This is a genomic window from Nocardioides panacis, from assembly GCF_019039255.1.
Taxonomy (GTDB): Bacteria; Actinomycetota; Actinomycetes; order Propionibacteriales; family Nocardioidaceae; genus Nocardioides_B; species Nocardioides_B panacis.
Map to the genome: position 1 here is coordinate 1,531,166 of NZ_CP077062.1, position 110,810 is coordinate 1,641,975.

The following is a 110,810-nucleotide window of genomic DNA, read 5'->3' on the forward strand; positions in this document are numbered from 1 at the left end:
CAGCTACACGTTCCAGCGCCGTACGAGGGCCGGGGGGAGCTGGCAGTACGGCGGACTCACCCTCAAGGCTGCCCGCGGGGACGCGATCGACGTGGTGTGGACCGGCACCCGGCTCGTGGTCGTCGCGGCCGGCTCGGCCTCCGGAGACCGGCCACCCGCGCTGCGGGCGCTCACGTTCGTGCCCAGCGCCGACGGGTCGGGCTGGGTCCAGGACAGCGCGCCACCGGCCGCCCTCGCCACCGGCGAGACCACCGCGCCCAGCCTCGAGCGGGACGGCTCCGGCCGGTTCTGGGTCTCCTACGTCCAGGACGGCCGCGTCTGGCTCACCCACACCCTCGCCGTGGACGCCCGGACCTGGACCGCTCCGGTGCCGGTCTCCGCGCGTCCCACGGACCGGGTGAGCAGCGGGGACGCGACCGCGCTGGTCCGCCTCGGCGGGGGACAGCTGGGCCTGCTCTGGAGCGACGGCGCGGCCCGTCGGCTGTTCTGGGCCACCGGCTTCGCAGCAAGCGGCCGGCCGGCGGCACCCCAGGTCTCCCTGGTGCCTGTCCGTGGCCTCGACGCCGGCCCGGTCGCCCTCGAAGGCGTCACCGCCGACGGTGCGGGTCGCGTCTACGTGGTCGCGCGGGGCGGGCGGACCATAGTGAACGGTGCGGCCAGACCTCTGCGGGTGCTGCTCAGCCGGGACCAGCAGGACCGGTGGCGGGCCAGCCGGCTCCCCTTGTCCGACACGGTCACCGGCACGGCCCTCGCGACGGACGCCGGGACGCGGACGCTGTACGTCTTCGCCGCGAACACCTGCTGCCCCCGCGCCGCGACCGGCTACCTCACCACCAGCATGGACGACCCCGTCCCGACCGCGCCCTCGGTGAAGGTCACGCCGGTGTCGACCGGCGAGACCGGCCTGAACCGCGACCTGGTCCGGCTGACCGGGGGAGACCCGGCCGCCGCGCGGATGCTTCGCGACGACGTGCTCAGCCCGTTGCCCCCAGCGGCGTCCCCGCCCCCGGTGGCGTCGCGCTCGGGACAGGCCGCTGCGGAGCCCAGCCGCGCCTTCCGGGTGCGTGACCTCATCGTGGGGCTCGCCGTGCTGGCCACCGTGGCACTGATGGTGATGCTGCTCCGGGCCGAGACCGTCGCCGCCCGCCGGTCGACCGTGCGGGCCGCCGACGAACCGGCGGGAGGACGGCTCCGGGCCACGTCCTGGGTCGGGTTGACCCTGGTGGTGGTGTCCTGCGGCGTGCTGCTGCCGCGGCTGTGGGGACTGCTGACATGAGTTCCGCGCGGCGCCTCCTCAGCGACCCGCACCTCGCGCTGCGGCGCCGCAACCGATCCCCCCGGGTGGTGGCGGCCGACGATCTCCCGCCGACCCCGCTTGCCGCGTGGGCCGGCCGTGCGCAGGGACCGCTCCCGGTCCTGCGCGCGCTGTCGGCCGCCCCGTCCGGGGAACGACGGGCGAGACCTTAGGTCCCGCGCGACGGCCGCTCCGGCCGCCGTTGCGCCGCGGAGGTGCACTGACCGGTCGGTCCCTCCGCCGTGGGGGCGGGCAGCGCGCCGACGTCGCGGCCCCCGGCGACACCGTCGAGTGCGCTGCCGCGTCCGCCCCGGTCCTGCCGACCGGGCTCAGCGGGGTTCGTGCCGGCCGTAGTCGTCCGCGAGCCGGACGATGTCGTCCTCGCCGAGGTAGGTCCCGGTCTGCACCTCCACGAGGTGCAGCAGTCCCGGGCCCGGGTTCCCCAGCCGGTGCGGGCAGCCCACGGGTACGTCGACCGACATCGTCTCGGTCAGCAGCAGGCTCTCCTCGCCGCGGACCACGTCCGCGACCCCGCTGATCACCACCCAGTGCTCCGCGCGCTGCTGGTGGGTCTGCAGGGACAGCGTGTGCCCGGGCTTCACGGTGATGTGCTTGACCTGGTACCCGGGGCCGGAGTCGACCGACTCGTAGCTGCCCCACGGCCGGTAGACCACCCGGTGGCTGGACGCCTCGATGCGGCCGCGCTCCTTGAGCTTCTGCACGACCTCCCGGACCTGCTGGTCGTGGCTCCGGTCGGCGACCAGCACCACGTCGGAGGTGGCCACCACGATGGTGTCCTCGAGCCCGACGGTGGCCAGCAGCACCCCGTCGGCGCGGAGGTAGCAGCCGCTGCTGCCGTCGGCGATCACGTCGCCGAGGACCACGTTGCCCGACTGGTCCTGGTCGCCCATCTGCCACAGGCCCGACCAGCTGCCGACGTCGTTCCAGCCGAAGTCGGCGTTGACGACGGCCGCCCGGTCTGTGTGCTCCATCACCGCGTGGTCCACCGAGACCGTCGGCGACCGCGTGAACTCCCGGTCGTCGAGGCGGACGAAGTCCAGGTCGACCCGCGCGGTCCGCAGGGCCCCGGTGACCGCCTCCAGGACGTCGGGCCGCAACCGCTCGAGCTCCTCGAGGAACAGCCGGGGCGGGAACACGTACATCCCGCTGTTCCAGCTCCAGTCGCCGGCGGCCACCAGGTCGCGGGCGAAGGCGCGGGAGGGCTTCTCCACGAAGTCCTTGACCTCGAAGGCGGCGTCGTGTCCGGCGAGCCCCACCCCGGAGCGGATGTAGCCGAACCCGGTCTCGGGACGCGTCGCGGGCACCCCGAAGGCGACGAGGTGCCCCTCGGCGGCCACCCCGGCTGCGGCCCGTACGGTGTTTGCGAAGGCAGCCGGGTCGCCGACCGCGTGGTCGGAGGGCAGCACGAGCATCACGGCGTCGCGGTCGTCGGCCGCGACCAGCCGGGCGGCCACGGCGATCGGGGGAGCGGTGCCCCGGCCGACCGGCTCGAGGACGATCGCACGCGGCTCGATGCCGAGCTCCCGCATCTGCTGCGCCACGGCGAAGCGGTGCTCCTCCCCGCACATCAGCAGGGGCGCGGCGAACTCGTGGCCCTGGACCCGCCAGGCGGTCTGCTGCAGCAGGCTGACCTCGGCGAGCAGGGGGGAGGAGCTGCTTGGGGAAGAGCTCCCGGGACATCGGCCACAACCCGGTGCCCGTCCCCCCGGACAGGATGACGGGCACGACGCGGACGTCGGTGTTCATGGCTCCCCCCTGAGCGGTGGCGAGACGATCGGCTCCACCGTAGACCGGGCCGGCGGGGGCGCCCATCCCCACAGATGACCAGGTTTCGCCCGCCCGGTCGGGTGTCGGGTCTCGCCCGTAGGCTTGGGACGTGGCCGACCCGTCGACGTACCGCCCGGCTCCCGGGTCCATCCCCACCTCTCCGGGGGTCTACCGGTTCCGGGACGAGAACCGCCGCGTGGTCTACGTCGGCAAGGCGAAGAACCTGCGCTCGCGGCTCACGTCGTACTTCCAGGACATCGTCAACCTGCACCCGCGCACCGCCACCATGGTGACCAGCGCGGCCAGCGTCGAGTGGACCGTGGTCAACACCGAGGTCGAGGCGCTCCAGCTGGAGTACTCCTGGATCAAGGAGTACGACCCGCGCTTCAACGTGAAGTACCGCGACGACAAGTCCTACCCCTGGCTGGCGGTGACCCTCAACGAGGAGTACCCCCGGGTGATGGTCGGCCGCGGCGCCAAGAAGCGCGGCGTCCGCTACTTCGGTCCCTACTCGCACGCCTGGGCGATCCGGGAGACCGTCGACCTGCTGCTCCGGGTGTTCCCGATGCGCTCGTGCAGCAACGGGGTGTTCAAGCGGTCCGAGCAGATCGGCCGGCCCTGCCTGCTCGGCTACATCGGCAAGTGCTCCGCGCCCTGCGTCGGCCGGGTGAGCCCGGAGGAGCACCGCGCGATCGTCGACGACTTCTGCGACTTCATGGGCGGCCAGACCGCCGGCTTCGTCAAGCGCCTGGAGAAGGAGATGTACGCCGCCTCCACCGCCCAGGACTACGAGAAGGCCGCCCGGCTCCGCGACGACATCGGCGCCCTGAACCGCGCGATGGAGAAGCAGCAGGTGGTCCTCGGGGACGGCACGGACGCCGACGTGGTCGCGCTGGCCGAGGACCCGCTCGAGGTCGCGGTGCAGATCTTCTACGTGCGCGGCGGCCGGATCCGCGGGCAGCGCGGCTGGGTGGCCGACAAGGTCGACGACGCCGACACCGCCGGCCTGGTCGAGCGCTTCCTCCTCCAGCTGTACGACGGGGAGCTCGGCGACTCGATCCCGCGCGAGGTGCTGGTCCCCGCGCTCCCCGAGGACACCCCGGCCCTGGAGGACTGGCTCAGCGACCTCCGCGGTGGCGCACGGGTCTCCCTCAAGGTCCCGCAGCGCGGCGACAAGAAGGCGCTGCAGGAGACCGTCGGCCGCAACGCGCTCCAGGCACTCGGCCTGCACAAGACCAAGCGGGCCAGCGACCTGACCACCCGCAACCGGGCCCTGGAGGAGATCCAGCTGGCCCTCGACCTGCCGACGGCGCCGCTGCGCGTGGAGTGCTACGACATCTCGAACCTGCAGGGCACCGAGGTGGTCGCCTCGATGGTGGTGTTCGAGGACGGGCTGGCCCGCAAGAGCGAGTACCGCCGCTTCGTGATCAAGGGCGTCGAGGGGCAGAACGACGTCGCCTCGATGCACGAGGTGATCACCCGGCGGTTCCGCCGGCTGCTCGACGAGCGGGTGGAGAGCGGGGAGCTCGCGGGGGACCAGGGCACGGCGGACGACCCGCAGGACGGCCCGCTGCTGATCGACCCCGACACCGGCCGGCCGAAGAAGTTCGCCTACGTCCCGGGCCTCGTGGTCGTGGACGGCGGCCCGCCGCAGGTGGCCGCCGCGCAGCGCGCGCTCGACGAGCTCGGCATCGACGACGTGCCCGTGTGCGGCCTCGCGAAGCGTCTCGAGGAGGTCTGGCTGCCCAGCCAGGAGGACCCGGTGATCCTGCCGCGGACCAGCGAGGGCCTCTACCTCCTCCAGCGGATCCGCGACGAGGCGCACCGCTTCGCGATCACCCACCACCGCTCCCGCCGGTCCAAGACCATGGTCGAGAGCGTGCTCGACGACGTGCCGGGCCTGGGCGAGGTGCGCCGCAAGAGCCTCCTCAAGCGGTTCGGCTCGCTGAAGAAGCTCCGGGCTGCCACAGTGGAGGAGATCGCGGAGGTTCCGGGCATCGGGGCCCGGACCGCCGAGGCGATCGCGTCCGCGCTGGCCGAGACCAAGGGCCGCGCGGCGGTGAGCGTGAACACCGCGACCGGAGAGATCGAGGAGTCCTGATGGCAGACGTCGACGCGTCCGGGAGGCTGGTCGAGGACCCCGACCACCGGGGCGAGGTGGTGGTGGTCACCGGGATGACCGGTGCCGGCCGCAGCACCGCCGCCAAGGAGCTCGAGGACCTCGGCTACTTCGTGGTCGACAACCTGCCGCCGCAGCTGGTCGCCGACGTGGTCCGGCTGGTCGACGAGACCCGCGGCCCGCTCCAGCCGGTGGCCGTCGTGGTCGACGTACGCTCCGGGTCGTTCTTCGCCGGGCTGCAGGAGGTCATCGCGCGCGGCTCCACCGGCCGGCGCACGACGCTGCTGTTCCTCGAGGCCACCGACGACGTGCTGGTGCGCCGCCAGGAGGCCGCGCGCCGGCCGCACCCGCTGCAGGAGGGCGGCCGGCTGCTCGACGGCCTGCGGCGCGAGCGCACCGCGCTCGACGACCTGCGCGCCGACGCCGACCTGGTGATCGACACCACCGGACTCAACGTGCACCAGCTCACCGACAAGGTGGCGCGGGCCTTCGGCACCGAGCAGACCACCTCGCTCAAGGCGACGATCGTCAGCTTCGGCTTCAAGTACGGCATCCCGGTCGACGCCGACCTGGTCGCCGACATGCGCTTCCTGCCCAACCCGCACTGGGTGCCCGAGCTGCGTCCGCTCTCGGGGCGCGACGCCTCGGTGGCCGCCTACGTCCTGGAGCGCAAGGGCGCCCAGGAGTTCCTGGACCAGTACGTCCCGCTGCTGCAGACCGTCGCCGAGGGCTACCTCGTCGAGGGCAAGCGGTTCATGACGGTCGCGGTCGGCTGCACCGGCGGCAAGCACCGCAGCGTCGCGATGACCGAGGAGATCGCCGACCGGCTGTCCGCCGCGGGCATGGACGCGCGGGCGATGCACCGCGACCTGGGACGGGAGTGACGATGTCCCAGGCCGCGCAGGGCGACGCCCTGGACCTCCGGGTCGTTGCCCTCGGGGGCGGGCACGGCCTGTCCGCGTCCCTGGCCGCGCTGCGGCACGTCGTCAAGGACCTCACGGCGGTCGTCACGGTCGCCGACAACGGCGGGTCGTCGGGCCGGCTGCGCCGCGAGTTCGGCGTGCTGCCCCCCGGCGACCTGCGGCAGGCCCTCTCGGCGCTGTGCGGCGACGACGACTGGGGCCGCACCTGGGCCCGGGTGCTCCAGCACCGGTTCGCCAGCGACGGCGAGATGGACAACCACGCGGTCGGCAACCTGCTGATCGTCACGCTGTGGCAGCTGCTCGGCGACCACGTCGGCGCGCTGGACTGGGTCGGCCGGCTGCTGGGCGCCCAGGGCCGGGTGCTGCCGATGGCGGTGACCCCGCTCGACATCGTCGCGCAGGTCCGCGGGGCCGACCCGGCCGACCGCGACGCGCTCACCACCGTCCGCGGCCAGGTCCAGGTCGCCTCCACCGACGGCCAGGTCACCGAGGTGCACCTTGAGCCCGCCGACCCGCCGGCCTGCGTCGAGGCGATCGCGGCGATCCACGACGCGGACTGGGTGGTGCTCGGCCCGGGCTCCTGGTTCACCAGCGTGATCCCGCACCTCCTGCTGCCGGAGCTCCGCCGGGCCCTGGTGGGCTCCACGGCGCGCAAGGTGGTGACCCTCAACCTGGAGCCCCAGGCGGGGGAGACCGACGGGTTCTCGCCCGAGACGCACCTTGAGGTGCTCGCCGAGCACGCCCCCGACCTGCGCCTCGACGTGGTGCTCGCCGACCAGGGCTCGGTGGTCGACCACGACCAGCTCGAGGCGGTGGCGCGGTCGTTGGGCGCCCGTCTGGTGGTCGCCGACCTCGCCGTCGGGGACGGCACCCCGCGTCACGACCCTGTCAAGCTGGCCGATGCCTATGCGGGCTTTCTCGGACAGGCATAAGGTTGCCCCCGGTCCAGCCCGCGCAGACGGTGTGAGGCGGACTTCGGGGAAGGTCGACGACGTGGCAGGATCGGACGCATGGCGATGACGGCACAGGTGAAGGCGGAGCTGGCCAGCACGCAGGTGACCAAGGCCTGTTGCCGCAAGTCGGAGGTCTCCTCGATGCTGAGGTTCGCCGGCGGACTGCACATCGTGAGCGGCCGGATCGTGGTGGAGGCCGAGCTGGACACCGGCGCCGCTGCCCGTCGGCTGCGCCGCGACATCGCCGAGATCTACGGCCACCCCTCCGACGTCGTGATGGTGTCGGGCAACGGCATCCGCAAGGGCAGCCGGTACGTCGTCCGGGTCGTCCGGGACGGCGAGGCGCTCGCGCGTCAGACCGGGCTGCTCGACGGTCGCGGCCGTCCCGTGCGGGGCCTGCCGCCCCAGGTGGTCTCCGGCGCCGGCTGCGACGCGGTCGCCGCGTGGCGCGGGGCGTTCCTGGCCCACGGCTCGCTCACCGAGCCCGGTCGCTCCTCCGCGCTGGAGGTCACCTGCCCCGGTCCCGAGGCCGCGCTCGCGCTGGTCGGCGCGGCCCGCCGGCTCGGCATCTCGGCCAAGGCCCGTGAGGTGCGCGGGGTCGACCGCGTGGTGATCCGTGACGGCGACGCCATCGGCGCGCTGCTCACCCGGCTCGGGGCGCACGAGTCCCTGATGGCCTGGGAGGAGCGCCGGATGCGCCGCGAGGTGCGGGCCACCGCCAACCGGCTCGCGAACTTCGACGACGCCAACCTGCGCCGCTCGGCCCGGGCCGCCGTCGCCGCCGGTGCCCGCGTGGAGCGGGCCCTGGAGATCCTCGCCGAGGAGGTCCCGGACCACCTGAAGATGGCCGGCGACCTGCGCCTGGAGCACAAGCAGGCCTCGCTGGAGGAGCTCGGCGCGCTGCACGTCCCCCCGCTCACCAAGGACGCCGTCGCGGGCCGCATCCGCCGGCTGCTGGCGATGGCCGACAAGCGCGCCCAGGACCTCGGCATCCCGGACACCGAGGCCAGCCTGACTCCCGACATGCTCGCCGACGTCGAAGAGGCGTAGTTACCCGCACGTACCTCGGACGGAGCGTTCAGCGGGTCCCTCGGCACCCGGTAGGGTCGGCGTGACGCCTTTCACCCAGGCGTCTCGACCCTGACTGCAAACGAGGAGACCATCCCGTGACCGTTCGCGTGGGCATCAACGGATTCGGCCGGATCGGCCGCAACTTCTTCCGCGCCGTGCAAGCTTCCGGCGCCGACATCGAGATCGTCGCGGCCAACGACCTCGGCGACCTCAAGACCATGGCGCACCTGCTGAAGTACGACTCGATCCTGGGCCGTTACCCGGCCGAGGTGTCGGTGGTCGACGGCGGCATCCGGGTGGGCGACACGACCCTGAAGATCCTCGCCGAGAAGGACCCGGCCGACCTGCCGTGGAAGGACCTCGGCGTCGACGTCGTCGTGGAGTCCACCGGCTTCTTCACCGACGCCACCAAGGCCAAGGCGCACCTCGACGGTGGCGCCAAGAAGGTGATCATCTCCGCGCCGGCCTCCAACGAGGACGTCACGATCGTGATGGGCGTGAACCACACGTCGTACGACGCGGCCTCGCACCACATCATCTCCAACGCCTCGTGCACGACGAACTGCCTCGGCCCGATGGCCAAGGTGCTGCACGACGAGTTCGGGATCACCAAGGGCCTGATGACCACGATCCACGCCTACACCCAGGACCAGAACCTCCAGGACGCCCCGCACAAGGACCTGCGCCGGGCCCGCGCCGCGGCCCTGAACATCGTGCCGACCTCGACCGGGGCCGCCAAGGCGATCGGCCTGGTCATGCCCGAGCTCAAGGGCAAGCTCGACGGCTACGCCCTGCGCGTGCCGATCCCGACCGGCTCCGCCACGGACCTCACCTTCGAGGCCGGCCGCGAGGTGACGGCCGAGGAGGTCAACGCCGCGGTCAAGGCCGCCGCCGAGGGCGACCTCAAGGGCATCCTGAAGTACACCGAGGACCCGATCGTGTCGGCCGACATCGTCACCGACCCGCACTCGTGCATCTTCGACGCCGGCCTGACCAAGGTCCTCGGCAACCAGGTGAAGGTCGTCGGCTGGTACGACAACGAGTGGGGCTACTCCAACCGCCTCGCCGACCTGATCGTGTACGTCGGCGCGAGCCTCTGAGGATGACCGGGATCGACGACCTGGGGGACCTCCGCGGCAAGCGGGTCCTCGTCCGCTCCGACCTCAACGTCCCGCTCGAGGACGGCCGGATCACCGACGACGGCCGGATCCGGGCCAGCGTGCCCACGATCCGCGCCCTCTCGGAGGCCGGTGCGCGGGTCGTGGTGACCGCGCACCTCGGCCGGCCCAAGGGCGCCCCGGACCCGCAGTACTCGCTGCGCCCGGTGGCCGCCCGGCTCGGTGAGCTGCTCGGCACCGAGGTGGCGTTCGCCGAGGACACGGTCGGCGAGTCCGCCCGTTCCACGGTCGACGCGCTCGAGGACGGCGGGGTCGCGGTGCTGGAGAACGTCCGGTTCAACGAGGGCGAGACCAGCAAGGACGACGCCGTTCGGGGTGCGTTCGCGGACCAGCTCGCCGCGCTCGCCGACGTCTTCGTCAGCGACGGCTTCGGGGTGGTGCACCGCAAGCAGGCCTCGGTGTACGACGTCGCCCAGCGCCTGCCGCACGCCATGGGTGCGCTGGTCGCCACCGAGATCGAGGTGCTCCGCCGGCTCACCGAGACCCCGGAGCGGCCCTACGTCGTGGTGCTCGGCGGCTCGAAGGTCTCCGACAAGCTCGGGGTCATCGACAACCTGCTCGGCAAGGCCGACAAGCTGCTGATCGGCGGCGGCATGGTGTTCACCTTCCTCAAGGCCCAGGGCCACGAGGTCGGCAGGAGCCTGCTCGAGGAGGACCAGCTCGACACCTGCCGCAGCTACCTGCGGCGGGCCGAGGAGTCCGGCGTGCAGATCCTGCTGCCCACCGACATCGTGGTGGCACCGGAGTTCAGCGCGGACTCCCCGGCCACGGTCGTCGCCGCCGACAAGATCCCGGCCGACCAGCTCGGGCTCGACATCGGGCCGGACTCGGGCCGGGCCTTCGCCGCGGCGCTCGCCGACGCGAAGACGGTGTTCTGGAACGGCCCGATGGGCGTGTTCGAGTTCGACGCCTTCGCCGAGGGCACCCGGGCGGTCGCCGAGGCGCTCACCCGGGTCGACGGCCTCTCGGTGGTCGGCGGGGGCGACTCGGCCGCCGCGGTGCGCCGGCTCGGCTTCGACGAGGCCGCCTTCGGGCACATCTCGACGGGTGGTGGAGCCAGCCTGGAGTACCTCGAGGGCAAGCACCTGCCCGGCATCGACGTACTCTCCGACTGACCTCGACCGAAGGACCTGCATGCCCAAGCACAACCGCGTCCCGCTGATGGCGGGCAACTGGAAGATGAACCTCAACCACCAGGAGGCCGTCGTCCTGGTCCAGAAGCTCGCGTGGACGCTCTCGGACAAGAAGCACGACTACCGCAAGGTGGAGGTGGCCGTGCTGCCGCCGTTCACCGACCTGCGCAGCGTGCAGACGCTCGTCGACGGCGACCGCCTGGAGATCCGGTACGGCGCGCAGGACGTCTCCCCGCACGACAACGGCGCCTACACCGGGGACATCTCCGCGGGGATGCTCGCCAAGCTGGGCTGCTCCTACGTCGTGGTCGGCCACTCCGAGCGGCGCGAGCACCACGCCGAGTCCGACGCGACCGTCAGCGCCAAGGCCGGGAAGGCGATCGCGGCCGGCATCACGCCGATCGTGTGCGTCGGCGAGGGCCTCGAGGTCCGCCAGGAGGGCCGGCACGTCGAGCACACCCTGGCCCAGCTCGACGGCTCGCTGGCCGGCCTGAGCGCCGAGCAGGTGGGCGCCCTGGTGGTGGCCTACGAGCCGGTCTGGGCCATCGGCACCGGCGAGGTCGCCACCCCGGACGACGCGCAGGAGGTCTGCGCCGCCCTCCGCGGCCGGGTCGCCGAGGCCTGGTCCGAGGACGCCGCCGCCGCCGTGCGCATCCTGTACGGCGGTTCGGTGAAGGCCGCGAACGTCGCCGGCATCATGGAGAAGACCGACGTCGACGGCGCGCTCGTCGGCGGCGCGAGCCTGCAGCCCGACGAGTTCGGCGGCATCTGCCGGTTTTACGACATGCCCGTGATCTGACCGTCCCCCTGTGAGTTAGGCTTTCCCACCGTGGTTATCACCTTCACCGTGCTGCTCATCGCGACCAGCCTCCTGCTGATCCTGCTCGTCCTCCTGCACAAGGGCAGGGGCGGTGGGCTCTCCGACATGTTCGGCGGTGGGGTGTCCAGCGGGCTCGGGGGATCCTCGGTGGCCGAGCGCAACCTCGACCGCATCACGATCGGTGCCGGCGTCATCTGGTTCGCCTGCATCGTCGCGCTCGGGCTGCTGCTCAAGACCCAGGGCTGACCGCCCGACCCACGCACTTCGCGACAGGAGCACCAAGAGTGGCATCAGGTGGAGGAAACGCCATCCGGGGAAGCCGGGTCGGCGCGGGACCGATGGGCGAGGCCGAGCGCGGCGAGGCCGCCGCCCGGCAGCGCGTCGTCTACTTCTGCTCGCACGAGCACGAGTCCGTGATCACCTTCGCCATCGAGGCGCAGATCCCCGACTCGTGGGACTGCCCGCGCTGCGGCCTCCCGGCGAGCCTGGACTCGGACAACCCGCCGCCGGCGCCGAAGATCGAGCCCTACAAGACGCACCTGGCCTACGTGAAGGAGCGCCGCTCCGACAAGGAGGCCGAGGACATCCTCGACGAGGCGCTGCAGACCCTGCGTGCGCGCCGCAAGCGCGGCGAGATCATCTTCTAGCCGAGCTTCGAGGCGGCTTCCTCGTCGAGGAACCACACGGTCGCGTCCCGGCCGTGCACCCCGACGGCGGGGAGGTCGTGCACGTCCGCCGCGTCGTCGCCGGTCGCGAGCGCCTGCGCGACCGCACCCGCCTTGCCGGTGCCGGTCACCACGAACCACACCTCGGCGGTGCGGTTCAGCGCACCGAACGTCAGGCTGACCCGCTCGGGCGGAGGCTTGGGGGAGTCGGTGACCGCCACCGCGACCGCGTCGCGCACGTCGAGCTGGGCGGACCCCGGGAACAGCGACGCCACGTGGCCGTCCGGACCGAGGCCGAGCATCACCACGTCGAACCCCTCACCGCCGCGGCTGCGGAGGGTCTCGCCGTACGCCTCCGCGGCCTCCTGGACGCTGTCGTGCGGACCGTCGGAGGCGGGCATCTCGTGCACCCGGCCGGGCGACACGTCGAGGTGCGAGAGCATCGCGTCCCACGCCTGCCCTGCGTTGCGCTCCGGGTCCTCCTCGGGGAGGTAGCGCTCGTCGCCCCACCAGATGTCCACGTTGCCCCAGTCGACGTCCTCGTGGCCCTCGGTCGCGGTGACCACGGCCTGGTGGATCTTCACCGCCACGGTGCCGCCGGTGAGCGCGATCGACGGGGTCCGGCCGGCCGCCTGGATCGCGGCGAGCCGCACCACCAGCCGGCCGGCGACCGCCGCCGCCAGGGCGTCGGGGGACGGGAAGGTCTCGATCTCGGGGTCGGTCATGTCAGTCCTTCTTCGGTTTCGGCGCCGCACGGCTGCCGGTCCTGGCCATCCGCTTCCACGGTCGCGGCGTACACGTCGTCCGGGTCGAGCCGGCGGAGCTCCTCCGACAGCAGCTCGTCGAGGTCGCGGCGCTTGAGGGCGACCGGACGGTCGGGAGCGTTGGGGGAGGACAGCGTGGCCAGCCGCCCGTCGGTGCGGGTCACCGAGATGTCGCCCAGCTTGGTGCGCAGCACCACCGCGGTGATGCCGGGCCCGGCCGAGTTCTGCCGGGAGACCTCGCACTTGAGCCGGTCCCCGAGCCACGCGGAGAGCAGGTCCGCGCTGGGGCTGACCCGCTCCGCCGTCACCGACGCGGACAGCACCTTGCCCGGGTTCTGGTCCAGGGCCGAGGCGAGCAGCGCGCGCCAGCCGGTGATCCGGGTCCAGGCCAGGTCGGTGTTGCCCGGCGCGTAGCTGGAGCACTGGGTGAGCATGGCCTGGGCCTTGCTGCTCGGCACCGAGGCGGCGTCGGTGATCCGGCGGGTGCCGAGGCGGCCCAGCGGGTCGGATGAGGGGTCCGCGGGGGCCCGGCCCGGCCACCAGACCACGACGGGCGAGTCGGGGAGGAGCAGCGGGAGGACGACGGACTCGGCGTGCCGGGTGACCTCGCCGGAGAGCCGCAGCACGGCCCGCTCGCCGGAGACGCCGGACCCGATGCCGACCTGCGCGTCGACCTGGCCGGCGCCCCGCCTGTCCCCGAAGACGACGACCAGGATGCGCGCCGGGTGCTCGCGCGACGCCGACCGGGCCGCGGCGAGCGCCTCGTCCGCGTCCGCCTTGTCGGCGACGATCACCAGGGTCATGATCATCCCCATCGCGGGGCTGCCCGAGCGGCGCCGGGACCGGACGAACTCCGCGGCGATGGCGCTGGCGTTGGTGTCGATGAGCTCGATCATGGCCGCCTCCAGGTCCGTCCGTCGCGGGCCAGCATCTTGTCCGCGGACTCCGGACCCCAGGTGCCCGAGTCGTAGGTGTCGGGCTGACCGTGCTTGGCCCAGTACTGCACGATCGGGTCGAGGATCTTCCAGGACAGCTCGACCTCCACGTGCTGGGGGAACAGCGGCGGGTCGCCGAGCAGCACGTCGAGGATCAGCCGCTCGTAGGCCTCGGGCGAGGACTCGGTGAACGAGCCGCCGTACGCGAAGTCCATGTTGACGTCGCGGATCTCCATCGCGCTGCCGGGCACCTTGGAGCCGAAGCGGATCGTGATGCCCTCGTCGGGCTGCACCCGGATGACCAGCGCGTTCTGGGTGAGCTCCTCGGTCGCGGTCTCGGTGAACGGCAGGTGCGGCGCGCGCTTGAAGACCACGGCCACCTCGGTGACCCGGCGGCCCAGGCGCTTGCCGTGCCGGAGGTAGAACGGCACGCCGGCCCAGCGCCGGTTCTCGATCTCCAGCTTGATCGCCGCGAAGGTCTCGGTGGTCGAGTCCTGCGGGATGTCCTGCTCCTGCTTGTAGCCGATCACCTTCTCGCCGCCGGCCCAGCCCTCGAGGTACTGGCCGCGGGCGGTGTGCAGGTCCAGGCGGCGGGGGAGCACGACGGAGGACAGCACCTTCTGCTTCTCCAGCCGGAGGTTGTCCGCCTCGAACGAGGTCGGCTCCTCCATCGCGATCAGAGCCATCAGCTGCAGCAGGTGGTTCTGGATCACGTCGCGGGCGGCGCCGATGCCGTCGTAGTAGCCGGCGCGGCCACCGATGCCGATGTCCTCGGCCATCGTGATCTGCACGTGATCGACGTAGTTGGAGTTCCAGATCGGCTCGAACATCGCGTTGGCGAACCGCATCGCCAGGATGTTCTGCACCGTCTCCTTGCCGAGGTAGTGGTCGATGCGGAACACCGACTCCGGCGGGAACACCTCGTGGATGGTGGCGTTCAGCGCCTGGGCGCTCTTCAGGTCCGAGCCGAAGGGCTTCTCCACGACGACCCGCCGCCAGCTGTCGCGGCCGGGGTCGGCGAGCCCGTGCTCCTTGAGCTGGCCGATCACGTCGGGGAAGAACTTCGGCGGGATCGAGAGGTAGAACGCATGGTTGCCGCGCGTCCCGCGCACCCGGTCCAGGTCCAGGATCGTCTGGCGCAGGGTGTCGAACGCGACGTCGTCGCTGAAGTCGCCCTGCACGAAGCGGAAGCCCTCGGCGAGCTGCTCCCACACCTCCTCGCGGAACTCGGTCCGGGCGTACTGCTTGACCGAGTCGTGCACGACCTGGGCGAAGTCCTCGTCGGCCCAGTCGCGCCGGGCGTAGCCGACCAGGGAGAACCCCGGCGGCAGCAGCCCGCGGCTGGCCAGGTCGTAGATCGCCGGCATCACCTTCTTGCGCGACAGGTCGCCGGTCACGCCGAACAGCACGAGCCCGCAGGGGCCGGCGATCCGGGGGAGCCGCCGGTCCTGGGGGTCGCGCAGCGGGTTGCCTCCCACGTGCTCGGCCGTCACTGCAGAGCCGCTCGTACGGCGGCCACGCCGGCCCCGAGGTCGGTCAGGTGCAGCCGGAGCACGGGGCGGCCGTGGTCGGCGAGCACGCTGGCGTCGCCGGCGGCCTGGGAGGCGATCAGCCGTCCGAAGGTGTACTCCTTGCCGGGCACGGCGAGGTCCTCGGTCGGGTCGGCGGTGATCTGCAGGTAGACGCCCTCGGCCGGTCCGCCCTTGTGGAACTGTCCCGTGGAGTGCAGGAAGCGGGGCCCCCAGCCGAACGTGACGGGGCGGCGTACCCGGTGGGCGAGGGTGTTGCGGACGTCGGCGAGCTCGGCCTGCTCGAGCCGGTCGAGGTAGGCCATCACCGCGACGTAGCCCTGCTGGGGGTCGACCTGCGCGAGCAGCGCGGCGACTGCGTCGGGCAGGGTGCCGGCGTCGCCGAGCCAGTCCCCACCGAGCGCACGGACCTCGACGGGACCGTCGGTGAACGCGGGCGGGGTGCTGTCCGGGCTGCCCTCGAGCATCGAGCGGGCCGCGATCTTGGCGCTCTCCACGTCGGGCTGGTCGAACGGGTTGATCCCGAGGATCCGGCCCGCGGCGGCCGTAGCGACCTCCCACAGCAGGATCTGCGCGCCGAGCGGGCCGGTCACCGAGACGTCGCTGCCGGTGCCGTCGTGGTCACCGGGCGCCGTCTCGTCGGGGCCGTCCTCGTCGCCGACGAGGTGGGCGACGGTGACGTCGTGCGGGGGCAGCGCGACCTCGGGGGCGGAGTCGTCGGGCACGACCACCGGCAGCACGCCGGTGCCCTGCTTGCCGGTGCTCTCCGCGATCAGCTGCTCGGCCCAGTCGGCGAACCCGGGCAGCCCGGAGCCTTGGTCGACCAGCACGAGCTTGTTGCGCAGCGGCTCGGTGCCGGCCATCGCCGCGCCGAGCCGCAGGCCCGGGTTGGCCTCGTCGTCGTCGGCCAGCAGGTCGGAGACCGCCTCGGCCTCGTCGAGCAGCCGGCCGATGTCCGCACCGGCGAGGCCGCTGGGGACCAGGCCGAACGCGGTCAGCGCGCTGTAGCGGCCGCCCACGTCGGGGTCGGCGTTGACGACCCGGTAACCGGCCTCGCGGGACTGCCGGTCCAGCGGGCTGCCCGGGTCGGTGACGATCACGAGGCGGCCGGCGGGGTCGATGCCGGCGTCGGTGAACGCCTGCTCGAACGCGCGGCGCTGCGAGTCGGTCTCCACCGTGGAGCCCGACTTGGACGACGCCACGACCACGGTGCGGTCGAGCCGGTCGGTGAGTGCCGCGCGGACCTGGTCCGGGCTGCTGGAGTCCAGCACGGTGAGCTCCACGCCGTACGACGCGCAGATCACCTCCGGCGCGAGCGACGAGCCGCCCATGCCGCAGAGCACGACGTGGTCGACGCCGTCCTCCTGCAGCTCGCTGCGCAGCGCCGAGACCTCGCCGACGAGGTGCCGCGACGTGCGGGGGAGGCCGACCCAGGAGAGCCGCTTCGCGGACTCCTCCTCGGCCTCGGGGCCCCACAGCGTCGCGTCCTTGGCGAACAGTCTTCCGGCGAACCCGTCGGCGACGAGCACCGGCACGTGCGTGCGGATCGCCTCCGCCGCGGCACCGGTGGCCGACACCTCGAGGGTCTCGCTCACTTCTGCGACCCCAGCTGCCCCTTGACCGTGGCGACGAGCTCGTCCCACGAGGCCACGAACTTCTGCACGCCCTCGCGCTCGAGGGTCTCGATCACGTCGTCGTAGTCGACGCCGACCTTGGCCAGGTCGTCCATGACCTGCTGCGCCTCGGCGTACTTCGTGGTGACCTGGTCGCCCGCGACCTCGCCGTGGTCGGCGAAGGCCTGCAGGGTCTTCTCGGGCATGGTGTTCACGGTGTTCGGGGCCACCAGGTCGGTGACGTACATCGTGTCGCGGTAGTCCGGGTTCTTCACGCCGGTCGACGCCCACAGCGGCCGCTGCGTGTTGGCGCCGTCGGCGGCGAGGGCCGCGAAGCGCTCACCGGCGAACTTCTTCTCGTAGGCCTGGTAGGCGAGCCGCGCGTTGGCGATGCCCGCGAGGCCCAGCAGGTTCGCGGCCTGCGGGTCGCCCGAGGCCTCGAGCCGCTTGTCGATCTCGGTGTCCACGCGGGACACGAAGAACGAGGCGACCGAGTGGATCTTGGAGAGGTCCTTGCCGTTGGCCTTGGCCTTCTCGAGGCCCTCGAGGTAGGCGTCCATCACCGCGTCGTAGCGGTCGAGGCCGAAGATCAGCGTGACGTTGACGCTGATGCCCTCGCCCAGCACGTCGCTGATCGCCGGGGCACCCTCGGTGGTGGCCGGGATCTTGATGAACAGGTTGTCCCGGCCCACCTCAGCCCACAGCTCCTTGGCCGAGGCGATGGTGGCCGCCTCGTCGTGCGCCAGGCCGGGGGAGACCTCGATCGACACGCGGCCGTCGACGCCGCCGGTGGCGTCGAAGGTGTCCTTGAGCACGTCGCAGGCGTCGCGGACGTCGGTCGTGGTGATCGCGAAGATCGTCTCGGCCTCGTCCTTGCCGGCCTGCGCGAGCTCGCGGACCTGCGCGTCGTACCGCTCGCCGTCGGCGAGGGCGGTGGCGAAGATCGTCGGGTTGGTGGTGACGCCGACGACCGAGCTGTTCTTCACCAGGTCGGCGAGGTTCCCCGTCTCGATGCGCTCGCGCGACAGGTCGTCGAGCCAGATGGATACCCCTGCGTCAGCAAGAGCCTTGAGTCGTTCGGACATCGGATTCCTCCCGGGTGTAACGGATGGTGGGTGGTGGGGCGGTTCAGCCCTGTGAGTCGGTGATGCTGCCCTCTGCGGCCAACGCCACGGCCTCGGCGGTGATTCCGAACTCGCGGTAGATCGTCTCGAAGTCGGCCGACGCCCCGTAGTGCTCGAGGGAGACGCAGCGGCCGGTGGAGCCGACCAGGTCGCGCCAGCTCATCGCGATGCCCGCCTCGACGCTCACGCGCGCCTTGACGATGGGGGGCAGCACGGTGTCGCGGTAGGACTGCTCCTGGCGGTCGAACCACTCGCGGCAGGGCATCGAGACGACCCGGGCGCGGATGCCCTTCTCGGCCAGCATCGTGCGCGCCTGCACCGCGAGCTGGACCTCGGAGCCGGAGCCCATCAGGACCACGTCGGGCGCGCCGCCCTCGGCGTCGAGCAGCACGTAGCCGCCGCGGGACACCTCGTCGGCGGGCGCGAACCCGTCGGTGCCGCGCGGGTAGGTCGGCACGTTCTGCCGGGTCAGGATCAGGCCGGCGGGGTTGCCGGTGTTCTCCAGGATCGTCTTCCAGGCCGCGACGGTCTCGTTGGCGTCCGCCGGGCGTACGACGTCCAGGCCCGGGATCGCGCGGAGGGCCGTGAGCTGCTCGACCGGCTGGTGGGTCGGGCCGTCCTCGCCGAGACCGATGGAGTCGTGGGTCCAGACGTAGGTGACCGGCAGCTGCATCAGCGCGGCGAGCCGGACGGCGCCTCGCATGTAGTCGGAGAACGTCAGGAAGGTGCCGCCGTACACGCGGGTGCCGCCGTGCAGGGCGATGCCGTTCATGATCGAGCCCATGCCGTGCTCGCGGATGCCGAAGTGCAGCACCCGGCCGTACTGGTCGCCGCTGAAGTCCTTGGTGGACAGCTCGGCGGGGATGAAGGACGGCTGGCCCTTGGGGGTGGTGTTGTTGGACTCGGCCAGGTCGGCCGAGCCGCCCCACAGCTCGGGGAGCTCGGGAGCGATCGCGGTGAGCACCTCGCCGGACGCCTTGCGGGTCGCGACGCCCTTCTCGTCGGCGGGGAAGGAGGGCAGTGCCTTCTCCCACCCGGCCGGAAGGGTGCGGGTGCGCATCCGGTCGAAGAGCTCCTTGCGCTGCCGGTAGCGGGCGGCCCAGGCGTCGAAGGACTCCTGCCACTCCGCCTCGGCCCGCTTGCCGCGCTCGATGGCGCCGCGGGTGTGGGCGATGACGTCGTCGGGGACCTCGAAGGTCTGCTCGGGGTCGAAGCCCATAATCTTCTTGGTGGCCGCCACCTCGGCCTCGCCGAGCGCGGACCCGTGCGACTTGCCGGTGCCCTGGGCGTTCGGGGCCGGCCAGGCGATGACGGTCTTGAGCGCGATGAAGCTCGGGCGGTCGGTGACCCGGCGGGACTTCTCGAGCGCGTCCCACAGCTCCTGGACGTTCTCCTCGTAGCGGGTGCCGCCGTTGGTCCAGTCGATGCGGTGCACGTCCCAGCCGTAGGCAGCGTAGCGCGCGGCCACGTCCTCGGTGAACGCGATGTCGGTGTCGCCCTCGATGGAGATGTCGTTGTCGTCGTAGATCAGCGTCAGGTTGCCGAGCTGCTGGGTGCCGGCGATCGAGGAGGCCTCGGCCGACACGCCCTCCTCCAGGTCCCCGTCGCTGCAGATCGCGTAGATGTGGTGGTCGAAGGGGCTCTCGCCCGCGGGGGCCTCGGGGTCGAGGAGGCCGCGCTCGCGGCGGGCCGCCATCGCCATGCCGACCGCGTTGCCGACGCCCTGGCCCAGCGGGCCGGTCGTGGTCTCGACGCCGGCCGTGTGGCCGTGCTCGGGGTGGCCCGGGGTCTTGGAGCCCCAGGTGCGCAGCGCCTTCAGGTCGTCGAGCTCGAGGCCGAAGCCGGCGAGGTAGAGCTCGGTGTACAGCGTGATGCTGCTGTGCCCGGCCGAGAGGACGAACCGGTCGCGCCCGACCCAGTCGGGGTTGGCGGGGTTGTGCCGCATCGCCTTCTGGAAAAGCGTGTAGGCGACCGGCGCGAGGGCCATCGCCGTGCCGGGGTGGCCGTTGCCCACCTTCTGCACCGCGTCCATCGCGAGCACGCGTGCGGTGTCCACCGCGCGCTTGTCCAGGTCAGTCCAATCGAGCTTGGTCACGAGCGGGTCCTCTCAGAACACGGGGTGGTTCAACCGGACCCGAGCCTACTCAGCCCGGGTGAGCAGTGGCACACCGTCCCACCGTCGCCCGATGCCGGCCCCGAGGGCACGGCGCACTAGACTCACCGGTGCCCGTCGGGCGTTGCCGTAAACGCGTGCCGACGGAGCCGTTGCCAGAGTCTCCGACCAGCAGAGGTTCCTCTTGACCGCCGTCGACCCCCAGGTGTCCGCGCCTCCACGGACCGACGGCCCGACCTCTGTGCGCGACGTGCTCGGTGCCTACGTCGGGCTGATGAAGCCCCGGATCATCGAGCTGCTGCTGCTCACCACGGTGCCGGTGATGTTCCTGGCGCAGCGCGGCGTGCCGCCCCTGGGCCTGGTGGTCGCCACCGTCCTCGGCGGCACCCTGTCGGCCGGCAGCGCCAACGCGCTGAACTGCGTGTACGACGCGGACATCGACCAGCGGATGCGCCGGACCCGGCGGCGTGCCCTGCCCCGGCACATGGTCAGCACCCGGGCCGCCCTCGTCTTCGGCCTCGCGCTCGGCGTGGTCTCCACGCTGTGGCTCGGGCTGCTCGTGAACTGGCTCTCGGCCGGCCTGGCGCTCGCCGCCAACGTCTTCTACGTGGTCGGCTACACGATGATCCTCAAGCGGCGCACCACCCAGAACATCGTCTGGGGCGGTGCCGCGGGCTGCTTCCCGGCGCTGATCGGCTGGACCGCCGTGACGAACCAGCTGGCGTGGGCGCCGGTCGTGCTGTTCATGGTGGTGTTCTTCTGGACCCCGCCGCACTTCTGGGCGCTGGCGATCCGCTACCGCGAGGACTACGCCGCGGCCGACGTGCCGATGCTGCCGGTCAAGGCCGGGGCCAAGGTGGTCGCGAAGCAGATCGTGGCGTACTCCTACGTGATGGTCGCGACCTCCCTGCTGCTCTGGCCGGTCGCGGGCACGGGCTGGTTCTACCCGGTGGTCGCGGCCGTCCTGGGTGCCGCGTTCCTGGTCGAGTCGCACCTGCTGCTGCTCCGCTCGCGGGACACCGACGACGTCGTGGCCCTCAAGCCGATGCGGTTGTTCCACTGGTCGAACATGTACCTCTCCCTGCTGTTCGTGGCGGTCGCGCTCGACCCCCTGCTGCTGCGCTGATGCGACTGCCCGCACGATGAGCCCGACCCGCGCGGAGCTGGAGTCGGCGCGCGACCGGCTGCTGCCGGACGTGGTCGGCCCGGGCCTGCGGGTGCTGTTCAGCGGGATCAACCCGGGGCTGCTGTCGGCGTGGACCGGGCTGCACTTCGCCCGGCCGGGCAACCGGTTCTGGCAGGCGCTGCACGCGTCCGGGTTCACCCCGCGGCTGTTCCGCCCCGACGAGCAGCAGGAGCTGCTGACCCTCGGGCTGGGCATCACGAACGTCGCCCCGCGGGCCACGGCGCGCGCCGACGAGCTGGGCCGGGACGAGGTGGTCGCCGGGGGAGCGGTCCTGCGCGCGAAGGTCCTGGCGCTCGAGCCGCAGTGGCTGGCCGTGGTCGGCGTGACCGCCTACCGCACCGCGTTCGCGGACCGGAAGGCGGTCGTGGGACCCCAGGAGGGCACAGTGGGCGGCACCCGGGTGTGGGTGCTCCCGAACCCCAGCGGGCTCAACGCGCACCACACGGCACAGTCGCTGGGCGAGGAGTTCGCGCGGCTCCGGAGCCGTCTGCTGCCGTGGTCCCCCCGTAGGGCCGAACATGGGCATTTCTAGCCATGTCACGACCGGGGGGCCGGTGTGACGATGGGTCTCTCTTCCCGGAGTAGAACGTAGCGGTCGCAGGGGGTTCTCCATGCAGCTAGGTCAGCAGGGCCATGCCCACAGACGGCTCGCGGTCGTCGGCACGGCGGTCGCCTGCGCCTCCGTCATCGTCGGCACCGCCGCCGCCTGGCCGGACGCCGGCCGCGACCCCGGTGCGGCGCCTCGGGCGAGCGCGGCCGGGTGCACGGCCACCGTGCTGCCCACGCTCGGCGGCCGGGGCGGCACGGTCGTGGCGACCAGCGGCAACGGCCTCTCGGTCGGGATCGCCCAGGACCGCACCGGCCAGGCGCGGGCGCTGCTCTGGCGCCAGGGCCGCCCGGTCCGGCTGGGCGTCCGTCTCGACGCGGCGATGCCCACCGGGGTGAACCGCCAGGGGGTCGTGGTGGGCACCGGCTTCGACCAGGCCCGCCAGCAGCTGGTGGGCTGGTGGTGGTCCGCCGGAAGGGTGCACCTGCTGCCCGTGCGCCACGGGGACGTGGCGATGCCCGAGGCCATCGACGACCGCGGCCGCGTCGTGGGCGCCCTGGTCGCCGACGAGGACCACGCCGACGGCCCCGGGGCCGATGAGGACGAGCGGGCGGCGTTCTGGCCGCGGGTGACCTCCCTCCCGCGTGAGCTGCCGCCGCTGCCCGGTGACAGCGCCGCGCACGCCGCGGCGATCGCCGCGGACGGCACGGTGGGCGGGGTCTCCGTCGGCGAGGGCGGACGACCCGTCCTGTGGAAGGCGGGACGGGCGACCGGACTGCCCGGGCTGCGCGGCTCCTACGGCCAGGTCCGCGGCTTCGACGGCGTGGGCCGTCCGGTCGGCGACGCCCAGGGCTCCGGCGGGATGCACGCGGTGGTCTGGGCCCGCGCCGGGCAGCCCCGCGACCTCGGCACGCTGGCCGGCGGTCGGCACAGCGTGGCGATGTCCGGCGCGTCCGGTGACCCGGTGGGCTCCAGCGCCGACCCCGCTCCGGGCGGCGGCTCCTACGACGCTCCGGTGGTGTTCCGCGGCGGCCGGGCCCAGGGCCTGCCGCTGCCACGCGCCGGGGGCACCCGCGCGGTGGCCGGCACCGCCATCGACGCGGTCACCGTCGGCCGCACGCTCCGGGCCGTGGGCTACTCCGCCGACGCCGTCGGCACCCGACGCCCGACCGTCTGGAGGTGCGTCCGATGACGGCGCGGCGCCGGCGGCTCGAGGCGGTCCTGATCGTCCTCGCCCTCGCCCTGGTCCTGGCCTCCGCCGGTGCGCTGCTGCGCACCACCGACACCGCCTCCGCGGCGGCGCCGGTCTCCCTCGGCTTCGCCGGTGACACCGGCGGGAACAGCACCACCACCAAGGTCGTCGACGCGGCCCGCACCGCCGGCGTCGACACGTTCGTGAACCTCGGCGACATGTCCTACTCGCAGGTGACGCCCGAGTCCGCCTGGTGCAACCTGATCAGCGCGCACACCGGGACGATGCGCTACCAGCTCACCGTCGGCAACCACGAGGACCAGGACGGCCCCGACGGGATCTGGTCGAACTTCGCCTCCTGCCTGCCGGACCGGACCGCGGCGAGCGGGTCCTACCCCCGGCAGTACTACTCCGACTTCCCGCAGTCCCAGCCGCTGGTCCGCACGATCGTGGTGTCCCCGAAGCTCATCTTCAACGAGGGCAGCAGCTACTGGTCCTACAAGCCGGGCACGCAGGGCTACACGTTCGTGTCGTCGGCCATCGACAGCGCCCGGGCGGCCGGCATCCCGTTCGTCGTCGTCGCGATGCACATGTACTGCCTGTCCCTGGTGGACTTCCCCTGCGCGGCGAGCCCGGACCTGATGAACCTGCTGTTCCAGAAGAAGGTCGACGTCTACCTGCAGGCCCACGACCATGGCTACGCGCGGTCCAAGCAGCTCGCGCTGAGCTCCTCGTGCACGTCCATCAAGGTCGGCGCCTTCAACCCCGCCTGCGTCGCGGACGCGAGCCCCACGTCGTCGTACGCCAGCGGCAGGGGGACCGTGCTGGCCACGGTCGGCTCCGGCGGCCGCTCGCTGAACAAGGAGAACCCCAACAAGATCGAGGGGCCCTACTTCCAGAGCTACATGGGCACCAACAACAACCCGACCTACGGGTTCCTGAAGCTGGACGTCTCGAGCACGGCGCTCACCGGCACCTTCGTGCGGGCCTCGGGCGGCAGCTACAGCGACCAGTTCACGATCACCCGTTCGGGGGCCACCGCGACCAGCACGGCGACCGCGACCAGCACGGCGACCGCGACGTCGACCGCGACCGCCACCCAGACAGCGACCCAGACGGCCTCCAGCACCGCGACCAGCACCGCGACCGGCGGGCCCGCCCAGACGCTGCTCCCGGTGGCCGACTCGTGGACCGGCAGCGACCTGCCCACGACCACGCACGGCTCCGAGACGGCGCTGTACGTGGACGGGTCGCCGGTGAAGACGACGTACCTGAAGTACGACCTCTCCGCGCTCGCCGGCCGCACCGTCGTGGGGGCGGCGCTCAGCTTCACCACCACGACCGGCACGTCGAGCGGCTCCCCGGACACCACGTCCGTGCGCTCGGTCGCGGACACCTCGTGGACGGAGGCCGCGCTGACCTACACCAACCGCCCCGCCGTGGGTGCGGCGCTCGGTTCGGTCAGCGGGACCGCTCCGAACACGACGTACACCGTGCAGATCCCGCCGAGCCTCGTCCAGGGCTCGCTGGGCCGGCAGATGTCGCTGGCGCTGGACAGCCCCGGTGGGGACGCGTTCTACATCAACTCACGGGAGTCGGCCGGCGCACCGGCGAAGCTGGTCCTGACGCTGCAGTGACCCGCTCGCGGACGCTGACCAGCAGCCAGGTCATCGCCGCCGAGAGCAGCGAGGCACCGAGCAGGTGCACCGCGACCAGCACGACGGGCAGGTCGGTGAAGTACTGCACGAAGCCCACCAGGCCCTGCGCGAGCTCGACGACGAGGAGCACGGTCGCGGCCCTGCGGACGGCCGCGGGGGCGTCCGCGCTCCGCAGCACCAGCACCGCGGCGACCGTCAGACCGACCAGCAGGAACACCAGGTCGGTGTGCAGCTGGGTCAGCGAGCGCGGGTCGAGGCCGTTGCGCGGGGCGTGCACGTCGCCGGCGTGCGGGCCGCTGCCGGTCACCACGGTGCCGACGTACAGCACCGCCCAGCCGGTGACGAAGACCGCCCGGGTCAGCCAGACCACGCCGGAGGGCACCAGCGGCAGGGCCGGGCCGTCGCCCTCGTCGAGCCGGCGGATCAGCACCACCGAGAGCCCGACCATCGCCAGGGACACCAGCAGGTGGAACGACACGATCCAGGGGTTCAGGTCGGTCAGCACGGTGATGCCGCCGATGACCGCCTGCGCGGGCACCCCGAGGGCCAGCAGGAACGCCAGCCTCCGGACCGCGCGGCGACCGTAGCGCCAGGCGATCACCAGGGTCGCGATCGCCACCGCGGCCACCACGAAGGTGAGCATCCGGTTGCCGAACTCGATCGCGCTGTGGATGCCGAGCGCCCGGTGCGGCACGAACGACCGGTCCGTGCAGCGCGGCCAGGTGGGGCAGCCCAGCCCGGAGCCGGTCAGCCGCACGACGCCGCCGGTGACGACGATCAGCACGTTCACCACCAGCGACGCCACGGCCGCCGGTCGCATCCATCGGGTCACGGTCACTCCCACGTGAAGGTCCTCGCGGTCAGGGCGGTGCCGACGGCGGTCCAGCCGGCCAGCACGAGCAGGGGTACGACGGGGAAGCCGGCGTCGAGGAACGCGGTCCGCATGCCGGCGCCGAGGGCCCCCGACGGCAGCAGCGAGAGCACGCCCGCGGCGGGACCGTAGGAGGTCGCGGGGAACACGACGGCACCGCCGGCCATCAGCAGCAGGTAGACCAGGTTGGCCGCCGCCAGGGTGGCCTCGGCCCGCAGCGCGCCGGCGACGAACAGGCCGAGGGAGGCGAACGCCGCGGTGCCGAGCAGCGTGCAGGCCAGTGCCCCGAGCAACCCGGCGAAGGACACCGCCGGCGACCAGCCGAGCAGCGCGGCCGCCCCGCCGATGACCACGAACTGGAGCACCTCGACGACGAGCAGCGCGCCGATCTTGCCGGCGAGCAGGCCGGACCGGGGGAGCGGTGAGGAGCCGAGCCGCTTGAGCACCCCGTAGCGGCGCTCGAAGCCGGTCGCGATGGCCAGCGAGGTGAAGCTCGTCGACATCACCGCGAGCGCCAGGATGCCGGGCGTCAGCGTGTCCACCGGGCTGTGGGAGAAGGTCAGGTCGAAGTGCTTGGCCGCGGAGATCCCGCCGACCAGCACGATCAGCGGGATGACCACCGCGAGCAGCAGCTGCTCGCCGTTGCGCAGGATCAGCCGGGTCTCCATCCGGGCCTGCGCGAGCACCATCCGCGGCAGCGGGGCGGCGCCCGGCATGGGGGCGAAGGTCATACGGCCAGCTCTCGTCCGGTGATCTGCAGGAAGACGTCCTCGAGGGTGCGCTGGCCGAGCGTCATCGACTCGGGCAGCACGCCGTGCTCCTCGCACCACGCGGACACCTTGGCCAGCGTGCTGGCGTCGGCGGGCCCGGTGATCAGCAGGCTCTGCGCGGTGATCGTCGCGACGTCGGTGCCCGGCCCGAGCGTGGCCTGCAGCGAGGCCGGGGCGGCGGGCGGGAACGGCTCGGTGACCACCAGGCGGATGGTGCTGGTGCCCGCGCGGGTCAGCTCGCCGGGGCTGCCGGAGGCGATCAGCCGGCCGCGGTCGATGACGTGCACCTGGTCGGCGAGCCGCTCGGCCTCGTCCATGTAGTGGGTGGTCAGCACGATCGTCACGCCGTCGGCACGCAGCTCGGCCAGCAGGTCCCAGGTGTCGCGGCGGGCCTGCGGGTCCATGCCGGCGGTGGGCTCGTCGACGAAGACCAGCTCCGGCCGCCCGACGACCGCCATCGCGAGCGCGAGCCGCTGCTGCTGGCCACCGGACAGCCGCCGGTACGCCGTGCGTCCGCACGACCCCAGGCCGAGCCGGTCGACCAGCATCGGCACCGGCAGCGGGTGCGCGTGCAGGCTGGCGATGTGCTCGAGCATCTCCACGGCCCGTACCCCGGACCAGGCGCCGCCGTTCTGCAGCATCACCCCGATCCGGGGGAGCAGCTCGCGGCGCTGCGCCTGCGGGTCGAGCCCGAGCACCCGGACCCGGCCGTGCTGGGGCTTGCGGTAGCCCTCGCAGGTCTCCAGGGTGGTGGTCTTCCCGGCCCCGTTGGGCCCCAGGACGGCGGTGATGCTGCCGGTCGCCACGCTCAGGCTCAGCCCGTCGACGGCCGTCTTGGCGCCGTACGCCATCCGCAGGTCCTCGACGACCACCGCGGACTCGGGGCGCGGTTCGACGGCGGAGCGGGGGGGCGGTCACGTCCTCAGTCTAGGAACCCGGGTCGGGTGCTCCGGCGAGCGCCCCGGGCAGGTAAGGGGATCCTTATTTGAAACTGCCGCACCAATAACGACACAATGATGTTGTGGAAATCCACGAGGCAGTCGACTCCCCCACCCGCGAGCGGGTGGCCCGGACGTTGCTCGAGCTCGGCCCCAGCACGGCGGCCGTTCTCGCGGAGCGTCTGGAGCTGACCCCTGCCGCCATCCGTCGCCACCTCGACCAGATGCTGGCCGAGGGTGCGATCGAGGCCCGCGAGCCGCGGGTCTACGGCGCCCGGGGCCGGGGCCGGCCGGCCAAGGTCTTCGCGATCACCGACGCGGGCCGCGACCGGTTCGACCAGCAGTACGACGACCTCGCCGTCCAGGCGCTGCGGTTCCTGGAGGAGACCGGCGGGGACGCGGCCGTGCTGGAGTTCGCCCGTCGCCGGGTCGCCGGCATCGAGACGCACTACGACGCCATCGTCGCGGGGGAGCCCGGCATCGCGCCCTCCCAGGCGCTGGCCCGGGCGCTCACCCAGGGTGGCTACGCTGCATCGGTCCGTCAGGGGCCGGTCGGCGAGCAGCTCTGCCAGCAGCACTGCCCGGTCTCCCACGTGGCCCACGAGTTCCCCCAGCTCTGCGAGGCCGAGACCGAGGTCATCTCCAAGGTCCTCGGCCGGCACGTCCAGCGGCTGGCCACGATCGCCCACGGCGACGGGGTGTGCACCACCTGCATCCCTGCCGCCAGAACCACGTCACCGTCGCACCAGTCACAGGCACAGGAGAGGTTGACTTCATGACCACCATCGACCAGCGCAACCCCGAGCTCGAGGGCATCGGGCGCTACGAGTTCGGTTGGTCCGACTCCGACACCGCCGGCGCCACCGCCCAGCGCGGCCTCAGCGAGGACGTGGTGCGCAACATCTCGAACCTCAAGAGCGAGCCGCAGTGGATGCTCGACATGCGTCTGAAGGGCCTCAAGCTCTTCCACCGCAAGCCGATGCCCACCTGGGGCGGCGAGCTCGAGACGATCGACTTCGACAACATCAAGTACTTCGTCCGCTCGACCGAGAAGCAGGCGGCGACCTGGGACGACCTCCCCGCGGACATCAAGAACACCTACGACAAGCTCGGCATCCCCGAGGCGGAGAAGCAGCGTCTGGTCTCCGGTGTCGCCGCGCAGTACGAGTCCGAGGTCGTCTACCACCAGATCCGCGAGGACCTGGAGGAGCAGGGCGTGATCTTCGTCGACACCGACACCGCGCTGCGCGAGCACGAGGAGATCTTCAAGGAGTACTTCGGCACCGTCATCCCGACCGGTGACAACAAGTTCTCCGCGCTGAACACCTCGGTCTGGTCCGGCGGCTCGTTCATCTACGTCCCCAAGGGCGTGCACGTGGACATCCCGCTGCAGGCCTACTTCCGGATCAACACCGAGAACATGGGCCAGTTCGAGCGCACGCTGATCATCGTCGACGAGGACGCCTACGTGCACTACGTCGAGGGCTGCACGGCGCCGATCTACAGCTCGGACTCGCTGCACTCCGCGGTCGTCGAGATCATCGTGAAGAAGGGCGGCCGCTGCCGCTACACGACGATCCAGAACTGGTCGAACAACGTCTACAACCTGGTGACCAAGCGCGCGACCTGCGAGGCCGGCGCCACCATGGAGTGGGTCGACGGCAACATCGGCTCCAAGCTGACGATGAAGTACCCCGCCGTCTACCTGATGGGCGAGCACGCCCGGGGCGAGACGCTGTCCATCGCCTTCGCCGGCGAGGGCCAGCACCAGGACGCGGGCGCCAAGATGGTGCACGCGGCCCCGCACACCTCGAGCTCGATCATCTCCAAGTCCGTGGCGCGCGGCGGCGGTCGCACGTCGTACCGCGGGCTCGTCCAGGTCAACGAGGGCGCCCACCACTCCGCGAGCATCGTGAAGTGCGACGCGCTGCTGGTCGACCAGATCAGCCGCTCGGACACCTACCCCTACGTCGACGTCCGCGAGGACGACGTGTCGATGGCCCACGAGGCGACCGTCTCGAAGGTCTCCGACGACCAGCTCTTCTACCTGATGAGCCGGGGCATGGAGGAGGACGAGGCGATGGCGATGATCGTCCGCGGCTTCGTGGAGCCGATCGCCAAGGAGCTCCCGATGGAGTACGCCCTCGAGCTCAACCGGCTCATCGAGCTGCAGATGGAAGGCGCGGTCGGCTGACCTGCCCACCCCGTCCGACCTCCCCGAACCCGAAAGCGAAGTAGTGACTGTTACCGAGAGCCCTGCCGTCGCAGGCGCGGTGGAGACGACCACCAAGCTGGCGTCCCACCTGCACCCTGTCGCGTCCTTCGACCTCGACGACCACCCGATGCCCACCGGCCGCGAGGAGGTCTGGCGCTTCACGCCGCTCAAGCGGCTGCGCGGCGCGCTGGACGACGTCGCGGGCGACACCGACGCGGTGACCTACGACGTCACCGGCGCCGAGGGCCTGCACGTCGGCACGCTGGCCCCGGGGAGGCCCCCCGGGGCAGCGCCCTGGTGCCGGGTGACCGGGCGGCGGCCGTCGCCTCGAAGAACACCGAGAAGGCGCTGCACGTGAAGGTGCCGGCCGACACGGTGGTCGACGAGCCCGTGCACGTGGTGGTCACCGGTGCCGCGGACCTGCGCAGCAACGCGCACCACGTCCTCGAGGTCGGCACCCACGCCAACGTCACGTTCGTGCTGGAGCACCGCGGGTCCGGCATCCACGCCGGCAACCTCGAGGTGATCGTCGGGGACGGCGCCAACGTCTCGGTGATCAGCATCCAGGACTGGGACGACGACGCCGTGCACGTCGGCCAGCACGAGGCCCTCGTCGGCCGGGCTGCGACGTACCGGCACGTGTGCATCTCCTTCGGTGGCGACACCGTCCGGCTGAACTCCACCGTCCGGTACGACGGACCGGGTGGCGAGGCCGAGATGCTCGGCCTGTACTTCGCCGACGCCGGCCAGCACCTCGAGCACCGGCTGTTCGTCGACCACAACGCGCCCAAGACGCGCAGCAACGTCGACTACAAGGGCGCGCTGCAGGGCGAGGGCGCGCACGCCGTGTGGATCGGCGACGTGCTGATCCGCAAGGTCGCCGAGGGCATCGAGACCTACGAGTCCAACCGCAACCTGGTGCTCACCGACGGCTGCCGCGCCGACTCGGTCCCGAACCTCGAGATCGAGACCGGCGAGATCGAGGGCGCGGGCCACGCGTCCACGACCGGCCGCTTCGACGACGCGCAGCTGTTCTACCTGCAGGCGCGCGGGATCCCCGAGGAGGAGGCCCGCCGGCTGGTGGTGCACGGTTTCTTCGCCGACATCATCCGCAAGATCGGCGTCCCGAACATCGAGGAGAAGCTGCTCGCGACCGTCGAGGCCGAGCTGGAGAAGAACGTCACCAAGCAGGTGGGCGGGGCGGCGTCATGACGTTCACCCGCGCCTGCGGCGTCTCCGACGTGGCGCCCGGCACGGCCCTCGCGGTCGACGTCGACGGCACCGACGTGGCGCTCGTGCACGAGGGCGACGACTGGTACGCCGTCGCCGACGAGTGCTCGCACGCCGCGATCCCGCTCTCCGAGGGCGAGGTCGAGGGCTGCGAGATCGAGTGCTGGCTGCACGGCTCGCGCTTCGACCTCCGCACCGGCAAGCCCAGCGGCCCGCCCGCCACCGAGCCGGTCGTGGTCTACGCCGTGCAGGTCGACGGCGACGACGTCCTGGTCGACGTCACCACCCCGATCAACCACTGACTTTCGAAGCAACGGAACTGAGGGAACAACAGATGGCAACGCTGGATATCCGCGACCTGCACGTCACCGTCGAGACCGAGGACGGCCCCAAGGAGATCCTCAAGGGGGTCGACCTGGTGATCCGCGAGGGCGAGACGCACGCGATCATGGGCCCCAACGGCTCGGGCAAGTCCACCCTGGCCTACTCGATCGCCGGCCACCCGAAGTACACCGTCACCGGTGGCTCGGTCACCCTCGACGGCGTGGACGTCCTCGCGATGTCCGTCGACGAGCGCGCCCGCGCCGGGCTGTTCCTGGCGATGCAGTACCCCGTCGAGGTCCCCGGCGTCTCGGTGTCGAACTTCCTGCGCACCGCGAAGACCGCCATCGACGGCGAGGCCCCCAAGCTCCGCACCTGGGTCAAGGACGTCAACGCCGCCATGGGCGCGATGAAGATGGACCCCACGTTCGCGACCCGCTCGGTCAACGAGGGCTTCTCCGGCGGCGAGAAGAAGCGCCACGAGATCCTCCAGCTCGAGCTGCTCGACCCCAAGGTCGCGGTGCTCGACGAGACCGACTCCGGCCTCGACATCGACGCGCTGAAGATCGTCTCCGAGGGCGTCAACCGCTACAAGGAGAAGGGCGACAAGGGGGTCCTGCTGATCACGCACTACACGCGGATCCTGCGCTACATCAAGCCCGACTTCGTGCACGTCTTCGTCGACGGCAGGATCGCCGAGGAGGGCGGGTCCGAGCTGGCCGACCGTCTCGAGGCCGAGGGCTACGACCGCTTCCACGACGACGAACGCCTGAGCCCGCCCCTCTGACGGAAGGAAGCCGACCATGACGGTCGACACCGCGCACCTGCCCGGTCTGCTGGACGGGCTCGACCTGATCCGGGCCGACTTCCCGATCCTGTCGCGCACGATGGCCGACGGGCACCCGCTCGTCTACCTGGACAGCGCGAACACCTCGCAGAAGCCGCAGGTGGTCGTCGACGCCATGGTCGACCACCTCGAGCGGCACAACGCGAACGTCGCGCGCGCCATGCACCAGTTGGGCGCCGAGTCGACCGCCGGGTTCGAGGGGGGCCGCGACAAGGTCGCCGCCTTCCTCAACGCTCCGTCGCGCGACGAGGTGGTCTTCACCAAGAACGCCTCCGAGGCGATCAACCTGGTGGCCAACACCCTTGCCTGGGCCGAGGGCCCGCTGGCGGTCGGCCCCGGGGACGAGGTGCTGATCACCGAGATGGAGCACCACTCCAACATCGTCCCGTGGCAGCTGCTCACCGAGCGCAAGGGCGCGAGGCTGCGCTGGTTCGGGCTGACCGACGACGGTCGGCTGGACCTCTCGAACATCGACGAGCTGATCAACGAGCGCACCAAGGTGGTCTCGCTGACCTGGGTCTCGAACATGCTCGGCACCGTCAACCCGGTCGCGGAGATCACCCGCCGCGCCCACGAGGTGGGTGCCCTGGTGCTGGTCGACGCCGCGCAGGCGGTGCCGCAGATGCCCGTCGACGTGCAGGCGGTGGACGTGGACTTCCTGGTCTTCACCGGCCACAAGGTCACCGGCCCGACCGGCATCGGCGTGCTGTGGGGACGCCGGTCCGTGCTCGAGCAGCTGCCCCCGTTCCTCGGCGGCGGCGAGATGATCGCCACCGTGACGATGGAGCGGTCGACGTACGCCGGGATCCCGCACCGATTCGAGGCCGGCACCCCGCCGATCGTCGAGGCCGTGGGTCTCGGGGCGGCCGTCGACTACCTCGCCGCGATCGGGATGGACCACGTCCGGGCCCACGAGGAGGCGATCACCCGCTACGCCCTCGAGGGGCTGGCGACGGTCTCCGGGCTGACCGTGCTCGGGCCGCAGGACGCCGCGCTGCGCGGCGGTGCGATCTCCTTCGAGATCGACGGAGTGCACCCGCACGACGTGAGCCAGGTGCTCGACAGCCTGGGGATCGCCGTCCGCGCCGGGCACCACTGCGCGAAGCCCGCGCACAAGCGGTACGGCGTGCAGAGCTCGACCCGGATGTCGTCGTACCTCTACACGACCCCGGCCGAAATAGACGCGCTCGTCGAGGGGTTGGAGTACACCAAGACGTACTTCAAGGTGGCCTGACATGGATCTCGACGCGCTCTACCAGGAGATCATCCTGGACCACTACAAGAACCCGCACCATCGCGGTCTGCGCGACCCCTACGAGGCCGAGGTGCACCACGTGAACCCGACCTGCGGGGACGAGATCACCTTGCGGGTGCACCTGTCCGGCACCGGCGACGACACGGTCATCGCGGACGTGTCCTACGACGCGGAGGGCTGCTCGATCAGCCAGGCCGCGACCTCGGTGATGACCGACCTCGTGATCGGCAAGCCGCTCGACCAGGCGCTGTCGGTGCACGAGAGCTTCCTGACCCTGATGCAGGGACGCGGCGGGGTCGAGCCCGACGAGGAGGTGCTGGAGGACGCGATCGCGTTCGCCGGCGTCGCCAAGTTCCCGGCCCGGATCAAGTGCGCCCTGCTGTCCTGGATGGCCTGGAAGGACGCGACGTCCCAGATCGTCGCAGGCACCCAGACCGAATCGAAGGAGATGTCATGACCGACACCGCTCACACGCCCGACCACAGCGACCTGCCCGAGGTGGACACCTCCGGCTCGACCATGACTGTCTCCAAGGACGACGTCGTCGAGGCCATGAAGGACGTCGTCGACCCCGAGCTCGGGATCAACGTCGTCGACCTGGGTCTCGTCTACGACGTGCACCTCGACGAGGGCACCAACGTGGTGCTGGACATGACGCTGACGTCCGCGGCCTGCCCGCTGACCGACGTCATCCAGGACCAGACCAACCAGGCCCTCGAGGGTCTCGTCAACGACGTGACGATCAACTGGGTCTGGATGCCGCCGTGGGGCCCCGACAAGATCACCGAGGACGGCCGCGAGATGCTGCGCGCCCTCGGCTTCAACGTCTGAGGCTCACTCCGGGCCCCGGTCGGCGATCGCCGCGAGGCTCTGCGCGATCGACACCAGGGCGAGGGCCTGCACCGCGTCCCACGTGCCCGGCTTCAGCGTGGCGGCGACCTCGGCGGCCTGGTCCGCGAACTCCTGTGCGCTCATGCGTGAAGGCTAGGTTGTCCGCGTGACCACCGCCCGCACCGTGCTCGTCCCGGCCGGTCGCGTGGTGCGCTGGTTCGAGAACTTCGGCACCCGGCACGGCGCCACCTCGGCGGTGGTGTCGTCCGGGTGCCTGTCCGTCTCCGCGGCCGACGGCGCCACCGCCGTCGCCGCGCTGCCCTTCGGCGCCCGGTACGACGGACCCGCCGACGCCACCGCGTTCGCGCACGCCGTGGACGCCCCGGCCCGGTGGGGCGTGCTGCTGGTGCGCAAGGGCGGCTTCGCCGTCGCGACCGTCTCCGGCCTGGCCGTCGCCGAGTCCAAGGTGGGGCAGCGGCACGTGCAGGGCCGCACCAAGGCCGGCGGACAGAGCCAGCAGCGGTTCGCCCGGAGGCGCGACAACCAGGCGCGCCAGGCCTACGAGGCAGCCGCCGACCACGCGGCCCGGATCCTCACCGGGCGGCTGACCGCTCTGGCGTGCGGGGGAGACCGGTCCGCCGTCGACGCCGTCCTCTCCGACCCGCGGCTGGTGCACCTGGTCGACGTACGGGTGGAGCCGTGGCTGCCCGTCCCGGACCCCCGCCGGTCCGTGCTCGACCGGGCGGTCCTCGACGCTGCCTCCGTCTCCGTCGAGGTCACCTGAGGGCGGGTCCCGGTCGACCGCCGCATGGCACCGCCCGCGCTCCCATGCGGGCTACAGACAACCGGGTGCTCCGGGTGGAGCATGGAGGGTACAAGTTGGCCCGGACCTCGCCGACGTCGCAGACGTTGGAACGAGAGGTACCCGTGAGCCTCGACTCCCGCCCCGCAGCCGAAGTCTCCTCACGCCGGCCGGTGGTGCCGATCGTCCGTCAACGACAGCGGCCGTCCTCGTCCGCCCGGAGCTACCAGTGGGGCTGCTGGCGGGTGGTCGAGGCGGTCGGCGACCTCGACCTCGCGGTGGTGCCGCTGCTGCGCGGCCTAGTCGTGGGCGCGCCGCCGCACGTGGTCTTCGACCTGCGCTGCGTGACCTTCCTCGACGCGGGCGTGCTCGGCATCTTCGTGGCCACCCGTGCGCACCAGGGCCAGGCGCACGGTGCCGTCCGCATCGCGACCCCCTCCCCGATGGTGCGCAGGCTGCTCGCGATCACCGGGCTCGAGCTGGTCCTGCCGTCGTTCGAGTCGCTGGCGGGCGCCGCCGCCGGTCACGAGTCCTGCTAGCGCGTTCCACCCGGCGGGTCTCCCGGAGCGGCACCGTCCCGCTCAGTCGTCGAGGCCGCGCGCGGACAGCGCCTCGCCGAGGGCGTCCGCGTGCCGCAGCGACCGGACGATCAGCGGGACCGCGAACGCCCGCGGGCTCGCGGTCAGGCCCCGGGCCCGCTGCGCGTCCCGGACCCCCTCGGCGAGGCTGACGACCACGGGGACGCAGCGGATCCCCAGCGCGATCAGCAGCCCGATCCGCTCCGGGTCGACGCGGAGGACCCGCAGCGGCCCGCAGGCGAACACCACGGCGTCCACCAGCTCGGTGGTCCGCGTCGTCAGCGTGACCAGGGCGGCGAGCAGGACCAGCACGGCCAGCACCCCGACGACCACGACGGCCCGCTCCCAGCCGTTGACCACCACGTGGAACCCGGCGGTGACCAGTCCGATCCACAGCAGCGGGCGGAGCTGGCTGCCCACGGTGCGCAGCGACAGCCCGGCGACGACGTACGCCGCGAGCACGACCGCGAGCGCGACGGGGACCTGCCAGGCGTGGTGCAGGAACACCGACCCGACGCCGGCGGCGATCATCACCAGCAGCTTGAGCCCGGCCCGGGCCCGGTGCAGGGGCGAGGTCCCGGGCACGTACAGCCCCAGCGGGCTCACGCCATCAGCTTCCGGTAGAACGCCACCGCCGAGGCGGGGGAGTCGTCGCAGACCACCCGTCCGCCGTCGAACACCAGCACCCGGTCGAAGCCGTCCAGCAGGTCGAGGTGGTGGGTGACCAGCAGCACCTGCTGCGGCAGGGCGGCGACCACCCGGCTGATCATCGTGGCGTTGCGGAGGTCGAGCAGCGTCGTCGGCTCGTCCATCACGAGCACGTCCGGCTCGGTGACCAGCACCGACGCCAGCGCGAGCAGCTGCTTCTGGCCGCCGGAGAGCAGGTGGGCGGGGTGGTCGGCGTGCCCGGCCAGCCCGTACGACGCCAGCGCGGCGTCCACGCGCGCCCGGACCTCGGGCTTGGACAGTCCACGGCGGCGCAGCCCGAACGCCACGTCCTCCGCCACCGTCGGCATCACGATCTGGGCGTCGGGGTCGGTGAAGCAGAAGCCGACCCGGCGGCGCACCTCGCGGCCCTGGGTGCGGGTGTCGAGCCCGTCGACGGTGACCGTGCCCGCGCTGGGCAGGACCAGCCCGTTGACCGTCCGGGCGAACGTCGACTTGCCGGACCCGTTCGCGCCCACCACGCCGACCCGCGGCTCGGAGATCCGCAGGTCCACGTCGGCCAGCACGGTCCGCGCCCCGGTGTGCTCGCCGTAGCGGTGGGTGACGCCGCGCGCCTCGATCACCGGCATCGCTCGACCACCATCGCGACACCCTGGCCGCCGCCGACCGCGATCGCCGCGAGCCCGTAGCGGCCCCGCCCGGCCCGGACCAGCTGCGAGAAGAGCCGGACGAGCAGCACCGCCCCGGACGCGCCCCAGGGGTGCCCGAGCGCGAGTGCCCCGCCCTCGACGCAGACCCGCGACGGGTCCAGGCACAGCGCGTCGCAGCAGGCGAGGACCTGCCCGGCGAACGCCTCGTTCAGCTCGACCACGTCGAGGTCGCCGACCCGGAGGCCGGCCAGGTCCAGCGCCTGCTCGGCGGCGGGGACCAGGCCCAGGCCCGGGAGGTTCGGGTCGACGCCGGCGGTCGCGGTGGCCAGCACCCGCAGCCCGGGGACGCCGAGCCGGCGGTGGGTGTCCGCGTCGACGACCGTGACCGCGGCCGCTCCGTCGTTGACGCCGCACGAGCTGCCGGCGGTGACCGTGCCGCCCTCGACGGCCGGGCGGAACGCGGGCCGGAGCCGCGCCAGCCGGTCGACGGTCAGGCCGGTCCGGGGCCGCTCGTCGCGACGTACGTCCCCGACGGGCACCACCTCGTCGTCGAAGCCGCCCGCGTCGCGGGTGGCGGCGGCCAGCGCGTGCGAGCGGGCGGCGTACGCGTCCTGCCGCTCCCGCGACACCCCGGCCTTCTCCGCGAGGACGTCGGCGGCGAAGCCCATGTCGGGGTCGCCCAGCGAGGCCGGCGCGAAGGCCGCGCGCTCCGGCCGGGTCGACGTGGACGCGGACTCCACGCCGCCGGCCAGCACGACGCCCCCCCGAGGACCGGACGAGCGCGCAGGCCACGTCGACGGCCGCGAGACCGGAGCCGCACTGCCGGTCGACCGTCAGCCCCGGTACGTCGACCGGGAGACCCGCGGCCAGCGCGGCGACGCGCGCGACGTCGCCGCCGGGGCCGGTGCAGTTGCCGAGCACCACGTCGCGGACCGGCTCGTCGAGACCGGCGGCCAGCGCCCGGAGCACCGGTGCCGCGAGGTCGGCCGCCGGCACGGACGCCAGGGCACCGCCGGCGGTGCCGATCGGGGTGCGCAGCGCGGCGACGATGACGGGGCTCACGCGCTGAACCTAGACCAGCCGGGTGGCGCGCTCGTCGGCGCCGGACACCAGTGAGACCAGGGCCGCACGGTCGACCTTGCCGGCCGGGGTGAGCGGCAGGTCGGCGACGTGGAACCAGACGCGGGGCCGGTGCGCCCCGGCGAGGGCCCGGCGAGCCTCGGCGAGCAGGGGACCGTGGTCGCCGGGAGAGGTCAGCACGACCGCGAGGACGGCCCCGAGGTCCTCGTGGGGCAGCCCGACCACGACGACCTCTCCGGTCGCCGCCGCCCGCAGCACCGGCTCGACCGCGGACAGCGGCACCGTCGCACCGCCGGTGGTCACCGCGTCGGGACGGCCGAGCACGACCAGGCGGCCGTCGGCCAGCAGGCCGTGGTCACCGACGGTGGCGAACCCGTCCGCGTCGCGGCGCAACGGCCCGGGGGACCCGGCGTACCCGTCGCAGACGAACGGCGACCGCACCCAGATCTCCCCGTCGCGGACCTGGACCCGCACGCCCGGGAACGGCCGCAGGTCCTCGGCGTGCGCGCCCCAGGCGACGAAGGAGAGCTCGGCGGCGCCGTAGTAGTGGTGCACGGTGGCGCCGGCCGCCACGGCGCGGTCGTGCAGCCCGGGGGAGAGCCGGTCACCGGCGACCACCACGGTCACCCCGGCCAGCGCCGGTCCGAGGACCCTCGCCAGGTCACCGGGGGTGAGGTGGGCGTGCGTCGCCTGCGCGAGGTCGTCCACGAGCCGCGCCCCGGTGACCGTCGCGTGCACCGCCGCGAACAGGTTCATCGTCGCGGCCAGCGGCCCCGGCACCCAGACCCGGGATCCGGCGCCGAGCCCGGCCAGCCGGGAGACGGCGTCGAAGGAGGAGACCCAGGAGTCCGTGGTGCGCACCACGGCGCGGGCCGACCCGGAGGTCCCGGAGGTGCCCAGGCGGACGGGTACCCGCGCCGCGTGCGCGGCCAGGAAGTCCGCGACCTCAGACAGGCGTGCGCTCCGCGTGCCGGCGGGCGGGCGCGCCGAGCAGGCCCGGGTAGGCCGCGTGCACGCCGCGCGCGACGAGCGCCGCGACCACGACCTTGACCAGGTCGCCGGGCAGGAAGATCCAGGTGGAGACGGCCGCGGCCTGCACCGAGATGCCGGCGACCAGCGCGATCCCGGCGATGCCCAGCGCGTAGAGCACCACGACGCCGCCGAGCAGGTTGGCCACGATCCCCCAGGGCAGCCGGTACGTCGACCCGCCGCGCTCGGTCAGCCAGCCCACCACGAACGCGGCCACCGGCCAGCCCACCAGGAACCCCACCGACGGCGTCGCGAACACGCCTAGACCACCGCGTCCGCCGGCGAGCAGCGGCAGCCCGACCGCGACCAGCACCAGCAGCAGCACCAGCGACGCGGAGCCGCGGCGCGCGCCCAGCACGGCGCCGGCGAGGATCACGCCCAGCGACTGCGCCGTGATCGGCACCGTGAAGCCGGGCGGGGTGAGCGCGGGGACGAGACCCAGGGCGGCGACGACGCCGGCGAAGGTCGCGACCAGCGCGAGGTCACGGGAGGTCGAGCGGGGAGCGGTCACGGCCGGGAGTCTACTCAGAGCGTGCGGGCCGAGAACGTGTCGCACGCCTCGAGGGTGCCCTTGCTCAGCCCGGTGCTGAACCAGCGCATCCGGGACTCCGCCGAGCCGTGCGTCCAGGAGTCCGGGTCCACCCGCCCGGACGTCTTGCGCTGGATCCGGTCGTCGCCCACCGCGGCGGCCGCGTCGAGAGCCCGGTTGATGTCGTCCTGGGTGAGGTCGAGGATGTACGGCTCGCCGCCCGAGTCGTCGGCGGTCGTCGCGTACTTCGTCCAGATGCCCGCGTAGCAGTCGGCCTGCAGCTCGAGCCGCACCGCGTCGCTGTTCCGGCCCTGCTGGGTGCGCACCTTGGCCATCGTGCCGAGCAGGTCCTGGACGTGGTGGCCGTACTCGTGGGCGAGGACGTAGGCCTGGGAGAACGGCCCGCCCTTGGCGCCGAGCTGCCCCTCGAGCATGTCCTTGAAGAAGGTGGTGTCGAGGTAGACGTGCTTGTCGGTCGGGCAGTAGAACGGCCCCACGTCGGCGGTCGCGTTGCCGCAGCCGGTGCCGAGGCCGCCGCTGAAGATCGTGGTCGTCGCGTCGGTGTAGCGCGGCCCGCCCTGCTGGGGCAGTGCCTCGGCCCAGAACGCCTGGATCGAGTTCACGTCGGCGACCAGCGCGCAGTCGGGGTCCTGGTTGGCGTCGGTGCCGGTCCGGCACTGGTCGAGCGAGGTGCTGCCGGTCGCCCCCGGGTCGGTGGAGCCGGTCGAGCCGCCTCCGCCGCCGAGCTGGCTCTGCACCAGGAAGATGATGACCAGCACCACCAGGCCGCCGATGCCGCCACCGACCTTGAGGCCGCCGCCGCCCCCGCCCATCGGGAATCCGCCGCCACCGCCGCCGCTGCTGCTGCCGCGGCGGTTGTCGACCTGGCTCCGGTCGAGCCGGGCCTTGGGGTTGTAGCGCATGCCACTGCCTTCCGTTCGGTGGCGGCACTGTACCCGCGTAGACTGGACCCATGAGGTGCGCCACCGACTGAGTCCGGACGTCGCTCCATGTCCGTTTCCTGATCTACAGCTCGTCGAGGTTCGCTTCCCATGATCACCGCTCATCATCTCGAGGTCCGCGCGGGCGCACGCCTGCTCATGGACGACGTCTCCTTCCGCGTCGCCGCCGGCGACAAGGTCGGTCTGGTCGGCCGCAACGGCGCCGGCAAGACCACCCTGACCAAGATCCTGGCCGGCGACGCGCTGCCCGCCTCTGGCACGGTCACCCGCGCCGGGAGCGTCGGCTACCTCCCGCAGGACCCGCGCACCGGTGACCCGGAGGTGCTCGCGCTGCACCGCATCCTGGCCGCGCGCGGTCTCGACGACGTCGTACGACGCCTGCGCGAGTCCGAGGTGGAGATGGCCTCCGACGACCCGGAGGTCCGGGACCGCGGGATGCGCCGCTACGAGAAGGCCGACGCCGCGCTGCACGCGGGCGGCGGCTACTCCGCCGAGGCCGAGGCCCGGCAGATCTGCTCCAGCCTCAACATCGAGGACCGGATCCTCGAGCAGCCGCTGCGGACCCTGTCCGGCGGGCAGCGGCGCCGCGTCGAGCTGGCCCGGATCCTGTTCTCCGGCGCCGAGACGCTGCTGCTCGACGAGCCCACCAACCACCTCGACGCCGACTCGATCGGCTGGCTGCGCGACTTCCTCAAGTCCTTCAAGGGCGGGCTGATCGTGATCAGCCACGACGTGGAGCTGCTCGACGCCTGCGTCAACAAGGTCCTGCACCTCGACGCGAACCGGGCCGAGATCGACCTGTACAACATGGGCTGGTCGACGTACCTCGCCCAGCGCGAGACCGACGAGAAGCGTCGCAAGCGCGAGCGGATGAACGCCGAGAACAAGGCGAACACGCTGACCGACCAGGCGAACAAGATGCGCGCCAAGGCCACCAAGGCCAAGGCCGCCCAGTCGATGCTCAAGCGGGCCGAGAAGATGATGGAGGGCCTCGAGGGCGAGCGTCGCGCGGACCGGGTGGCCAAGATCAAGTTCCCCGCCCCGGCGCCCTGCGGCAAGACCCCGCTCACTGCGGCCGAGCTGTCCAAGTCCTACGGCTCGCTGGAGGTCTTCACCGACGTCGACCTGGCGATCGACAAGGGCAGCCGGGTGGTCATCCTCGGCCTCAACGGCGCGGGCAAGACGACGCTGCTGCGGATCCTGGGCGGCGTCGACCGCCCGGACACCGGCGAGGTGAAGCCGGGCCACGGCCTCAAGCTCGGGTACTACGCCCAGGAGCACGAGACCCTGGACACCGGCCTGACCGTGCTGGAGAACATGCGGCACGCCGCTCCGCAGCTGACCGACACGGAGTCGCGCAGCGTGCTGGGCTCGTTCCTGTTCAGCGGCGACGACGCGACCAAGCCGGCCGGCGTGCTGTCCGGCGGGGAGAAGACCCGGCTCGCGCTCGCGATCCTGGTGGTCTCCAGCGCCAACGTGCTGCTGCTCGACGAGCCCACCAACAACCTGGACCCGGCCTCCCGCGAGGAGGTGCTCGGCGCGATCCGCTCCTACCAGGGCGCGATCATCCTGGTGACCCACGACGAGGGTGCCGTCGCCGCGCTCGAGCCCGACCGGGTGCTGATCCTGCCCGACGGGGTCGAGGACCACTGGAACGCCGACTACGCGGACCTGATCTCGCTCGCCTAGAGTGCGCCGCATGGAGAGCAGCGGGTTCGACCCTGAGGTCCTGGAGCGCGGCGGGCTGACGTTCGAGGAGAACGGCCTGGTCGCCACCATCACCCTGAACCGTCCGGCGACGAAGAACTCCCAGACGCCCGCCACCTGGCACGCGCTGCGGATCATCGGCTCGTCGCTCTCGCCCGGGGTCCGGGTGGTCGTGGTGCAGGGCGCGGGGGGACTCGTTCTCCTCGGGCCTGGACCGGCGGATGCTCAGCCCCGACGGGCTGCACGGCGAGACCTCGGTGCTGCAGATGCTGGACATGCCCGACGGGGAGATGGCCGAGAGCATCGCCACCTGGCAGGAGGGCTTCACCTGGCTGCGCCGGCCGGAGATCATCAGCATCGCCGCCGTCCGGGGCGCGGCGGTCGGTGCCGGCTTCCAGCTCGCGCTGGCCTGCGACCTGCGGGTGGTCACCGAGGACGCCCGGTTCTCGATGCGCGAGCCGATCCTCGGGCTGGTCCCGGACCTGACGGGAACAAAACCCCTCGTCGACCTTGTTGGCTACTCGCGAGCCCTGGAGATCTGTGCCACCACCCGGTGGGTCACCGCGGACGAGGCACGCGACATCGGGCTGGTGACGGCTGTCGTGGCCTCCGACGAGCTCGACGGAGCCGTCGCCGACCTGGCGGCCGCGTTGACCGCCCCGATCTACGGAGCGGTCACCGAGACCAAGGCTCTGCTGCAGAGCGCGTCGCGGCTCGATCTCGAGGAGCAACGGCTGGCCGAGCGTGAAGCACAGGTGCGCCGGTTCCGTGAGCTCGCGTCCCTGATGGGCGAATGACCCGACCGCACGAGCGGACGGAGACGGAGGTGGGCAGATGTCGATGGGTTCCGGCATGGGACCGGTGTGGCGGCACATGCGCACCGACCGCAGCATCGCCGAGCAGAAGCTCGGCAGCAACACGGTCCGGCGGGTGCTGGGCTTCGCCCGGCCGCACCGCCGCACGATCGGGTTCTTCCTGCTCCTCACGGTCTTCGACGCCGCCCTCGTGGTGGTCACCCCGCTGCTGGTCAAGAGGATCGTCGACGACGGGATCCTGAAGCAGGACAGCCGGCTGGTGGTCCTGCTCGCGCTCGCCGCCGCCGGTGTCGCGGTCGTCGACGCGGCGCTGGGGCTGGCGATGGGCTGGCTGTCCTCCCGGATCGGGGAGGGGCTGATCTTCGACCTCCGCACCTCGGTCTTCGCGCACGTCCAGCGGATGTCGCTGGCGTTCTTCACCCGCACCCAGACCGGCGCGCTGGTCTCCCGGCTCAACAACGACGTGATCGGCGCCCAGCGTGCGTTCACCTCCACGCTCTCCAGCACGGTCTCGAACCTGATCAGCCTGGTCGTGGTCGGCGTCGTGATGCTGGCCCTGTCCTGGCAGGTCACGTTGCTCTGCCTGGCGACGTTCCCGATCCTGCTGGTCGCCTCGCGCTGGGTCGGCCGCCGGCTCGCCGGGCTGACCCGCGAGCAGATGCAGGGCAACGCCGACCTCGGCAACTCGATGACCGAGCGGTTCAACGTGGGCGGCGCGATGCTGCTCAAGCTGTTCGGCCGCCGCGACGAGGAGGACGCCGCGTTCGGCGTCAAGGCCGGGCTGGTCCGTGACCTCGGCATCCGGATCACGGTCATCACCCGGGTCTTCGCGGCCACCCTGATGCTGATCCCGGCCCTCGCCACCGCGCTGGTGTACGGCGTCGGCGGCGTCCTCGTGATCCAGCAGACGCTGACCGTCGGCACCCTGCTCGCCCTGGCCACCCTGCTGCTGCGGCTGCTCGGTCCGCTGCAGGGGCTCTCCAACGTCCGCATCGACGTGATGACCGCCCTGGTCAGCTTCGAGCGCGTCTTCGAGGTGCTCGACCTGCCCTCGATGATCGACGAGCACCCCGACGCCGTCGAGCTCTCCCACGTCGCCGGCCGGGTCGAGTTCGAGCACGTCGCGTTCCGCTACCCGCGCGCCGACGAGGTGTCGCTGGCCAGCCTCGAGACGGTGGCCCGCGCCGAGTCCCGGGACACCGGCCTGGTCCTCAAGGACGTCACCTTCACCGCCGAGCCCGGTCAGATGGTCGCCCTGGTCGGCCCCTCCGGCGCCGGCAAGACCACCATGACGCACCTCGTCGCGCGGCTGTACGACGTGACCGCGGGCGCCGTACGCGTGGACGGGCACGACGTCCGCGAGGTCACCCTCCAGTCGCTGGAGGACGCCGTCGGCTACGTCACCCAGGACGCCCACATGTTCCACGACACCATCCGCGCCAACCTGCAGTACGCCCGCCCGGGTGCCACCGACGAGGAGATCTGGGACAGTCTCGACGCCGCCCAGATCGGCGTGCTGGTCCGCAGCCTGCCCGACGGTCTCGACACCGTCGTGGGGGACCGCGGCTACCGGCTCTCCGGCGGCGAGCGCCAGCGGCTCGCGATCGCCCGGCTGCTGCTCAAGGCACCGTCGATCGTGGTCCTCGACGAGGCGACCGCGCACCTCGACTCCGAGTCCGAGGTCGCCGTGCAGCGGGCCCTGGACCGGGCGCTCGTGGGCCGCACGTCCCTGGTCATCGCGCACCGGCTCTCCACGGTCCGCAACGCCGACCTGATCCTGGTCGTGGACGACGGCCGGGTCGTGCAGTCCGGCACCCACGCCAGCCTGCTGTCCGACGGCGGCCTGTACGCCGCGCTCTACGAGACCCAGTTCGCGGTCCGCTCGGCCTGACCGGTCCTGGCTAGGGTGTCCGCATGGATCTCGGTCTGCAGGGACAGGTGTACGTCGTCACGGGCGGCTCGGGCGGCCTCGGCCTGGCCACCGCCACGGCGCTGGTGGCCGACGGCGCGCGGGTCGTGCTGTCCGGCCGGCACGCGGAGAGCGTCGGGCAGGCCGTCGAGCAGCTCGGCGCGACCCACGCGACCGGGCTGGTGGCCGACAACGCCGACCCCGGCACCCCCCGGGCGCTCGTGGAGGCCGCCCGGTCGACCTACGGGCGGCTCGACGGCGCCCTGGTCTCCGTCGGCGGCCCGGCCGCCGGGACGATCATGGACACCCCCGACGAGGACTGGGCCGCGGCCATCGAGTCGGTGTTCCTCGGCGGGCTGCGCCTGGGCCGCGAGATCGGCCGCGAGCTCGAGGCGGGCGGCTCGATCGCCTACGTGCTGTCCTCCTCGGTGAAGTCGCCGATCCCCGGGCTGGCCATCTCCAACGGCCTCCGCCCGGGCCTGGCGATGATCGCCAAGACGCTCGCCGACGAGCTCGGGCCGCGCGGGATCCGGGTCAACGGCCTGCTGCCGGGCCGCGTCGAGACCGACCGGGTGCGCTGGCTCGACGAGCAGAGCGGGGACGCGGCGTCCGCGAAGGAGAAGGCGTCCCAGGGCATCGCGCTGCGTCGCTACGGCCGTCCCGAGGAGTTCGGCCGCGTCGCGGCGTTCCTGCTCTCGCCGGCTGCCGGCTTCGTCACCGGGGTGATGCTGCCGGTCGACGGCGGCATGCTGCGGTCGCTCTAGGACCCGCTCGGGACCTTCTCGCGCTGGCGCACCGGCGGCGGGTTCCGCAGCTTCTTGCGCTCGTCGTAGGCGAGGTAGAAGAACCCGAAGACCGCGAGCACCCCGAAGAACCACCACTGGAGCCCGTAGAAGAAGTGCGGGCCGTTGCCCAGGTCGGGCAGCTCGGCGTGCTCCAGCGGCTCGGCGGGCTTCGGCGACTCGGTCTCGACGTCCACGAAGCCGCCGTACACCGGCACGTCGAGCTGCGGCGCGATCTCCGCGCTCGAGATCGCCCGGGTGGACATGTCGGTCACGGTCGCGGCGCTGCCGGTGGCGTCGGCGCGGACGTAGCCGACCACCGTCACGGCGCCCTTCGGCGGCGCCGGGGGAGTGACGGCCTCGGCGCCGGAGTTGCCGGTCTGCATCCAGCCGCGGTCCACCAGCAGCGCGGTGCCGTCGGCGGTGACCAGCGGCGTCACCACGTCGACGCCGGAGGCGCCGTCACGGGTCTGGTAGCGCACGATCACCGAGGACCGCGGGTCGTAGGTGCCGGTGGCCTTCACCCGGCGCCACTCGTCGCCGGTCGCGGACGGCCGTCCGACCCGCAGCACGTCACCCACCGGCGCCGGCTCCGCCTTGAGGTTGGCCCGGGTCTGGGCGTTGGTGCTCTCCCGGTCGTGCAGACGGTGGAACTGCCACTGGCCCAGCAGGTAGCAGCCGTAGGCCAGCACGACGACCACGACGGCGAACAGCGCCCAGCGGCGGCTGACCATGAACCTCACGTCTCCGAGGGTAGTCCGCGGCCCTCCAGGCCTGCCGGGTCCCGATCCCTCATGTGATCTGGAGCACGTGCAGCGGTGTCCGGTGCCCACTCACCTCGTAGACTGGTGCAATGACTTCTGCAGCGCTTGCCGACGGCTTCGGGCGGGTCGCCACCGACCTCCGGGTCTCGCTCACCGACCGCTGCAACCTGCGGTGCTCCTACTGCATGCCCGCCGAGGGCCTGGACTGGCTGCCCAACGACGACGTGCTCACCGACGACGAGGTCGTCCGGCTGATCACGATCGCGGTCGAGCGCCTCGGCGTGCGCGAGGTCCGGTTCACCGGCGGCGAGCCGCTGCTGCGCCGCGGGCTGCCCGACATCATCCGTCGTACGGCGGCCCTGTCCCCGCGTCCGGACACCTCGATCACCACCAACGCGCTGGGCCTGACCCGCACCGCCCGGGCGCTCGCGGAGGCCGGGCTCGACCGGGTGAACGTCAGCCTGGACACGGTCCGCGAGGAGGACTTCAAGACCATCACCCGCCGCGACCGGTTCGCCGACGTGGTCGCCGGGCTGGCCGCGGCCGCCGAGGCCGGCCTGGGGCCGGTCAAGGTCAACGCGGTGCTGCTGCGCGGCATCAACGACGACCAGGCGCCCGAGCTGCTCCAGTGGTGCATGGACCGCGACTACGAGCTGCGCTTCATCGAGCAGATGCCGCTCGACGCCCAGCACGGATGGAGCCGCGAGGCGATGGTCACGGCCGACGAGATCTTCGACTCCCTGGGCAGCGCGTTCGTGCTGGAGCCTGCGGAGGAGCCGCGGGGCAGCGCCCCGGCCGAGCTGTTCACCGTCGACGGCGGACCGCACACCGTCGGCGTGATCGCGTCGGTGACCCGGCCGTTCTGCGGCGACTGCGACCGGGTGCGGCTGACCGCCGACGGTCAGGTCCGCAACTGCCTGTTCGCCCGCGAGGAGAGCGACCTGCGCGGTGCGCTGCGCGGCGGCGCCGACGACGCGGAGATCGCCCGCCGCTGGCAGGCCGCGATGCTCACCAAGCGTCCGGGCCACGGCATCGACGACGTGACGTTCCTGCAGCCCAGCCGCCCGATGTCGGCCATCGGGGGCTGAGCCCGGCGTGCCGGGTTCCCGGCTCCGAGCGCGACCGGACAGAATGACCTCATGCGACTGTTTGCTGCCATCGTTCCGCCCCGGCCGGTCCTCGACGAGGTCCGGGCCGTGGTCGACTCGGTCCGGCCCGCCTCGGAGCCGGCACCCAAGCGAGGCCTGTTCTCCCGAGGCGGGGGACGCGGCCCGGTCGTCGAGGACGAGACCAACGACGAGCTGACGCAGCCGCCGGTCGAGCTGATGTACCTGCCGCTGACCGGCTTCGGCAACGTCACCCTCGGCGACTCGGTGCATCTCGCCAAGGCGCTGCGCAACGAGGCCCTCACCTGGGCCCCCGCGACCCTGCACGTCGCCGGCGGCACCGCCCTGGAGTTCAAGGGCGACGAGTCGGTGTGGGCCAAGCTCGACGGCGACATCGACGCCCTGAACACCATCGGCCGCGGGGTCCCGCAGGTCGTGCAGCGGCTCGGCTTCTTCGTGGACCGCCGCCAGTTCCGCCCGTGGCTCGAGGTGGGCACGATCACCGACACCACCACCGCGCCGTACCTGCAGGCCGTCGTGGACGCCCTGGAGGCCTTCCACGGCCGGTCGTGGGAGGTCGACGCGATCTCGCTGATGAAGGGGCTGCCCGACGAGGGGCCGGACGCCTTCGAGGAGCTCGAGCGGATGCCGCTCGCTCCTCGCTAGACCGACGGGGAGACGCGGGCCGGGTCGCGCTGCGGGATCGCCGGCAGCGCGCGGTTCTCGGCGATCACCTTGACCAGCTGGTCCAGCGGCATCGGCCGGTGCATGAGGTAGCCCTGGGCGAACGGCGCGTGCACGTGGTCGCGCAGGTGGTCGAGCTGGCTGGCCCGCTCGATGCCCTCGACGACCACGTCGAGCCCGAGTGCCTGGCCCATCATCGTGATCGAGCACAGCAGGGCGCACGAGCGCTCGTCGCGGTCGATGCTCTCCGAGAACGACAGGTCGGTCTTGATGATCCGCACCGGCATGTCCTGCAGGTAGCCGATCGAGGAGAAGCCGACCCCGAAGTCGTCGATCGCGAACGGCACGCCGCGGTCGGCCAGCGTGGACATCGCGCTCATCGACGCCGGATCGGTGCCGATGCCGTCGCGCTCGGTGATCTCCAGGACGAGGGTCGCGCCGTCCATCTTGGCCATCGCCCGCTCGACCTTGGTCACGAAGTCCGGCTCCCGCAGCTGCTTGGCGGAGATGTTCACGCTGACGTTGAAGTCGCCGCCCGCGGCCCGGGAGATCACCGCGGCGTCACGGGCGGCCTGGTCGAGCACCACGTCGCCGAGGGCGACCACCAGACCGGTCTCCTCCGCGACCCGGATGAACACGTCCGGGGGTACGTCGACCCCGTTGGACTTCCAGCGCGCCAGCGCCTCGACGCCGGTGATGTAGCCGGTGGAGGCACGCACGACGGGCTGGTAGACGAGCGTGAGGTCGCCGGCGGCCACGGAGGCTCGCAGGGACTCCACGAGCTCGAGGCGCTGGAGGCGCGAGCGGCCGATGGCCCGCTCGTACTCCACCCACTGGTTCTTGCCGCGCGCCTTGGCCTCATACATCGCCAGGTCGGCGTTGCGCAGCATGCTCTCGGCGGTCTCGCTGCTGTCGCCGAACGCCACCCCGATGCTCGCGGACAGCGCCAGCTGGTGGCCGGCGACGTGCGCGCCCCGGCTGAGCGAGGTGAGGATCCGGTCGCAGGCGGTGCTGACCTCGGGCGGGTTCACGTCCTCGAGGAGCAGCGCGAACTCGTCGCCGCCGAGCCGGGCCACGGTGTCGCTCTGCCGCACGCACTCCCGCAGCCGCTGGGCGACGTCGATCAGCACCGCGTCCCCGGCCGCGTGGCCGAACCGGTCGTTGACCGGCTTGAAGCCGTCGAGGTCGACGAACAGCAGCGCGATCCGGTTGCCGCGCCGGCGCGACATCTGCAGCGCGTGCTCGACCCGGTCGAGGAGCAGCCCGCGGTTGGGCAGGTTCGTGAGCAGGTCGTGACGGGCCAGGTGGGTCATGTCCTCGGTCAGCCGGAGCCGGGCGAAGGCGTCGGAGGAGACCGCCACCATCGCCTCGAGGGCCTGCTGGTCGGCGGTGGTCGTGGACCGGGCACGGTGCTGGCCGGGCGCCACGATCCAGCTGTCCCGCTGGCCGTCGCGCAGCTGGGCGCCGATCTCGTGGGCGCCGGGCGGGGTGGACCGGACCTCGACCTGCCCGATCCGCAGCAGCCGGCGGGCGTCGTCGGTGAGCGCGTCGACGACCTGGCGGGTGTCGGACAGCGTCTGGGCCCGGACGGCCGCGTCGAACAGCACGCTGAGCCGCCGGGCGTTCTCCCGGCCGCGGTTGACCGCGCGGGTGGCGACGAGCAGCGTCACGAGCGGGACGGCGAGCAGCAGCAGGGTGTAGAGCTCCAGGTGGCGGGCGACCACGGCGCCGAGGTAGCCCAGCGAGTCGAACGGCACGAAGCAGGCGATCGCGAAGAGCGTGCCGCGCTGCACCAGGTGCCCGCGCACCGGGGTGTCGGTCTCGATGGCGACCGAGACCGCGGACGTGAGGTAGTCGGTGGCGAAGTAGCAGGCTGCGGCCAGCGCGACGGCGACCAGCTCCCGGAAGGTGTCCTCGCCCTGGGGGCCGCGGACCTGGAAGACGACCGCGGCGGCGACCCCGCCGCCGAGGAACCCGACGCCGAGGTTGAAGAGCTTGACGGCCTGCCGCTTGTCGGTGGTCATCTGGGTGACCAGCACGCCGAGCGCCCAGATCACGACCGCCTCGTAGGGGCTCTTCAGGGTGCAGAGCAGGAACATCAGCACGCTGGAGTCGAAGCCGACCTCGATGCCGCCCTCGCCGCTGTCGAGCACCATCGGGAACTTCGCGATGATCACGATCAGCGGGATGCAGACGAGCGCCAGCGCGTTCATCTGGACGCCGTCCTGGACCAGCCGGACCGTCGACCAGACGACCACGAACACCCCCGAGAGGAGGACGCCGAGGTCGAACCAACGGCTGCGCGACGCGAACAGCGCAGCGAGCGGTCGAGCCATGTGACCTCCGGTTCGGGGTGGGCGAGCACCAGTATCCGGCAAGGAGGCGGCTCGTTTGTGGTTTTCGGTCAGCCCGCGTCGACGGGGCCCGACGGGTCCAGCGGTTCGACGTCGCGCAGGAACCCGCGCGCGCCGAGGAAGTCCCCGAGGGACGTCCGGTGCTCGTCGCAGGCCAGCCACGACTTGCGACGGTCGGGGGTGTGCAGCTTGGGGTTGTTCCAGAGGAGCGACCAGACCGCGGGCGCCTGGCACCCCTTGGCCGAGCAGATGGGGGACATGGGTCCCACGCTAGCCACCGGCCGTTCGCCCGCCGGGCACCGGGAGAAAGTGCGACGCCGGACGACCACGGGGGGAGTCGTCCGGCGTCACGTAGAGCAGCGAACTCAGACGGGGGAGACTGAGCTCGCTGCGAGAAGGATTGTTGCACGCAGCAGACGCCGAATCCAACGAGGTGTCAGATACGCGCCGGAGCAGTTTCTACGTGTCTGGACCACTTTCGAGCGCGCGGCGCTCGGGGTCGGGGTCGAAGTACTCCGGGCCGCCCGGGTCCGGTGACACCCCGGCGTTGGCGAGCACCACCGCGACGTACGGGAGCAGGAACGAGCCGGCGATGAAGATCCACATGAACCAGTGGCCGATGCTGACGATCGCCAGCACGAAGCACAGCGTCCTGATCCCCATCGAGATGAGGTACCGACGCTGCCGGATCGCGATGTCGGCGTGGTGACTGCGGGTCGCGGTGGTGATCCGGACGGCCTCCGGCTCTCTGCGGGCCATGCCCCCACCGTACGTCGACCCCGGGCACGGACCTACGGCGTGCGCTCTACGATCGGGCCAACCCGCCTCGTGCGGCCCGTCCCGACCCAGCCCGACCGATGGAGGACCCATGTCCAACCGTGTCTACCGCGTCACCGAGATCGTCGGCACCTCGCCCGACGGCATCGACCAGGCCATCCGCAACGGCATCGAGCGGGCCTCCCAGACCCTGCGGCACCTCGACTGGTTCGAGGTCACCCAGGTCCGGGGCCAGGTCAAGGACAACACCGTCGAGCACTTCCAGGTCGGCCTCAAGCTCGGCTTCCGTCTCGAGGACGAGTGATTCCGCATACCGCCCGGTAGCCGATAGCGTCTCGACGCATGAGCAGATCGGTACTCGTCACCGGGGGAAACCGGGGCATCGGCCAGGCCATCGCGGCGGCGTTCGTCGCCAACGGGGACCAGGTGGCCATCACCTACCGCAGCGGCGAGCCGCCCGAGGGCGTGCTGGCGGTGCGCTGCGACGTCACCGACGCCGCCTCGGTCGAGGCGGCGTTCACCGAGATCGAGGCCGCGCACGGCCCGGTCGAGGTGCTGGTCGCGAACGCCGGCATCACCGCGGACACGCTGGTGCTCCGGATGAGCGAGGACGACTGGTCCCGCGTCATCGACACCAACCTCACCGGCTCCTTCCGGGTGGCCAAGCGGGCCACCAAGGGCATGCTCCGGATGCGCCGCGGCCGGCTGATCTTCATCTCCTCGGTCGTCGGGCTGCTCGGGTCCGCCGGCCAGGTCAACTACGCGGCGAGCAAGGCCGGGCTGGTCGGCATGGCCCGCTCGCTGGCCCGCGAGCTCGGCAGCCGGTCCATCACCGCCAACGTGGTGGCCCCCGGGTTCGTCGAGACCGAGATGACCGCCGTGCTGCCCGAGGAGACCCAGGCGCGGTACAAGGAGCAGATCCCGCTCGGCCGCTACGCCAGCACCGAGGAGGTCGCCGCCGTCGTGCAGTGGCTCGCCTCGGACGGCGCGGCCTACGTCACCGGGGCGGTCATCCCCGTCGACGGTGGCCTGGGCATGGGGCACTGAGCAGGTCCCGGCAGATCCCGCACGCGACGCACACCAACCAGAAGGAGCACGACGGCATGGGCATTCTCGAGGGCAAGCGGATCCTGGTCGCAGGCGTCACCCTGGACACCTCCATCGGCTTCGCCACCGCGAAGGTCGCGCAGGAGCAGGGGGCGACGGTGCTGATCTCGAACTTCGGCCGGGCCCTCGGCATCACCAAGCGGATCGCCAAGCGGCTGCCGACGGAGCCGCCGGTGCTCGACCTCGACGTGACCAACGAGGAGCAGCTCGCCGGGCTCGCGGACGCCGTCCGTGAGCACGTCGACGGCCTCGACGGCGTCGTGCACTCCATCGCCTACGGCAACCCGGCGACGATCCTGGGCGGCAAGTTCCTCGAGGGGCCGTGGGAGGACGTGGCGCAGGCGGTGCAGGTCTCGGCGTACTCCCTCAAGTCGCTGACCACGGCCTGCCTGCCGCTGATGGGGCCCGGCGGGAGCGTGGTGGGGATGACCTTCGACGCCCAGGTCGCCTGGCCCGGCTACGACTGGATGGGCGTCGCCAAGGGCGCGCTCGAGTCGTGCAACCGCTACCTCGCCCGCGACCTCGGTCCGCTGGGCATCCGCTCGAACCTGGTCAGCGCCGGTGCGCTCAAGACGCTGGCGGCCAAGGCCATCCCGGGGTTCGAGAAGTTCGAGGACGAGTGGGAGGCGCGGGCCCCGCTCGGCTGGGACCCCGCCGACCTGGAGCCCACCGCCCGCTCCGTCGTCGCGCTGCTCAGCGACTTCTTCCCGAAGACCACGGGCGAGATCGTGCACGTGGACGGCGGCTACCACGCCATGGGGGCGTGAGGGGCGCGCACCGGCCCCGGTAGCGTCCGTGCGGTGACTTCCGCACTCGTCGAGCTCCGGGTCCTCGAAGGACCGAACCTCTACTTCCCGCGCGCCGCGATCAAGCTGACCCTGGACCTCAGCGCGCTGATCGACGCGCAGGAGTGGGTGGCCATGCGCTTCGCCACCCGGATCGGCCTGCTGAAGGCCCGTCCGGGGGGCGCCGGGCAGCGGTTTCCGGCAGCGGTTCGCGGCCCGGGCGATCGAGCGCCTGGTGCGCCAGATCGCGGCGGAGGCGGGCACGACGCGGCTCGCGCTGCGGGTCCGGCCGACCAACGACGTGCACCAGGTCGTGGTGGCGTTCCCGTGGCGCAACCGCACCCGCGCCCAGGCGCTCGGCCGGGCCGTCGCGGAGGTGCTCGACTCGCTGCTCAGCCCCGACCTCGAGGAGCTGGTCAGCCACGCCGCCGAGTCGGTGCGCGCGTCCGACCCCGGCCCCGGACCCACCACGCTGCGGCCGCGGGTGCCGATCGTCGCGGTGACCGGCACCAACGGCAAGACCACGACCTCGCGGATGGTCGCGCACATCGCCCGCACGCACGGCCTGCACGTCGGCTGGTCGAGCACGGACGGCATCTACGTCGACGGCGAGCTCGTCGAGGCCGGCGACTACTCCGGTCCGTCCGGCGCCGGCCGGGTGCTGGCCCACAAGCAGGTCCAGCTCGCGGTCACCGAGACCGCGCGCGGCGGCATCCTGCTCAAGGGCATCGGGCTGACCCACAACGACGTCTCGGTGTTCACCAACGTCTCCGCGGACCACCTCGGGCTGCACGGCATCGACACCCTGGACCAGCTCGCGGAGGTCAAGGGCGTCGTACCCCGGATCACCAAGGCCTCGGGCTGGGCGGTGCTCAACGGCGACGACCCCCGGGTCTACGCCACGCGCAGGTCGATCAAGGCCACGCCGTGGGTGTTCTCCCGCGACCCCGACTCGCCGGCGATCCGGGAGACGCTGTCCGAGGGCGGGCGCGCCACCACGGTGATCGACGGCTGGCTCTCGGTGCTCTACCCCGACAGCGACGCCGACCCGCTGGTGGAGGTCGTCGACATCCCGATGACGCTGGCCGGGCTGTCCCGGTTCAACGTCGAGAACGCCCTCGGTGCCGCCTCCGCGGCGCTGGCGGTCGGGCTGCCGCGCGCGGCCGTCGTCGAGGGGCTCACGTCGTTCCGCCCGGACCCCGCGCACAACCCGGGCCGGATGAACTTCTTCTCCCACGACGACGTGAGCGTGGTCATCGACCTCGCGCACAACGAGGCCGGCCTCGAGGCGCTGATCGAGATCATGAACGGCGTACGTCGACCGGGCTCACGGCTGCTGCTCGGCCTGGGCGCGGTGGGGGACCGGCAGGACGACCTCGTCGACCGGCTCGGGGAGATGGGCGCCCGCGACGCGGACGTCGTGGTGGTCGCGCACAAGGAGAAGTACCTGCGCGGCCGCACCACCGAGGAGCTCGACGCGCTGTTCCGGTCCGGCGCCGCGCGGGTGGGCGTCGAGGACGTCCCGGCGTACCCCACGGAGGTGGCTGGGCTGGCCGCCCTCGTCGCGCAGGCCGGTCCCGGGGACGTCGTCGCGCTGATGTGCCACGAGGACCGCCAGGGTGTCTACGACTGGCTGGCGGCCCACGGGTTCACGGTCGACGCCCCCGAGACGCTGCGCGACAAGGTGCGTGCGGCGGCGGCTCAGGCCTGAGGCCTGCCGACCAGGTCCGGGTAGTACTCCCGGGGACGACCGTCCCGGTCGCGCAGCATCCGGAGCTTGCTGGTCGGCTGCTCGATGACCCGGAAGCTGACCCAGCCCACGGCGACCGAGCCGGCCAGCACGATGGCCAGGGTGAGCGGCAGCGCCTGGTCGGCGCGACCGATCAGGCCCCAGTGCTGGAACAGCATCATCAGCGGCTCGTGCCACATGTAGGTGCTGTAGCTGATCAGGCCGAGCCAGGTGATCCCCCGCCAGGACAGCATCCTCGACCACAGCTGCCCGGGTGCGCCGAGCACGGTGCTGGCCATCAGCAGGAACCAGCCGACGGCGGCGAAGTCGTGGAACACGACCTGCCCCCAGGTGCCCGGGTCGGACAGCAGGGCGCCGCCGAGCACGACGGCCACGCCGAGCCAGCGCACCAGTGCCGGGGCGGCACCGGAGAGCAGCGGCCGACCCTGGCGGGCGGCGGCGATCACGGCGAGCAGCATGCCGGCGCCGAAGGCGCCGAACCGGGCCTGCGGGCCGAAGTAGGCCGGCCAGTTGTCGAACGGGATGTCGAGGGCCAGGAAGGCCACCGAGTTCCAGACGAACGGCACGACGGTGAGCACGGCGGCCCCGGAAGCGAGCAGCTGCACCCGGCGGCGGCGGGAACCGAGGCGCGTGCAGGCGCGCACCGCGAGCGGCCCGAGCAGCACCAGGACGCCGTAGAAGATCACCTCGAGGCTCATCGACCAGGTCGGGCCCACGGTGTAGAAGATCCGCTCCCGGTCGAAGACCTGGAGGAACAGCAGGTGCTCGACGAGGTCGAGCCAGTCGCCGGGCAGGGCGGGGTTGCGGATCGCCCACACCACGGTGACACCGATCCAGTAGAGCGGCAGGATCCGGACCGCCCGTCGGAACAGGAACTGGCGGGCGGGTCGCACCGGGGTGCGGTCCAGCGCCGCGCGGGCGTAGGACAGGGTCAGGAGGTACGACGACATCAGGAACAGGATGTCGACGGTCTCGAACCGCGCGAGCGCGCCCAGCACGGGGTTCAGCTCGCGGCCGCTCTGGGCGGCGTACTGGAAGACGTGGAAGACGACGATCGTCAGGCCCACGAGCCCGCGGTAGCCCTCGAGCTCGCGGGCGCGCCCGCGGCTGGGTGCGCCCTCGGGGGAACCGGAGCGGGGCCGGGTGCCGGCCTCGGAGTCGGTGGGGGTGACGTCGGCGGGACGGTCGGTGCTCAGCGTGGTCATGCGCTCACCTCCTGGTGGTCGCGTGCGGTGTCGGTGCTGCGGTCCGTGCTGCGGTCGGTCGTGCCGGCGGAGCGGGGGGTGACGTTCCACTGGGCCTCCCCGACCAGCTCCTTCACCTGGGCGATCCGGCCGATGATGTTCTTCCACTCGGTGTAGACCACCGAGGACACCAGCAGGTGGCTCCAGAACCAGGAGGAGCGCTCCCGGATCTCGGGCACGGCCAGCCGCCAGGCGAACAGCGTCTGCGCCGGCCCCACGGCCAGCGTGAACAGCGTGGTCAGCAGGAGCGCCGGGGCCAGCCAGTCGAGCTGGGTGATCCCGCCCTCGCGGTAGGCCGTGTAGGCCAGCACCGGGAACATCTGCAGGGACAGCCACGGGTAGATCTCGCGCCAGCCCAGCAGGAACGCCAGCCCGCCCTTCTGGCGGAGGCTCAGGTGCGGCGAGGCGATGGTCAGCCGCAGGTGCTTGCGGGAGACCTGGAACCAGCCCTGGGCCCAGCGGGCGCGCTGCTTCCACAGCGACGTCACGTTGGTCGGGGCGAGCTCGTAGGAGATCAGCGCCGGGTCGGAGGCGATCTTCGCGCCGGCGGCCAGCACCCGCAGCGTCGAGTCGATGTCCTCGGTGAGCATCGAGCCGTGCATCCGGGTCTCGGCCAGCAGGCTGGTGCGCCAGTAGCCGTTCGAGCCGCCGAACAGGCCGAAGCCGTGCAGGGCCGCGCGGCCGGGGTGGCTGACGGCGTAGATCGACTCGAACTCGACCGCGACGGTGCGGGCCACCAGGGAGGCGTCGCCGTTGCGGATCACGCAGTGCCCCTGCACGACGTCGTACCCGTTGGACAGCCAGCGCCACGCGCGCTGGAACGCACCCGGTTCGGGGTGGTGGTCGGCGTCGAACATGCCGACGAACTCGCCGGTGACGTGGCTCATCGCCGCGTTCACGTTCTGCGCCTTCGAGGTGCTGTTCTCCACCTTGAGCGGCAGGATCCGCGGGTCGAGGCGGGCCATCTCCCACAGCTCGTCCTCGACGGCCATCGGGTGCGGGGTGTTGTAGGCGACCAGGATCTGGAACGGCCCGGGGTACTCGACGCGCTGGAAGGCCTCGACGGTGTCGACGATCGTGGCGGCCTCGTTGGGGAGGTACGCCGCGATCACCGCGGTCGCGCCGGGGTGCGGGGCGCCCGGCTCGTCCGGCGGACGCTGCGGGTCGAGGGCGTAGAACCCCTCGAGCCAGATCGCGCCGGCGGTGACCAGCAGCGCAGCCATCACCACCCAGTAGGCGATCCCGGAGACGTCCCAGCCGACCGCGCCGAGGGCGAGGTAGCCGAGGAACGGCAGGCCCACGCCCAGGACCAGGGTGAGCAGGAACTGCGCGGGCAGCCGGAGCCGGTTGCCCACCGTGGCCGCGGAGCGGCGGAGCCGGCCCGGACCGCGACGGTCGGGGTCGGTGGCCGGCTCGAGCGACGGGGTCCACTCCACGGGCAGCAGGTCGAGGTGGTCGCCGGCCACCCGCACGGCGCTCAGCGCCCGGTCGCGCAGCTGCGCGCCGCTGGAGGCGGTGGCGAACGAGGTCCAGCCGGTCACCGGGGTCACCCGGACGACGTCCTCGTTGCCGAGCGCGAAGCGGGTCGCGGCGATCCGCCGGGCCAGGGCGCCGAGCCGTCGCTCGACCTCCTGGGGGCCGGACTCCGGCAGCAGCAGGAGCAGCCGGCCGTCGCGGTCGACACCGGCGCGCTCCAGCCCCTCGGGGGAGTCGGCGATCAGCTCGGTGACCTGGGTCGCGATCTGGGTGGCCGCGCCGCCGCCGAAGCGGTCGAGCAGCCGGGGCATCTCCTGCAGCTCGACGATGCCGAGGCCGCCGTTGCGGCGGGCGCGGAGGCCGCGCTCGAGCTCCCGGCCGGCCTCGTCGACAAAGGTCGTCTCGGAGAGCAGGCCGGTGCGCAGGTCCCGGCTGACGAGGGAGGCCGGGACCGGGGGACGGGCGGTCTTGGACCGCACGCGGGCGGCCAGCTCCACGCCGGAGACGCTGGGCGGCAGGCAGTCGTCGGCGCCCAGCGCGAGGCCGGTCAGCACCTCCTCCTCGTCGCCGCTGGTGAGCAGCAGCACGGGCACGGTGCGGCCGGGCCGCGCCTCGCGCAGCCGGCGCAGCAGGTCGAGCCCGTCGGGGCCGTGGCCGCCGACGGAGGCGACGACGACGTCCGGACGCAGCCGGGAGAAGGCCGCGAGGGGGTGCTCGCCGGGACGGCGGTCCACGACGACGAAGCCGCACGCGCGCAGGGCCGCCCGGGCCTCGTCGGCGAAGGGGCTGTCGTCGACCAGCAGCACGGTGGAGAGCGGCTGGCCCGGGGTCTCGTCCGGGGTCTGGTCCGGGGTGGAGAGGGGGCGTGAGGTCAAGGCTGTCACTCGGTCTCCTCTGGCAGGGTGGTCACGATGAACGTTCAGGAAGGTGGTCGCGGCGCGGCCCGCAGCGGGCTCGGTCGCGCGGCGGTGGCCGTGGCGGTCGTCTGGTGCTGTCTCGTGGCCGCGTGCACGTCGACCACCCGGGAGGGCTCCGGCTCCGCACCTGAGGTGCGCGCCTGGGTCACCACGGCGTCCGGCAGCGAGAAGCTGTCCGACCGTGGCCCGGTCCCGTTCGTCACCGGAAGGTCCGGCAAACCCGACATCGTCGTCGAGAACGGACGACGCTACCAGCAGTTCTTCGGGGTCGGCGCATCGATCACGGGGTCCTCCGCCGTGTTGCTCGACACGTTGCCGGACGCCGTGCGCTCACGTGTGATGCGCGACATCTTCCAACCAGGGAAGGGGATCGGGCTCTCCGTGCTGCGCCAGCCGGTGGGCAGCAACGACTTCTCGACCAGCGACTTCTCCTTCGCCCCGGGCCGTGACGAGGACCACGTGCTGCCGCTGCTGCAGGAGGCCGCCCGGCTCGACCCGTCCCTCGCGGTGGTGCTCAGCCCGTGGAGCGCGCCGGCCGCCATGAAGACCACCGGGTCGCTGGTCGGTGGGTCGCTGCGCCCCGAGGACGCCGGCGCCTACACGGACTACCTGGTCGGCGCGGCCCGCGCCTACCTCGACGCCGGCGTCCCGGTGCGCGGGCTGACCGTGCAGAACGAGCCGAGCTTCTCGCCTGCGTCGTACCCCGGGATGACGCTGGACACCGAGCAGCAGCGCACCCTGCTGCGCGACCACGTGGCGCCGGCCCTGCGACGGGCCGGGCTGCGGTTGCACCTGTGGGCGCTCGACGACAACTTCGACCGCTGGCCGGACGCCGACGCGCTGCTCTCCGACCCGGCCACCCGGCAGGCGGTGTACGGCGTCGCGTTCCACTGCTACCGCGGGGACGTGGCGGCGCTGCGCGAGCTGCGGGACCGGCACCCACGCGTCGCGGTGTCCGTCAGCGAGTGCAGCGGGGGAGCGTGGTCGGGCGGCTTCGCGCGCGAGCTGCGCTACGAGGCGCGCACGATGCTCGTCGGCGCGGTCCGCAACGGCGCGGCCTGGCTGGTGAAGTGGAACCTCGCCCTCGACCCGCGGGGCGGTCCGACGCACGGCGGCTGCCAGGACTGCCGCGGCCTGGTCACGGTGGACCCGGCGACCGGCACGGTCACCCCCAGCCCGACGTACTACGCGTTCGGCCACCTGGGACGGTTCGTCACGCCGGGCGCGCGGGTGATCGGTGCCACCGCCCGCTCCGGCTCGCACCTGGACACCGTGGCGTTCCGGAACCCGGACGGCTCCCACGTGCTGGTCGTCTTCAACGACGGGGGCAGCACGCGGGACGTCCGGGTCGGCACCGGTGACCGGACCTTCGGCTACCGGCTGCCGGCGGGGGCGCTGGCCACGTTCACGTGGTGAAGTCGGGGTCGCCCACCGGGCCGTCGGTGGTCTGCCCGGAGCCGGCCTGGGCCTGGTTCGACCAGTTCTCCAGCTCGGACATCACCGTGGGGTGCTTGTCGACGCAGACCACCACGAGGTCGCCCGGGTTGGCGCGCGACATCGCGTGCCGGACCGCCTCGATCTCGTCGAGGACGATCTCCAGCTGCTTGCAGCGCGCGCCGGCGTCCCGGCTGGCCCGGACGCCCTCGGCGACCAGCTCCGCGGTGGCGCCGCGCTCGCGGCCGCGCAGCGACACGTCCTCGCGGACCACGACGACGTCGAAGTGCTGGGCCGCGATGGCCCCGAGCTCCCGCATGTCGTCGTCGCGCCGGTCGCCGGCGGTGGCGATCACGCCGATCCGCGACGGCCGGCCCAGGTCACTGGTGGTCGCCATGCTCTCCCCGACCCGGTCGACGAAGTCGCCGAGCGCCTTCATGCCGGGGGCGTTGTGGCAATAGTCGACGATGACCTGCACCCCGTTGACCTCGACCTCGTTGAGCCGGCCGGGGGAGAGGTAGTAGCTCGTCGAGAAGGTCCGCAGGCCCTGCCGGATGTCGTGCAGGGGTGCACCGGCCGCGAACGCGGCGGCCGCGGCCGCCAGGGCGTTCTGCACGTTCATCCGGGCCTTGCCGCCGAACGTCGCCGGCAGGAGGTGGGTCCAGGCGAGCTGCATCTCGCGGCGACCGTGCTTGACCACGATCATCTCGCCGCGCTCGCTGGGCTCGAGGACGAGCGCCTTGCCGCCGCGACGGCAGTGCGCGTCGATCATCTCGCGCTCCTCCGAGCCGGGCTCGGACATCGAGAACCAGACGACCTGGCCGGAGCACTTGCGGCGCATCGCGCGGACCAGCGGGTCGTCGGCGTTCAGCACGGCGTGACCGTCGCGCGGGACCGCCTCGACGATGACCGCCTTGACGTCCGCGAGCTGCTCGACGGTGTCGATGCCGCGCAGGCCGAGGTGGTCGGGCTGCACGTTGAGCACCACGGCGACGTCGTTGCGCTCGTAGCCGAGTCCCTCGCGCAGGATGCCGCCGCGGGCCACCTCGAAGACGCCGAAGTCCACGCGCGGGTTCTGCAGCACCATCCGGGCCGACTTGGGCCCGGACGCGTCCGAGCGGATCACCAGGCGCTCGTCGATGACCACGCCGTCCGTCGAGGTCATGCCGACCTTGCGGCCCATGCCCTTGAAGATGTGCGAGATCATCCGCGACGTCGTGGTCTTGCCGTTGGTGCCGGTGACGGCCACGATCGGGATGCGGCTCGGGGCACCGGGCGGGAACAGCATGTCCACGACCGGCTTGGAGATGAACTGCGGCTCGCCGATGGTCGGATGCGTGTGCATCCGGAAGCCCGGGGCGGCGTTCACCTCGCAGATCGCGCCACCGGTCTCACGGACCGGCTCGGTGATGTCGGGGCAGATGAAGTCGATGCCGGCGATGTCGAGGCCGACCATCCGGGCGGCCTCCTCGGCGATCTCGACGTTCTCGGGGTGCGCCTCGAAGGTGCGGTCGATCGAGATGCCGCCGGTCGACATGTTGCCGGTCAGGGTGAGCTTGACCGTCTCGCCGGCGGGCGGCACGTCGCCGAGCTTGTAGCCCTGGTCGGCGAGCAGCGCGACCGCTGCGTCGTCGACCTTGATCCGGGTGAGCACCTTCTCGTGGCCGACGCCGCGGCGCGGGTCGGCGTTGGTCAGCTCGACGAGGTCCTCGATGCTGCTCCGGCCGTCGCCGATCACGTGCGCGGGCACCCGCTCGGCCACCGCGGCGAGCCGGCCGTCGATGATCAGGCAGCGGTAGTCGCGCCCGGTGATGTAGGACTCCACGATCACCACGCCCCGGCGGGACTGGTCCTTGGCGATCGGGAACGCCGCGCGGACGTCGTCGGCGTCCTTGAGGTCCAGGCAGACGCCCCGGCCGTGGTTGCCGTCGAGCGGCTTCACGACGACCGGGAAGCCGATCCGCTCGGCGACGGTGGCGGCCTGGTCGGCGGTGCGCACCGACTCCTGCTTGGGCACCGGGAGGCCGGCGGCGCCGAGCAGCCGGGTGGTGAGGTCCTTGTCGGAGGCCACGTCGACGGCGATGGCACTGGTGGCCGACGTCATCGTCGCGCGGATCCGCTTCTGGTGGACGCCCTGGCCGAGCTGGACCAGCGAGTGCTGGTTGAGCCGGATCCAGGGGATGTCGCGGGAGACGGCCTCGTCGATGATCGCCTGGGTGGACGGGCCGAACGACGTGCGCTCGGCGCGCAGGATGAAGGCCTCGCGCTCCTTGTCCCAGTCGAACTCCGGGTCGGCCTCGACGAGGTGGTTCACCAGGCGGACGGCGAGCCGTGCCGCCGCGATGCCGACCTGCTCGTCGACGTACCCGTAGACGATGTTGTAGTGGCCCTTCCGGCCCTTCACCGAGCGGGTCTTGCCGCGCCGGATGTCGTGGCCGACCTCCTGCTGCAGCGCCAGGGCGGCGTGCTCGGCGACGTGACCCAGCCAGGTGCCCTCGTTCAGCCGCTCGACGAAGCCGCCGCGCCGGCCGCGCGAGCAGGAGTGCTCCCGCAGGCCGGGCAGCAGCTGCAGCAGGTTGTCGGTGAAGCCCGTCAGCGTGTTGGTCGGGAACTCCTCGAGCGACCCGAGGTCCACCACGAGGTGGATCGCCTTGTCGTAGGACCAGACGTTCGCGCCGCGGTAGACGCGGGTCTCGAGGATGGACAGGTCGGGGGACGGGGTGCTCATACGTGATCTCCTTCGGCCGACTGGCGGGCACGGCGGCGGCGCAGCACGGTGGGCGAGATGTCGCCCGCGGCGATGTCCCGAGCCAACCGCTTGAGGTCGCGACCCGCAACCGCGAGCTCCTCGGCCTCGCCGGGGTCCACGACCGGCGCCTCGCGCACCAGCGTCTTCTCGGTCAGGTTGAACGCCGAGCCGGCCGGCAGCACGTGCAGCTGGACCCCGGAGGCGAGCAGGGGAGCGGTACGACGGGCCTCGTGGGCGTTCGACACGACGTTGCGGCCGTCGAACACGGTGACCACGCCGCGGCCCACGACGCGCATGATCTCCGCGCCGTTCTCCTCGGTGATCACGGCGCCGGTGTCCTCGTCCACGCCGATGCCGAGCAGGCCCGGGCTCTGGGCGACCAGCATCAGCAGCCGGCCGTAGCGGTTGCGCTGCCCGAAGTGCTGGTCGATGACCACGTCGCGGATCAGGCCGAGGCCGGCCGCGAGCTGGGTCATCCGCTGCTTGGGCGTCGAGCCGCCGGTGCCGAACGCGACCATGTGCGAGCTCTGGATGCTGGCACCGGCGCTGGTCCCGCCGACGACGACCCCGCGGGCGTGGGCGGCCTTGATGGCCTCGCCGAACGCGGTGCCGTTGACGATCGCGGAGAGCTTGAGCTGGTTGCCGCCGGTCATGAAGATGCCGGTGACGTCGTCGAGCAGGCCGACCACCTCGGGGTCCTCGGCGGCCTCCCGGCTGTCCGGCCGGGCGGCGACGACGTCGGCCGCGCCGAGCTTGCGGAACAGCGCGTCGTACACCTCGACGACCTCGGGCCCCAGCGAGCTCGCGGTCGGGATGACGGCGATCTTGGCGTCCCGGCCGCCGGCCAGGGAGAGGAAGGTCTTCAGCACCGTCCGGCGGCCGAGCTTGTCCTCGGCACCGCCGATGGCGATGAGTGGCCCGGGTCCTGAGGGGGGAGTCCTGTCTGTCGATGTCGGCTTCGCTGGCATCTGGACCGTTCGGCATGCAGCGCAGCCTACGGGGTGCCAGAGTTGGCCCGTGACTGACCGGCGGCGCTTGATCGTGATGCGGCACGCGAAGGCCGAGCCCTTCGCGTCCAGCGACCATGCCCGCACCCTGACCGACCGTGGACTGGCCGGGGCGCGGGACTCCGGGGCGCACCTGCGGGGGCTCGGGGTCGCCCCCGACTACGCGGTGGTGTCCTCCGCGGTGCGCACCCGCCAGACCTGGGACGCGGTCGTCGAGGCGGCCGGCTTCACGGACTGCGAGGTCTCGTTCGACGACGCGGTGTTCTCCGGCAGCCCGGACGTGGTCCTCGAGGCGCTGCGGGCCGCACCGGCCGACGCCGGCACGGTGATGTTCGTGGGCCACAACCCCACGGCCGGGTTCCTGGTGCACTTCCTCGACGACGGCGAGGGCGACCCTGCCGCCCTGTCCGACCTGCTGCACGGCTTCCCGCCCGGGGCCGTCGCGCTGCTCGACGTCGGTGTCCCGTGGGCCGACCTCGGCCCCGAGACCGCCCGGGTCGTCGCCTTCCACCAACCCGCCTGACCAGACCGGTCCGGCGCACCCACCGGTGCCCGGGTCAGCGCCGCGCCAGGGGTGGTTCGGGGGTGGTGACGCCGTCGAGGGCGTCGGCGGCCTCGACCTCCTCGCGGCTGATCCCGAGCAGGTACATGATCGAGTCGAGGTAGGGGACGTTGACCGCGGTGTCGGCGGCCCGCTGCACGACCGGCTTGGCGTTGAACGCGATGCCCAGGCCGGCGGCCGACAGCATGTCGAGGTCGTTGGCGCCGTCGCCGATCGCGACCGTGGCCCCCTCGGCCACGCCGGCCTCGGCGGCGAAGCGGCGCAGCGCCTCCGCCTTGCCGGCCCGGTCGACGACCCGGCCGACGATCCCCCCGGTCAGCCGGCCGTCGACGATCTCGAGCTCGTTGGCCGCGGCGAAGTCGATCCCGAGGTCGGCCGCGATCCGGTCGGTGACCTGGGTGAAGCCGCCGGACACGATCGCGAACCGGTAGCCCAGCCGCTTCAGGGTGCGGACCAGCGTCCGGGCGCCCGGGGCGAGCTCGAGGTCGTCGTACACCAGGTCCAGCGCGGACGCGTCCAGGCCGGCGAGCAGCCGCACCCGGGCGCGCAGCGACTCCTCGAAGTCCAGGTCGCCGTGCATCGCCTGGTCGGTCACCGCCGTGACCTCGTCGAGGCAGCCGGCGTGCGCGGCCAGCATCTCGATGACCTCGCCCTGGATCAGCGTCGAGTCGACGTCCATGACGACCAGCCGCATGCCGTGCCGCAGCAGGGTGGCGGGCTGGACGGCCACGTCGACCGACTGGCGCGCAGCCTCCTCGGCGAGCGTCACGCGCAGCCGGTCGGGGTCGGCGCCGGAGACGTGCAGCTCGATCGCGGTGACCGGGTAGCGCGCCATCCGCTCGATCCGGTCGATGTTCGCCCCGGTGTCGGCGATCCGCCCGGCGATCGCGGCGACGGCCGCGGGCTTGAGCGGCATGCCGAGCACCGTCACGTGGCTGCGGCCCTCGGGACGGCTGCGGTTGTCACCGGTGCCGCGGTCGACGTCCACCTGCATGCCCAGGTCGTCGGCGACCCGCTCCAGCGCGCCGCGCAGCGCCTTCCAGTCCCGGGGCACGGTGACCAGCACGCCGAGCACCAGCCGACGGCGCAGCAGGATCTGCTCGATGTCGAGGACCTCGACGCCGAACGCGGCGAGGGTCGAGAAGACCGTCGACGTGACACCCGGCCGGTCCTTGCCGGTCAGCGTGATGAGCAGGGTCTTCGGGTCGTCTTCGTCCATGTCGCGCCCGAGGCTAACGGTCCCAGGGGAACGAGCAGGCGGCCACCAGGCCCCGTCTCGCAGCGTGGTCGAGCGGCCCGAGCGCCTGCCGGCGGGCATCCGCCTCGGCCGCGGTGATGCTGCCCCCGTCGTCCTCGAGCGCGAGGTCCACGATCGTGCGGCAGCGGGTCGCGAGCGCGGCCAGCCGTACGGCGCGGGGCGCCATGCCGTGCGGGAACACGAAGTCGGCGGCCTGCCGCAGGGCCATCAGCTCGTCGGCGACCTCGGGACGCCAGCGCGCCACGTCGAGGTCGGCGAGCACGTCCGTGGTCCGCACGAGGGTCTGGCGCAGCGACTGGTCGGCCTCGGACGGGTCGGGCACCTGGCGGCGGGACACGGCCGGGTGACAGCTCCACACCACACCGGCCCCCGCGCGGTGCGGCACCAGGCCGAGGTCCGCACCGTCCAGCACGACGCCCTCCCCGACGTCGACGACCTCGACGTTGAAGGCGCTCGGGCCGGCCAGGCCGAGGGGGTCGCCGGGCGCGGGGAGCGCGATCCCGGCGCCGGTCGCGCCGTGCCCGCGCAGGATGCCGAGCGCGACGATCAGGGGCTGCGGACCGTCCGTCCCGGGCAGGCCGACGACGTCGTGGGCCGCGTCGTCGCCGACGATCGCGTCGCGACTGTCGTCCAGGCTGGTCGATCCGGCCACCCAGGCCGAGAACCACAGCGCGAACCGCGCCGAGTCGGGAAGGGGCGGAGAGCTCACCCGACGAGGTTACGCAGCGCGCTGACGGCCGGTCGCCGCACCCTGGGCGGGAGGGTTCCGTATAGGTTGGGCCCGGCACCAAGCCGTCGACGCCGAGGGAGACCCTGCACCACATGGACGCCGTTCTCGAGCTGGCCGACGTCACGGTGCGTCGCGGGCAGGCCACGTTGATCGAGGGGATCGACTGGACCGTCGAGGAGGACGAGCGCTGGGTGGTCCTGGGGCCCAACGGCGCCGGCAAGACCACCCTGCTGCAGATCGCCTCCGCGCAGATCCACCCGACCTCGGGGGTCGCCGGGATCCTCGGCGAGGTGCTCGGCACCGTCGACGTGTTCGAGCTGCGGCCGCGGATCGGGCTGACCAGCGCGGCCCTGGCCGAGCGGATCCCCCGCGAGGAGCGCGTGCACGACGTGGTGGTCTCCGCCTCCTACGGCGTCCTCGGGCGCTGGCGCGAGCACTACGACGACCTCGACCACGCCCGCGCCGAGGAGCTGCTCACCGAGGTCGGTGCCGGGCGGCTGACCGACCGCACGTTCGGGACCCTGTCCGAGGGCGAGCGCAAGCGGGTGCAGATCGCCCGGGCGCTGATGACCGACCCCGAGCTGCTGCTGCTCGACGAGCCGGCCGCGGGCCTCGACCTGGGCGGACGCGAGGACCTGGTCTCCACCCTGTCGGTGCTCGCGATGGACCTGATGTCGCCGGCGACGGTGCTGGTCTCCCACCACGTCGAGGAGATCCCGCCGGGCTTCACCCACGCCCTGCTGCTGCGCGAGGGCAAGGTGGTCGCGGCCGGCCCGATGGAGCACGTGCTGACCGAGGAGATCATCTCCACGACCTTCGGGATGCCGATGACCCTGCGGCACGAGGACGGCCGCTGGGCGGCGCGTCGACGTGCCCGGCACCTGAACCCCTGACGGCTAGGCTGACGACATGAACCTCCCGGACGGGTTCGACGCATGGGCGGCCTGGCTCGGCCTGGCTGTCGCCCTCGGCGTGCTCGAGCTGTTCAGCCTGGACCTGATCCTGCTGATGCTCGCCGCCGGCGCCATCGTCGGGATGCTGGTCTCCCTGACCGGCGTGGACCTCTGGGTGCAGGTGGTGGCCGCGGTGGTCGCCTCCGTCGCCGCCCTCGGCGTGGTGCGGCCCAGCGTCGTCAAGCGGCTGCACACCGGCCCGAACCTCGTCCTCGGCCACGAGGCGCTGGTCGGCCGGCAGGGGCTCGTGGTCCAGGAGGTCTCCAGCCAGGCGGGTCAGATCCGCGTCGGCGGCGAGATCTGGACGGCCCGTCCGTACGACGACGACCAGGTCATCCCGGTCGGCGCGAAGGTCGACATCTTCCAGATCAAGGGCGCCACCGCGCTCGTCCACCACGTCCCCGAGCTCGGCTAGCCCGACCGGGAACCGTCGCACTCCAGCCGGATCCACCGAGGAACAGAGAGGGGGCACCGATGTACCTACTGGTGCTGTTCGTGCTGATCGTGGCGTTCGCCGTCGCGGTGCTGGCGAAGACCATTCGCATCGTCCCGCAGGCCCGCGCCGGGATCGTCGAGCGGTTCGGCAAGTACAAGGCGAGCCTGCCGGCCGGGCTGAACGTGGTCGTGCCGTTCGTCGACAAGGTGCGCTACATGATCGACCTGCGCGAGCAGGTGGTCTCGTTCCCGCCGCAGCCGGTGATCACCGAGGACAACCTGGTGGTGTCCATCGACACCGTCATCTACTTCCAGGTCACCGACCCGGTCGCCGCGACGTACGAGATCGCGAACTACATCCAGGCGGTCGAGCAGCTGACGATGACCACGCTGCGCAACATCGTCGGCGGCATGGACCTCGAGCAGGCGCTGACCAGCCGCGACGAGATCAACAACCGGCTGCGCGGGGTCCTGGACGAGGCGACCGGCAAGTGGGGGATCCGGGTCAACCGGGTCGAGCTCAAGGGCATCGACCCGCCGCCGTCGATCAAGGACTCGATGGAGAAGCAGATGCGCGCGGATCGCGACAAGCGCGCCGCGATCCTCACCGCCGAGGGCCAGCGGCAGTCCGCGATCCTCACCGCCGAGGGCGGCAAGCAGGCCGCGATCCTGAACGCCGAGGGCGACCGCGAGTCGCTGATCCTGCGCGCCCAGGCCGACCGCGAGGCGCGGATCCTCAAGGCGCAGGGTGAGGGCCAGGCCATCCAGACCGTCTTCCAGGCGATCCACGACGGCCGCCCGGACCAGTCCCTGCTGGCCTACCAGTACCTCCAGATGATGCCGAAGATCGCGGAGGGCAGCGCGAACAAGGTGTGGATCGTGCCCAGCGAGATCGGCAAGGCGCTCGAGGGCCTCGGCTCCACGATGAACACGCTGAGCGGCATCCCGGACAAGGTCGACGGCCCGCGCACCCGCGTGGACATGGGTCCGGCCGAGCCCGACGTGCCGATGGACTCCGCGCTGGAGACCACCCATGCGGAGGTGGCCGCTGCCATCGCGGCCGCCGAGGCGTCCAGCAACCTGCGCACGCCGTCGCCCTCGCCGTCCTCCGAGGCCGCGCCCGACCCCGAGGAGCCCACCGTCCAGTGAGCCCCCCTGGAGATGGTGGCGATCTTCTTCGCGGGGATGGCCGCCGGCACCATCAACACCGTGGTGGGGTCGGGAACGTTGATCACGTTCCCGACCCTTCTCGCGATCGGGATCCCCCCGGTGACCGCGAACGTGTCCAACACCCTCGGCCTGGTGCCGGGCTCGCTGTCCGGGGCGATCGGCTACCGGCGCGAGCTGTCCGGCCAGCGCGAGCGGCTGCTGCGGCTCGGGTCCGCGTCCGTGCTCGGCGGCGTCAGCGGCGCCGTGCTGCTGCTGGTGCTGCCCGCGCAGGCGTTCCAGGCGATCGTGCCGGTGCTGATCGCGCTCGGCTGCGTGCTGGTCGTGCTCCAGCCGATGATCAGCCGGCGGGTGGCCGCCCGGGCCGCCGCCCGCGGCGTCGAGCGGCCCGAGCACGGCGCGCTCTGGGTGTGGCTGCTGGTGTACGGCGCCGGGGTGTACGGCGGCTACTTCGGCGCCGCGCAGGGCGTGCTGCTGATGGCCGTCCTCGGCGTCGGACTCACCGAGACGATGCAGCGCAACAACGCCACCAAGAACGTGCTCGCCCTGCTGGTCAACCTGGTGGCGGCGATCCTGTTCATCTTCGTGGCCGACATGAACTGGACCGTCGCGGGGCTGATCGCCGTGGGCTCGGTGATCGGCGGCCAGATCGGCGCCACCGTCGGGCGGCGGCTGCCGGCCTGGGCGCTGCGGGCGTTCATCGTGGCGGTCGGGGTCGCGGCCCTGACCCAGTTCCTGATCGGCAGCTGACCTGCGGGTCAGTCGGTGAAGCAGCGCGTCCGGAACCGGTCGAGCAGCTCCGCGGGCACGGCGGACGTGTCGACCTCGACGCGGCCGTAGAGCCAGAGCAGCAGGTCCGCGGCGCCGGCCTCGACCACCGGGCCGCCCGTGCCGCCCCGCTCGACGTGCACGGTGCCGGGCCGGGAGCCGTCGGACAGCGCCCAGCGGTCGCCGGTGTCGGCGGCGACGAGGGTGAACGCGCCGTCCAGGATGCCCTCCGGCGGGTCGTCCGGGTCCTCCTCGGAGGGGACGGAGAAGGCCAGGAACTCGTCGACCGAGTCGGCGGCGACCGCCGGGGAGATGACCAGCGCGTCACCGGCGGCGTGCACGGCGTCCCAGTGGTGCACCGCCGCCTCCTGGACCTGGTGGCGGGTCACGAAGGCGACGTCCTGCCGCCAGCCCGCCCAGGTCCAGCAGAAGTCGTCCTGGCCGGCCTCCCGGAGCACTGCGACGAGCCGGGCGGCCCCGGCCACGAAAGCGTCGACGAGCCCGTCGTCGGCGGCCCGCGCCGGTCGGCGGGACTCGTCGGGGGGGAGCGTCGAGCCGCTCCTCGACGATCGTGGCCCAGAACCAGTGCACCCCGGTGAGGTGGGAGACCAGGTCGGCCACCGACCACTCCGGGCAGTGCTCGACCCGCGCGTCGAGGTGGTCGCGGGTCGCGTCCGCGAAGCCGGCGCTGTGCACGGTGATCGCACCGAGGGCGTCGAAGGTCGAGAGCGTCATGGGAGGCAACCTAGCCGGGGGCTCCGACGTAGGCATCCATCCAGCGGGTGATCTCCTCGAACACCCGGGTCCGCACCGGCTCCGCGGACAGCGTGACGTCGTGCAGCGCACCCTCCACCCGGACCAGCGTGACGTGGTCGGCCAGCTTGTGGCCCCACTTCCGGATCAGCTCGACGTCCAGCACGATGTCGGTGCGCGAGCACGACTCGTCGTACTCCTTGGGGCGGCCGCTGGCCGCGGACGTGAGCACCAGCACGGGTGCCGTGACCGCGAGCCCCCGGTGCGCCCGCGCGTGCCCCCGGCGTACGGCGCGCAGCCAGCCGGCGTACACCGGCCAGGACTCGAGCGGCTTCCAGGCCAGGTCGAAGTCCCACTCGCCCTCGTGGGCGTGGTGCAGGCTGCGGGCGTAGAAGCCGGACACGTCGCGGGGGATCGTCAGGTGCGGCCGGCGTGCGCCGATCTGGTCGATCGCCTTGGTGCCGGCGGTGCGCAGCAGCAGGCTGCCCTGCAGGTCGAGCCAGGGGGAGTTGAGCACCAGCGCCGCCACCTCGGGGCCGCGGTCGTGCACCCACAGCGGGGTGACCAGGCCGCCGGTGGAGTGCGCGGTGACCACGACGTGGTGGTGGCCGTCCCGCTCGGTGATCCGCCGGTACGCCTCATCGAGCTCTTCGTAGTACGCGCCCAGGTCGGTGACGAAGTTCGGCGTCTGGTGCTCGCGCAGCGAGCGGCCGTACTTGCGCAGGTCCAGGGCGTAGAAGTCGTAGCCCCGCGCCACCCAGTAGTCGGCCGCCGCGGTCTGGAAGAAGTAGTCGGCGAAGCCGTGCACGTGCAGCACGGCCTTGCCGCGCGGCCCGCGCGAGGGCCGGTGCACGAGGGTGGCGACGACGGCGCCCTCCTCGTCGTCGGCCAGCTCGAGGGTCTCGGCGCGGTAGGGCCGGCCCAGGACGTCGACGGTGCGCTCGTGGGTCACGCCGCCATCCTGCCGTACGCCGACGGCCCGGCCCCCGTGAGGGGACCGGGCCGTCGGGTGCCTGCAGCCGCTGCTAGCCGGCGTGCGAGCGGGTGGTCTCCTCGATCACGCCACGACGCTCGGTCGGGCCGGGGGCCGGACCGTCCTCGGGGAGGCCGGCGTTGACCAGCTCCTCGATCTGCTTGCCGGTGTCCGCGTCCACGTTCTTCCAGTACTCCAGGACGCGCGGCAGGGTCTCCGGCTTCACACCGCCGAGGATGTGTCCCGCCACGTTGGTGACGAAGCGCCCGCGTGCAGCGTCGTCCCACACCTCGCGGACCAGCGTCCCGGCCTGGCCGAAGTCGTCGTCCTCGGCGCGCAGCGAGTAGGCGGAGCGCACCATCTCACCGTCCACCTCCCAGCTGTCCTCGGCGACACCGGTCTCGTCGCTGTACGGGTCCCCGTGGGAGTTCGGGGCGTACTTCGACCGGTCGCCGGTGTGGTCGTAGGCCATCGGACCGTCGAACTGGTAGGTGTAGGCGCCCTCGACCCGGTGCCGGTTGACCGGCAGCTGCTGGTAGTTCGGGCCGATGCGGTAGCGCTGGGTGTCGGCGTAGGCGAACACCCGGCCCTGGAGCATCTTGTCCGGGCTGGCCGCGATCCCGGGCACCAGCGAGCTCGGCGCGAAGCTGGCCTGCTCGATCTGGGCGAAGAAGTTGTCCGGGTTCTTGTCCAGCGTCATCGTGCCGACCTTGATCAGCGGGTAGTCGCTGTGCGGCCAGATCTTGGTGAGGTCGAACGGGTTGTAGCGGTAGGTCTTGGCCTCTTCGTAGGGCATCACCTGGACGCTGAGGGTCCAGGACGGGAAGTCGCCGTTCTCGATGGCGTCGTACAGGTCGCGACGGTGGAAGTCGGAGTCCTCGCCGGCGATCTCGTTGGCCGCCTCCTGCGTCAGGTTGCGGACGCCCTGGGCGGAGTGGAAGTGGTACTTCACCCAGAACTTCTCGCCGGCGGCGTTGATCCACATGAAGGTGTGCGACCCGTAGCCGTTCATCTCCCGCCAGGAGGCCGGGATGCCCCGGTCACCCATCAGGTAGGTGACCTGGTGGGCCGACTCCGGGTTGTTGACCCAGAAGTCCCACTGCATGTCGTTGTCGCGCAGGCCGCTGCCGCCGCGGCGCTTCTGCGAGCGGATGAAGTGCGGGAACTTGATGGTGTCGCGGATGAAGAACACCGGGGTGTTGTTGCCGACGAGGTCGTAGTTGCCCTCGGTCGTGTAGAACTTCAGCGCGAAGCCGCGCGGGTCGCGCCAGGTGTCCGGGCTGCCCTGCTCGCCGGCGACCGTGGAGAAGCGCGCCAGCATGTCGGTCTTCGCACCGGGCTGGAACAGCGCGGCCTTGGTGTAGGCCGACACGTCCTCGGTGGTCTCGAACGTGCCGAAGGCACCGGAGCCCTTGGCGTGCACGTTGCGCTCCGGCACGCGCTCGCGGTTGAAGTGCGCCATCTGCTCGAGGTTGTGGTGGTCGGTCAGCAGGATCGGACCGGTGTCGCCGAGGGTGAGCGAGTTGCGGTCGCTCGCCGCCGGGGATCCGGTGCCGGTCGTGGAGCCGGTGGGTCGGGCCTGGTTCTGGGTCATGGTCTCCTCCAGTTGTGCTGCTGGTCGCGTCGTGACGGTCGTACGGCGGTCAGGTGACCGTCGACCGGGTGGAACATGTGTCGCAGAGTCCCCAGAACGTCACCTCGGCCTCGTCGACCACGAACCCCGGCGCGTGCCGGTCGAGGTCGGAGGGGTCCAGGCAGGGGGCGGCCCCGGTCGCGCAGTCGACGTCCACCACGGCGCCGCAGCCGCGGCAGACCAGGTGGTGGTGGTTGTCGCCCACCCGGAGCTCGTAGCGGGCCGACGAGCCGGCGGGCTGGATGCGCCGGACGATGCCGCGGTCGGTGAGCGTGTTGAGCACGTCGTAGACGGCCTGCGTGGACACCTGGCCCACGTCGGCGCGGACCGCCCCGATCACCGTGTCGGCACCGGAGTGCGGGGTGGCGACCAGCGCGGCCATCACCGAGACCCGCTGCTTGGTCACCCGCAGGCCGTGCTCGCGCAGGGACTGGGCGGGGTCGGTGGTCGGGTCGGTGTGCATCGGTACGACTCAACCACCGTTTCTGGAGTGAGTCAAGAAAACTCGGTCAACTGCGCTGGTAGATCTCCCGGATGACCGCCTCGATGTCCGGCTCCTGGATGGACAGGTCGGCCACGTCGTAGGCCGCCGCCACCGCGGCGACCACCGGCGCGGCGCTCGCGCCCGCCGGGAAGCACAGCCACTGCCGCGGCCCCTCGACCTTCACCACCACCGCCCCCGGTACGTCGATCGCGGGGGCCTCGTCCACGAGGTCGACGACCAGCGTGCGGGTCGAGGCGCCCTGGTCGTGCAGCCCGGCCAGCGAGCCGTCGTACACGAGGGAGCCGCGGTCGATCACCATCACCCGCCGGCACAGCTGCTCGATGTCCTGCAGGTCGTGGGTGGTCAGCAGCAGCGTCACCTGCCGCTCGGCGTTCACCCGGCGCAGGAACTCCCGCAGCCGGCCCTTGCTGACCACGTCGAGACCGATCGTGGGCTCGTCGAGGTACAGGATCTCCGGGTCGTGCAGCAGCGCCGCCGCGATGTCGCCGCGCATCCGCTGCCCGAGCGACAGCTGCCGCACCGGGGTGTCCAGCAGGTCGCCGAGGTCGAGCAGCTCGGTGAACTCCGCGAGGTTGCGGCGGTGCCGGGCGGTGTCGACGCGGTAGATCCGGCGCAGCAGGTCGAACGAGTCGCGCAGCGGCAGGTCCCACCACAGCGTCGTTCTCTGGCCGAACACCACGCCGATCCGGCGGGTCAGCTCGACCCGGTTCCTCGACGGGTCGATGCCCGCGACGCTGAGCCGCCCGGAGGTCGGCACCAGGATGCCGGTGAGCATCTTGATCGTCGTGGACTTGCCGGCGCCGTTCGGCCCGATGTAGCCCACCATCTCGCCGCGCTCCACGGTGAACGACAGGTCGCGGACGGCCTGCACCACCTCCGTCGTACGGCGCAGGCGACCGGCCCGGCGGCGCACCGTGAAGTCCCGCCTCAGGTCCTCGACCTCGATCAGCACGTCAGCTCCCGGTGGATCGGTAGTGGCGCACGCCGGTCCGCCAGGCGAGGGCGGCCAGCGTGCACAGGACGAGGGCGACCACCGGCGCCGCGAAGCGCAGCCAGCCCGGCAGGCCGAAGGGGTCGGGAACGTCGAGGATGAACAGCGCGGGGTACCAGTTCACGAACGCCACCGGCACCAGGAAGGTGAGCGCCTTGACCACCTCGGTGGGGTAGATCGTGAGCGGGTACTGGGTCATCGTGTTCCCGCCGTAGGTGAAGGCGTTGGCGACCTCCGAGGCGTCCCCGCTGACGAACTGGAAGGTCGCGCCGAGCACGAACAGGCCCAGGAAGATGGCCGCGCCGCACACCAGCATCGAGCCCAGCATCGCCAGCCGCGCCGGGCCCCAGTCGACGTGCACGACGCTCAGCGACCAGGCCAGCACCGCGGCACCCTGGGCGATCCGGCCCACCCGGCGGAACGCGAACTCGTCGGCGCACATCTGCGCGAACACCCCGACCGGCCGGACCATCATCGCGTCGAAGGTGCCGAGCCGGACCCGCCGGCCCAGCCGCTCGACGTTGCCGACCGCGAGGTCCGCGAGCCCGAGGCAGACCGCCGTGGCGCCGTACAGGAAGCCGATCTCGCCGAGGCCGAAGCCGCCGAGCGCGTCGACGTTGGCGAACATGATCACGATCGCCACGAAGTCGACGCCGGTGATCACCAGGCTGGAGAGGGTGAGCACCACGAACGACGTGCGGTAGCTCCACCCGACGCGGACCCACATCCCGGCGAGGATCGTGAACGCGCGCAGGTCCCAGGCGACCCGCGCGACCCGGTCAGCCACCCTGGACCACCACCCGGCGGTCGGCCAGCCGGAGCACGCCGGAGCACCCGAGCAGCAGCACCGCGCCCCAGCCGGCCTGGAACGCCAGCCCGCCGAGCACGGCGGCGCCGTGCCGCTGCCCGAGCCAGATGTCGATCGGGACCTGCACGAACGCCGACCAGGGGAGCGCCAGGACCACGCTGCGGAACGGCTCGGGGAACAGCACCAGCGGGACGACGAGGCCGGAGAAGAACATCGCGAAGACCGACGAGAGCGTCAGCAGCCCGGTCTGGTCGAGCAGCCAGAAGGAGCTGGACGCGACGAGCATCCGGATCGAGAAGCTCACCACCACCCCCAGCGCCACCGAGACCAGGAAGGCCAGGTAGGTCAGCGGGGAGGTCGGGAAGTGCAGGTGGAAGAGCAGCGCGCCGACGATCGTGGGCGCGACGCCCCGGGTGAGCAGGTGGTACGCCGCGCGTCCGAGGTCCCCGGCCAGGAACCAGCCGAGGAAGCTCACCGGCCGGTAGAGGTCGATCGCCACGTCGCCGGTGCGGATGCGTTCGGCCACGTCGTCGGTGGTGCCGCCGTTCCAGATCGCGATCGTCATGATCATCGCCTGGGCCAGCCAGCAGTAGGTGAGCGCGTCGGTGACGTCGTACCCGCCGGCGTGCGGGTTCTCCTTCCACACAGCGATGTAGGAGAAGGAGATGATCACGCCGAACACCGAGTTGGTGAAGATGCCGGCGAGGGTCGCCGCGGTGTAGGTCGAGTAGCGCCGGAACGAGCTCAGCGCGACGGCGACGTACAGCACGGCTTCCCCCTGGTCGGTCCGCGCGAGGCGGGCCGCTCACTCTACGCGAGGGGTGCGACGGCTCAGTGCTGGTAGGTGCCCTTCAGGACGGCGCGGCCGGCGGTCTTGAACGCCAGGTTGAACGACACGACCGCGGGCGACGCGTCGGCGTCCACGCCGAGCTTCTCCTCGGTCACCGCGTGCACGACGAAGTAGTAGCGGTGCACCTGGTCACCTGCGGGCGGCGCGGCGCCCATGAAGCCGTGGCCGCCGCCGTCGTTGCGGCACATGAACGCCCCGCCGGGCAGCTCGGCGCCCTCGGCACCGGCACCGGCGTCCAGGCTCGTGACGTCCGCGGGCAGGTCCACGAGCACCCAGTGCCAGAACCCCGACGGGGTCGGGGCGTCCGGGTCGAAGCACGTCACCGTGAAGCTCTTGGTGCCCTCCGGGGCGCCGGACCAGCTCAGCTGCGGGGAGGTGTTGCCGGCGTCGGCGACCTGGTCGTCCTTGAGGGGCCGGCCCTCGGTCACGTCGTCGCTGGTGACGGTGAACGACGGCACGGACGGGAGCAGCTCGTAGGGGTCGGGGCTGACGGGACGGTCGAGGCTCATGGATTCTCCTTCACGCAGGCACGGCGGGACATCGCCGAACATAGCGCGGGGTCCCGCCCATCGGGCCCGTCCGGGACGCGAGGGCCGGGGCGGGGAGAATGGCCCGCATGACCGACCCCCGCCTGTCCGAGGTGCTGTCCGCGATCGAGCCGCTCGACGAGGAGGCGATGACCGACGCCCGCGCACGCCAGGCCCAGCTCACCAAGCCGGCCGGGTCGCTCGGCGCCCTCGAGGCGGCGTCGGTGCGGCTCTGCGGCATCCAGCGGACCTGCCCGCCCGCCGCGCTCGCCCGCCCGGTGGTGGCCGTCTTCGCGGGCGACCACGGGGTGCACGCGCAGGGCGTGACGCCCTGGCCGCAGGAGGTCACCGCCTCGATGATCGCGAACTTCCGCGCCGGGGGGAGCCGCGGTCAACGTGCTGGCGCGGCAGGCCGGCGCGGACGTGTTCGTCGTGGACATGGGGGTCGCGGCGGACCTGGTGGCCGGCCCCGACCTGTTCGACCACAAGGTCCGGAAGGGTACGTCGGACCTGGCGACCGGCCCGGCGATGAGCCGCGACGAGGCCGTGCAGGCGCTGCTGGCGGGCGTCGAGGTCGCGCACCGGCTGGTCGCGGAGGGCTACGACTGCCTGCTCACCGGCGACATGGGCATCGCGAACACCACCCCGTCGGCCGCGCTCGTCGCGGCCTTCACCGGCTCCGCCCCCGGCCGGGTGACCGGACGGGGCACCGGGGTCGACGACCCGACCCTGGGCCGCAAGGTGCAGGTGATCGCCTCGGCGCTCCTCGACCGGCCGGTCACGGACGACCCGGTGGAGACGCTCGCCTCGCTCGGCGGCTTCGAGCACGCCGGGATCGCCGGCTTCGTGCTGGGCGCCGCGGCGCTGCGGGTGCCGGTGATCCTCGACGGCGTGATCGCCGGGGCCGCCGCGCTGGTCGCGCAGGCCCTGGCGCCCGCGGCCGTAGGGCACTGCTTCGCCGGCCACCGCAGCGTCGAGCCCGGTCACGCGGTCGCCCTGGACCGGCTCGGCCTGCGCCCGCTGGTCGACCTCGACCTGCGGCTCGGGGAGGGCACCGGGGCGGTGCTGTCGTTCCCGATCGTGGAGTCCGCCGGCGCCCTGCTGCGCGAGATGGCGACCTTCGACTCCGCCGGGGTGGCCCGCAAGGACGCGGGGGAGGAGCTCGCGTGAACGACGACTTCCCGCCGTACCCCTCCGGGCTGCGGCTGCAGGGCCGCCGGGTGCTGGTCGTCGGCGGCGGCCACGTCGCCCAGCGCCGGATCCCGCGGCTGATCGCCTCCGGCGCCGACGTCGTCGTGGTCTCGCCGGTCACCACCCCGGCCGTCGAGGGCCTGGCGGGAGCCGGGGAGATCACCTGGCACGAGCGCGGCTTCACCGACGGCGACACCACCGACGCGTGGTACGTCATCGCGGCCACCGACGACGAGGCCGTCAACGACCGGGTCAGCGCCGAGTGCGAGGCGCAGCGGATCTTCTGCGTGCGCGCCGACGACGCGACCCTGGCCACCGCCTGGACGCCCGCGGTGGGCCGGCACGCCGGGGTCACGGTCGCGGTCCTGGCCAACCGGGAGCCCCGCAAGTCCGCCGCGGTCCGCGACGCCGTCGTGGCCGCGCTCCGCGACGGCAAGATCGCGGCACCGCACGACGAGGACCGCACCCCCGGCGTGGTGCTCGTCGGCGGCGGTCCCGGCGACCCGGAGCTGGTCACCCTCGCGGCGCGGCGCGCGCTGAGCGAGGCCGACGTGGTCGTCACCGACCGGCTCGCGCCGCGCGAGCTCCTCGACGAGCTCGCGCCCGACGTCGAGCTGATCGACGTCAGCAAGCTGCCCCGCGGGCGGTCCGCGGCCCAGGAGGAGATCAACCGCGTCATCGTCGACCGGGCGCTCGCCGGCAAGCGTGTGGTGCGCTTCAAGGGCGGCGACTCGTTCGTCTACGGCCGGGGCTACGAGGAGGCGCTCGCCTGCCAGGAGGCCGGCGTCCCGTGGACCGTGATCCCCGGGCTGACCAGTGCCATCTCGGTGCCCGCGGTCGCCGGCATCCCGGTCACCCACCGCGGCGTCGCCCACGAGTTCACGGTGATCTCCGGGCACCTGCCGCCCGACCACGCCGACTCGCTGGTCGAGTGGGACGCGGTGGCCCGGCTGCGGGGGACCGTCGTGCTGCTGATGGCGGTGCAGAACCTGCCGCTCATCGCCGACCGGCTCGTGGCCGGCGGGCGGAGCGCGCACACCCCGCTGGCGATCGTGTCCGAGGGCACGATGCCGGGCGAGCGTACGCTCTTGAGCACGCTGGGTTCGGTCACCGAGGACATGGCCCGCGAGCAGGTCCGCCCGCCCGCCATCGTGGTGATCGGCGACGTCGTCGCGGTGGCCAACCCGGAGCGCTACGCAGCGGAACGGGAGACGACGTGACGGACCGACGACACCATCTTCCCGCCTGGTTCACCGGCGTCGCGCCGCTGCCGGGCATCCTGCTGCTGTACTTCGCCGTCCCGCTGCGTCCCCCGGACACGAGCGTGCACCTCGGGGTGTCCGTCCTGCTCACCCTCATCGGCATCTCCCTGGTCGCGGCGGTGATCATCCGCGAGGCCAAGGGGCTGTCCTCGGGCGACGAGCGGCACATCACCGTCGTGCACCTGGTGGCCCTGGTCGAGGTGGCGATGGTCACCTTCGCGCTCGCCTACTACACGATGGCGATCCACAGCCAGCAGCAGATGTCCGGGATCCGCACCCGGCTGGACGCGCTGTACTTCTCCGCGACCACCACGACCACCGTCGGGTACGGCGACATCCACCCGATCGGGCAGCTGGCCCGCGGCCTGGCCACGGTCCAGGTCAGCTTCGACGTGGTCTTCGTCGCAGCGCTCGCGGGGCTGATCGGACGGACCCTGCGCGAACGGTAGGTTGCGCGGGTGGCCGTGCTGATCGACATCGACGACGCCGAGGACCCGCGGCTCTCCGACTACCGCGACCTGCGCGACGTGCAGCTCCGCAAGAACCTCGAGGCCGAGCACGGCCTGTTCCTCGCCGAGGGCGAGAAGGTGGTCCGCCGCGCGCTGGAGACCGGCTTCCCCGCCCGGTCGTTCCTGATGGCGCCGCGCTGGCTCGACGGGCTGGCCGACGTGCTCGCCACCAGCGACGCACCGTGCTACGTGATGCCCGAGTCGCTGGCCGAGCAGGTCACCGGCTTCCACGTGCACCGCGGGGCGCTCGCCTCGCTGGAGCGCCGGCCGCTGCCCAGCGTGGAGAGCGTGCTGGCCGGCGCCCGCACCGTCGTGGTGCTCGAGGACATCGTCGACCACACGAACGTCGGGGCGATCTTCCGCTCCGCGGCCGCCCTGGGCGTCGACGCGGTGCTGCTCGCGCCGCGCTGCGCCGACCCGCTCTACCGCCGCTCGGTCAAGGTCGCGATGGGCGCGGTCTTCACCGTGCCCTACGCCCGCCTCGAGGACTGGTACGACGCCCTGCCGCAGGTCTCGGCCGCGGGCTTCACCACGGTCGCGCTGACGCTGGCCGACGACGCCCGCGAGATCGAGCAGGCGGTCGCCGGGCTGGACCGGGTCGCGCTGGTCCTCGGCAGCGAGGGGCACGGGCTGTCCCCGCGCTGGGAGCAGTCGGCCGACCGTCGCGCGGTGATCCCGATGCGCGAGGGCATCGACTCGCTGAACGTCGCCGCCGCCACCGCCGTGGCGTGCTACCTGACGATGCGGCGCTGAGTCAGCGCCAGTAGCCGTAGCGCTTCTGCACCCCGCGCGACTGGGTGTTCGTGCCGGCCTCGTTCTCGCGCGGCGTGCGCTGGAACCGGTCCGGCAGGGGAGTGCGGCAGGCCTCGCCGACGCAGTCCTTGTAGGCCAGCCAGACCGCCTGCAGCCGGTCCCGGGCCTCGGCGTACGCCGGGTCGGAGATCCGGTTCTGCAGCTCGTTCGGGTCGGCGTCGAGGTCGTACAGCTCGCCGTCGCCGTCGGAGTAGCGGACGTACTTCCAGCGTCCGGTCCGCACCCCGATCGTGTTGCGCGCGTCGTGGAACCCGGCGGCCTTGAGGAACGGGTCCTGCGGGAACACCCGGCCGGACTCCAGCCCCTCGGTGACCACCGGGACCGACCAGCCGTGGTCGGCGGTGACCGAGGAGGCCACCGAGACGCCGTCCTCGGGGTAGGGCATCAGCGAGGTCGCGCCGGCGAGCTCGGCGATCGTGGCGGTGACCCCGGGGGTGGTGACCGGGTCGAAGCGCTCGCCGTGCGGGATGCCTCGCCCGGCCATCACGAACGGCACCCGCAGCGAGGGCTCGTGCGGCTTGATCTTGCCCTGCCGCTGCCGGTGCTCGCCGAGGAAGTAGCCGTTGTCGGAGGTGAACATGAAGACCGTGTTGGCGTACTCCCCGGTGGCCTTCAGCCGCGCCACCAGGCGGGCGACCTCCTGGTCGAGCACGAACAGCGCCTCGGCCCGCTGCCGGGTCAGCGCCCGGACGCCGTACCACTCGGCGGTGCTGAGCTCGGGGGCCTTGTCCATCGGGCGCGGCTTGTCGGAGATGTCGGCCTCGCTCGGGCCGCCGCCGACCGGGCGTCCGGACGCCCGGGTGATCTGCCGGTCGAACCTGCCGCGCACCCACGTCGGCCGGGCCGGGGTGGCGATCCGGCTGAACCCGCCGTCGGTGCGCGCCACGTGGCTCGGGTCGCCCTTCTCGCGCGGGCCCCCGAAGTGCGGTGCGACCGCCGAGAGGTAGAGGAAGAACGGCCGCGGCGAGCGGTGGTACTTCGTCACCAGGCCGCGGGCGAAGCGGCCCAGCACGTTGGTCTGGTACTGGCCCTGGTGGGTGTCGTCGATGCGGCCGTTCACGTTGAAGATCGTGTGCAGGTAGTTGTAGGTGCCGCCCGAGCGGTAGCCGCTGCCCGCGGGGCGCTCCACGGCGCCGTACCAGTCGGTCCAGCCGGCCGGGACGTAGTGGAAGGAGGGTCCGCCGGTGACCAGGGAGGGCTGGGCGCCGTACCCGTTGAGGTACTTCCCGACGAAGCCGGTCTGGTAGCCGGCCTGGTGCAGCGCGGTGGCGATCGTCGCGTGGTCGTCGAAGGACTGGAACCCGTACGGGTCCTCGTGGGAGTAGACGTGGTGGTTGTGCGCGTAGCGGCCGGTCAGGAACGACGCGCGGGCCGGGCAGCACAGCGGGTAGGGGCTGAACGAGTTGCGGAAGGTCAGCCCGTGCCCGACCAGCAGCCGGCGCACCGACGGCATGAAGCGCAGGTCGTCGGTGCGCATGTCGTCGGCCATCACCACCACCACGTTGGGCTTGGTGGAGGCCGCGGCGGCCGAGACCACCGGCGGCCCGCTCGGCGCGGGGTCGTCGGGGGTGAGGGCGAGCAGGGAGAGCAGCAGCGCGGCGGCGAGGGTCCCGAGAAGGAGCAGCCTGCGCATCAGCCGGCGCCGACCGGCCAGCCCGGGGGGAAGTCCTCGGCGGCGCCGTCGGCCTCCTTGAACAGCCGCTTGCGGGAGCGCTTGTTCAGCCGGTCGCCGAAGACCGTGCCGTGGCAGTGGTCCGACTCGTGCTGGAGGCAGCGGGCGAACAGGCCGTCGCCGGCGAACCGGACCGGCCGGCCGTCGAGGTCCTGCCCCTCGACCTGGGCGTACGACGGGCGCGCGCACGGCACGAACGCGCCCGGCAGCGAGAGGCAGCCCTCCTCGCCGTCGTCGAGGCGGCGGTCGCGCCCCTCGGGAAGGAACAGCTCGGGGTTGCAGACCACGCCCACGTGCCGGACGCCCTGGTCGTCGGGGCAGTCGAAGACGAACACCGAGCGGTCCACGCCGATCTGGCAGGCCGCGAGGCCGACGCCGTCGGCGGCGTACATCGTGGCGACCATGTCCGCGACCAGCGCCCGCAGCTCGTCGTCGAAGGCGGTGACCGGCTCCTGGGTGCGGTGCATCACCGGCTCGCCCCACCGGGTGATCGGGCGCACGGTGCCGCCCTCCGGGAGGGCCGAAGAGGGGGTCGACGGGGCGTCGGACTGCTCGGACATGGCACAGAACCTAGCCGACGGGCCCGCGTGACCCGCGCCACGCCACGGTCCGTGGCGTGGTGTGTAACTCACAGTTACAGTAAGTCGCATGCCCGTCCCCCAGACGCCCCGCGGCCGCACCCGACGCCACGGGTTGACCTCCGGTGAGAAGCAGGACCCGATCGGCCTCGCCGTCGCGGTCCTGAACCGCCTCGCCCGGTCCTCCGCGCTCGACCGGTTCGGGCTGCGCGGGCCCACCGAGCGGGTGGTGTTCGAGGCGACCCGCACCGGCTTCCGCACGCTCGGCGCCGCCAGCCGCCCGTTCACCCGGGCCGGCTCGCGGCACGGCGCCCCCGCCCGGGTGCCCGCCGCGACCGGGGCCGGGCTCTTCGACCTGACCCCGACCGAGGACGAGCAGATGCTCGTCGACGTGGTCCGGGAGTACGCCGCCGAGGTGGTCCGGCCCGCCGCCGCGGAGGCCGACGACCTCGCCGCCGCCCCCGAGGCGGTCCTCAAGGCCGGCCTCGACATCGGGCTGCCGATCCTCGGCGTGCCCGAGGACCTCGGCGGGATCTCCTCCGAGCGGTCCGCGATGGCCGGCACGCTGGTCGCCGAGGCGCTCGCCCACGGCGACCTCGGCCTGGCCGTCGCGACGCTGGCCCCCGGTGCGGTGAGCACCGCCCTGTCGCTGTGGGGGAGCGACGAGCAGCAGGCGACGTACCTGCCGGCGTTCACCGGCGACGAGGTGCCGGCCGCCGCGCTCGCCCTGACCGAGCCCCGCCCGCTGTTCGACCCGCTCACCCCGGCGACCGTGGCGGTCGCGGACGGCGACGGGTACGTGCTGGACGGGGTGAAGTCGATGGTCCCGCGCGGCGCGGAGGCCGAGCTGTTCGTCGTCGGCGCCGAGCTCGACGGGGAGCCGCGGTTGTTCCTGGTCGAGTCCGGCACCCCCGGTCTGGTGGTCGAGGCCGAGCCGTCGATGGGGCTGCGCGGCGCCTCGCTCGCGCGCCTGGTGCTCACCGGCGTGCGGGTCGGCGACCTGGCCCCGCTGGGCGGCACCGAGGACTACCGCGAGTGCGTGCGGCTGTCCCGGCTGGCCTGGTGCGCGCTGTCGCTGGGCACCGCGCAGGCCGTCCTGGACTACGTGATCCCCTACGTCAACGAGCGGGAGGCGTTCGGCGAGCCGATCAGCCACCGGCAGAGCGTGGCCTTCATGGTGGCCGACATCGGCATCGAGCTGAACGGCATGCGGCTGGTGACCTACCGGGCGGCCTCCCGTGCCGCGCAGGGCAAGAGCTTCGCCCGCGAGGTCGCCCTGGCCCGTCGGCTGTGCGCCGAGAAGGGCATGCGGATCGGCAACGACGGGGTGCAGCTGCTCGGTGGTCACGGCTTCGTCAAGGAGCACCCGGTCGAGCGGTGGTACCGCGACCTCCGAGCGATCGGACTGATGGAAGGCGGGGTGCTGGTCTGATGATCAACCTCGAAACGCCCAGGAAGTTCCGCCCCCTGATCGGCAACGCCCACCAGGTCGCGACGAACATGCTCCGACCCAGCTCGCGGAAGTACGACACCCTCGAGCACGCGTACCCCCAGGAGCTCGACATGCTCGCCGCGATGGTCGACGGGCTCTCCGCGTCCGGTGCGGCCAGCGGCGCCGGCGCGTCCGGCGTACGTCGCGGGGAGGACGACCCGGCCGCGAGGTCGAAGGACGCCGGCACCAGGAACGGCTCCCACCTCGCGTCCGTGCTGTCGATCATGGAGATGTGCTGGGGCGACGTCGGCCTGCTTCTGTCGATGCCGCGGCAGGGGCTCGGCAACTCCGCGATCGCCTCGGTCGCCAACGACGAGCAGGCCGAGCGGTTCAAGGGGGTGTGGGCCGCGATGGCGATCACCGAGCCCGGCGTCGGGTCGGACTCGGCGAAGATCCGGACCACCGCGACCCTGGACGGCGACGACTACGTCCTCAACGGCGAGAAGATCTACGTCACCGCGGGGGGAGCGCTGCGACCACGTGGTCGTGTGGGCGACCCTCGACCCGGCACAGGGGCGGGCGGCGATCAAGTCCTTCGTGGTGCCCAAGGGCACGCCCGGCATGACCCTGGAGCGCCTCGAGCACAAGCTCGGGATCCGCTCGTCGGACACCGCGGCGTTCCGCTTCGTGGACTGCCGGGTGCCCAAGGAGAACCTGCTGGGCGACCCCGACGTGGACACCCAGCAGGGCTTCGCCGGCGCGATGGCCACCTTCGACAACACCCGCCCGCTGGTCGCCGCGATGGCCGTCGGCTGCGCCCGGGCCTCGCTGGAGCTGACCCGCGAGCTGTTGGAGGAGGCCGGCGTCGTCATCGACTACGACCGCCCCGCGCTCACCCAGTCGGCGGCGGCCGCGACGTTCCTGCAGCTCGAGTCCGACTACGAGGCGGCCTACCTGCTCACGCTGAAGGCCGCCTGGATGGCCGACAACGGGCAGCCCAACTCGCTGGAGGCCTCGATGGCCAAGGCGAAGGCCGGCCGCACGGGCAGCGACGTGACGCTCCGCTGCGTCGAGCTCGCCGGCAGCATCGGCTACAGCGAGCACGACCTGCTCGAGAAGTGGGCCCGGGACTCCAAGATCCTGGACATCTTCGAGGGCACCCAGCAGATCCAGCAGCTGATCGTGGCCCGCCGGCTGCTGGGGTTGTCCAGCACCCAGCTGAAGTAGGCCCGCGCTCCACACCGTCGCCACTGGCCTCACCGCCGCCTGCGGTACCGGACCTCACCGGTGGGCAGCCGCTGGAGGTCGAAGGCGCCGTCGTGCGCCCGGCGGTGGTGGAAGCCGCAGAGCGGCACGGCGTTGTGGAGGTCGGGCACCTGCGGGACGCCGCCCAGGACGACCGCGATGATGCCCGGGCACGTCGACCCCGTCGCCGGCGGCCGTGACGGGCGGCGCCGAGCCGCCTCCGGTGCATGACGGTCAACAGGGCGGGCACGATGAGCCGCATGAAGCTCTACGCCGACGGCCCCGCCCGTCGCACCCGTCAGATGCTCGGCGACGTGCTCCTCGTGCTCTGGGTGGCGCTCTGGATCCGGCTCGCGCAGGTGGTGCACGACGCGACGCTGGCGCTGGCCACCCCCGGGCACAAGATCGAGGCGGCCGGCGGCGGACTGGCCGACCGGCTCCGCGACGCCGGGTCCGCGGTCGGCGACGTGCCGCTGGTCGGCGACCAGGTGCGCTCGCCGTTCGACGGCGCCGGCCGGGCGGCCGACCAGATCGCCGCCGCGGGCGCCTCGCAGGTCGCGGCCGTCGAGCACCTCGCGCACTGGCTCGGCCTCGCCGTGGGAGCGCTGCCGATCCTGCTCGTGGTGCTGGTCTACCTGCCGCTGCGCTGGCGGTTCGTCCGCGAGGCCAGCGCCGGACAGCGGTTCATCGACTCCAGCGCCGACCTCGACCTGTTCGCGCTGAGGGCGATGTCCCGCCAGCCGATGCACCGGATCGCGCGGATCAGCGCCGACCCCGTGCGCGCGTGGCGGGAGGGCGACCCGGACGTCGTACGGGCCCTGGCGGTGCTGGAGCTCAAGGAGGCGGGGCTGACCCCGCCGTGAGTGTGCTCCCGCCACACCTGGGTACGGCGGCCCCATGAGCGACAACAGCGACCTGAGGAACGAAGAGGACAACGAGGCAGTGCAGGCGGTCGTGGACCGGGTGCTGTCCTACCAGAGCGGTGCGCCGGCGGACACCGTGCGCAGCGAGCTCGAGAAGGGGCTGTCCGAGATCGGCGAGTCCCGCTCCGAGGAGTGGCTGACCGACAACGCTGCGCGGATCAGGGACGCGGACCCGGCCGGCGCCTGACCCCGGGCCGGGCGGTTCGCGGCGGGACCGGCAGGGCAGGATCGGGCCATGGTGACCAAGGCCCAGACCAAGCGGCAGCAGCAGATCGTCGACGTGCTCGACGACGCGTTCTCCGACCTGATGACCGCCGACCCGCACGCCTTCCGCGTGAAGTTCCGCAAGATGGCGGCCGACCCGTTCGCGTTCTACCGGGGCTCGGCCTGCCTGTTCTACGCGGACATGACCACGGTCAAGGACCAGTGGGCCGACGACCGGACCGGGCGGGTGTGGATCCACGGCGACCTGCACGCCGAGAACTTCGGCACCTACATGAACTCCCACGGCCGGATGGTCTTCGACGTCAACGACTTCGACGAGGCCTACATCGGGCACTTCTCCTGGGACCTGCGCCGCTTCGTGGCCAGCCTCGCGCTGATGGGCTGGCAGAAGGCGTTGCCCGACGAGGCCGTCCGCGACCTGGTCGGGAGGTACCTCCGCGCCTACCTCGCGCAGGTCAGCCACTACGCCTCGGTGGCCGAGGACGACGACTTCGCGCTGCACCTGGAGAACACCGACGGACCGGTCAAGGACGTGCTGATCGCGGCTCGCACCGCCAGCCGGGTCGCGCTCCTCGACGGCATGACGAGGTTCGAGGACCACGTGCGCGTCTTCTCCGAGGACGGGACGGTGCGGCGGCTGCCGAAGGCCGAGCGCCGCAAGGTCGAGAAGGCGTTCGCGGCCTACCTGGAGACGATCCCGGAGTCCAAGAAGTACGACCGGGCGCTGTTCTACGACGTGCGCGACGTCGTCGGCAAGTCCGGCTTCGGGATCGGCAGCGCCGGCCTCCCGGCGTACAACGTGCTCGTCGAGGGCTACAGCCAGTCGCTCGACAACGACGTCGTGCTGTCGATGAAGCAGGCCAACGTGCCGGCCGTGAGCCGGTTCGTGGACACCGCCTCGGTGGACCGGTACTTCGACCACGAGGGGCACCGCACGGTGGTCAGCCAGCGTGCCCTGCAGGTGCACACCGACCCGCTGCTCGGCTACACCAGCCTCGACGGCGTCGGGTACGTCGTCTCCGAGATCTCGCCGTACGAGTTCGACCTGGACTGGGGCGAGATCAACGAGCCCGACGAGATGGCCTCCGTGGTGGCGAACCTCGGGCGCGCCACCGCCAAGGTGCACTGCGCCTCCGACGCCGACAGCGACCAGGACCTCGTGGACTTCCAGACCGAGGACGCGATCGTCGCGGTGGTCGAGGGCCGCCGCAAGGAGTTCGTGGCCGACCTGACCGACTTCGCGGTCAGCTACGCGCACCGGGTCCGCACCGACCACGCGCTGTTCGTCGAGGCGTTCCGCGAGGGCCGGATCGGCGGGGTGACGGCCACCGCGTGACCACCCGACCCCGACCCACCCACGACGAGGAGCACCCACGATGACGAGCACCCTGGCCGGCACCACGATGATCATGTCCGGCGGCAGCCGCGGCATCGGGCTGGCGATCGCCCTGCGGGCCGCCAGCGACGGCGCGAACGTGGTGCTGCTCGCGAAGACCAGCGAGCCGCACCCGAAGCTCGAGGGCACCGTGCACACGGCGGCGCAGGAGATCGAGGCGGCCGGCGGGCAGGCGCTCGCGGTGGTCGGCGACGTCCGCGTCGACGACGACGTGGCCCGCGCCGTGGCCGCCGCGGTCGAGCGGTTCGGCGGCATCGACGTGGTGGTCAACAACGCCTCCGCGCTCGACCTGAGCAGCACGCCGGACATCAGCATGAAGAAGTACGACCTGATGCAGGACATCAACGTGCGCGGCACGTTCCTGCTGACCAAGTCCTGCCTGCCGCACCTCGAGCGGTCGACGAACCCGCACGTCCTCACGCTGTCGCCGCCGCTGGACCTGCGTCCCAAGTGGGCCGGCACCTACCTCGCCTACACGATGGCGAAGTACGGCATGAGCCTGACCACGCTCGGCCTGGCCGAGGAGCTCCGGGACCGCGGCATCGCGGTGAACTCGCTGTGGCCGCGCACCCTGATCGCCACCGCCGCGGTGCGCAACCTGCTCGCCGAGGGCGACTCGCTGAGCCGCTCGCGCACCACCGAGATCGTCAGCGACGCGGCGCACGCGATCCTGACCCGCGACGCGCGCTCGTGCACCGGCAACTTCTACATCGACGAGGACGTGCTCGCCGAGGAGGGCGTCACCGACTTCGACCGCTACCGCACCGTGCCCGGTGACGGCCCGCTGGAGACCGACCTGTTCCTCGACCAGGAGGCGTAGACGATGCCCGAGACCCAGCGGGAGCCGGTCCCGCGCACCGACACCGGCGAGCTCGACACCGCGCTGGCGTTCCTGGGGTTCGCGCGCGGCTGCGTGCTGAAGAAGGCGGAGGGCCTCGACGAGGAGCAGCTGCGCCGCCCGCTCGTCGACAGCGGTACGTCGATCCTCGGACTCGTGCAGCACCTCGCCGACGGCGAGCGCTACTGGTTCGGCTACCACCTGGCCGGCGTCGGCGGTCCCGACGACCGGGACTTCTCGATGGTGGTGCCGGCCGACCGGAGCGCCGAGGAGGTGCTCGCGGGCTACCGCGCCGCGATCCGCGACAGCGACGCCGCGATCACCGCGGCCGGCGACCCCGCCCGTCCGGTGGCCGTGCCGGTCGACGGCGAGCCGCTGTCGCTGCGCTGGGTGCTCGCCCACATGACCGGCGAGACCACCCGGCACGCCGGGCACGCCGACATCCTGCGCGAGCAGCTCGACGGGGCGACCGGACGCTAGCCGCGCAGCCCGACGAGCACGCCGGTGCCACCGGGCCAGGTGCCGGTGAGGACCTGGTCGGCCGCCACCTCGGTGCCGACGACGCGCACCAGCACCAGCTCCAGGTCGCCGGCGCGCACCACGGTCGTGGCGCCCGTGTCGCGGGCGGCGACCTCGGTGACGGCGGGGACCGCGGTGCCCGGTGCGCCGCTGCCGCTGACGTAGGCGCTGGGCTCGCGGGGCTCCCGGTGGCCGTCGACGTCGAGGACCTCCTCGACCTGGGTGCCTCCGGTGAGCACGGCCGACACCACGGCCGCCGCCCAGACCGGGTCGGCGGCTGCGTCGTACACCCAGCGGGTGCCGAGCACCGAGTGCTCGGTGGTGCCGACCAGGCGCTCCGCGGCGCCGGGCAGCTCCGCGGACCGGTAGGTGAGCGGCACGTGCAGCACCGTCCCGTCCGGGGCCCGGAGCAGGAACGTCTCGACGCCGACCTCGCCGGCGGGGTCGTCGAACCGGCAGGCGCCGAGCTGCTCGACGTCGCCGGGCCCGTCGTACCAGGGCCGGCCGGGGAGCCAGGCGTTCAGCAGGTCGAGCTTGCCGGGGGTCAGGGTCGCGTCGTAGATGAGAGCCATGGCGCGAGCCTAGGTCCCGGGCGGTCGGGCTAGCGCAGCCGGCGGGCGCCCGGGCTGGGGGGCGCGGTGAGGAACGCGGGGGCGTCCCACCCGCGCCCGTCGTACGTCGCAGCCACCGCCGCCCGCACCTCGTCGACGCGCTCGTCCGGCACCAGGGCGATCGCCGAGCCGCCGAAGCCGCCACCGGTCATCCTGGCGCCGAGCGCCCCGTGCTCGAGGGCGACCTCGACCACCGCGTCCAGCTCGTCGCAGGAGACCTCGTAGTCGTCGCGCAGCGAGACGTGCGACGCGGTGAACGCCCGGCCGAGCGCCTCGAAGTCGCCGGCGCCGAGCAGGTCGACCGCCTCCTCGACCCGGTCGATCTCGGTGAAGACGTGCCGGGTCCGCCGCCGGACCTGCTCGTCCTCGAGGGACTCGAGCGCGGCGGCCTGGTCGGTCACGTCGCGCAGCAGCGCCACGCCGAGGATCCCCGACGCGGTCTCGCAGTCCCGGCGCCGCGCCTCGTAGCCGCCGTCGGTCAGCGAGTGCGAGGCGCGGGTGTCCACGACGAGCAGCGTCAGCCCGGCCGAGGCGGGGTCCCAGGTCACCTGCCGGCTCGACCAGTCGCGGCAGTCGAGCAGCAGCGCCGACGCGGCGCGGCCGAACAGCGCGATCGTCTGGTCCATGCCGCCGGTCGGTGCACCCGCGACGTCCTGCTCGGCGCGCATGCAGGCCTTCACGAGCCGGCCACGCAGGTCGTCGTCGAGGGTGCTCCCGGCCGCCTCCGCGACGGCGATGGCCACCGCGCACTCCAGCGCCGCCGAGCTCGACAGTCCCGCGCCCACGGGGACCCGGCTGTCCACCACGACGTCGAGGCCGCCGACGTCCCAGCCGTCCTGGGCCAGCGACCAGAGCACCCCGCCGGCGTACGCCGCCCAGCCGGTCGCCCGGCCGGGCCCGAACGACTCCAGGGGCCCGGCGAAGGTGTCCGCGGACTGCTTGCTGCGCAGCGTGACCGTGTCGTCCTCGCGCCGGCCCACCGCGGCGTACGTCGCGTGCGGCAGCGCCATCGGGAGGCAGAGCCCGCCGTTGTAGTCCACGTGCTCGCCGATCAGGTTCACCCGGCCGGGAGCCGTGAACACCCCGAGCGGGGCCCGCCCGTGCAGGTCGGTGAACTCGGCGGCGAGCCGGTCGGCGATGGCGTCCGGCTGACCGGGGTCCAGGTTCTCCACGGGCGTCACTGTAGACGGGACTTCCGGAACTGCCGCGTGACCAACCGGTGGCGGCCTCGTTGTACGTCGTGCACAACGGCTCGCGCCCTGACCGGGGGGCAAGACGCGACCGCCCGGACGGGGCCGTGCCGCCACGGCGGACGGCCCCGTTCGTCGCACCTGGGAGACTGGGTGCATGACCGATGCACCCGACGAGCGGCTCGTCGAGCTCGCCCACCAGATGTTCGACCTGGCCCGGCAGGGAGAGGGCGAGCGGCTCGCGGCGTACGTCGACGCCGGCGTGCCCGTCGACCTGACCGACGCCTCCGGCAACACGCTGCTGATGCTGGCGGCCTACCACGGGCACGCCACGACCGTCGCGCTGCTGGCCGCCCGCGGCGCCGACGCCGACCGGGTCAACGACCGGGGGCAGAGCCCGTTGGCCGGCGCGGTGTTCAAGGACGAGCAGGACGTGGTGCGCACCCTCGTCGAGGCCGGCGCGGACCCCGACGCCGGCACCCCCAGCGCGCGGGCCACCGCTGCGATGTTCGGGCGGCCCGACCTCTTCGGGTGAGCGGTGACCGGGTTCACCACCCGTCCCCGGGGGTAGACCCATCCGGGCGGCGCCGTGCGGCGAACCTCCCGGGAGACCACCCGATCTCTGAAAGGCTCCACATGACGCTCACCGACGCGCGCACGCCCGCCGCCGACCCCGGGACGACCCGCGGGGTCGCCCACGAGATGGCCGCCGTGGTCACCCCGCTGTTCGGCGGGACCCTGCCGCTGCGGATCCGCGCCTGGGACGGCAGCGAGGCCGGCCCGGCCGGCGCTCCGACCGTCGTGGTCAACGACTCCGCCGCCCTGCGCCGGCTGGTCTACCGGCCCGGCGAGCTGGGCCTGGCGCAGGCCTACGTCACCGGCGAGATCGACGTCGAGGGCGACCTGCTCGACGGCTTCCGCCGGGTGTGGCAGGCGGTCCGCGAGAGCGGTGCCTCGCCCCGGCTGACTCTGTCCACGGTGCTCGCCGGACTGCGGACGGCCAAGGGGCTCGGCGCCTTCGGCCGGCCGCCCGAGCCGCCCGCCTCCCAGGCCCGGCTGCGCGGCCGGCTGCACTCGCTGACCCGCGACCGGGACGCGATCTCGCACCACTACGACCTCTCCAACGACTTCTACGCGCTGATCCTCGACCCGCACATGGCCTACTCCTGCGCGTACTTCACCCAGGACCCGGCCGACCCGACGTACACCGTCGAGGACGCCCAGCGCGACAAGCTCGACCTGGTCTGCCGCAAGCTCGGCCTGCACGAGGCGGGGCCGGGCCACCGGCACCTCGACATCGGCTGCGGCTGGGGCTCGCTGTCGCTCTACGCCGCCGAGACGTACGGCGTGCAGGTCGTCGGCGTCACCATCGCCAAGGAGCAGAAGGCGTTCATCGACGCCCGGATCGCCGAGCGCGGCCTGCAGGACACGGTGGAGATCCGGCTGCAGGACTACCGCGACGTCCCGGACGGCCCCTACGACACCGTCTCCTCGATCGAGATGGGCGAGCACGTCGGCCAGAAGAACTACCCCGTCTACACGAGCGGCATCCACCGGCTGCTCAAGGACGGCGGGCGTGCGCTGATCCAGCAGATGTCGCGCACCACCCGCCCCGGCGGCGGCCCGTTCATCGAGGCCTTCATCGCCCCCGACATGCACATGCGTCCGGTCGGCGAGACCGTGGACCTCATCGAGCAGGCCGGGCTCGAGGTCCGCGACGTGCACGCGCTGCGGGAGCACTACGTGTGGACCGTCGACGCGTGGTACCGCACGTTCGAGGACAACTGGGACCGCGTGGTGGCGATGGTCGGCGAGGAGGTCGCCCGCGTGTGGCGGCTCTACCTCGTCGGCGGCGCGCTGGCCTTCGAGGAGGGCCGGATGGGCGTGGACCAGATCCTGATGGTCCGCCCGACGCTCTCGGGACGCAGCGGCCTCCCGCGCGTGCGCACCGTCTGATGACCGACTTCCCGACGGGGTCCTTCCTCGGCGCGGTGCCGTTCACCCTGCTCGCGGTCGTCGTGGTGCTCGGCGGCACCTTCCTGGTCGCGCTGCGGCTGGGCCGGCACGCCGTCGTCGACGTCTCCTGGGGCCTCGGCTTCGCGGCGATCGCGGTCGCGGCGTTCCTCGCCTCCGAGGGCGCGGGCGACGGGCTCATCAGCGGCTTCGCGCTGGTGCTCACCGTGGTCTGGGGCGTCCGGCTGGCGGTGCACATCGGGCTGCGCTCCCGCGGCCACGGCGAGGACCCGCGCTACGTCGAGCTGCTCGCCAAGGCCCCCGGCAACCCGCAGCTGTTCGCCCTGCGGCGCATCTACCTCACCCAGGGCGTGGTGATGTGGTTCGTGTCGCTGCCCGTGCAGGTCGCGATGTTCACCCAGGGCGAGGCCAACGCCGCGACCTGGGTCGGCGTGCTGCTCTGGGTGGTCGGCTTCACCTTCGAGACCGTCGGAGACCTCCAGCTCACCCGGTTCCGCAACGACCCGTCCACCAGGGGCCAGGTGCTCGACACCGGGCTGTGGCGCTACACCCGGCACCCGAACTACTTCGGCGACGCCTGCGTCTGGTGGGGCCTGTCGCTCATCGCGTTCAGCGCCTGGCCGGGCGTCCTGACGATCCTCTCGCCGCTGCTGATGACGTGGCTGCTGGCCAAGGGCACCGGCAAGCCGCTGCTCGAGAAGGACATGGCCTCGCGCCGCCCCGGCTACGCCGAGTACGTCCGTCGTACCAGCGGGTTCGTCCCGCTGCCTCCCAAGAAGCACACCGTCGCACCCACAGGAGAAGCATCGTGAAGACCATCGCCGAAGGCACCCGGGCCCCCGACTTCGAGCTGCCCGACGAGAACGGCAACCCGGTGCGGCTCAGCGTGGCGCTGGCCGACGGACCCGTCGTGCTGTTCTTCTACCCGGTCGCGCTGTCCGGCGGCTGCACCAAGCAGGCCTGCCACTTCCGCGACCTGGCCACCGAGTTCAAGGAGCTCGGCGCCCAGCGTTTCGGGATCAGCACGGACTCCGTGGCCAAGCAGAAGGAGTTCTCGGAGGCCAACGGCTTCGACTACCCGCTGCTGTCCGACGAGTCCGGGGAGGTGGCCACCTCGCTCGGCGTGGAAGCGGAAGTACATCACCCCCGTGGAAGCGCGCGACGTTCGTGATCGACACCGACCGGACCATCCGCAAGGTCATCGCCAGCGAGATGAACATGGACGTCCACGCGGACCAGGCGCTCGCTGCCCTCCGGGCCCTGTAGCAGACTGGGCCCGTGCAGTTCTTGAACGAGACCTCCCCGGGCTACGACCTCACCTACAACGACGTCTTCATGGTGCCGCGCCGGTCGGACGTGGCGTCGCGCTACGACGTCGACCTGTCCACCAGCGACGGGACGGGTACGACGATCCCGCTCGTCGTCGCGAACATGACGGCCGTCGCCGGCCGTCGGATGGCCGAGACGGTCGCGCGACGCGGCGGGATCACGGTGATCCCGCAGGACATCCCGTTCGCCGTGGTCCGCGACGTGGTGTCGTGGGTCAAGCAGCGGCACCTGGTGTTCGACACCCCGATCACCCTCGAGCCGCACCAGACCGTGGGCGACGCCATGGCGCTGCTGCCCAAGCGGTCGCACCGGGCCGCGTTCGTCGTCGACGACGGTCGGCCGGTGGGCGTGCTCACCCACGACGACTGCACCGAGGTGGACCGGTTCACCCAGGTGCACCAGGTGATGTCGGCCAACCCGTTGACGCTGCCGGACACCGTCGAGCCCCGGGAGGCCTACGACCGGCTGGAGCAGGCCCGCCGCCGGCTGGCCCCGGTGGTCGACGCCGACGGCCGGCTGGTCGGGGTGCTGACCAAGACCCTGGCACTGCGTTCGACGCTCTACGTCCCCGCGGTCGACGCCCGCGGACGGCTCCGGGTGGCGGCCGCGCTCGGCGTGAACGGCGACGTCAAGGCCAGGGCCGCCGACCTCCTCGAGGCGGGCGCCGACTGCCTGGTCGTGGACACCGCGCACGGCCACCAGGACCGGATGGTCCAGGCGCTCCAGGCGGTCCGGTCCCTCGACCCGCAGGTCCCGGTCGCGGCCGGCAACGTGGTCTCGGCCGACGGCGTCCGGGAGCTGGTCGAGGCCGGCGCGGACATCGTCAAGGTCGGCGTCGGGCCCGGCGCGATGTGCACGACCCGGATGATGACCGGCGTCGGGCGTCCCCAGTTCTCCGCGGTCCTGGAGTGCGCCGCCGCCGCCCGCGAGCTCGGCAGGCACGTCTGGGCCGACGGGGGAGTCCGCTACCCCCGCGACGTCGCGCTGGCGCTGGCCGCCGGCGCCTCCGCGGTGATGATCGGCTCCTGGTTCGCCGGCACCCACGAGTCGCCCGGCGACCTGCACGTGGACGCCGACGGCCGGGCCTTCAAGGAGTCCTTCGGGATGGCGTCGGCCCGCGCCGTCGCGAACCGCACGTCCACCGACAGCTCGTTCGACCGGGCCCGCAAGGGGCTCTACGAGGAGGGCATCTCCTCCTCCCGGATGTACCTCCAGCCAGACCGTCCCGGCGTCGAGGACCTCATCGACGAGATCTGCTCCGGGGTGCGGTCCGCCGCGACGTACGCCGGGGCCCGCTCGCTCGCCGAGCTGCACGAGCGCGCCTGCATCGGCATCCAGTCCGCCGCCGGCTTCAGCGAGGGCCGCCCGCTGCCGATCGGCTGGTAACGCCACCCCCCAGCTGTAACGCGGGGTTATGGACGCTGAACCCCAGGTACGCCGCGTGCGAACCGTCCACACGGCGTGCGGAGCCGGGGTCGCGCGCCGCGCCACGCGGCTAGCGGCCGCGGGTGCTGGTGGCGCGGCGGCCGCGGACCACGCCGATGAACGCCTCGTACCGATCGTCGGTGGCGTCCACCGGCCAGGTCAGCCCGACCTTGGTGGTCGGCACGCCGGTCACCGGGACGGCGACGACGTCCTTGCGGTGGTGCAGCCGGGCCACCGACATCGGCACGATCACGATGCCGGCATCCGCGGCGACGCTCTCCACGGCCTCCCGCAGCGACAGCGTCGGCACCGGGTAGCGGCTGCCGTCGCGCACCTCCGCGGCCACGTCGCGCCACTCCGGGACGTCGTCGGGGTCCTGCAGCAGGTGCTCGTCGGCCAGGTCGGCGACGTCGATCTCGGCGTACGCCGCGACGGGGTGCTCCTTGGCGACCACGACCACCGGCTGCTCGTCGTACAGCGGGATCAGGTGCAGGCCCTCGCGGTCGACGGGGAGCCGCACCAGGCACATGTGCAGCTCGCCGGCGCGGACCATCGCGACGCCGTCCCGGTCCTGGAGGGGCACCAGGTCGAGGGTGCGACGGGGCATCCGTTCGGACCACACCCGCGCCCACTTGTCGGGCATCACGCCGGTCGCGAACCCGACCCGGAAGGCGCCCGCTTTGTCGTCCATGCGGCCAGCGTAGGCAACGATGGAGCCATGAGCGCACTCGACTCCTGGTCACGCGGCAGTCACACCCACGACGGCACCACCCACCCGACCTACCGCAAGGGCAGCGGGCCGGGCGTCGTGATCATCCACGAGATCCCCGGGATGAGCCCGGAGGTGATCGGGTTCGCCGACGAGGTGGTGGCGGCCGGCCACACCGTGGTCATGCCGCACCTGTTCGGCGAGCCGGGTGCGCCCGCCACCGGGGCGCAGGTCGCCAAGGTGCTCCCGAAGCTGTGCGTGAACAAGGAGTTCACCAAGCTCGCGACGGGGGAGACCACCCCGGTCGCCGGCTGGCTCCGGTCGCTGGCCCGGGACCTGCACGCCGAGCTCGGCGGACCGGGCGTCGGCGCGCTCGGGATGTGCTTCACCGGCGGCTTCGCGCTCGCGATGATGGTCGACGACTCGGTCGCCGCACCGGTGCTCTGCCAGCCCAGCGCGCCGTTCGCGATCGGCAGGCGGCGCGGCGCCGACCTGAACCTCTCCCCGGCGGACCTGGAGATCGTCAAACGCCGCGCCGCCCAGGGCTGCTCGGTGCTCGGGCTGCGCTACCGGAAGGACCCGGCCACCGGGACCCGGTTCGACACCCTGCGCCACGAGCTGGGCGACAACTTCATCGCCGTCGAGTTCGAGGGCAGGGGGCACGCCGTCCTCACCGCCCACCGCCAGCAGGAGGCCGTGGACCGGGTCCTCGCGTTCTTCGGCGAGCGGCTGACCGCCGCGGCGGGCTAGCCGGTCAGTTCAGGACCCGCATGTCCGCGGGCACGCCCTCGCCCTGCTGCACGCCCTCGACGAGCTTGGCCAGCGCGGTCAGCGCGACGTTCTGGGACAGCGGGCCGAAGGAGACCCGGGCCACGCCGAGCTCGGCCTGCCGGGCCAGCGACGGGGTGCCGGGGATGGCGATCGTGGTCAGCCGCTGCGGACCGAACGCCTCGACCAGGGCGCTGATCTGCGCCTCGTCGAGCCGGCCGGGCACGAACACCACGGGGGCGCCGGCGTCGAGGAACGCCTTGCCGCGCTCGACGGCGTCGGCGAGCACCTCCGCCTTGTCCCGGTCACCGGCCTTGACGAACGCGTCGGTGCGCGCGTTGAGCACGAAGTCCGGCACGCCCTCGGCGGCCGCGGCCTTCATCACGGCCTCGACCTGGGCGACCGCCTCGGCCAGCGGCTTCATCTGGTCCTCGAGGTTCGCCCCGACGATGCCGACGCCGATGGCCTTGCGGATCGTCTCGGGGGCGTTGCCGTAGCCGCCCTCGAGGTCCGCCGACACCGGCAGGTGCGTCGCGGCGGCGATCCGGCCGACCTCGGCGATCATCTCGTCGACCGGGATGTTCTCGCCGTCCTCGTAGCCGCGGGAGGCGGCGATCGAGTGGCTGGCCGTGGCGAGCGCCCGGGTGCCCTCGACGCCGGTCACGACCTGGGCGCTGATGACGTCCCAGACGTTGACGACGGTGAGCAGCTCGGGGGCCTGGTGCAGGGCGAGCAGGGTGCTGGCGCGGACGGCGGTGTCGGGCTTGTCGGTCACGAGGGGTGCCTTTCGTCGGTGGTGAGTGCTGCAACCCTCCTACCCGCCCCGGACATTCCCCCCACCTGTCCGTCAGGGCAGCATCGCGGCGACGTCCAGCAGGTCCTCGGGCCTGCCCAGGTCGGGCAGCGCCGCGAAGACGGTGTGCACGCCGCGCTCCTCGAGCACCCGGTAGCGGTCCCGGTGCTGCGGGGGCGTGCCCGCGTGGTGCCTCCGGGCGTACGTCGCGGCCGCCGTGCGCCCGCGCAGCCGCTCGACCCGCTCCCACACGTCGTCGCGGTCCCGCCCCACGACCGGCAGGTCGAGCACCGTGACGGCCACCTCGGCGGGGTCCCGGCCGGCCTCCTCGCAGTGCCGGCGCAGCACCGCGGCCTTCTCCTCCACGACGTCGACGGGCACGTTGCAGCCGTCGGCGAGCCGGGCCGCGATCCGGAGCGTGCGACGCTCGCCGGCGCCGCCCACGAGCACCGGCACGTCGTGGACCGGCCGCGGGTAGCACGTGGTCTCGGGCAGGACGACCCGCTGCCCGTCGTACGGCCGGGTGCCGGTGGCCCACAGCGCGCGCATCGTCTCGATCGCCGTCTCGAGCAGGTCCAGCCGCTCGGCGGGCGGCGGGAACGGCAGCCCGAAGGCGAGGTGCTCGCGCTCCCACCAGCCCGCGCCGACGCCGCAGAACGCGCGGCCGCCGGAGATCACGTCGAGGGTGGCGACGGTCTTGGCGGTGATCCCCGGCGGCCGGAAGGTGACGGGGGAGACCAGCGTGCCGAGCCGCAGCCCGGTGTCGAGCCCCGCCAGCAGGCCCAGGGTGACCCAGGGCTCCGGGATCGGCTCCCACGCCGTCCCCACCTGCGGGACCTGGATCAGGTGGTCCATCAGCGCGAGGCCGGCGAACCCGGCCTCGTCGGCGGCGCGGGCGACCCCGGTGAGCCAGGCTGCCGGGTCCTCGCCCCAGGGGAAGCGCGACACCTGGAGCACGACGTCGAGCCCCGACCGGGGGCGCGGCGACCTTGTCTGCGGTCCCTGCGGGACGGGTGCGGCGGCCGGCTCGTCGGTGGTGACCGTCGCGACCCGGTCCCAGCCCTCGGCGTCCAGCGCGAGCCCGCGGAACGCCCGGAGCTGCTCGGTCAGCACCCGCGCGGGCACCGGCCGGTCCCGCGCCGCGTTCCTGCTGCGGCACAGGGCCGGCGGGGTCTCGAAGCCCACCGCCACCGCCGGCAGGCCGTGCGCCCTGGCCAGGTCGAGCCACTCCCGGCGTCGTACGACGTCGAGGCCCAGCGTGTCCACGACGGTGGTCAGCCCGCGCCGCACCCGCCCGGCGACGATCAGGTCCAGCAGCGCGAAGGCGTCACCGGAGGCGTCCAGGTCGTGGCGGCCACTGCCGACCACGCCGCGCAGGTCGTCGGAGGAGACGATCTCCGCGGACCGGAACCGCGCCTGCGCCCACGTCGACTTGCCGGCACCGGAGGCGCCCACGAGCACCACGAGCGCCGGGTCGGGGAGGGACGGGTCCTGCGCCATGCGGGCAGTCTGGCACCGGCGGCGGGCCCGGACCTCAAGAACGGGATCCGGACTGCCGAGACTTCCGACGGCCAGGCTCTACGTCCGGAGAGAGGCACCATGATCGTCGACATCGAGAACGAGACGCTCAAGCAGGAGCTCCGCGAAGGTCTGCTGGAGACGGTCTCGTTCGGCAGCTTCTGCCGCGAGCTCGCCGGGGCCGGCCTCGACGCCGAGCTGCACGACCTCGAGGCGGCCGCCCAGGCGCTGCACTCCGCCGCCCTAGTCCACCTCGGCGCCTGAGGAACCGTATGTAAGGTGCAGACGTCGACGCGAGAGCCCCGTCGAGCCACCGGCACCGAAGCGGAGCAGCCATGCATCAGCCAGCCCCTCGTCCCCACGACTCCACCCTCAGCGAGCAGCAGGCCCGGCTGACCGACGAGGACCTGGCGCGCTACGCCAAGGAGTTCACCACCTCCCCGCAGAACCGGCTGATGCAGAACGCGGTCGCCCAGCGGCCGGTGACCGACGTCGCCCTGGACCGGGGCGTGGTCACCTCCATCGACACGACGGTCTCCCACCGGCTCACCGACCGGAAGGTCTCCGACCAGAAGAAGAGCGGCCGCTGCTGGCTGTTCGCCGGCCTCAACCTGCTGCGCACCGGCACCGCCGCGCGGCTGGGGGTCAAGGACTTCGAGTTCTCCCAGAACCACCTGCTGTTCTGGGACAAGATGGAGAAGGCCAACCACTTCCTCGAGTCCGTGCTGGACACCCGGGACCGTGACGTCGACGACCGGACCGTGGCGCACCTGCTCTCGACGCCGTCCGAGGACGGCGGCCAGTGGAACATGTTCGTCGCGCTCGTCGAGAAGCACGGCCTGGTCCCGCTCTCCGCGATGCCCGAGACGGAGTCGTCCTCGCACACCGCGCCGATGAACGAGGTGCTCTCGCAGGTGCTGCGCAAGGCGGCGCGCGACCTGCGCACGCTCGCCGACGGCGGCGCGGACCTCGAGCGGCTCCGCGAGCACAAGGAGTCCACCCTGGAGGCCGTGCACCGGCTGCTGTCGATCCACCTGGGCACCCCGCCGCAGGAGTTCTTCTGGCAGTGGAGCGACGACGAGAAGAACTTCCACCGCGACGGCGTGCTCACCCCGCGGCAGTTCGCGGAGCGCTACCTCACCGTGCAGCTCGAGGACTACGTGTGCGTCGTGCACGACCCGCGCCCGAGCAGCGAGCCGGGCCGCACCTACACCGTGGAGTACCTCGGCAACGTCGTCGGCGCGCCGCCGGTGGTCTACCTCAACGTCGGGATCGACCTGCTGCGCACGCTCGCGATGGACACCATCGTGGGCGGCGAGCCGGTCTGGTTCGGCTGCGACACCGGCAAGATGTCCCACAGCGAGCTCGGCGTCTGGGACGCGGCGCTCTACGACTACGACGGCGTCTACGCGACCGACCTCTCGATGCCCAAGGCCGACCGGCTGGTCTACCACGACACGCTCATGACGCACGCGATGCTCTTCGTCGGCGTCGACGTGCTCGACGGCGCGCCCCGCAAGTGGCGGGTGGAGAACAGCTGGGGCGACACCCGCGGGGACAAGGGGCTGTTCACGATGAACGACAGCTGGTTCGGCGAGTACGTCTTCGAGATCGCCGTACGGCGCGACGCGCTGCCCGCCGACCTGCGGGGAGCGCTGGACGCCGCACCGGTCGTGCTGCCCGCGTGGGACCCGATGGGCGCCCTGGCCCGCTGAGGGCCGGCCGCACCGGTCTCGCCCGGCGCCTACAGCTGTGGAACCGGCACGGGGCCGACGGAGGCCGCGCGACGCACCGCACCGAACGTGCTGCGGGCGCGCGCCAGCCGTTCGGTGAGCAGCCGTCGCGCCGTCGACTCGACCAGCTCGTCGCGGGTGTCCGGGAAGTCCCGCATGGCGGGGAGCTCCCGGTCGGCACTGCGGATCGCGGTGCGCACCTGGTCCGGGCGCAGCGCGCCGGCGTACTCGAGCACCATGACGTCGCCCAGCAGCTCCGCCGAGGTCGGTGAGGATTCCATCGCTGGAGTCTCCCGGCCGGCCACCGCGCCCCCCAGGGTCGAAGGTCCCGAACTGGTCGGGCGTCAGGCCAGCTCGAAGCTGTCGTCGTCGGGGCTCAGCAGGTGGCTCAGCACCCGGCCCCAGGCACGGTCCGGAGGCAGCCCGCACCGGACGTGACCGCCCCGCTCGCGGAAGCCGCGCGTGCCCTCGAGGAGGGCCTCGCAGGCGCCGGGGGTGAGCGCGTCGGCCTGGCGCAGGTCCAGGGCGAGGACCTTCTCCGTGCCGAGGTCCTCGGTCATCCGGTCCAGGGAGCGGGCCAGCAGCGCAGCGTTGGGCGTGCTCAGCAGCCCCTCGACCTGGATGACGTGGTCCCGGTGCCGCAGGCTGAGGTCGGAGGCGCAGACCCAGTCCGGGTGCAGGCCGAGCGCGACGGCCAGCTGGTCGCGCCCGGTCGTGCGCCCGTCGTACTGGCACAGGACGGAGACCCGGCTGCGCCGGCACAGCCGGGCCAGGTCGTGCTCGAGGGCGCGGTAGGCGGCGGGGTCGAGGCGGCGGGCGACCGCGTCGGCGCGCACCGCCACCCGCACCCCCGCGAACCCCGCGGGGTCCGAGACCCGGCCGTCCCGGCACCCGTGCACGCCCCGGAGGTCCTCCAGCGAGACGATCTCCAGTCGACCGTCGCGCCGCGCACGTTCGGCACCGAAGCCGCGGGCGACCAGGTCGGCGGTCAGCGCCTCCGCGCCGCGACCGTCCACGTCGACGTAGACGAGCAGGTCGTCGGTGGCCACGCCGGCCGCGAACCAGTCCGCGACGTAGCGCATCCGCTCACCCTCCGAGTGGTGCAACAGCAAGATGTGCCCCGTGCGATGCATCGCCACCACCTGACGCGGCACCCGCACGCGCCGCACCGTTTCCCCCGGACGTCGCAGTCTTCACCGGGCGGCGAACGGGGTCAATCACCCGTATGCGCGGATTCGCATGGGCCGTGCGCGCGGGGGAGGGCCAAGGTCCTGGCCCGAGGTGACCTCCGCGCCTGGCCCGGTCCCGCCGTCGGCACCACGCTGGACGGCACCGGAGCCGAGCTCGAGGGAGACCCGCGATGACGACGATGACCGCGCTGCGCCTCACCGACTGGCAGCGCGAGGCCACCCTCCAGGACGTCAGCGCCGACGTGACGACGTTCCCGTTGGAGGAGGCGCCGGCCGCCGACGCGGGGCCGGCCGCCGGCGAGATCGTGGGACGCCCCGTGATCGTGCCGTTCGCGCGCTACTCGCCGGACCGATGACGTCCGCCCTGCCGGGCCCGTACCTGGTGCTGCGCGAGACGCACTGCGCCGGCCTGCTGCTCGTCGGCGACCGGGCCCTGAAGTTCAAGAAGCCGGTGGACCTCGGGTTCCTGGACTTCTCCACCCGTCCGCTGCGGGCCGAGGCCTGCCGTCGGGAGGTCGAGCTCAACCAGCGGTTCTCGCCGGACGTGTACCTCGGCGTCGGGGAGGTGAGCCTGCCCGACGGCACCCGGGAGCCGATCGTGGTCATGCGCCGGATGCCCGACGACCGGCGGCTCGCGCACCTGGTCACCCGGGGCGTGGACGTGCGGGACGACCTCCGGGCCCTGGCCCGCCGGCTGGCCGCGGTGCACGCCGCCGGCCGGCGCCGCCCGGAGATCGACGAGCAGGCCTCGCTGCACCGGCTGCGGGCCAGGTGGGAGGACAGCTTCCGGGTGGTGCGCGCGCACCTCGGCCCGTCCTCGCCGGGCGACGTCGCCGCCGCCGTCGACGAGGTCGAACGCCTGGCCACCCGGTTCCTGGACGGCCGGCAGGTCCTGTTCGACGGCCGGGTCCGGAGCGGCTGCGCGGTCGACGGGCACGGCGACCTGATCGCCGACGACGTGTTCTGCCTGCCGGACGGTCCGCGCGCCCTGGACTGCCTGGAGTTCGACGACCGGCTGCGCTTCCTCGACCGCCTCGACGACGCGTGCTTCCTGGCCATGGACCTCGAGCACCTCGGCGCCCCGGACCTCGGCCTGTTCTTCGTCGACCTCTACGCCGAGTTCTCCGGGGACGACGCGCCGCCCGCCCTCGTGCACCACTACATCGCCTACCGCGCGTTCGTCCGGGCGAAGGTGGCGTTCCTGCGCGGGGACCAGGGTGTCGAGACCTCGGCGGAGATCGCGGCCTACCTCGGGGTCGCGCAGCGTCACCTCGCCGCCGGGGCGGTCACCCTGGTGCTGGTCGGCGGTCCGCCGGGCTCGGGGAAGACGACCATCGGCTCGCACGTGGCCGACCGCCTCGGGATGGTCCTGGTCGGCTCCGACCGGGTCCGCAAGGAGCTCGCCGGCCTCGACCCGACCCTTCCGGCGGGGGCGGGCTTCGGCTCCGGGCTCTACACCGACGCCCACACCCGGCGCACGTACGCCGAGCTGCTGCGCCGGGCGGAGCTGCTGCTGGGGCGCGGCGAGTCCGTGGTCCTGGACGCCACCTGGACGCACGAGGACGACCGGCGGGCGGCCCGCCTGGCGGCAGAGCGGTCCCGGGCGGACCTCGTCGAGATCCGGTGCGCCACCGGCCCGGACCTGGCCCGCGAGCGGGTCGAGACCCGCCCCGCCGGACGGGACGCCCGCTCCGACGCGGACGCCGACGTCGCGACCCGTCTGCGCTCGGCGGCGGACCGATGGCCGGACGCCTGCCTCGTGGACACCTCGGGGCCCCTCGCCGGGTCCGTCGAGGACGCGGTCGCCGCGGTGCGTCCCGCCGGGGTCGTTCCGCGCCCCGGGCCGCCCCGGCGCCGTACGTTCGTGACGCCCGACTGACCCCGACTGACGCCCTGGTCAGCCGCGCGCCCGGACCTTCGCGTCCACGCAGACCGGCCCGTCGTCGGTCACCATCACCGGGTTCAGGTCGAGCTCCTCGACCTCCGGGTGCTCGAGCACCCACCGCCCGAGCCGGAGGACCAGCTCCACCACGGCGTCCACGTCCAGCGCCCGACCGCCCCGGAAGCCGGTCACCAACGGCCAGGTCCGCAACGAGGCCAGCGCGGCCGCCACGTCGGCCCGGTCCAGCGGCGGCATCAGGAACACCTGGTCGTCCCACAGGTCCAGGCGGGTGCCCCCGCTGGCGACCATCACCAGGGGACCGAACGTCGGGTCGCGGGTCACGCCCAGCGCCAGCTCGGGTCCGGCGACCTGGCGCTGCAGGAGGACCGGGGCGTGCGGGTCCCGCGCCGCCTCCCGGACCGCGCGCACGGCGTCGGTCACCGCGCGGCGGGTGCGCAACCCGGTGCGGACCTGCCGGGCCTCGGTCTTGTGCACCAGCGCCGGGTCGGCGGACTTGACCGCGAGCGGCAGCCCGAGCCGCCGCACGGCCTCCGCGACGTCGCGGACGGTCCGGACCACGGCGTACGGCGCGGGCCGGACGCCCGCGGACGCGAGGAGCTCCTCGGCCTGCGCGGCGTCCAGCCACCGGCCCTCGCCCGATCCCGCGGACGACGCCGCGCGGTCCTCGGCGCCGACCGCCTCGGCGCGCAGCCGGACCCGCTCCGGGGCCGAGCGGAGCCAGGCGGCGTGCCGCTGCGCGTGGCCGAAGGACCGCACCGCGGCGTCCACGCTGCGGAACCGCGTCGCGCGCCGGCCGGGAGCGGGGGTCGACGTCCCGACGACGACGCTCAGGTACGGCAGCCCCGGCGCCTGGTCGAGGGCCGCCTCGAGCGCGGCCAGCGCCCCGTCGGTGTCGGTGACGGCGGTCGACGCGGTGATGACGAGCAGCGCGTCGACCTCGCCACTGCCGGCCAGGCAGGCGGCCGCCCGGCCGAAGCTCTCCGGCCCGGCGCCCGCACCGAGGTCCACCGGGTTGGCCACGCCGGCGGCACCCGTCGCCACCGCCTCGAGGCGGCCCCGGGCGGCACCGGACAGGCCGGGGATCTCCACGCCCACGCGCTGGGCCGCGTCCGCGGCCAGGATCCCGAGCCCCCCCGGCGTTGCTCAGGACCCCGAGGCGGGGCCCCTGAGGGAGGGGCTGCTCGGTGAGCAGCGCCGCGGTGTCCACCAGGTCCTCGAGGTCCTCGACGGCGATCACCCCGGCGGCCTGGTACAGCGCCTGGAGCGCCCGGCTCGGGGTCGCGTGCGCCGCGGTGTGCGAGAGGCCTGCGCGGTGCCCGGCCGCCGAGCTCCCGCCGAAGACCACCAGGAGCGGCCGGGTCCGGCTGAACGAGGCGGCCAGCCGGGAGAAGGTCCGCGGGTCGTGGAACGACTCGAGGTACAGCGCAGCGGCCCGCACGTCCGGGTCGTCGTGCCACGCGGACAGCAGGTCGTTGCCCGACACGTCGGCCTTGTTGCCCAGCGACACGAAGGCGGCCACGCCCAGCCCCCGGTCCCGGGCGGCGTCCAGCAGGGCGACGCCGACGCCGCCGGACTGCGAGCCCACCGCCAGCGTCCCCGGTGCCGGCCGGACCGCCCCGAAGGTGGCGTCCAGCCGGGTGCCGCGCAGGTTGCTCAGCAGCCCGAAGCAGTTCGGCCCGACCAGGCGCATGTCGTGCGCCCGGGCCACCGCGGCCAGCCGCTGCTCCACCGCGGCGCCGCTCGCCCCGGTCTCGGCCAGGCCGGAGGTCAGCACCACGCACGTCCGGGCGTCCCGCTCCGCCAGCTGCCGCACCGTCACCTCGACCTCGTCGTGCGGCACCGCGACCACCGCCAGGTCGAGGCCGGTGGGGAGGCCGTCCACCGCGGGCACGCAGGAGACGCCCTCGACCGACAGCCCGGCCCGCCCGACCGCGAAGACCGTGCCCGCGTAGCCGCCGCCCAGCAGGTTCTCGACCACCTCCCGGCCGACCCCGCCGCGCCGGCGGCTCACCCCGACGACGCCGATCGAGCGCGGCTCGAGCATCGGCCGCAGCGACGCGGCGCGGGCGTGCCGGTGCCGGGCGTCGGCCGCCTCGATCGCGGCGACGCCCAGCGTCAGGTCCAGGGAGAGCGAGAGCACCTCGTGGTCGCGCTGCTCGACCAGCCCGAACCCGAGGTCGTGGAACACGCGCAGCATCGCGCCGTTCTCGGCGAGCACCTCGGCGGTGAACCGGTGCGTGCCCCGCGCCCGGGCGTCGTACGCCAGCCGCTCCAGCAGCACCGACCCGATCCCGACGCCGTGCAGGGACTCCTCGACCAGCAGCGCCACCTCGGCGTCCCCGCCCGGTACGTCGATCGTCGTCGCGACGCCGACCAGGTCACCCCGGCGCAGCGCCACCAGGGAGTGGGTCGCCGTGCCCGGCTCGCTGATGCCGTCGACGAAGGACTGCGCCGCGGCGCGGTTGCCGGAGAAGAACCGCTTGTAGATGCTGTCGTCGCTGGCCCGCGCGTGCAAGGCGCGCAGAGCCGCGCGGTCGCCGGGGACCAGCGGCCTGACCACGATCGTGGTGCCGTCGGCCAGCAGGGCCGCGACGCCCTCGTCCAGGGTCCCCCGGGGCGCGGCCACGGTCACGCGCGGGCGGAGGCGTGGGAGCTCGGGTCACCGCTCGCCGGCCCGGCGGGTGGGTCCGGCAGCGGCACCAGGACGACCGGGCAGCCGGCGGACCGCTCGCAGAGGGCGGCCAGCGGCGAGGGGGGCGACCCCTGGCCGGCCCGGTTGCCCAGCACGAGCAGCGCGGCGTCCCGGGAGAGCCGCAGCAACGCGTCGCCGGGGGAGTCGGGGGCGACCACCAGGTGCGTCCGCCACGGCAAGGCGGCGCACTCCGACAGGGCGTCGCGCACCCAGTGGGTGGCCCAGGACCGGGCCACCGACTCCCGGGTGGCGGCCAGGCCGCGCGGGGCGCCCTCGGTCGGCTCCGGCTCGTAGGCGTGCACCACGACCAGCGGCGCCTGCGTCCGCTGACTCTCCCAGGCGGCCCAGCGCAGAGCCTCGGCGGCGGCGTCCGTGCTCTCGATCCCCACCACGATCGGTGCGTGCGGCATGGCTCATCCTTCCCTCGGGCGTCCTGTCCGACCACGATGCGCCCGCCCTGCCGGGGTGCCCACCGTCGAGGGTCAGCACCGGTGAGGACGAAGGTCCCGTTCGTCCTCCGCGGATGAGGCCGGGAGGGCTCCGGGCCAGCAGGCTGGGCCGGGCACCGAGAGAGGAGCCACCATGGGGTGCATCTTCGTCCTGATCGCCGGCCTGTTCCCCCGCCTGGCGCTGTTCATCGTCTGGGTGGCCCGGCCCAAGATGGTGGACGCCGCCTTCGACACGTGGATCTGGCCGCTGCTCGGATTCCTCTTCCTGCCCTTCGCGACCCTGATGTACGTGATCCTCTGGAGATCTGGCGGGCTCTCGGGCTGGGACTGGTTCTGGGTCGCGCTGGCCGCGTTCCTCGACCTCGTCCACTGGGGGAGCAGCTGGACGCAGCGGCGGACGGTGCCGGGCTACCCGGCGACCGCCTAGGGACGCCGCCTCAGGCGACCCGCCGCAGCCGCCAGCCCGAGCACGCGGAGCACTTCTCGGCGAGGTAGAACAGGCCGTCGCGCGACTTCGCGTGCGCGATCGCCCGCGCGTCCAGGTTGTTGGCGTAGAACGTGTGCACCCCGGGGGAGCACTGGGCCGTCGTCCGGCCCGTCGTGGTTGTCACCGGTCGGTCTCCTTGTCGCACGAGCCCCGTGCCCCAGAGTTGCCCGATGGCGGGAGTCGAAACTAGGCGGTCCGCTCCCGACCACGCCCCGGCCCGCGGGGTCAGCCGCGACCGAGGAACTCCCGCAGCGCCGCGAGGGTGTCCTCGGGCGCCTCCTCGGCGAGGAAGTGGCCGCCCGGCAGCGCCTGCCCACGGACGTCCGCGGCGTACCCGCGCCACACCTCCAGGACGTCGTACGCCCGCCCGACGAAGCCCTCGCCGCCCCAGAGCACCAGCGCGGGGCACTCCACCCGCAGGCCCGCCGCGGCGTCCGCCTCGTCGTGCTCGAGGTCGATCGAGGCGCCGGCGCGGTAGTCCTCGCAGCTCGCCCGGACCACCTCCGGGTCGGCGAAGCACCGCACGTACTCCTCGACCGCCGCGGGGTCGAAGGCCTCGGTCCCGCTGCCGGCCGACCACTGGGCCAGCTTGCGACGCAGGAAGTAGCCCGGGTCGCCGCCGATCAGCCGCTCGGGCAGGTCGGGCTCCTGGGCGAGGAAGAACCAGTGGTAGTAGGCCTGCGCCAGGGCCCGGTCGACGTGACCGAACACGTGCCGGGTCGGCACGATGTCGAGCAGCGCCACCCGGGTCACCGCCTCGGGCCGGTCCAGGCACAGCCGGTGGGCGACCCGGGCACCCCGGTCGTGGCCGACGACGGCGAAGCTGTCGAAGCCGAGCGCGCGCATCAGACCGACCTGGTCCTCGGCCATCACCCGCTTGGAGTACGACGCGTGGTCGGCGCTCGACGCAGGCCGCGAGGAGTCGCCGTACCCACGCAGGTCGGAGAGCACCACGGTGTGCCGGTCGGTCAGCCCCGGGGCCACCCGGTGCCACATCAGATGGGTCTGCGGGTAGCCGTGCAGCAGCAGCACCGGCGGGCCGTCCCCGGCCACCGCGGCGTGGATCCGCGTCCCGGCGACGTCGACGTCCTGGTCTTCGAAGGTCTCGAGCACGGGTCCTGCCTACCACCCTGGCGGACCAGCCACGGTCACGGTCCGGAGCCGGCCGCCTCGGTTCGCGGGATCCAGTCGTAGATCACCGCCGTGCGCAGCACCAGGTCCTGCACCGACCGCTGGGTCCGGCTCACCGCGCACCACAGCAGGCCGATCGGGAGCACCGCGCAGAACACCGCCCGGACGAACGCGGTCAGGAAGTGCAGCCGTCGCCCCCGACGGGTCACCACCCGGAGCCCCATGACGTGACACCCGTAGGTGCGCCCGACGGTCGACCAGGCGACGGTCGCGTAGAGCACGTAGGTCACCAGCGCGCTCGTCACGGAGAGCAGGGCACCGACCTCGATGACCTGGAACCCGCGCGGGTTGAGCACGAACACCAGCCCGTTCACGGCCGCGTACGCCGCCACCAGCAGCGCCACCACGACCCCGGCGTCCACGACGTTCGCGACCACCCGGGTGACCACGCCGGCCCGGTGTCCCTGGTACGGCCGCGCCTCGCGCGGGACGGGGGAGACGCCCTCCCCCCTCTCTCATGAACGTGTCGTCGCTCCAGGGTCAGGTTGCTGCGGGACGCCCGACGCGGTCCGGCCGCGCCTGAGCCGGAGCCGGTCGATCGCCCGGCCGACCGCCTCGTCGCCGGAGATGCTCTGCATCCGGACACCGCGGACCGCCTCGGAGGCCACCGAGCCGGTCGACTCGCGGATGATCTCGGGGAGGTCGACCTCGGCGATCACGTTCTCGGCGATGCCGACCAGGTCGAGCCGGTCGATCACCGCGTCCAGGTCGAGCCGCTCCACCACGGCGTCCAGGTCGAGCCGCCGGGCCACCGCGTCGACGTCGAGCCGGGCGGCCGCCGCGTCGAGGTCGACGGCCGCGACCAGGACGTCGAGGTCCACGCGCTCGCGCACGATCTCGTTGAGGTCGAGGCGGTTCACCACCGCGTCGATGTCCACCTCGGCCACGACGCTGTCCAGGTCGACGTACCGCTTGACGAGGTCGGTCAGGTCGATCCGCCGCAGCACCGCCGCCGCGACGGCCGGGACCACGACGTCCAGCACGTCCGAGATGTCCTGCGCCAGCTCGTCGCGTCGTTCCTCGCCGCGTCGCACCAGCGCGGAGAGCCAGGTCCGCGGCTGGTAGCGCGGGTCCAGCAGCGGTGGGCTGAGCACCAGCCTCGCCACCGGCCGCGTCACCGCGCCTGCGCGGTGGCCCAGTCCGGCGGCCCGCGACCGGGCCGTCTCCGACAGGTTCCTCAGCTGCTCTGCTCCGTCCACGGACCCAGGGTCGAGGAGTCCGCGGCCGGCTGCATCATCCCGGGCGGACGGGACCGCGCCGTGTCCCGCGCCGTCGAGCCGCCCCTCCCTGGACTGTGACCCCCAGGTGGGGCCACGCTCATAGGCATGAGCCGTGCCCGTGTCCTCCTCTGTCGGCTGGGACTGCATCACTGGGTCGATGCGCACACCGACGAAGGGGACCGGTACGCGCTGTGCACGAAGTGCGGCAAGGACGACTACCGCGGCCGGACGGCCCCGGACGAGGGTCCGAACTGGCCCGGCAAGCAGTGGTGAGCCTCCGTCCGCGCGCCACACCCGCCACGGTCGCGCTTCTCACGGCGGTCGTCGCCGTGGCTGCTTCTGGCTGCGCTCCGGGCGCCGGCACGGGGCGGCGGTCGAGCGTGCACGCGCCCGCATCGGGCGGACCGTGCCGAGACCCGAGAGGGGTTCCGGAGGAGCCCGCGGTCTTCGAGCCTCGGGACGGCAGGGCCGACCCCGCACAGCTCGACGCGTTCCTGGGTGCGACGGTGACCGCGGACAAGCACCCGTGCGTGTTCGTCCACGTCGCGCGGGCCGCGGAGCACTGG

112 protein-coding genes and 7 pseudogenes (2 of these 119 running past the window's edge) are annotated in these 110,810 nt (G+C 72.8%); 66 read left to right on the forward strand and 53 right to left on the reverse strand.

All coding sequences use genetic code 11. The annotated features are described in order from the left end of the window. On the forward strand, window positions 1-1,276 hold the 3' portion of the coding sequence (locus KRR39_RS07380; protein WP_216941412.1) for a hypothetical protein. Its footprint begins 617 nt before the window's first position; only the last 1,276 of its 1,893 coding nucleotides appear in the window; the start codon falls outside the window, past its left edge; the stop codon is at window positions 1,274-1,276. Window positions 1,277-1,623: 347 nt separating this feature from the next. Here the strand turns inward: KRR39_RS07380 and KRR39_RS07385 are convergent, their stop codons facing one another. After that, on the reverse strand, window positions 1,624-2,958 hold the full coding sequence (locus KRR39_RS07385) for a mannose-1-phosphate guanylyltransferase/mannose-6-phosphate isomerase (RefSeq protein ID WP_216942472.1): 1,335 nt from the start codon (window positions 2,956-2,958) through the stop codon (window positions 1,624-1,626). Window positions 2,959-3,191: 233 nt separating this feature from the next. Here KRR39_RS07385 and uvrC point away from each other — a divergent pair, with 233 nt between their 5' ends. The 9 genes from uvrC (at window position 3,192) to KRR39_RS07435 (ending at window position 11,926) form a co-directional block, all read left to right on the forward strand. Then, window positions 3,192-5,183 carry an excinuclease ABC subunit UvrC gene (gene uvrC / locus KRR39_RS07395; protein WP_216941413.1) on the forward strand — a complete coding sequence of 664 codons (1,992 nt, stop codon included), beginning with the start codon at window positions 3,192-3,194 and terminating at the stop codon, window positions 5,181-5,183. Further along, window positions 5,183-6,085, forward strand: a complete 903-nt coding sequence (rapZ, locus tag KRR39_RS07400; protein ID WP_216941414.1) for an RNase adapter RapZ — start codon at window positions 5,183-5,185, stop codon at window positions 6,083-6,085. Before uvrC ends, rapZ begins: the two co-directional genes overlap by 1 nt. A 2-nt stretch (window positions 6,086-6,087) precedes the next feature. Then, a complete protein-coding gene (locus tag KRR39_RS07405; RefSeq protein ID WP_216941415.1) occupies window positions 6,088-7,056 on the forward strand; it encodes a gluconeogenesis factor YvcK family protein in 969 nt (322 codons plus the stop codon). A 78-nt stretch (window positions 7,057-7,134) separates the two neighbouring features. Then, the gene (gene whiA, locus KRR39_RS07410; protein ID WP_216941416.1) at window positions 7,135-8,127 is read left to right on the forward strand and encodes a DNA-binding protein WhiA; all 993 of its coding nucleotides are present in this window, start codon (window positions 7,135-7,137) and stop codon (window positions 8,125-8,127) included. A 116-nt stretch (window positions 8,128-8,243) separates the two neighbouring features. After that, window positions 8,244-9,248, forward strand: coding sequence for a type I glyceraldehyde-3-phosphate dehydrogenase (gene gap, locus KRR39_RS07415; protein WP_216941417.1), 1,005 nt, complete (start codon window positions 8,244-8,246; stop codon window positions 9,246-9,248). 2 nt (window positions 9,249-9,250) lie between these two features. Then, entirely contained in the window at window positions 9,251-10,441 is a 1,191-nt protein-coding gene (locus tag KRR39_RS07420; protein ID WP_216941418.1) for a phosphoglycerate kinase, read from the forward strand. Between the two features lie 19 nt (window positions 10,442-10,460). Continuing rightward, a complete protein-coding gene (tpiA, locus tag KRR39_RS07425; protein ID WP_254185578.1) occupies window positions 10,461-11,258 on the forward strand; it encodes a triose-phosphate isomerase in 798 nt (265 codons plus the stop codon). 30 nt (window positions 11,259-11,288) lie between these two features. Next, entirely contained in the window at window positions 11,289-11,525 is a 237-nt protein-coding gene (gene secG / locus KRR39_RS07430) for a preprotein translocase subunit SecG (protein ID WP_216941419.1), read from the forward strand. A 38-nt stretch (window positions 11,526-11,563) separates the two neighbouring features. After that, window positions 11,564-11,926, forward strand: a complete 363-nt coding sequence (locus tag KRR39_RS07435; RefSeq protein WP_216941420.1) for an RNA polymerase-binding protein RbpA — start codon at window positions 11,564-11,566, stop codon at window positions 11,924-11,926. Here the strand turns inward: KRR39_RS07435 and pgl are convergent. From pgl to tkt, 6 genes are read right to left on the reverse strand one after another with little or no spacing between them, the layout of a single operon-like run. Then, window positions 11,923-12,669 (reverse strand): 6-phosphogluconolactonase, encoded by a 747-nt coding sequence (gene pgl / locus KRR39_RS07440; RefSeq protein WP_216941421.1) that lies wholly within the window; start codon window positions 12,667-12,669, stop codon window positions 11,923-11,925. The two genes, KRR39_RS07435 and pgl, sit on opposite strands and share 4 nt — an antisense overlap. Next, window positions 12,666-13,604 carry a glucose-6-phosphate dehydrogenase assembly protein OpcA gene (locus KRR39_RS07445; RefSeq protein WP_216941422.1) on the reverse strand — a complete coding sequence of 313 codons (939 nt, stop codon included), beginning with the start codon at window positions 13,602-13,604 and terminating at the stop codon, window positions 12,666-12,668. Before KRR39_RS07445 ends, pgl begins: the two co-directional genes overlap by 4 nt. Beyond that, window positions 13,601-15,121, reverse strand: coding sequence for a glucose-6-phosphate dehydrogenase (zwf, locus tag KRR39_RS07450; RefSeq protein ID WP_254185580.1), 1,521 nt, complete (start codon window positions 15,119-15,121; stop codon window positions 13,601-13,603). The genes KRR39_RS07445 and zwf overlap by 4 nt, the downstream gene beginning before the upstream one ends. A gap of 11 nt (window positions 15,122-15,132) precedes the next feature. Further along, the gene (locus KRR39_RS07455) at window positions 15,133-16,767 is read right to left on the reverse strand and encodes a glucose-6-phosphate isomerase (RefSeq protein WP_254185581.1); all 1,635 of its coding nucleotides are present in this window, start codon (window positions 16,765-16,767) and stop codon (window positions 15,133-15,135) included. Beyond that, the gene (gene tal / locus KRR39_RS07460) at window positions 16,764-17,870 is read right to left on the reverse strand and encodes a transaldolase (RefSeq protein WP_216941424.1); all 1,107 of its coding nucleotides are present in this window, start codon (window positions 17,868-17,870) and stop codon (window positions 16,764-16,766) included. Before tal ends, KRR39_RS07455 begins: the two co-directional genes overlap by 4 nt. 43 nt (window positions 17,871-17,913) lie before the next feature. Continuing rightward, window positions 17,914-20,004: a transketolase gene (gene tkt / locus KRR39_RS07465; RefSeq protein WP_216941425.1), complete on the reverse strand. Its 2,091-nt coding sequence runs from the start codon at window positions 20,002-20,004 to the stop codon at window positions 17,914-17,916. Between the two features lie 202 nt (window positions 20,005-20,206). Here tkt and KRR39_RS07470 point away from each other — a divergent pair, with 202 nt between their 5' ends. The 4 genes from KRR39_RS07470 (at window position 20,207) to KRR39_RS07485 (ending at window position 24,584) form a co-directional block, all read left to right on the forward strand. After that, window positions 20,207-21,148 carry a heme o synthase gene (locus tag KRR39_RS07470; protein WP_216941426.1) on the forward strand — a complete coding sequence of 314 codons (942 nt, stop codon included), beginning with the start codon at window positions 20,207-20,209 and terminating at the stop codon, window positions 21,146-21,148. 16 nt (window positions 21,149-21,164) lie between these two features. Next, on the forward strand, window positions 21,165-21,740 hold the full coding sequence (gene mug, locus KRR39_RS07475; protein WP_216941427.1) for a G/U mismatch-specific DNA glycosylase: 576 nt from the start codon (window positions 21,165-21,167) through the stop codon (window positions 21,738-21,740). Window positions 21,741-21,819: 79 nt separating this feature from the next. Further along, window positions 21,820-22,947, forward strand: a complete 1,128-nt coding sequence (locus KRR39_RS07480; protein WP_216941428.1) for a hypothetical protein — start codon at window positions 21,820-21,822, stop codon at window positions 22,945-22,947. After that, window positions 22,944-24,584, forward strand: coding sequence for a CBM96 family carbohydrate-binding protein (locus tag KRR39_RS07485; RefSeq protein ID WP_216941429.1), 1,641 nt, complete (start codon window positions 22,944-22,946; stop codon window positions 24,582-24,584). Before KRR39_RS07480 ends, KRR39_RS07485 begins: the two co-directional genes overlap by 4 nt. On the opposite strand, the gene KRR39_RS07490 is transcribed toward KRR39_RS07485, so the two are convergent. From KRR39_RS07490 to KRR39_RS07500, 3 genes are read right to left on the reverse strand one after another with little or no spacing between them, the layout of a single operon-like run. After that, the gene (locus KRR39_RS07490) at window positions 24,529-25,437 is read right to left on the reverse strand and encodes a COX15/CtaA family protein (protein ID WP_254185582.1); all 909 of its coding nucleotides are present in this window, start codon (window positions 25,435-25,437) and stop codon (window positions 24,529-24,531) included. The two genes, KRR39_RS07485 and KRR39_RS07490, sit on opposite strands and share 56 nt — an antisense overlap. Window positions 25,438-25,439: 2 nt before the next feature. Next, entirely contained in the window at window positions 25,440-26,207 is a 768-nt protein-coding gene (locus tag KRR39_RS07495; protein WP_254185583.1) for an ABC transporter permease, read from the reverse strand. Beyond that, on the reverse strand, window positions 26,204-27,118 hold the full coding sequence (locus KRR39_RS07500; protein WP_254185584.1) for an ABC transporter ATP-binding protein: 915 nt from the start codon (window positions 27,116-27,118) through the stop codon (window positions 26,204-26,206). Before KRR39_RS07500 ends, KRR39_RS07495 begins: the two co-directional genes overlap by 4 nt. 149 nt (window positions 27,119-27,267) lie before the next feature. Between KRR39_RS07500 and KRR39_RS07505 the strand changes: the two genes are divergently transcribed. The 8 genes and pseudogenes from KRR39_RS07505 to KRR39_RS07540 all read left to right on the forward strand — a co-directional run bounded on the left by KRR39_RS07505 (window position 27,268) and on the right by KRR39_RS07540 (window position 33,883). Next, entirely contained in the window at window positions 27,268-27,963 is a 696-nt protein-coding gene (locus tag KRR39_RS07505) for a helix-turn-helix transcriptional regulator (RefSeq protein WP_216941430.1), read from the forward strand. Further along, window positions 27,960-29,378, forward strand: coding sequence for a Fe-S cluster assembly protein SufB (gene sufB / locus KRR39_RS07510; RefSeq protein ID WP_216941431.1), 1,419 nt, complete (start codon window positions 27,960-27,962; stop codon window positions 29,376-29,378). The genes KRR39_RS07505 and sufB overlap by 4 nt, the downstream gene beginning before the upstream one ends. A 148-nt stretch (window positions 29,379-29,526) precedes the next feature. After that, window positions 29,527-30,611 (forward strand): annotated as a pseudogene (gene sufD / locus KRR39_RS07515) (Fe-S cluster assembly protein SufD). Further along, window positions 30,608-30,931: a non-heme iron oxygenase ferredoxin subunit gene (locus tag KRR39_RS07520; RefSeq protein ID WP_216941432.1), complete on the forward strand. Its 324-nt coding sequence runs from the start codon at window positions 30,608-30,610 to the stop codon at window positions 30,929-30,931. The pseudogene sufD and the gene KRR39_RS07520 overlap by 4 nt, the downstream one beginning before the upstream one ends. Window positions 30,932-30,963: 32 nt before the next feature. Then, window positions 30,964-31,737 (forward strand): Fe-S cluster assembly ATPase SufC, encoded by a 774-nt coding sequence (gene sufC, locus KRR39_RS07525; protein WP_216941433.1) that lies wholly within the window; start codon window positions 30,964-30,966, stop codon window positions 31,735-31,737. A gap of 16 nt (window positions 31,738-31,753) precedes the next feature. Beyond that, window positions 31,754-33,031: a cysteine desulfurase gene (locus tag KRR39_RS07530; RefSeq protein ID WP_216941434.1), complete on the forward strand. Its 1,278-nt coding sequence runs from the start codon at window positions 31,754-31,756 to the stop codon at window positions 33,029-33,031. Between the two features lies 1 nt (window position 33,032). Beyond that, window positions 33,033-33,509, forward strand: a complete 477-nt coding sequence (gene sufU, locus KRR39_RS07535) for a Fe-S cluster assembly sulfur transfer protein SufU (protein ID WP_216941435.1) — start codon at window positions 33,033-33,035, stop codon at window positions 33,507-33,509. 62 nt (window positions 33,510-33,571) lie between these two features. After that, window positions 33,572-33,883: a metal-sulfur cluster assembly factor gene (locus tag KRR39_RS07540; protein WP_254185701.1), complete on the forward strand. Its 312-nt coding sequence runs from the start codon at window positions 33,572-33,574 to the stop codon at window positions 33,881-33,883. Between the two features lie 3 nt (window positions 33,884-33,886). On the opposite strand, the gene KRR39_RS07545 is transcribed toward KRR39_RS07540, so the two are convergent. Beyond that, window positions 33,887-34,027 carry a hypothetical protein gene (locus tag KRR39_RS07545; protein WP_216941437.1) on the reverse strand — a complete coding sequence of 47 codons (141 nt, stop codon included), beginning with the start codon at window positions 34,025-34,027 and terminating at the stop codon, window positions 33,887-33,889. 22 nt (window positions 34,028-34,049) lie between these two features. Here KRR39_RS07545 and KRR39_RS07550 point away from each other — a divergent pair, with 22 nt between their 5' ends. Next, complete coding sequence (locus KRR39_RS07550) at window positions 34,050-34,667, forward strand: acVLRF1 family peptidyl-tRNA hydrolase (RefSeq protein ID WP_254185585.1); 618 nt, start codon at window positions 34,050-34,052, stop codon at window positions 34,665-34,667. 143 nt (window positions 34,668-34,810) lie between these two features. Next, window positions 34,811-35,224 carry an STAS domain-containing protein gene (locus KRR39_RS07555; RefSeq protein WP_216941438.1) on the forward strand — a complete coding sequence of 138 codons (414 nt, stop codon included), beginning with the start codon at window positions 34,811-34,813 and terminating at the stop codon, window positions 35,222-35,224. A gap of 42 nt (window positions 35,225-35,266) precedes the next feature. Here KRR39_RS07555 and KRR39_RS07560 read toward each other — a convergent pair whose 3' ends face one another. The 7 genes and pseudogenes from KRR39_RS07560 to ypfJ form a co-directional block, all read right to left on the reverse strand. Beyond that, window positions 35,267-35,869 (reverse strand): energy-coupling factor transporter transmembrane component T family protein, encoded by a 603-nt coding sequence (locus KRR39_RS07560; protein WP_216941439.1) that lies wholly within the window; start codon window positions 35,867-35,869, stop codon window positions 35,267-35,269. After that, window positions 35,866-36,558: an energy-coupling factor ABC transporter ATP-binding protein gene (locus KRR39_RS07565; protein ID WP_216941440.1), complete on the reverse strand. Its 693-nt coding sequence runs from the start codon at window positions 36,556-36,558 to the stop codon at window positions 35,866-35,868. Before KRR39_RS07565 ends, KRR39_RS07560 begins: the two co-directional genes overlap by 4 nt. Beyond that, on the reverse strand, window positions 36,549-37,334 hold the full coding sequence (locus KRR39_RS07570) for a thiolase family protein (RefSeq protein WP_367303715.1): 786 nt from the start codon (window positions 37,332-37,334) through the stop codon (window positions 36,549-36,551). Before KRR39_RS07570 ends, KRR39_RS07565 begins: the two co-directional genes overlap by 10 nt. Window positions 37,335-37,407: 73 nt before the next feature. Continuing rightward, window positions 37,408-37,641: pseudogene (locus KRR39_RS24510) on the reverse strand (thiolase family protein); the annotation flags it as partial. Window positions 37,642-37,650: 9 nt separating this feature from the next. Further along, entirely contained in the window at window positions 37,651-38,613 is a 963-nt protein-coding gene (locus KRR39_RS07575; protein ID WP_367303731.1) for an AMP-binding protein, read from the reverse strand. Further along, window positions 38,606-39,199, reverse strand: coding sequence for a biotin transporter BioY (locus tag KRR39_RS07580; RefSeq protein ID WP_216941442.1), 594 nt, complete (start codon window positions 39,197-39,199; stop codon window positions 38,606-38,608). The genes KRR39_RS07575 and KRR39_RS07580 overlap by 8 nt, the downstream gene beginning before the upstream one ends. 14 nt (window positions 39,200-39,213) lie before the next feature. Further along, window positions 39,214-40,140 (reverse strand): KPN_02809 family neutral zinc metallopeptidase, encoded by a 927-nt coding sequence (gene ypfJ / locus KRR39_RS07585; RefSeq protein ID WP_216941443.1) that lies wholly within the window; start codon window positions 40,138-40,140, stop codon window positions 39,214-39,216. Between the two features lie 129 nt (window positions 40,141-40,269). On the opposite strand from ypfJ, the gene KRR39_RS07590 reads away from it, so the two are divergent. The 4 genes from KRR39_RS07590 (at window position 40,270) to KRR39_RS07605 (ending at window position 45,374) form a co-directional block, all read left to right on the forward strand. Continuing rightward, the gene (locus tag KRR39_RS07590; RefSeq protein WP_216941444.1) at window positions 40,270-41,868 is read left to right on the forward strand and encodes an ABC-F family ATP-binding cassette domain-containing protein; all 1,599 of its coding nucleotides are present in this window, start codon (window positions 40,270-40,272) and stop codon (window positions 41,866-41,868) included. 239 nt (window positions 41,869-42,107) lie between these two features. Beyond that, window positions 42,108-42,683 carry an enoyl-CoA hydratase/isomerase family protein gene (locus tag KRR39_RS07595; RefSeq protein WP_254185587.1) on the forward strand — a complete coding sequence of 192 codons (576 nt, stop codon included), beginning with the start codon at window positions 42,108-42,110 and terminating at the stop codon, window positions 42,681-42,683. A 37-nt stretch (window positions 42,684-42,720) separates the two neighbouring features. After that, window positions 42,721-44,592: an ABC transporter ATP-binding protein gene (locus KRR39_RS07600; RefSeq protein ID WP_216941445.1), complete on the forward strand. Its 1,872-nt coding sequence runs from the start codon at window positions 42,721-42,723 to the stop codon at window positions 44,590-44,592. 23 nt (window positions 44,593-44,615) lie between these two features. After that, complete coding sequence (locus KRR39_RS07605) at window positions 44,616-45,374, forward strand: SDR family oxidoreductase (RefSeq protein ID WP_216941446.1); 759 nt, start codon at window positions 44,616-44,618, stop codon at window positions 45,372-45,374. Here the strand turns inward: KRR39_RS07605 and KRR39_RS07610 are convergent. Further along, window positions 45,371-46,126, reverse strand: coding sequence for an SURF1 family cytochrome oxidase biogenesis protein (locus tag KRR39_RS07610; protein ID WP_216942486.1), 756 nt, complete (start codon window positions 46,124-46,126; stop codon window positions 45,371-45,373). The two genes, KRR39_RS07605 and KRR39_RS07610, sit on opposite strands and share 4 nt — an antisense overlap. A gap of 119 nt (window positions 46,127-46,245) precedes the next feature. Here KRR39_RS07610 and moaA point away from each other — a divergent pair, with 119 nt between their 5' ends. Further along, on the forward strand, window positions 46,246-47,244 hold the full coding sequence (gene moaA / locus KRR39_RS07615; RefSeq protein ID WP_216941447.1) for a GTP 3',8-cyclase MoaA: 999 nt from the start codon (window positions 46,246-46,248) through the stop codon (window positions 47,242-47,244). Between the two features lie 51 nt (window positions 47,245-47,295). Next, window positions 47,296-47,928 carry a 2'-5' RNA ligase family protein gene (locus KRR39_RS07620; RefSeq protein WP_216941448.1) on the forward strand — a complete coding sequence of 211 codons (633 nt, stop codon included), beginning with the start codon at window positions 47,296-47,298 and terminating at the stop codon, window positions 47,926-47,928. Here KRR39_RS07620 and KRR39_RS26510 read toward each other — a convergent pair. The 4 genes and pseudogenes from KRR39_RS26510 to KRR39_RS07635 all read right to left on the reverse strand — a co-directional run bounded on the left by KRR39_RS26510 (window position 47,925) and on the right by KRR39_RS07635 (window position 51,059). Continuing rightward, a complete protein-coding gene (locus tag KRR39_RS26510) occupies window positions 47,925-48,836 on the reverse strand; it encodes an EAL domain-containing protein (protein ID WP_436972051.1) in 912 nt (303 codons plus the stop codon). The genes KRR39_RS07620 and KRR39_RS26510 overlap by 4 nt on opposite strands. Continuing rightward, a pseudogene (locus KRR39_RS26515) lies at window positions 48,837-50,282 on the reverse strand (diguanylate cyclase domain-containing protein); the annotation flags it as partial. 68 nt (window positions 50,283-50,350) lie between these two features. Beyond that, complete coding sequence (locus tag KRR39_RS07630; protein ID WP_216941450.1) at window positions 50,351-50,560, reverse strand: hypothetical protein; 210 nt, start codon at window positions 50,558-50,560, stop codon at window positions 50,351-50,353. Window positions 50,561-50,759: 199 nt separating this feature from the next. Beyond that, window positions 50,760-51,059, reverse strand: a complete 300-nt coding sequence (locus KRR39_RS07635; RefSeq protein WP_216941451.1) for a DUF3099 domain-containing protein — start codon at window positions 51,057-51,059, stop codon at window positions 50,760-50,762. Between the two features lie 109 nt (window positions 51,060-51,168). On the opposite strand from KRR39_RS07635, the gene KRR39_RS07640 reads away from it, so the two are divergent. The 4 genes from KRR39_RS07640 to KRR39_RS07655 all read left to right on the forward strand — a co-directional run bounded on the left by KRR39_RS07640 (window position 51,169) and on the right by KRR39_RS07655 (window position 54,680). Further along, the gene (locus KRR39_RS07640) at window positions 51,169-51,381 is read left to right on the forward strand and encodes a dodecin (RefSeq protein WP_216941452.1); all 213 of its coding nucleotides are present in this window, start codon (window positions 51,169-51,171) and stop codon (window positions 51,379-51,381) included. A gap of 38 nt (window positions 51,382-51,419) precedes the next feature. Further along, window positions 51,420-52,124 carry a 3-oxoacyl-ACP reductase FabG gene (fabG, locus tag KRR39_RS07645; RefSeq protein ID WP_216941453.1) on the forward strand — a complete coding sequence of 235 codons (705 nt, stop codon included), beginning with the start codon at window positions 51,420-51,422 and terminating at the stop codon, window positions 52,122-52,124. Between the two features lie 56 nt (window positions 52,125-52,180). Beyond that, complete coding sequence (gene fabI / locus KRR39_RS07650) at window positions 52,181-52,951, forward strand: enoyl-ACP reductase FabI (protein ID WP_216941454.1); 771 nt, start codon at window positions 52,181-52,183, stop codon at window positions 52,949-52,951. A 253-nt stretch (window positions 52,952-53,204) separates the two neighbouring features. After that, window positions 53,205-54,680 carry a Mur ligase family protein gene (locus KRR39_RS07655; protein ID WP_254185588.1) on the forward strand — a complete coding sequence of 492 codons (1,476 nt, stop codon included), beginning with the start codon at window positions 53,205-53,207 and terminating at the stop codon, window positions 54,678-54,680. Here the strand turns inward: KRR39_RS07655 and KRR39_RS07660 are convergent. Both KRR39_RS07660 and KRR39_RS07665 read right to left on the reverse strand, forming a co-directional pair. Then, on the reverse strand, window positions 54,671-55,924 hold the full coding sequence (locus tag KRR39_RS07660) for an acyltransferase family protein (protein WP_216941455.1): 1,254 nt from the start codon (window positions 55,922-55,924) through the stop codon (window positions 54,671-54,673). The genes KRR39_RS07655 and KRR39_RS07660 overlap by 10 nt on opposite strands. Continuing rightward, window positions 55,921-58,314, reverse strand: coding sequence for a glycosyltransferase (locus KRR39_RS07665; protein WP_216941456.1), 2,394 nt, complete (start codon window positions 58,312-58,314; stop codon window positions 55,921-55,923). Before KRR39_RS07665 ends, KRR39_RS07660 begins: the two co-directional genes overlap by 4 nt. Window positions 58,315-58,350: 36 nt before the next feature. Here KRR39_RS07665 and KRR39_RS07670 point away from each other — a divergent pair, with 36 nt between their 5' ends. Beyond that, on the forward strand, window positions 58,351-59,772 hold the full coding sequence (locus KRR39_RS07670; protein WP_216941457.1) for a glycoside hydrolase family 30 protein: 1,422 nt from the start codon (window positions 58,351-58,353) through the stop codon (window positions 59,770-59,772). Here KRR39_RS07670 and cphA read toward each other — a convergent pair. Together cphA and KRR39_RS07680 are read right to left on the reverse strand one after the other, a co-directional pair. After that, window positions 59,762-62,518 carry a cyanophycin synthetase gene (gene cphA / locus KRR39_RS07675; RefSeq protein WP_216941458.1) on the reverse strand — a complete coding sequence of 919 codons (2,757 nt, stop codon included), beginning with the start codon at window positions 62,516-62,518 and terminating at the stop codon, window positions 59,762-59,764. The genes KRR39_RS07670 and cphA overlap by 11 nt on opposite strands. Continuing rightward, window positions 62,515-63,507: a cyanophycinase gene (locus KRR39_RS07680; RefSeq protein ID WP_216941459.1), complete on the reverse strand. Its 993-nt coding sequence runs from the start codon at window positions 63,505-63,507 to the stop codon at window positions 62,515-62,517. The genes cphA and KRR39_RS07680 overlap by 4 nt, the downstream gene beginning before the upstream one ends. Before the next feature lie 49 nt (window positions 63,508-63,556). Here KRR39_RS07680 and KRR39_RS07685 point away from each other — a divergent pair, with 49 nt between their 5' ends. After that, the gene (locus tag KRR39_RS07685; RefSeq protein WP_216941460.1) at window positions 63,557-64,069 is read left to right on the forward strand and encodes a SixA phosphatase family protein; all 513 of its coding nucleotides are present in this window, start codon (window positions 63,557-63,559) and stop codon (window positions 64,067-64,069) included. A gap of 34 nt (window positions 64,070-64,103) precedes the next feature. Here the strand turns inward: KRR39_RS07685 and serB are convergent, their stop codons facing one another. Further along, on the reverse strand, window positions 64,104-65,327 hold the full coding sequence (serB, locus tag KRR39_RS07690; RefSeq protein WP_216941461.1) for a phosphoserine phosphatase SerB: 1,224 nt from the start codon (window positions 65,325-65,327) through the stop codon (window positions 64,104-64,106). A gap of 13 nt (window positions 65,328-65,340) precedes the next feature. Further along, window positions 65,341-66,075 carry an Rv1486c family protein gene (locus tag KRR39_RS07695; RefSeq protein ID WP_216941462.1) on the reverse strand — a complete coding sequence of 245 codons (735 nt, stop codon included), beginning with the start codon at window positions 66,073-66,075 and terminating at the stop codon, window positions 65,341-65,343. 113 nt (window positions 66,076-66,188) lie between these two features. Here KRR39_RS07695 and KRR39_RS07700 point away from each other — a divergent pair, with 113 nt between their 5' ends. The 4 genes from KRR39_RS07700 to KRR39_RS07715 are packed head-to-tail and all read left to right on the forward strand — an operon-like array spanning window position 66,189 to window position 69,401. Then, the gene (locus KRR39_RS07700; RefSeq protein ID WP_216941463.1) at window positions 66,189-66,989 is read left to right on the forward strand and encodes an ABC transporter ATP-binding protein; all 801 of its coding nucleotides are present in this window, start codon (window positions 66,189-66,191) and stop codon (window positions 66,987-66,989) included. A 16-nt stretch (window positions 66,990-67,005) separates the two neighbouring features. Further along, a complete protein-coding gene (locus tag KRR39_RS07705; protein WP_216941464.1) occupies window positions 67,006-67,464 on the forward strand; it encodes an NfeD family protein in 459 nt (152 codons plus the stop codon). Between the two features lie 59 nt (window positions 67,465-67,523). Continuing rightward, window positions 67,524-68,633: an SPFH domain-containing protein gene (locus KRR39_RS07710; protein WP_216941465.1), complete on the forward strand. Its 1,110-nt coding sequence runs from the start codon at window positions 67,524-67,526 to the stop codon at window positions 68,631-68,633. A 12-nt stretch (window positions 68,634-68,645) separates the two neighbouring features. Next, window positions 68,646-69,401: a sulfite exporter TauE/SafE family protein gene (locus KRR39_RS07715; protein ID WP_216941466.1), complete on the forward strand. Its 756-nt coding sequence runs from the start codon at window positions 68,646-68,648 to the stop codon at window positions 69,399-69,401. Window positions 69,402-69,409: 8 nt separating this feature from the next. Here the strand turns inward: KRR39_RS07715 and KRR39_RS24515 are convergent. The 8 genes and pseudogenes from KRR39_RS24515 to KRR39_RS07760 form a co-directional block, all read right to left on the reverse strand. After that, window positions 69,410-70,190 (reverse strand): annotated as a pseudogene (locus KRR39_RS24515) (maleylpyruvate isomerase N-terminal domain-containing protein). Next, window positions 70,165-71,124: an alpha/beta hydrolase gene (locus tag KRR39_RS07730; RefSeq protein ID WP_216941469.1), complete on the reverse strand. Its 960-nt coding sequence runs from the start codon at window positions 71,122-71,124 to the stop codon at window positions 70,165-70,167. The pseudogene KRR39_RS24515 and the gene KRR39_RS07730 overlap by 26 nt, the downstream one beginning before the upstream one ends. Before the next feature lie 73 nt (window positions 71,125-71,197). Next, window positions 71,198-72,739, reverse strand: a complete 1,542-nt coding sequence (locus tag KRR39_RS07735; RefSeq protein ID WP_216941470.1) for a catalase — start codon at window positions 72,737-72,739, stop codon at window positions 71,198-71,200. Window positions 72,740-72,788: 49 nt separating this feature from the next. Then, window positions 72,789-73,241, reverse strand: coding sequence for a Fur family transcriptional regulator (locus tag KRR39_RS07740; RefSeq protein WP_216941471.1), 453 nt, complete (start codon window positions 73,239-73,241; stop codon window positions 72,789-72,791). A 46-nt stretch (window positions 73,242-73,287) separates the two neighbouring features. Further along, on the reverse strand, window positions 73,288-74,235 hold the full coding sequence (locus KRR39_RS07745) for an ABC transporter ATP-binding protein (protein ID WP_216941472.1): 948 nt from the start codon (window positions 74,233-74,235) through the stop codon (window positions 73,288-73,290). A 1-nt stretch (window position 74,236) separates the two neighbouring features. After that, the gene (locus KRR39_RS07750) at window positions 74,237-75,061 is read right to left on the reverse strand and encodes an ABC transporter permease (RefSeq protein WP_254185591.1); all 825 of its coding nucleotides are present in this window, start codon (window positions 75,059-75,061) and stop codon (window positions 74,237-74,239) included. Next, window positions 75,054-75,851, reverse strand: a complete 798-nt coding sequence (locus tag KRR39_RS07755; protein WP_216941473.1) for an ABC transporter permease — start codon at window positions 75,849-75,851, stop codon at window positions 75,054-75,056. Before KRR39_RS07755 ends, KRR39_RS07750 begins: the two co-directional genes overlap by 8 nt. Before the next feature lie 62 nt (window positions 75,852-75,913). Next, complete coding sequence (locus KRR39_RS07760) at window positions 75,914-76,441, reverse strand: YbhB/YbcL family Raf kinase inhibitor-like protein (protein ID WP_216941474.1); 528 nt, start codon at window positions 76,439-76,441, stop codon at window positions 75,914-75,916. 167 nt (window positions 76,442-76,608) lie between these two features. Here KRR39_RS07760 and KRR39_RS24520 point away from each other — a divergent pair. The 5 genes and pseudogenes from KRR39_RS24520 to KRR39_RS07780 form a co-directional block, all read left to right on the forward strand. Then, a pseudogene (locus tag KRR39_RS24520) lies at window positions 76,609-76,770 on the forward strand (nicotinate-nucleotide--dimethylbenzimidazole phosphoribosyltransferase); the annotation flags it as partial. 85 nt (window positions 76,771-76,855) lie between these two features. Continuing rightward, window positions 76,856-77,629 carry a nicotinate-nucleotide--dimethylbenzimidazole phosphoribosyltransferase gene (locus KRR39_RS07765; RefSeq protein ID WP_254185592.1) on the forward strand — a complete coding sequence of 258 codons (774 nt, stop codon included), beginning with the start codon at window positions 76,856-76,858 and terminating at the stop codon, window positions 77,627-77,629. After that, entirely contained in the window at window positions 77,626-78,870 is a 1,245-nt protein-coding gene (gene cobA / locus KRR39_RS07770; RefSeq protein ID WP_216941475.1) for a uroporphyrinogen-III C-methyltransferase, read from the forward strand. The genes KRR39_RS07765 and cobA overlap by 4 nt, the downstream gene beginning before the upstream one ends. After that, on the forward strand, window positions 78,867-79,361 hold the full coding sequence (locus tag KRR39_RS07775) for a potassium channel family protein (RefSeq protein ID WP_216941476.1): 495 nt from the start codon (window positions 78,867-78,869) through the stop codon (window positions 79,359-79,361). The genes cobA and KRR39_RS07775 overlap by 4 nt, the downstream gene beginning before the upstream one ends. Before the next feature lie 9 nt (window positions 79,362-79,370). Then, window positions 79,371-80,174 carry a TrmH family RNA methyltransferase gene (locus tag KRR39_RS07780; protein WP_216941477.1) on the forward strand — a complete coding sequence of 268 codons (804 nt, stop codon included), beginning with the start codon at window positions 79,371-79,373 and terminating at the stop codon, window positions 80,172-80,174. 1 nt (window position 80,175) lies between these two features. On the opposite strand, the gene KRR39_RS07785 is transcribed toward KRR39_RS07780, so the two are convergent. Both KRR39_RS07785 and def read right to left on the reverse strand, forming a co-directional pair. Beyond that, the gene (locus KRR39_RS07785; protein WP_216941478.1) at window positions 80,176-81,867 is read right to left on the reverse strand and encodes a sulfatase family protein; all 1,692 of its coding nucleotides are present in this window, start codon (window positions 81,865-81,867) and stop codon (window positions 80,176-80,178) included. Continuing rightward, the gene (gene def, locus KRR39_RS07790; RefSeq protein WP_216941479.1) at window positions 81,867-82,466 is read right to left on the reverse strand and encodes a peptide deformylase; all 600 of its coding nucleotides are present in this window, start codon (window positions 82,464-82,466) and stop codon (window positions 81,867-81,869) included. Before def ends, KRR39_RS07785 begins: the two co-directional genes overlap by 1 nt. A gap of 88 nt (window positions 82,467-82,554) precedes the next feature. Between def and KRR39_RS07795 the strand changes: the two genes are divergently transcribed. The 8 genes and pseudogenes from KRR39_RS07795 (at window position 82,555) to KRR39_RS07825 (ending at window position 89,023) form a co-directional block, all read left to right on the forward strand. Next, entirely contained in the window at window positions 82,555-83,916 is a 1,362-nt protein-coding gene (locus tag KRR39_RS07795) for an acyl-CoA dehydrogenase family protein (protein ID WP_216941480.1), read from the forward strand. Window positions 83,917-84,326: 410 nt separating this feature from the next. Then, window positions 84,327-84,386 (forward strand): annotated as a pseudogene (locus KRR39_RS24525) (hypothetical protein); the annotation flags it as partial. A 76-nt stretch (window positions 84,387-84,462) separates the two neighbouring features. Next, window positions 84,463-85,143 (forward strand): acyl-CoA dehydrogenase family protein, encoded by a 681-nt coding sequence (locus tag KRR39_RS24530; RefSeq protein WP_254185593.1) that lies wholly within the window; start codon window positions 84,463-84,465, stop codon window positions 85,141-85,143. A 245-nt stretch (window positions 85,144-85,388) separates the two neighbouring features. Continuing rightward, window positions 85,389-86,024, forward strand: coding sequence for a hypothetical protein (locus KRR39_RS07805; protein ID WP_254185594.1), 636 nt, complete (start codon window positions 85,389-85,391; stop codon window positions 86,022-86,024). Window positions 86,025-86,058: 34 nt separating this feature from the next. Next, entirely contained in the window at window positions 86,059-86,271 is a 213-nt protein-coding gene (locus tag KRR39_RS07810) for a hypothetical protein (protein ID WP_216941481.1), read from the forward strand. A gap of 48 nt (window positions 86,272-86,319) precedes the next feature. Beyond that, window positions 86,320-87,645, forward strand: a complete 1,326-nt coding sequence (locus KRR39_RS07815) for a DUF2252 domain-containing protein (RefSeq protein WP_216941482.1) — start codon at window positions 86,320-86,322, stop codon at window positions 87,643-87,645. A gap of 40 nt (window positions 87,646-87,685) precedes the next feature. Beyond that, window positions 87,686-88,525: an SDR family oxidoreductase gene (locus tag KRR39_RS07820; protein WP_216941483.1), complete on the forward strand. Its 840-nt coding sequence runs from the start codon at window positions 87,686-87,688 to the stop codon at window positions 88,523-88,525. A 3-nt stretch (window positions 88,526-88,528) separates the two neighbouring features. Continuing rightward, window positions 88,529-89,023 carry a DinB family protein gene (locus tag KRR39_RS07825; protein WP_216941484.1) on the forward strand — a complete coding sequence of 165 codons (495 nt, stop codon included), beginning with the start codon at window positions 88,529-88,531 and terminating at the stop codon, window positions 89,021-89,023. On the opposite strand, the gene KRR39_RS07830 is transcribed toward KRR39_RS07825, so the two are convergent. Next, entirely contained in the window at window positions 89,020-89,634 is a 615-nt protein-coding gene (locus KRR39_RS07830; protein ID WP_216941485.1) for a CG0192-related protein, read from the reverse strand. The genes KRR39_RS07825 and KRR39_RS07830 overlap by 4 nt on opposite strands. 29 nt (window positions 89,635-89,663) lie before the next feature. After that, window positions 89,664-90,845, reverse strand: a complete 1,182-nt coding sequence (galK, locus tag KRR39_RS07835; protein ID WP_254185595.1) for a galactokinase — start codon at window positions 90,843-90,845, stop codon at window positions 89,664-89,666. 175 nt (window positions 90,846-91,020) lie between these two features. Here galK and KRR39_RS07840 point away from each other — a divergent pair, with 175 nt between their 5' ends. The 5 genes from KRR39_RS07840 (at window position 91,021) to KRR39_RS07860 (ending at window position 95,552) form a co-directional block, all read left to right on the forward strand. Next, window positions 91,021-91,398 (forward strand): ankyrin repeat domain-containing protein, encoded by a 378-nt coding sequence (locus KRR39_RS07840; protein ID WP_216941487.1) that lies wholly within the window; start codon window positions 91,021-91,023, stop codon window positions 91,396-91,398. Between the two features lie 101 nt (window positions 91,399-91,499). Next, window positions 91,500-92,819, forward strand: coding sequence for an SAM-dependent methyltransferase (locus KRR39_RS07845; protein WP_216941488.1), 1,320 nt, complete (start codon window positions 91,500-91,502; stop codon window positions 92,817-92,819). After that, a complete protein-coding gene (locus tag KRR39_RS07850; RefSeq protein ID WP_216941489.1) occupies window positions 92,819-93,649 on the forward strand; it encodes a DUF1295 domain-containing protein in 831 nt (276 codons plus the stop codon). The genes KRR39_RS07845 and KRR39_RS07850 overlap by 1 nt, the downstream gene beginning before the upstream one ends. After that, the gene (locus KRR39_RS07855; RefSeq protein ID WP_302053558.1) at window positions 93,646-94,008 is read left to right on the forward strand and encodes a peroxiredoxin; all 363 of its coding nucleotides are present in this window, start codon (window positions 93,646-93,648) and stop codon (window positions 94,006-94,008) included. Before KRR39_RS07850 ends, KRR39_RS07855 begins: the two co-directional genes overlap by 4 nt. A 107-nt stretch (window positions 94,009-94,115) precedes the next feature. After that, the gene (locus KRR39_RS07860; protein ID WP_216941490.1) at window positions 94,116-95,552 is read left to right on the forward strand and encodes a GuaB1 family IMP dehydrogenase-related protein; all 1,437 of its coding nucleotides are present in this window, start codon (window positions 94,116-94,118) and stop codon (window positions 95,550-95,552) included. Window positions 95,553-95,661: 109 nt separating this feature from the next. Here KRR39_RS07860 and KRR39_RS07865 read toward each other — a convergent pair whose 3' ends face one another. Next, window positions 95,662-96,282 (reverse strand): LysR substrate-binding domain-containing protein, encoded by a 621-nt coding sequence (locus tag KRR39_RS07865; RefSeq protein WP_216941491.1) that lies wholly within the window; start codon window positions 96,280-96,282, stop codon window positions 95,662-95,664. A 27-nt stretch (window positions 96,283-96,309) separates the two neighbouring features. Between KRR39_RS07865 and KRR39_RS07870 the strand changes: the two genes are divergently transcribed. Further along, entirely contained in the window at window positions 96,310-97,050 is a 741-nt protein-coding gene (locus KRR39_RS07870; protein WP_216941492.1) for a dienelactone hydrolase family protein, read from the forward strand. Between the two features lie 4 nt (window positions 97,051-97,054). Here the strand turns inward: KRR39_RS07870 and KRR39_RS07875 are convergent, their stop codons facing one another. Beyond that, window positions 97,055-97,843 carry an isocitrate lyase/PEP mutase family protein gene (locus tag KRR39_RS07875; RefSeq protein WP_216941493.1) on the reverse strand — a complete coding sequence of 263 codons (789 nt, stop codon included), beginning with the start codon at window positions 97,841-97,843 and terminating at the stop codon, window positions 97,055-97,057. A gap of 72 nt (window positions 97,844-97,915) precedes the next feature. Next, entirely contained in the window at window positions 97,916-99,361 is a 1,446-nt protein-coding gene (locus KRR39_RS07880) for an LLM class flavin-dependent oxidoreductase (RefSeq protein WP_216941494.1), read from the reverse strand. Window positions 99,362-99,460: 99 nt separating this feature from the next. On the opposite strand from KRR39_RS07880, the gene KRR39_RS07885 reads away from it, so the two are divergent. Both KRR39_RS07885 and KRR39_RS07890 read left to right on the forward strand, forming a co-directional pair. After that, entirely contained in the window at window positions 99,461-99,643 is a 183-nt protein-coding gene (locus KRR39_RS07885; protein ID WP_216941495.1) for a hypothetical protein, read from the forward strand. Window positions 99,644-99,714: 71 nt separating this feature from the next. Then, window positions 99,715-101,094 carry a C1 family peptidase gene (locus tag KRR39_RS07890; protein ID WP_216941496.1) on the forward strand — a complete coding sequence of 460 codons (1,380 nt, stop codon included), beginning with the start codon at window positions 99,715-99,717 and terminating at the stop codon, window positions 101,092-101,094. Window positions 101,095-101,123: 29 nt separating this feature from the next. Here the strand turns inward: KRR39_RS07890 and KRR39_RS07895 are convergent, their stop codons facing one another. Further along, on the reverse strand, window positions 101,124-101,393 hold the full coding sequence (locus KRR39_RS07895; protein WP_216941497.1) for a hypothetical protein: 270 nt from the start codon (window positions 101,391-101,393) through the stop codon (window positions 101,124-101,126). Between the two features lie 63 nt (window positions 101,394-101,456). Then, window positions 101,457-102,245 carry an MEDS domain-containing protein gene (locus tag KRR39_RS07900; RefSeq protein ID WP_302053559.1) on the reverse strand — a complete coding sequence of 263 codons (789 nt, stop codon included), beginning with the start codon at window positions 102,243-102,245 and terminating at the stop codon, window positions 101,457-101,459. Between the two features lie 227 nt (window positions 102,246-102,472). Between KRR39_RS07900 and KRR39_RS07905 the strand changes: the two genes are divergently transcribed. Together KRR39_RS07905 and KRR39_RS07910 are read left to right on the forward strand one after the other, a co-directional pair. Continuing rightward, a complete protein-coding gene (locus KRR39_RS07905) occupies window positions 102,473-102,658 on the forward strand; it encodes a hypothetical protein (RefSeq protein ID WP_216941499.1) in 186 nt (61 codons plus the stop codon). Continuing rightward, on the forward strand, window positions 102,655-104,181 hold the full coding sequence (locus tag KRR39_RS07910) for a bifunctional aminoglycoside phosphotransferase/ATP-binding protein (RefSeq protein ID WP_216941500.1): 1,527 nt from the start codon (window positions 102,655-102,657) through the stop codon (window positions 104,179-104,181). Before KRR39_RS07905 ends, KRR39_RS07910 begins: the two co-directional genes overlap by 4 nt. Before the next feature lie 18 nt (window positions 104,182-104,199). Here the strand turns inward: KRR39_RS07910 and KRR39_RS07915 are convergent, their stop codons facing one another. From KRR39_RS07915 to KRR39_RS07930, 3 genes and pseudogenes are all read right to left on the reverse strand, one after another. Continuing rightward, entirely contained in the window at window positions 104,200-105,294 is a 1,095-nt protein-coding gene (locus KRR39_RS07915; protein ID WP_216941501.1) for an acetate--CoA ligase family protein, read from the reverse strand. A 157-nt stretch (window positions 105,295-105,451) separates the two neighbouring features. Next, window positions 105,452-106,837, reverse strand: a pseudogene (locus tag KRR39_RS25995) (GNAT family N-acetyltransferase); the annotation flags it as partial. Then, complete coding sequence (locus KRR39_RS07930) at window positions 106,834-107,307, reverse strand: universal stress protein (protein WP_216941502.1); 474 nt, start codon at window positions 107,305-107,307, stop codon at window positions 106,834-106,836. The gene KRR39_RS07930 and the pseudogene KRR39_RS25995, both read right to left, overlap by 4 nt. Window positions 107,308-107,479: 172 nt before the next feature. Here KRR39_RS07930 and KRR39_RS07935 point away from each other — a divergent pair, with 172 nt between their 5' ends. Further along, window positions 107,480-107,773 carry a hypothetical protein gene (locus tag KRR39_RS07935; protein WP_216941503.1) on the forward strand — a complete coding sequence of 98 codons (294 nt, stop codon included), beginning with the start codon at window positions 107,480-107,482 and terminating at the stop codon, window positions 107,771-107,773. A 10-nt stretch (window positions 107,774-107,783) separates the two neighbouring features. Here KRR39_RS07935 and KRR39_RS07940 read toward each other — a convergent pair whose 3' ends face one another. The 4 genes from KRR39_RS07940 to KRR39_RS07955 all read right to left on the reverse strand — a co-directional run bounded on the left by KRR39_RS07940 (window position 107,784) and on the right by KRR39_RS07955 (window position 110,223). Then, a complete protein-coding gene (locus tag KRR39_RS07940; RefSeq protein WP_216941504.1) occupies window positions 107,784-107,957 on the reverse strand; it encodes a hypothetical protein in 174 nt (57 codons plus the stop codon). A 101-nt stretch (window positions 107,958-108,058) separates the two neighbouring features. Further along, window positions 108,059-108,946: an alpha/beta fold hydrolase gene (locus tag KRR39_RS07945; protein WP_216941505.1), complete on the reverse strand. Its 888-nt coding sequence runs from the start codon at window positions 108,944-108,946 to the stop codon at window positions 108,059-108,061. Window positions 108,947-108,981: 35 nt separating this feature from the next. Continuing rightward, on the reverse strand, window positions 108,982-109,413 hold the full coding sequence (locus KRR39_RS07950) for an RDD family protein (RefSeq protein ID WP_216941506.1): 432 nt from the start codon (window positions 109,411-109,413) through the stop codon (window positions 108,982-108,984). A gap of 66 nt (window positions 109,414-109,479) precedes the next feature. Next, a complete protein-coding gene (locus KRR39_RS07955; protein ID WP_216941507.1) occupies window positions 109,480-110,223 on the reverse strand; it encodes a hypothetical protein in 744 nt (247 codons plus the stop codon). Between the two features lie 126 nt (window positions 110,224-110,349). On the opposite strand from KRR39_RS07955, the gene KRR39_RS07960 reads away from it, so the two are divergent. Beyond that, entirely contained in the window at window positions 110,350-110,517 is a 168-nt protein-coding gene (locus KRR39_RS07960) for a hypothetical protein (protein ID WP_216941508.1), read from the forward strand. A gap of 233 nt (window positions 110,518-110,750) precedes the next feature. Further along, a protein-coding gene (locus tag KRR39_RS07965) for a hypothetical protein (protein WP_216941509.1) crosses the window boundary here: on the forward strand, window positions 110,751-110,810 show its beginning. It continues 201 nt past the right edge of the window; 60 of the gene's 261 nt are visible here — the first part of the coding sequence; the start codon lies at window positions 110,751-110,753; its stop codon lies beyond the right edge, outside the window.

Excerpts from the sequence above, each read along its gene's own strand:
- rapZ (WP_216941414.1), top strand. The coding sequence starts at position 5,183 with ATGGCAGACGTCGACGCGTCCGGGAGGCTGGTCGAGGACCCCGACCAC.
- KRR39_RS07405 (WP_216941415.1), top strand. The coding sequence starts at position 6,088 with ATGTCCCAGGCCGCGCAGGGCGACGCCCTGGACCTCCGGGTCGTTGCC.
- whiA (WP_216941416.1), top strand. The coding sequence starts at position 7,135 with ATGGCGATGACGGCACAGGTGAAGGCGGAGCTGGCCAGCACGCAGGTG.
- KRR39_RS07420 (WP_216941418.1), top strand. The coding sequence starts at position 9,251 with ATGACCGGGATCGACGACCTGGGGGACCTCCGCGGCAAGCGGGTCCTC.
- tpiA (WP_254185578.1), top strand. The coding sequence starts at position 10,461 with ATGCCCAAGCACAACCGCGTCCCGCTGATGGCGGGCAACTGGAAGATG.
- pgl (WP_216941421.1), bottom strand. The coding sequence starts at position 12,669 with ATGACCGACCCCGAGATCGAGACCTTCCCGTCCCCCGACGCCCTGGCG.
- KRR39_RS07445 (WP_216941422.1), bottom strand. The coding sequence starts at position 13,604 with ATGATCGAGCTCATCGACACCAACGCCAGCGCCATCGCCGCGGAGTTC.
- tal (WP_216941424.1), bottom strand. The coding sequence starts at position 17,870 with ATGTCCGAACGACTCAAGGCTCTTGCTGACGCAGGGGTATCCATCTGG.
- mug (WP_216941427.1), top strand. The coding sequence starts at position 21,165 with ATGAGCCCGACCCGCGCGGAGCTGGAGTCGGCGCGCGACCGGCTGCTG.
- KRR39_RS07480 (WP_216941428.1), top strand. The coding sequence starts at position 21,820 with ATGCAGCTAGGTCAGCAGGGCCATGCCCACAGACGGCTCGCGGTCGTC.
- KRR39_RS07485 (WP_216941429.1), top strand. The coding sequence starts at position 22,944 with ATGACGGCGCGGCGCCGGCGGCTCGAGGCGGTCCTGATCGTCCTCGCC.
- KRR39_RS07495 (WP_254185583.1), bottom strand. The coding sequence starts at position 26,207 with ATGACCTTCGCCCCCATGCCGGGCGCCGCCCCGCTGCCGCGGATGGTG.
- sufB (WP_216941431.1), top strand. The coding sequence starts at position 27,960 with ATGACCACCATCGACCAGCGCAACCCCGAGCTCGAGGGCATCGGGCGC.
- KRR39_RS07520 (WP_216941432.1), top strand. The coding sequence starts at position 30,608 with ATGACGTTCACCCGCGCCTGCGGCGTCTCCGACGTGGCGCCCGGCACG.
- sufC (WP_216941433.1), top strand. The coding sequence starts at position 30,964 with ATGGCAACGCTGGATATCCGCGACCTGCACGTCACCGTCGAGACCGAG.
- KRR39_RS07530 (WP_216941434.1), top strand. The coding sequence starts at position 31,754 with ATGACGGTCGACACCGCGCACCTGCCCGGTCTGCTGGACGGGCTCGAC.
- sufU (WP_216941435.1), top strand. The coding sequence starts at position 33,033 with ATGGATCTCGACGCGCTCTACCAGGAGATCATCCTGGACCACTACAAG.
- KRR39_RS07540 (WP_254185701.1), top strand. The coding sequence starts at position 33,572 with ATGACTGTCTCCAAGGACGACGTCGTCGAGGCCATGAAGGACGTCGTC.
- KRR39_RS07545 (WP_216941437.1), bottom strand. The coding sequence starts at position 34,027 with ATGAGCGCACAGGAGTTCGCGGACCAGGCCGCCGAGGTCGCCGCCACG.
- KRR39_RS07565 (WP_216941440.1), bottom strand. The coding sequence starts at position 36,558 with ATGCCGGTGATCGAGGCGCGCGGCGTCACCCACCGCTACGGCGAGCAC.
- ypfJ (WP_216941443.1), bottom strand. The coding sequence starts at position 40,140 with ATGCGCTACAACCCCAAGGCCCGGCTCGACCGGAGCCAGGTCGACAAC.
- KRR39_RS07590 (WP_216941444.1), top strand. The coding sequence starts at position 40,270 with ATGATCACCGCTCATCATCTCGAGGTCCGCGCGGGCGCACGCCTGCTC.
- KRR39_RS07595 (WP_254185587.1), top strand. The coding sequence starts at position 42,108 with ATGCTCAGCCCCGACGGGCTGCACGGCGAGACCTCGGTGCTGCAGATG.
- KRR39_RS07600 (WP_216941445.1), top strand. The coding sequence starts at position 42,721 with ATGTCGATGGGTTCCGGCATGGGACCGGTGTGGCGGCACATGCGCACC.
- KRR39_RS07605 (WP_216941446.1), top strand. The coding sequence starts at position 44,616 with ATGGATCTCGGTCTGCAGGGACAGGTGTACGTCGTCACGGGCGGCTCG.
- KRR39_RS07610 (WP_216942486.1), bottom strand. The coding sequence starts at position 46,126 with ATGGTCAGCCGCCGCTGGGCGCTGTTCGCCGTCGTGGTCGTCGTGCTG.
- moaA (WP_216941447.1), top strand. The coding sequence starts at position 46,246 with ATGACTTCTGCAGCGCTTGCCGACGGCTTCGGGCGGGTCGCCACCGAC.
- KRR39_RS07620 (WP_216941448.1), top strand. The coding sequence starts at position 47,296 with ATGCGACTGTTTGCTGCCATCGTTCCGCCCCGGCCGGTCCTCGACGAG.
- KRR39_RS26510 (WP_436972051.1), bottom strand. The coding sequence starts at position 48,836 with ATGCTGCGCAACGCCGACCTGGCGATGTATGAGGCCAAGGCGCGCGGC.
- KRR39_RS07630 (WP_216941450.1), bottom strand. The coding sequence starts at position 50,560 with ATGTCCCCCATCTGCTCGGCCAAGGGGTGCCAGGCGCCCGCGGTCTGG.
- KRR39_RS07635 (WP_216941451.1), bottom strand. The coding sequence starts at position 51,059 with ATGGCCCGCAGAGAGCCGGAGGCCGTCCGGATCACCACCGCGACCCGC.
- KRR39_RS07640 (WP_216941452.1), top strand. The coding sequence starts at position 51,169 with ATGTCCAACCGTGTCTACCGCGTCACCGAGATCGTCGGCACCTCGCCC.
- fabG (WP_216941453.1), top strand. The coding sequence starts at position 51,420 with ATGAGCAGATCGGTACTCGTCACCGGGGGAAACCGGGGCATCGGCCAG.
- fabI (WP_216941454.1), top strand. The coding sequence starts at position 52,181 with ATGGGCATTCTCGAGGGCAAGCGGATCCTGGTCGCAGGCGTCACCCTG.
- KRR39_RS07660 (WP_216941455.1), bottom strand. The coding sequence starts at position 55,924 with ATGACCACGCTGAGCACCGACCGTCCCGCCGACGTCACCCCCACCGAC.
- KRR39_RS07670 (WP_216941457.1), top strand. The coding sequence starts at position 58,351 with ATGAACGTTCAGGAAGGTGGTCGCGGCGCGGCCCGCAGCGGGCTCGGT.
- cphA (WP_216941458.1), bottom strand. The coding sequence starts at position 62,518 with ATGAGCACCCCGTCCCCCGACCTGTCCATCCTCGAGACCCGCGTCTAC.
- KRR39_RS07680 (WP_216941459.1), bottom strand. The coding sequence starts at position 63,507 with ATGCCAGCGAAGCCGACATCGACAGACAGGACTCCCCCCTCAGGACCC.
- serB (WP_216941461.1), bottom strand. The coding sequence starts at position 65,327 with ATGGACGAAGACGACCCGAAGACCCTGCTCATCACGCTGACCGGCAAG.
- KRR39_RS07700 (WP_216941463.1), top strand. The coding sequence starts at position 66,189 with ATGGACGCCGTTCTCGAGCTGGCCGACGTCACGGTGCGTCGCGGGCAG.
- KRR39_RS07705 (WP_216941464.1), top strand. The coding sequence starts at position 67,006 with ATGAACCTCCCGGACGGGTTCGACGCATGGGCGGCCTGGCTCGGCCTG.
- KRR39_RS07710 (WP_216941465.1), top strand. The coding sequence starts at position 67,524 with ATGTACCTACTGGTGCTGTTCGTGCTGATCGTGGCGTTCGCCGTCGCG.
- KRR39_RS07715 (WP_216941466.1), top strand. The coding sequence starts at position 68,646 with ATGGTGGCGATCTTCTTCGCGGGGATGGCCGCCGGCACCATCAACACC.
- KRR39_RS07735 (WP_216941470.1), bottom strand. The coding sequence starts at position 72,739 with ATGACCCAGAACCAGGCCCGACCCACCGGCTCCACGACCGGCACCGGA.
- KRR39_RS07740 (WP_216941471.1), bottom strand. The coding sequence starts at position 73,241 with ATGCACACCGACCCGACCACCGACCCCGCCCAGTCCCTGCGCGAGCAC.
- KRR39_RS07760 (WP_216941474.1), bottom strand. The coding sequence starts at position 76,441 with ATGAGCCTCGACCGTCCCGTCAGCCCCGACCCCTACGAGCTGCTCCCG.
- KRR39_RS07785 (WP_216941478.1), bottom strand. The coding sequence starts at position 81,867 with ATGCGCAGGCTGCTCCTTCTCGGGACCCTCGCCGCCGCGCTGCTGCTC.
- def (WP_216941479.1), bottom strand. The coding sequence starts at position 82,466 with ATGTCCGAGCAGTCCGACGCCCCGTCGACCCCCTCTTCGGCCCTCCCG.
- KRR39_RS07795 (WP_216941480.1), top strand. The coding sequence starts at position 82,555 with ATGCCCGTCCCCCAGACGCCCCGCGGCCGCACCCGACGCCACGGGTTG.
- KRR39_RS07805 (WP_254185594.1), top strand. The coding sequence starts at position 85,389 with ATGACGGTCAACAGGGCGGGCACGATGAGCCGCATGAAGCTCTACGCC.
- KRR39_RS07810 (WP_216941481.1), top strand. The coding sequence starts at position 86,059 with ATGAGCGACAACAGCGACCTGAGGAACGAAGAGGACAACGAGGCAGTG.
- KRR39_RS07815 (WP_216941482.1), top strand. The coding sequence starts at position 86,320 with ATGGTGACCAAGGCCCAGACCAAGCGGCAGCAGCAGATCGTCGACGTG.
- KRR39_RS07820 (WP_216941483.1), top strand. The coding sequence starts at position 87,686 with ATGACGAGCACCCTGGCCGGCACCACGATGATCATGTCCGGCGGCAGC.
- KRR39_RS07825 (WP_216941484.1), top strand. The coding sequence starts at position 88,529 with ATGCCCGAGACCCAGCGGGAGCCGGTCCCGCGCACCGACACCGGCGAG.
- KRR39_RS07830 (WP_216941485.1), bottom strand. The coding sequence starts at position 89,634 with ATGGCTCTCATCTACGACGCGACCCTGACCCCCGGCAAGCTCGACCTG.
- KRR39_RS07840 (WP_216941487.1), top strand. The coding sequence starts at position 91,021 with ATGACCGATGCACCCGACGAGCGGCTCGTCGAGCTCGCCCACCAGATG.
- KRR39_RS07845 (WP_216941488.1), top strand. The coding sequence starts at position 91,500 with ATGACGCTCACCGACGCGCGCACGCCCGCCGCCGACCCCGGGACGACC.
- KRR39_RS07850 (WP_216941489.1), top strand. The coding sequence starts at position 92,819 with ATGACCGACTTCCCGACGGGGTCCTTCCTCGGCGCGGTGCCGTTCACC.
- KRR39_RS07865 (WP_216941491.1), bottom strand. The coding sequence starts at position 96,282 with ATGGACGACAAAGCGGGCGCCTTCCGGGTCGGGTTCGCGACCGGCGTG.
- KRR39_RS07870 (WP_216941492.1), top strand. The coding sequence starts at position 96,310 with ATGAGCGCACTCGACTCCTGGTCACGCGGCAGTCACACCCACGACGGC.
- KRR39_RS07880 (WP_216941494.1), bottom strand. The coding sequence starts at position 99,361 with ATGGCGCAGGACCCGTCCCTCCCCGACCCGGCGCTCGTGGTGCTCGTG.
- KRR39_RS07885 (WP_216941495.1), top strand. The coding sequence starts at position 99,461 with ATGATCGTCGACATCGAGAACGAGACGCTCAAGCAGGAGCTCCGCGAA.
- KRR39_RS07890 (WP_216941496.1), top strand. The coding sequence starts at position 99,715 with ATGCATCAGCCAGCCCCTCGTCCCCACGACTCCACCCTCAGCGAGCAG.
- KRR39_RS07895 (WP_216941497.1), bottom strand. The coding sequence starts at position 101,393 with ATGGAATCCTCACCGACCTCGGCGGAGCTGCTGGGCGACGTCATGGTG.
- KRR39_RS07900 (WP_302053559.1), bottom strand. The coding sequence starts at position 102,245 with ATGCATCGCACGGGGCACATCTTGCTGTTGCACCACTCGGAGGGTGAG.
- KRR39_RS07905 (WP_216941499.1), top strand. The coding sequence starts at position 102,473 with ATGACGACGATGACCGCGCTGCGCCTCACCGACTGGCAGCGCGAGGCC.
- KRR39_RS07910 (WP_216941500.1), top strand. The coding sequence starts at position 102,655 with ATGACGTCCGCCCTGCCGGGCCCGTACCTGGTGCTGCGCGAGACGCAC.
- KRR39_RS07930 (WP_216941502.1), bottom strand. The coding sequence starts at position 107,307 with ATGCCGCACGCACCGATCGTGGTGGGGATCGAGAGCACGGACGCCGCC.
- KRR39_RS07935 (WP_216941503.1), top strand. The coding sequence starts at position 107,480 with ATGGGGTGCATCTTCGTCCTGATCGCCGGCCTGTTCCCCCGCCTGGCG.
- KRR39_RS07960 (WP_216941508.1), top strand. The coding sequence starts at position 110,350 with ATGAGCCGTGCCCGTGTCCTCCTCTGTCGGCTGGGACTGCATCACTGG.